This is a genomic window from Bradyrhizobium sp. SPXBL-04 (genome assembly GCF_051853035.1).
GTDB lineage: Bacteria > Pseudomonadota > Alphaproteobacteria > Rhizobiales > Xanthobacteraceae > Bradyrhizobium > Bradyrhizobium zhanjiangense.
This window is the reverse complement of the sequence record NZ_CP182472.1, coordinates 1,989,537-2,104,879: the sequence shown is the minus strand read 5'-3', so window position 1 is coordinate 2,104,879 and position 115,343 is coordinate 1,989,537. Positions and strand designations below refer to the sequence as shown.

The 115,343-nt window shown below is 58.8% G+C and carries 87 protein-coding genes and 17 pseudogenes (1 of these 104 only partly in view); 30 read left to right on the top strand and 74 right to left on the bottom strand.

The window, feature by feature from the left end; all coding sequences use genetic code 11:
- Positions 1-85 precede the first annotated feature (85 nt).
- From ACNJX8_RS09700 to ehuB (ACNJX8_RS09660), 9 genes are all read right to left on the bottom strand, one after another.
- A complete protein-coding gene (locus ACNJX8_RS09700; protein WP_439360419.1) occupies positions 86-1,090 on the bottom strand; it encodes a LysR family transcriptional regulator in 1,005 nt (334 codons plus the stop codon).
- Between the two features lie 178 nt (positions 1,091-1,268).
- Positions 1,269-2,954, bottom strand: a complete 1,686-nt coding sequence (locus ACNJX8_RS09695) for an MFS transporter (RefSeq protein WP_439360418.1) — start codon at positions 2,952-2,954, stop codon at positions 1,269-1,271.
- Positions 2,955-3,074: 120 nt separating this feature from the next.
- Positions 3,075-4,355, bottom strand: a complete 1,281-nt coding sequence (locus tag ACNJX8_RS09690; protein ID WP_439360417.1) for an NAD(P)/FAD-dependent oxidoreductase — start codon at positions 4,353-4,355, stop codon at positions 3,075-3,077.
- Positions 4,352-5,365, bottom strand: a complete 1,014-nt coding sequence (locus tag ACNJX8_RS09685; RefSeq protein WP_439360416.1) for a hypothetical protein — start codon at positions 5,363-5,365, stop codon at positions 4,352-4,354. Before ACNJX8_RS09685 ends, ACNJX8_RS09690 begins: the two co-directional genes overlap by 4 nt.
- Complete coding sequence (locus tag ACNJX8_RS09680) at positions 5,355-6,167, bottom strand: enoyl-CoA hydratase/isomerase family protein (protein WP_439360415.1); 813 nt, start codon at positions 6,165-6,167, stop codon at positions 5,355-5,357. Before ACNJX8_RS09680 ends, ACNJX8_RS09685 begins: the two co-directional genes overlap by 11 nt.
- A 163-nt stretch (positions 6,168-6,330) precedes the next feature.
- Complete coding sequence (locus tag ACNJX8_RS09675; protein WP_439360414.1) at positions 6,331-7,194, bottom strand: amino acid ABC transporter ATP-binding protein; 864 nt, start codon at positions 7,192-7,194, stop codon at positions 6,331-6,333.
- Positions 7,187-7,834, bottom strand: a complete 648-nt coding sequence (locus ACNJX8_RS09670; RefSeq protein ID WP_439360413.1) for an amino acid ABC transporter permease — start codon at positions 7,832-7,834, stop codon at positions 7,187-7,189. The genes ACNJX8_RS09675 and ACNJX8_RS09670 overlap by 8 nt, the downstream gene beginning before the upstream one ends.
- The gene (locus ACNJX8_RS09665; RefSeq protein ID WP_439360412.1) at positions 7,831-8,544 is read right to left on the bottom strand and encodes an amino acid ABC transporter permease; all 714 of its coding nucleotides are present in this window, start codon (positions 8,542-8,544) and stop codon (positions 7,831-7,833) included. The genes ACNJX8_RS09670 and ACNJX8_RS09665 overlap by 4 nt, the downstream gene beginning before the upstream one ends.
- A gap of 11 nt (positions 8,545-8,555) precedes the next feature.
- Positions 8,556-9,413, bottom strand: coding sequence for an ectoine/hydroxyectoine ABC transporter substrate-binding protein EhuB (ehuB, locus tag ACNJX8_RS09660; protein WP_439360411.1), 858 nt, complete (start codon positions 9,411-9,413; stop codon positions 8,556-8,558).
- Between the two features lie 773 nt (positions 9,414-10,186).
- Here ehuB (ACNJX8_RS09660) and ACNJX8_RS09655 point away from each other — a divergent pair.
- A pseudogene (locus tag ACNJX8_RS09655) lies at positions 10,187-11,377 on the top strand (IS3 family transposase).
- A 367-nt stretch (positions 11,378-11,744) separates the two neighbouring features.
- On the opposite strand, the gene ACNJX8_RS09650 reads toward ACNJX8_RS09655, so the two are convergent.
- The 10 genes and pseudogenes from ACNJX8_RS09650 to ACNJX8_RS09605 all read right to left on the bottom strand — a co-directional run bounded on the left by ACNJX8_RS09650 (position 11,745) and on the right by ACNJX8_RS09605 (position 22,890).
- Complete coding sequence (locus ACNJX8_RS09650; RefSeq protein ID WP_439360410.1) at positions 11,745-12,395, bottom strand: hypothetical protein; 651 nt, start codon at positions 12,393-12,395, stop codon at positions 11,745-11,747.
- A 547-nt stretch (positions 12,396-12,942) separates the two neighbouring features.
- Positions 12,943-14,544 carry a GMC family oxidoreductase gene (locus tag ACNJX8_RS09645; protein WP_439360409.1) on the bottom strand — a complete coding sequence of 534 codons (1,602 nt, stop codon included), beginning with the start codon at positions 14,542-14,544 and terminating at the stop codon, positions 12,943-12,945.
- A gap of 287 nt (positions 14,545-14,831) precedes the next feature.
- Entirely contained in the window at positions 14,832-15,689 is an 858-nt protein-coding gene (locus ACNJX8_RS09640; protein ID WP_439360408.1) for a transporter substrate-binding domain-containing protein, read from the bottom strand.
- Positions 15,690-16,051: 362 nt separating this feature from the next.
- On the bottom strand, positions 16,052-16,723 hold the full coding sequence (locus ACNJX8_RS09635) for an SDR family oxidoreductase (protein ID WP_439360407.1): 672 nt from the start codon (positions 16,721-16,723) through the stop codon (positions 16,052-16,054).
- Positions 16,724-16,818: 95 nt separating this feature from the next.
- Entirely contained in the window at positions 16,819-18,057 is a 1,239-nt protein-coding gene (locus ACNJX8_RS09630) for an alpha-hydroxy acid oxidase (protein ID WP_439360406.1), read from the bottom strand.
- Between the two features lie 199 nt (positions 18,058-18,256).
- Positions 18,257-18,526 (bottom strand): hypothetical protein, encoded by a 270-nt coding sequence (locus ACNJX8_RS09625; protein ID WP_439362070.1) that lies wholly within the window; start codon positions 18,524-18,526, stop codon positions 18,257-18,259.
- Positions 18,527-18,642: 116 nt separating this feature from the next.
- Positions 18,643-18,717: pseudogene (locus ACNJX8_RS09620) on the bottom strand (hypothetical protein); the annotation flags it as partial.
- 138 nt (positions 18,718-18,855) lie between these two features.
- Positions 18,856-20,010 (bottom strand): M24 family metallopeptidase, encoded by a 1,155-nt coding sequence (locus tag ACNJX8_RS09615; protein ID WP_439360405.1) that lies wholly within the window; start codon positions 20,008-20,010, stop codon positions 18,856-18,858.
- A gap of 403 nt (positions 20,011-20,413) precedes the next feature.
- Entirely contained in the window at positions 20,414-22,063 is a 1,650-nt protein-coding gene (pruA, locus tag ACNJX8_RS09610) for an L-glutamate gamma-semialdehyde dehydrogenase (RefSeq protein WP_439360404.1), read from the bottom strand.
- 11 nt (positions 22,064-22,074) lie between these two features.
- Positions 22,075-22,890 carry an enoyl-CoA hydratase/isomerase family protein gene (locus ACNJX8_RS09605; protein ID WP_439360403.1) on the bottom strand — a complete coding sequence of 272 codons (816 nt, stop codon included), beginning with the start codon at positions 22,888-22,890 and terminating at the stop codon, positions 22,075-22,077.
- A 117-nt stretch (positions 22,891-23,007) separates the two neighbouring features.
- On the opposite strand from ACNJX8_RS09605, the gene ACNJX8_RS09600 reads away from it, so the two are divergent.
- The 6 genes and pseudogenes from ACNJX8_RS09600 to ACNJX8_RS09575 form a co-directional block, all read left to right on the top strand.
- Entirely contained in the window at positions 23,008-23,202 is a 195-nt protein-coding gene (locus ACNJX8_RS09600; RefSeq protein ID WP_439360402.1) for a hypothetical protein, read from the top strand.
- Positions 23,203-23,669: 467 nt separating this feature from the next.
- Entirely contained in the window at positions 23,670-23,969 is a 300-nt protein-coding gene (locus ACNJX8_RS09595) for a chorismate-binding protein (protein WP_439360401.1), read from the top strand.
- Positions 23,966-24,535: pseudogene (locus ACNJX8_RS09590) on the top strand (anthranilate synthase component II); the annotation flags it as partial. The gene ACNJX8_RS09595 and the pseudogene ACNJX8_RS09590, both read left to right, overlap by 4 nt.
- Before the next feature lie 555 nt (positions 24,536-25,090).
- Positions 25,091-26,209 carry an IS4 family transposase gene (locus ACNJX8_RS09585; RefSeq protein ID WP_439361862.1) on the top strand — a complete coding sequence of 373 codons (1,119 nt, stop codon included), beginning with the start codon at positions 25,091-25,093 and terminating at the stop codon, positions 26,207-26,209.
- A gap of 224 nt (positions 26,210-26,433) precedes the next feature.
- A pseudogene (locus ACNJX8_RS09580) lies at positions 26,434-26,635 on the top strand (transposase); the annotation flags it as partial.
- Between the two features lie 60 nt (positions 26,636-26,695).
- Positions 26,696-26,743: pseudogene (locus tag ACNJX8_RS09575) on the top strand (hypothetical protein); the annotation flags it as partial.
- A gap of 294 nt (positions 26,744-27,037) precedes the next feature.
- On the opposite strand, the gene ACNJX8_RS09570 reads toward ACNJX8_RS09575, so the two are convergent.
- Complete coding sequence (locus ACNJX8_RS09570; protein WP_439360400.1) at positions 27,038-27,898, bottom strand: transporter substrate-binding domain-containing protein; 861 nt, start codon at positions 27,896-27,898, stop codon at positions 27,038-27,040.
- Between the two features lie 270 nt (positions 27,899-28,168).
- On the opposite strand from ACNJX8_RS09570, the gene ACNJX8_RS09565 reads away from it, so the two are divergent.
- Entirely contained in the window at positions 28,169-28,324 is a 156-nt protein-coding gene (locus tag ACNJX8_RS09565; protein WP_439360399.1) for a glutamine amidotransferase-related protein, read from the top strand.
- A 1,031-nt stretch (positions 28,325-29,355) separates the two neighbouring features.
- Here the strand turns inward: ACNJX8_RS09565 and ACNJX8_RS09560 are convergent.
- The 9 genes and pseudogenes from ACNJX8_RS09560 to ACNJX8_RS09520 form a co-directional block, all read right to left on the bottom strand.
- Positions 29,356-29,631 carry a hypothetical protein gene (locus tag ACNJX8_RS09560; RefSeq protein WP_439360398.1) on the bottom strand — a complete coding sequence of 92 codons (276 nt, stop codon included), beginning with the start codon at positions 29,629-29,631 and terminating at the stop codon, positions 29,356-29,358.
- A gap of 745 nt (positions 29,632-30,376) precedes the next feature.
- Entirely contained in the window at positions 30,377-31,234 is an 858-nt protein-coding gene (gene ehuB, locus ACNJX8_RS09555) for an ectoine/hydroxyectoine ABC transporter substrate-binding protein EhuB (protein WP_439360397.1), read from the bottom strand.
- Between the two features lie 334 nt (positions 31,235-31,568).
- Entirely contained in the window at positions 31,569-32,714 is a 1,146-nt protein-coding gene (locus tag ACNJX8_RS09550) for a thiolase family protein (protein WP_439360396.1), read from the bottom strand.
- A 646-nt stretch (positions 32,715-33,360) separates the two neighbouring features.
- Positions 33,361-34,398, bottom strand: a complete 1,038-nt coding sequence (locus tag ACNJX8_RS09545) for an aminotransferase class III-fold pyridoxal phosphate-dependent enzyme (RefSeq protein ID WP_439360395.1) — start codon at positions 34,396-34,398, stop codon at positions 33,361-33,363.
- Positions 34,399-34,673: 275 nt separating this feature from the next.
- Positions 34,674-35,480 carry a transporter substrate-binding domain-containing protein gene (locus ACNJX8_RS09540; protein WP_439360394.1) on the bottom strand — a complete coding sequence of 269 codons (807 nt, stop codon included), beginning with the start codon at positions 35,478-35,480 and terminating at the stop codon, positions 34,674-34,676.
- A 500-nt stretch (positions 35,481-35,980) separates the two neighbouring features.
- Positions 35,981-36,991, bottom strand: coding sequence for a LysR family transcriptional regulator (locus ACNJX8_RS09535; RefSeq protein WP_439360393.1), 1,011 nt, complete (start codon positions 36,989-36,991; stop codon positions 35,981-35,983).
- Positions 36,992-37,174: 183 nt separating this feature from the next.
- Entirely contained in the window at positions 37,175-37,675 is a 501-nt protein-coding gene (locus ACNJX8_RS09530; RefSeq protein WP_439360392.1) for a hydantoinase B/oxoprolinase family protein, read from the bottom strand.
- Positions 37,605-38,039, bottom strand: a complete 435-nt coding sequence (locus tag ACNJX8_RS09525) for a hydantoinase B/oxoprolinase family protein (protein WP_439360391.1) — start codon at positions 38,037-38,039, stop codon at positions 37,605-37,607. Before ACNJX8_RS09525 ends, ACNJX8_RS09530 begins: the two co-directional genes overlap by 71 nt.
- Positions 37,996-38,851 (bottom strand): annotated as a pseudogene (locus ACNJX8_RS09520) (hydantoinase B/oxoprolinase family protein). Before ACNJX8_RS09520 ends, ACNJX8_RS09525 begins: the two are co-directional and overlap by 44 nt.
- A 908-nt stretch (positions 38,852-39,759) precedes the next feature.
- Between ACNJX8_RS09520 and ACNJX8_RS09515 the strand changes: the two are divergent.
- A complete protein-coding gene (locus ACNJX8_RS09515) occupies positions 39,760-40,416 on the top strand; it encodes a GntR family transcriptional regulator (RefSeq protein ID WP_439360390.1) in 657 nt (218 codons plus the stop codon).
- A gap of 329 nt (positions 40,417-40,745) precedes the next feature.
- Here the strand turns inward: ACNJX8_RS09515 and ACNJX8_RS09510 are convergent, their stop codons facing one another.
- The 9 genes from ACNJX8_RS09510 to gabT form a co-directional block, all read right to left on the bottom strand.
- Positions 40,746-42,020 (bottom strand): pyridoxal phosphate-dependent decarboxylase family protein, encoded by a 1,275-nt coding sequence (locus ACNJX8_RS09510; protein WP_439360389.1) that lies wholly within the window; start codon positions 42,018-42,020, stop codon positions 40,746-40,748.
- Between the two features lie 782 nt (positions 42,021-42,802).
- Positions 42,803-43,963: a M24 family metallopeptidase gene (locus tag ACNJX8_RS09505; RefSeq protein ID WP_439360388.1), complete on the bottom strand. Its 1,161-nt coding sequence runs from the start codon at positions 43,961-43,963 to the stop codon at positions 42,803-42,805.
- 580 nt (positions 43,964-44,543) lie between these two features.
- Positions 44,544-44,897, bottom strand: a complete 354-nt coding sequence (locus ACNJX8_RS09500) for an alpha-hydroxy-acid oxidizing protein (RefSeq protein WP_439360387.1) — start codon at positions 44,895-44,897, stop codon at positions 44,544-44,546.
- Positions 44,833-45,096, bottom strand: a complete 264-nt coding sequence (locus tag ACNJX8_RS09495) for an alpha-hydroxy-acid oxidizing protein (protein WP_439361861.1) — start codon at positions 45,094-45,096, stop codon at positions 44,833-44,835. The genes ACNJX8_RS09500 and ACNJX8_RS09495 overlap by 65 nt, the downstream gene beginning before the upstream one ends.
- A 400-nt stretch (positions 45,097-45,496) precedes the next feature.
- A complete protein-coding gene (locus ACNJX8_RS09490; RefSeq protein ID WP_439410320.1) occupies positions 45,497-46,765 on the bottom strand; it encodes a pyridoxal phosphate-dependent decarboxylase family protein in 1,269 nt (422 codons plus the stop codon).
- A 159-nt stretch (positions 46,766-46,924) separates the two neighbouring features.
- Positions 46,925-48,664 carry a hydantoinase B/oxoprolinase family protein gene (locus ACNJX8_RS09485; RefSeq protein WP_439360385.1) on the bottom strand — a complete coding sequence of 580 codons (1,740 nt, stop codon included), beginning with the start codon at positions 48,662-48,664 and terminating at the stop codon, positions 46,925-46,927.
- Positions 48,661-50,742: a hydantoinase/oxoprolinase family protein gene (locus ACNJX8_RS09480; RefSeq protein ID WP_439360384.1), complete on the bottom strand. Its 2,082-nt coding sequence runs from the start codon at positions 50,740-50,742 to the stop codon at positions 48,661-48,663. Before ACNJX8_RS09480 ends, ACNJX8_RS09485 begins: the two co-directional genes overlap by 4 nt.
- Positions 50,743-51,032: 290 nt before the next feature.
- Positions 51,033-52,502, bottom strand: a complete 1,470-nt coding sequence (locus ACNJX8_RS09475; RefSeq protein ID WP_439360383.1) for an NAD-dependent succinate-semialdehyde dehydrogenase — start codon at positions 52,500-52,502, stop codon at positions 51,033-51,035.
- 13 nt (positions 52,503-52,515) lie between these two features.
- Positions 52,516-53,799 carry a 4-aminobutyrate--2-oxoglutarate transaminase gene (gene gabT, locus ACNJX8_RS09470; protein WP_439360382.1) on the bottom strand — a complete coding sequence of 428 codons (1,284 nt, stop codon included), beginning with the start codon at positions 53,797-53,799 and terminating at the stop codon, positions 52,516-52,518.
- A 145-nt stretch (positions 53,800-53,944) separates the two neighbouring features.
- Here gabT and ACNJX8_RS09465 point away from each other — a divergent pair, with 145 nt between their 5' ends.
- On the top strand, positions 53,945-55,036 hold the full coding sequence (locus ACNJX8_RS09465; protein ID WP_439360381.1) for a LysR substrate-binding domain-containing protein: 1,092 nt from the start codon (positions 53,945-53,947) through the stop codon (positions 55,034-55,036).
- Positions 55,037-55,068: 32 nt separating this feature from the next.
- Here ACNJX8_RS09465 and ACNJX8_RS09460 read toward each other — a convergent pair.
- The 9 genes and pseudogenes from ACNJX8_RS09460 to ACNJX8_RS09420 all read right to left on the bottom strand — a co-directional run bounded on the left by ACNJX8_RS09460 (position 55,069) and on the right by ACNJX8_RS09420 (position 69,042).
- Positions 55,069-56,321, bottom strand: a pseudogene (locus ACNJX8_RS09460) (Glu/Leu/Phe/Val family dehydrogenase).
- 912 nt (positions 56,322-57,233) lie between these two features.
- Positions 57,234-58,565: a group II intron reverse transcriptase/maturase gene (gene ltrA, locus ACNJX8_RS09455; protein WP_439360380.1), complete on the bottom strand. Its 1,332-nt coding sequence runs from the start codon at positions 58,563-58,565 to the stop codon at positions 57,234-57,236.
- Between the two features lie 710 nt (positions 58,566-59,275).
- A complete protein-coding gene (locus tag ACNJX8_RS09450) occupies positions 59,276-61,408 on the bottom strand; it encodes an AMP-binding protein (protein WP_439360379.1) in 2,133 nt (710 codons plus the stop codon).
- Positions 61,409-61,895: 487 nt separating this feature from the next.
- Positions 61,896-62,207 carry a hypothetical protein gene (locus ACNJX8_RS09445; RefSeq protein ID WP_439360378.1) on the bottom strand — a complete coding sequence of 104 codons (312 nt, stop codon included), beginning with the start codon at positions 62,205-62,207 and terminating at the stop codon, positions 61,896-61,898.
- 906 nt (positions 62,208-63,113) lie between these two features.
- Positions 63,114-63,416, bottom strand: coding sequence for a hypothetical protein (locus ACNJX8_RS09440; RefSeq protein WP_439360377.1), 303 nt, complete (start codon positions 63,414-63,416; stop codon positions 63,114-63,116).
- 45 nt (positions 63,417-63,461) lie between these two features.
- Positions 63,462-65,570 carry a 3-hydroxyacyl-CoA dehydrogenase NAD-binding domain-containing protein gene (locus ACNJX8_RS09435; RefSeq protein WP_439360376.1) on the bottom strand — a complete coding sequence of 703 codons (2,109 nt, stop codon included), beginning with the start codon at positions 65,568-65,570 and terminating at the stop codon, positions 63,462-63,464.
- 618 nt (positions 65,571-66,188) lie between these two features.
- Positions 66,189-67,343: an acyl-CoA dehydrogenase family protein gene (locus ACNJX8_RS09430; RefSeq protein ID WP_439360375.1), complete on the bottom strand. Its 1,155-nt coding sequence runs from the start codon at positions 67,341-67,343 to the stop codon at positions 66,189-66,191.
- 92 nt (positions 67,344-67,435) lie between these two features.
- Entirely contained in the window at positions 67,436-68,638 is a 1,203-nt protein-coding gene (pimC, locus tag ACNJX8_RS09425) for a pimeloyl-CoA dehydrogenase large subunit (RefSeq protein WP_439360374.1), read from the bottom strand.
- 92 nt (positions 68,639-68,730) lie between these two features.
- Positions 68,731-69,042, bottom strand: coding sequence for a hypothetical protein (locus ACNJX8_RS09420; RefSeq protein WP_439410319.1), 312 nt, complete (start codon positions 69,040-69,042; stop codon positions 68,731-68,733).
- On the opposite strand from ACNJX8_RS09420, the gene ACNJX8_RS09415 reads away from it, so the two are divergent.
- Complete coding sequence (locus ACNJX8_RS09415; protein ID WP_439410318.1) at positions 69,029-69,298, top strand: hypothetical protein; 270 nt, start codon at positions 69,029-69,031, stop codon at positions 69,296-69,298. The genes ACNJX8_RS09420 and ACNJX8_RS09415 overlap by 14 nt on opposite strands.
- A gap of 299 nt (positions 69,299-69,597) precedes the next feature.
- On the opposite strand, the gene ACNJX8_RS09410 is transcribed toward ACNJX8_RS09415, so the two are convergent.
- The 5 genes from ACNJX8_RS09410 to ACNJX8_RS09390 form a co-directional block, all read right to left on the bottom strand.
- Complete coding sequence (locus ACNJX8_RS09410) at positions 69,598-70,209, bottom strand: hypothetical protein (RefSeq protein ID WP_439360371.1); 612 nt, start codon at positions 70,207-70,209, stop codon at positions 69,598-69,600.
- Entirely contained in the window at positions 70,196-70,564 is a 369-nt protein-coding gene (locus tag ACNJX8_RS09405) for an IS4/Tn5 family transposase DNA-binding protein (protein ID WP_439361860.1), read from the bottom strand. Before ACNJX8_RS09405 ends, ACNJX8_RS09410 begins: the two co-directional genes overlap by 14 nt.
- Positions 70,565-72,226: 1,662 nt before the next feature.
- Positions 72,227-73,087, bottom strand: coding sequence for a transporter substrate-binding domain-containing protein (locus ACNJX8_RS09400; protein WP_439360370.1), 861 nt, complete (start codon positions 73,085-73,087; stop codon positions 72,227-72,229).
- A gap of 208 nt (positions 73,088-73,295) precedes the next feature.
- Positions 73,296-73,472: a hypothetical protein gene (locus tag ACNJX8_RS09395; RefSeq protein ID WP_439360369.1), complete on the bottom strand. Its 177-nt coding sequence runs from the start codon at positions 73,470-73,472 to the stop codon at positions 73,296-73,298.
- 39 nt (positions 73,473-73,511) lie between these two features.
- Positions 73,512-74,918 carry an amidase gene (locus tag ACNJX8_RS09390; protein WP_439360368.1) on the bottom strand — a complete coding sequence of 469 codons (1,407 nt, stop codon included), beginning with the start codon at positions 74,916-74,918 and terminating at the stop codon, positions 73,512-73,514.
- Between the two features lie 1,225 nt (positions 74,919-76,143).
- On the opposite strand from ACNJX8_RS09390, the pseudogene ACNJX8_RS09385 reads away from it, so the two are divergent.
- Positions 76,144-76,419: pseudogene (locus tag ACNJX8_RS09385) on the top strand (integrase core domain-containing protein); the annotation flags it as partial.
- Between the two features lie 723 nt (positions 76,420-77,142).
- On the opposite strand, the gene ACNJX8_RS09380 reads toward ACNJX8_RS09385, so the two are convergent.
- A complete protein-coding gene (locus ACNJX8_RS09380; RefSeq protein ID WP_439360367.1) occupies positions 77,143-78,648 on the bottom strand; it encodes a porin in 1,506 nt (501 codons plus the stop codon).
- A 635-nt stretch (positions 78,649-79,283) separates the two neighbouring features.
- Here ACNJX8_RS09380 and ACNJX8_RS09375 point away from each other — a divergent pair.
- Together ACNJX8_RS09375 and ACNJX8_RS09370 are read left to right on the top strand one after the other, a co-directional pair.
- The gene (locus tag ACNJX8_RS09375; RefSeq protein ID WP_439360366.1) at positions 79,284-79,613 is read left to right on the top strand and encodes a transposase; all 330 of its coding nucleotides are present in this window, start codon (positions 79,284-79,286) and stop codon (positions 79,611-79,613) included.
- Positions 79,585-80,241 carry a transposase gene (locus tag ACNJX8_RS09370; RefSeq protein WP_439360365.1) on the top strand — a complete coding sequence of 219 codons (657 nt, stop codon included), beginning with the start codon at positions 79,585-79,587 and terminating at the stop codon, positions 80,239-80,241. Before ACNJX8_RS09375 ends, ACNJX8_RS09370 begins: the two co-directional genes overlap by 29 nt.
- Before the next feature lie 280 nt (positions 80,242-80,521).
- Here ACNJX8_RS09370 and ACNJX8_RS09365 read toward each other — a convergent pair whose 3' ends face one another.
- Positions 80,522-81,139, bottom strand: coding sequence for a Crp/Fnr family transcriptional regulator (locus ACNJX8_RS09365; protein ID WP_439360364.1), 618 nt, complete (start codon positions 81,137-81,139; stop codon positions 80,522-80,524).
- An 800-nt stretch (positions 81,140-81,939) separates the two neighbouring features.
- On the opposite strand from ACNJX8_RS09365, the pseudogene ACNJX8_RS09360 reads away from it, so the two are divergent.
- From ACNJX8_RS09360 to ACNJX8_RS09345, 4 genes and pseudogenes are all read left to right on the top strand, one after another.
- Positions 81,940-82,896, top strand: a pseudogene (locus ACNJX8_RS09360) (IS110 family transposase); the annotation flags it as partial.
- A 151-nt stretch (positions 82,897-83,047) separates the two neighbouring features.
- Entirely contained in the window at positions 83,048-83,257 is a 210-nt protein-coding gene (locus tag ACNJX8_RS09355; RefSeq protein ID WP_439360345.1) for a hypothetical protein, read from the top strand.
- Positions 83,181-84,062, top strand: coding sequence for an IS5 family transposase (locus ACNJX8_RS09350; RefSeq protein ID WP_439360344.1), 882 nt, complete (start codon positions 83,181-83,183; stop codon positions 84,060-84,062). Before ACNJX8_RS09355 ends, ACNJX8_RS09350 begins: the two co-directional genes overlap by 77 nt.
- A gap of 81 nt (positions 84,063-84,143) precedes the next feature.
- Complete coding sequence (locus ACNJX8_RS09345) at positions 84,144-84,488, top strand: hypothetical protein (protein ID WP_439360363.1); 345 nt, start codon at positions 84,144-84,146, stop codon at positions 84,486-84,488.
- A 298-nt stretch (positions 84,489-84,786) separates the two neighbouring features.
- Here the strand turns inward: ACNJX8_RS09345 and ACNJX8_RS09340 are convergent, their stop codons facing one another.
- Both ACNJX8_RS09340 and ACNJX8_RS09335 read right to left on the bottom strand, forming a co-directional pair.
- The gene (locus tag ACNJX8_RS09340) at positions 84,787-85,899 is read right to left on the bottom strand and encodes an IS110 family transposase (protein ID WP_128943091.1); all 1,113 of its coding nucleotides are present in this window, start codon (positions 85,897-85,899) and stop codon (positions 84,787-84,789) included.
- A gap of 978 nt (positions 85,900-86,877) precedes the next feature.
- Positions 86,878-87,813, bottom strand: a pseudogene (locus ACNJX8_RS09335) (IS3 family transposase); the annotation flags it as partial.
- Positions 87,814-88,406: 593 nt separating this feature from the next.
- Here ACNJX8_RS09335 and ACNJX8_RS09330 point away from each other — a divergent pair.
- A pseudogene (locus ACNJX8_RS09330) lies at positions 88,407-88,984 on the top strand (transposase); the annotation flags it as partial.
- Positions 88,985-88,986: 2 nt separating this feature from the next.
- Here the strand turns inward: ACNJX8_RS09330 and ACNJX8_RS09325 are convergent.
- Positions 88,987-89,214 (bottom strand): hypothetical protein, encoded by a 228-nt coding sequence (locus ACNJX8_RS09325; RefSeq protein ID WP_439360362.1) that lies wholly within the window; start codon positions 89,212-89,214, stop codon positions 88,987-88,989.
- Between the two features lie 161 nt (positions 89,215-89,375).
- Between ACNJX8_RS09325 and ACNJX8_RS09320 the strand changes: the two are divergent.
- The 5 genes and pseudogenes from ACNJX8_RS09320 to tnpC form a co-directional block, all read left to right on the top strand.
- A pseudogene (locus ACNJX8_RS09320) lies at positions 89,376-89,987 on the top strand (integrase core domain-containing protein); the annotation flags it as partial.
- 140 nt (positions 89,988-90,127) lie between these two features.
- A complete protein-coding gene (locus ACNJX8_RS09315; protein ID WP_439361859.1) occupies positions 90,128-90,265 on the top strand; it encodes an IS4/Tn5 family transposase DNA-binding protein in 138 nt (45 codons plus the stop codon).
- An 81-nt stretch (positions 90,266-90,346) separates the two neighbouring features.
- Complete coding sequence (gene tnpA, locus ACNJX8_RS09310; RefSeq protein WP_439360361.1) at positions 90,347-90,748, top strand: IS66-like element accessory protein TnpA; 402 nt, start codon at positions 90,347-90,349, stop codon at positions 90,746-90,748.
- Positions 90,745-91,092 (top strand): IS66 family insertion sequence element accessory protein TnpB, encoded by a 348-nt coding sequence (gene tnpB, locus ACNJX8_RS09305; RefSeq protein ID WP_439360360.1) that lies wholly within the window; start codon positions 90,745-90,747, stop codon positions 91,090-91,092. Before tnpA ends, tnpB (ACNJX8_RS09305) begins: the two co-directional genes overlap by 4 nt.
- 93 nt (positions 91,093-91,185) lie before the next feature.
- Positions 91,186-92,778: an IS66 family transposase gene (gene tnpC / locus ACNJX8_RS09300; RefSeq protein ID WP_439361858.1), complete on the top strand. Its 1,593-nt coding sequence runs from the start codon at positions 91,186-91,188 to the stop codon at positions 92,776-92,778.
- Between the two features lie 250 nt (positions 92,779-93,028).
- Here tnpC and ACNJX8_RS09295 read toward each other — a convergent pair.
- The 6 genes and pseudogenes from ACNJX8_RS09295 to ACNJX8_RS09270 form a co-directional block, all read right to left on the bottom strand.
- A pseudogene (locus tag ACNJX8_RS09295) lies at positions 93,029-93,469 on the bottom strand (IS66 family transposase zinc-finger binding domain-containing protein); the annotation flags it as partial.
- Between the two features lie 123 nt (positions 93,470-93,592).
- A complete protein-coding gene (gene tnpB / locus ACNJX8_RS09290) occupies positions 93,593-93,919 on the bottom strand; it encodes an IS66 family insertion sequence element accessory protein TnpB (RefSeq protein ID WP_439360359.1) in 327 nt (108 codons plus the stop codon).
- Positions 93,916-94,767 carry an IclR family transcriptional regulator gene (locus tag ACNJX8_RS09285; RefSeq protein ID WP_439360358.1) on the bottom strand — a complete coding sequence of 284 codons (852 nt, stop codon included), beginning with the start codon at positions 94,765-94,767 and terminating at the stop codon, positions 93,916-93,918. The genes tnpB (ACNJX8_RS09290) and ACNJX8_RS09285 overlap by 4 nt, the downstream gene beginning before the upstream one ends.
- Positions 94,768-94,847: 80 nt before the next feature.
- Positions 94,848-95,543 carry a hypothetical protein gene (locus ACNJX8_RS09280; RefSeq protein WP_439360357.1) on the bottom strand — a complete coding sequence of 232 codons (696 nt, stop codon included), beginning with the start codon at positions 95,541-95,543 and terminating at the stop codon, positions 94,848-94,850.
- 293 nt (positions 95,544-95,836) lie between these two features.
- Positions 95,837-97,450 (bottom strand): GMC family oxidoreductase, encoded by a 1,614-nt coding sequence (locus ACNJX8_RS09275; protein WP_439360356.1) that lies wholly within the window; start codon positions 97,448-97,450, stop codon positions 95,837-95,839.
- 139 nt (positions 97,451-97,589) lie between these two features.
- A complete protein-coding gene (locus ACNJX8_RS09270; RefSeq protein WP_439360355.1) occupies positions 97,590-98,720 on the bottom strand; it encodes a M24 family metallopeptidase in 1,131 nt (376 codons plus the stop codon).
- Between the two features lie 625 nt (positions 98,721-99,345).
- Between ACNJX8_RS09270 and ACNJX8_RS09265 the strand changes: the two are divergent.
- A pseudogene (locus ACNJX8_RS09265) lies at positions 99,346-99,816 on the top strand (transposase); the annotation flags it as partial.
- Position 99,817: 1 nt separating this feature from the next.
- On the opposite strand, the pseudogene ACNJX8_RS09260 reads toward ACNJX8_RS09265, so the two are convergent.
- The 11 genes and pseudogenes from ACNJX8_RS09260 to ACNJX8_RS09210 all read right to left on the bottom strand — a co-directional run.
- Positions 99,818-100,448 (bottom strand): annotated as a pseudogene (locus ACNJX8_RS09260) (IS3 family transposase); the annotation flags it as partial.
- 654 nt (positions 100,449-101,102) lie between these two features.
- Positions 101,103-101,216: pseudogene (locus ACNJX8_RS09255) on the bottom strand (peptide ABC transporter ATP-binding protein); the annotation flags it as partial.
- A 1,018-nt stretch (positions 101,217-102,234) separates the two neighbouring features.
- The gene (locus tag ACNJX8_RS09250; protein ID WP_439360354.1) at positions 102,235-102,954 is read right to left on the bottom strand and encodes an amino acid ABC transporter permease; all 720 of its coding nucleotides are present in this window, start codon (positions 102,952-102,954) and stop codon (positions 102,235-102,237) included.
- 10 nt (positions 102,955-102,964) lie between these two features.
- Positions 102,965-103,825 carry a transporter substrate-binding domain-containing protein gene (locus tag ACNJX8_RS09245; RefSeq protein WP_439360353.1) on the bottom strand — a complete coding sequence of 287 codons (861 nt, stop codon included), beginning with the start codon at positions 103,823-103,825 and terminating at the stop codon, positions 102,965-102,967.
- Positions 103,773-104,054 carry a hypothetical protein gene (locus ACNJX8_RS09240; RefSeq protein WP_439360352.1) on the bottom strand — a complete coding sequence of 94 codons (282 nt, stop codon included), beginning with the start codon at positions 104,052-104,054 and terminating at the stop codon, positions 103,773-103,775. Before ACNJX8_RS09240 ends, ACNJX8_RS09245 begins: the two co-directional genes overlap by 53 nt.
- Positions 104,055-104,383: 329 nt before the next feature.
- Complete coding sequence (locus tag ACNJX8_RS09235) at positions 104,384-104,932, bottom strand: hypothetical protein (RefSeq protein WP_439360351.1); 549 nt, start codon at positions 104,930-104,932, stop codon at positions 104,384-104,386.
- Between the two features lie 87 nt (positions 104,933-105,019).
- A complete protein-coding gene (locus ACNJX8_RS09230; protein ID WP_439360350.1) occupies positions 105,020-106,294 on the bottom strand; it encodes an IS256 family transposase in 1,275 nt (424 codons plus the stop codon).
- 1,772 nt (positions 106,295-108,066) lie between these two features.
- The gene (locus tag ACNJX8_RS09225; RefSeq protein WP_439360349.1) at positions 108,067-109,698 is read right to left on the bottom strand and encodes a long-chain-fatty-acid--CoA ligase; all 1,632 of its coding nucleotides are present in this window, start codon (positions 109,696-109,698) and stop codon (positions 108,067-108,069) included.
- 941 nt (positions 109,699-110,639) lie between these two features.
- Positions 110,640-110,966, bottom strand: a complete 327-nt coding sequence (locus ACNJX8_RS09220) for a hypothetical protein (protein ID WP_439360348.1) — start codon at positions 110,964-110,966, stop codon at positions 110,640-110,642.
- Complete coding sequence (locus ACNJX8_RS09215; RefSeq protein ID WP_439360347.1) at positions 110,963-111,238, bottom strand: FAS1-like dehydratase domain-containing protein; 276 nt, start codon at positions 111,236-111,238, stop codon at positions 110,963-110,965. The genes ACNJX8_RS09220 and ACNJX8_RS09215 overlap by 4 nt, the downstream gene beginning before the upstream one ends.
- A 3-nt stretch (positions 111,239-111,241) precedes the next feature.
- Positions 111,242-111,508, bottom strand: coding sequence for a hypothetical protein (locus tag ACNJX8_RS09210; RefSeq protein WP_439360346.1), 267 nt, complete (start codon positions 111,506-111,508; stop codon positions 111,242-111,244).
- Between the two features lie 129 nt (positions 111,509-111,637).
- Here ACNJX8_RS09210 and ACNJX8_RS09205 point away from each other — a divergent pair, with 129 nt between their 5' ends.
- From ACNJX8_RS09205 to ACNJX8_RS09185, 5 genes and pseudogenes are all read left to right on the top strand, one after another.
- Entirely contained in the window at positions 111,638-112,750 is a 1,113-nt protein-coding gene (locus ACNJX8_RS09205) for an IS110 family transposase (RefSeq protein ID WP_128943091.1), read from the top strand.
- Positions 112,751-113,106: 356 nt separating this feature from the next.
- Positions 113,107-113,316: a hypothetical protein gene (locus ACNJX8_RS09200; protein ID WP_439360345.1), complete on the top strand. Its 210-nt coding sequence runs from the start codon at positions 113,107-113,109 to the stop codon at positions 113,314-113,316.
- The gene (locus ACNJX8_RS09195) at positions 113,240-114,121 is read left to right on the top strand and encodes an IS5 family transposase (RefSeq protein WP_439360344.1); all 882 of its coding nucleotides are present in this window, start codon (positions 113,240-113,242) and stop codon (positions 114,119-114,121) included. The genes ACNJX8_RS09200 and ACNJX8_RS09195 overlap by 77 nt, the downstream gene beginning before the upstream one ends.
- A gap of 81 nt (positions 114,122-114,202) precedes the next feature.
- Positions 114,203-114,523 (top strand): annotated as a pseudogene (locus tag ACNJX8_RS09190) (hypothetical protein); the annotation flags it as partial.
- A 700-nt stretch (positions 114,524-115,223) separates the two neighbouring features.
- On the top strand, positions 115,224-115,343 hold the 5' end (the start) of the coding sequence (locus ACNJX8_RS09185; protein ID WP_439360343.1) for an NAD(P)/FAD-dependent oxidoreductase. The gene runs 1,146 nt beyond the window's last position; 120 of the gene's 1,266 nt are visible here — the first part of the coding sequence; the start codon lies at positions 115,224-115,226; its stop codon lies off the right edge, out of view.

The following is a 115,343-nucleotide window of genomic DNA, read 5'->3' as shown; positions in this document are numbered from 1 at the left end:
GGCGATCAAAATGATGATGATGCGAGAAGCTCACGGGGTCGCCAGGAGCGAGCGATCGGCTTCTTCTATGACAAAGCGATTCGTCTCAGGCGCGGCGCACTGCGCGTTTACGTCCGCCACGCGCTGCTTGGCGCGGTTTGTATCTTATGAGCTCGCTCTCGCTACGTCGCGCGATGGCCGGACGAGCCATCGGAACCCAGTTTTCGTGCTGCTGCAAGGAAGTAAATAGTGAATCAACAGCCACGCGCGTTAATCCAACATACTCATCTGATCTGCAAACAACTGACGTCCACCAATGGACTGGCGAGCCTTCCAGAGGTCGCCAGACAAACTCTCTCGATCCAGCTTCACCGCGCCGCCTAGCAAGCCGCTCTACGGCAAGTGCTACTCCAGACTCTGTCCTTAGAAACGTCTTTGTCATCCTGGCGCTATGCAGAATGCGCGGGGGAACGTAACCTCCGGCCCGGCAAAGAGCGAGCAGTTCATCGTAGAGACCTGGAGAAAAATGACGCTGAAACTGCACGAGCGGATAGGGACTCAGGTCAGAAAGATGCAGTTTTTCGAGTTTCGTAAGTGGATGGTCAGCAGCCATCACCACGCCAAGCGGCTGCCCGAGCGGAGCTGAGATCCGAAGCCCGCGCTTCGCAAAAGGATGCCGAAAAACACCTATATCGATCTCTCCGGCCGTCAACAAGGTTTGTTGCTCCGCTGTAGAGGCCTCAATAATATTTACTTGCATCTGCTCCTGCTGCAGGCGACTTACGACCTCCGACAGCACACTTCGCGACGTTTCAGGAGGCAGCGCAATTCGAAGCCGGCGTGATTGGCTCGGCGACATTGATCGCGCAACACGTACTGCGGCATCAAATGCTCGTACAGCATCGCGGGCCTTGGGCAGGAAGGTCTCGCCTGCCTGAGTCAAATTGACCTTTTTGCTGGTACGGTCAAAGAGTCTCAGACCCAGCTCTACTTCCAAATCGGCAATCCGCTTTGAGAGAGGCGGTTGGCTCATGTTCAGGTGACGCGCGGCCCTCGCAAAGCTGAGGGCTTCTGCAACTGCCACGAAATAACGGAAGTGCCTGATGTCCATTTTGTGACTATAAAGCTACAAAGATTTACCATCAAGGAGGTCCCTATCGGTAAACGATTCCATATTATCGGTGGACGGCCGAACGCTCCAAGGGCAGGCGCAGCTCGACGGATTAGACACGAACTCCTGTGCCGGTCTGCCGTCGCCAGGTGAGATGAAGAGCGACTTGGCGAGGCGCTTACGTAGTGCCTCCGGGCGTGCTTGTCACCGCGAGAACCTCATTCGCCGCGCGGTCGGGCGACTCGTCTTTCCATCGCACCGAGCCGAAAGGCCGCTCGAGCATACGGCGGACTCGCACTGGGTTGGGACCGATGTGGAAGCCGATAGCCTGCTGTTCCATCGCGCGCTCCGACTGGGTCGACCGATTGCGGTGGCGCAGGTATTCGAGCCAAGTCGGGCAGTGATAACGCTCAGTCCACAATTCAGGGTCGGCGATATCGCGCGCGATCGACCAGCCGTAGCCGCCGTTGCGTTTGCGAGACAGCTGCACTTCCTGCATAACATTGTGGAACGCCCGCGCGTTCACCTGCGCCACGCGATACTCGATCTCAACGACCAAGGGGCCGCTGCGCCCGGTCAACGCCAGCCGCACCTCAGGATCGGCCAGCATCTCGGCGTCCTGGCCGTGGGCATTGATGCGCGGCATACGCAACCATAGGCCGATAAGCGGCGAGGCTGCCATCAAGCCGGCCGAAACAAGGAGCGCCGTTTCGACGCCGGCCGCATCGGTCAAATGGCCCCAGCCCCAGCTGCCAACGGCAATTCCGCCCGATCCTGCAGCCTGGTATGCGGCGAGCGAGCGCCCCGCAACCCATCGCGGGGCCGATAGTTGCACCGCAATGTTGAGCAACGTCCCCGCCATGATCCAGCAGGCGCCCGCCAGGACCAGTGCGGCCGCGGTCAGGACCGGTTCATGGCTCAGCGCGACCGCGGCCGTGGCCCCGCCCATCGAAAGTGCGCAGGCGCGTATTGCAGCCTCGCCACTCATGCGCTTGCGTATCTCGTTGGTACTGATCGCGCCGATCACTGCGCCCAAACCAAAGGCCCCAAGCATGATCCCATAGGTCTGAGCCCCGCCTTGCAGGAGATCACGGGCGACCAGCGGCATGAGCGCAGTGATCGCACCGCCGACGCTGCCGATCACCATGGAGCGCGTCAGCACGACCTTTATGGATGGCGAGTTCGCGATGTAGCGCACGCCCGAGACCATCGCGCGTCCGAGCTTTTCGGGAGGTAGGCGCGAGGGCGTGGCGATACGTTTCCAAAGGAACAGGGCGAGAACCAGCGGAAGAAATAGCACCACATTTACAGCGAAAGCGGCCACCGCGCCGACGGTTGCAACAATGACGCCGCCGATGGTGGGGCCTACGCTGCGGGCTATATTGTAGCTGATCCCGTTCAGTGCGACCGCCGCAGGAAGTGTTTCGGACGGCACCTGCTCGCTCACCGATGATTGCCAGGCGGGCCCCATCAATGCCATGCCGCATCCGACGAGGAAACAGAGCAGCAGCAAGAGGTTCGGCGCAATCAGGCCGAACCAGGCGAGCGTCGTGAGCGCGGTAGCGCCGGTGAGCGCGATCGAAAGCGCGACGAGTGCGACGACACGGCGGTCGTACATGTCAGCAATTGCGCCGGCCGGCATCGACATCAGCATGATCGGCAGCATGAGCGCGGTCTGCACCAGGGCGACCTTATCGGCCGACGATGTCATCTGCGTCATTGTCCAAGCCGCGCCGACGCCTTGAATGAACATTCCGAGATTCGATAGTACGCTTGCGAGCCAGATGTGCCGGAAGGTGATGTGTCGGAGCGGTACGCTGATGCCGTCAGCGCTGGAGGCCTTGGGCTTGCGAGGATTGCTCATATCGGCTGACCGACTTTCTTTCATTTGCTTCCGGACCGGGTCAGTGAGGGCACAGCGAGCTACATACGACAGCAAGGTTCTTTGGCATCTCCTCGAACGCAACTCGCCCATCTACCCTCGTCATTGATGTCTTGTGTAGTCGTTGCCAGCTCTCTTCCGAACCCCAAAGCGCTGTGAACAGAGCTCGCTCGAATAGTTGGACGAGATGCCCATGACCATGTTGGCAACGACCTCTGCTGTGACCGCAGCTAATGTCAGGCCCAAATGCCCGTGACCACAGGAGACGAAAATAGAGCGATGCCCGGGGACCTGCTCGACGATTGGTAAGGAGTCAGGTGTGGTGGGGCGTTCCCCACTCCATACCTCAAACCCACGTCGGGGCCCGAGAATGGGGAGCAGCCTGCGCACGCGTTTCAGCGCCGATAAGAGTAGTCTGGGCTGCGCTTGGAAACCGGGCCAGCCAAAGTGACTGATGCCGGCGATTCGCGCTCCAAGTGGACTTGGCGTCAGGACAACGCCGAAACGTGGCAGCGCAGTCGGCCGACTGATGAAGCCAGGATCGACGTCCAGCTCGAGATGGTACCCTCTTTCGGAAGCAAGCGGAATCTGATGACCGCAGTCCGCCAGAAGTCGGTTTGCGTGCGCTCCGGTTGCGAGCACGACGAGCGGAGACAAGTAATTCTCTCGAGTGCCTCTGAGAACAATCTGTCCATCGCCTCTTGTTTCCAGCCGCTCGACCCGATCGCACCGTAAACGGCCGCCGCGCTGCGCGAACACGTCAGCGAGAGTGACCACAAATGCCGCGGGATCTGTGATATGAGCTGCGCCTTCGAAGAAGGTCGCGCCGCTCGCCAGCCCGGCCATTGCAGGCTCGATCTCCACCAGATCTGTGCCTGAAATTATTTGGGCAGCCGAGCCGAGCGACTTACGGATCGCGTTGAATCGGGTTGCTCCGTCAAGCTCGGAAGGAGCAAGGCTGACGGCGAGATACCCACATCGGTTGATGGGCGGCATCTCGGCGCCGAGGAGTAGCTCGTATGACTGAAGCGCGCTTTGACATAGTTCATGGAGCAGAGCCGTGTTACGTCGGACGATACTCGGGCTAGTCGCCTTGGCGAATTGGATAGCCCACGGCAAGAGGCGCGGGAATGAGGCCCAATCGAGGGCGGCGGGTGAACTCCGGTTCAAGAAGATCGCCGGAATGTCGGTCAATCGATACTGAGCGCCGAGTGGAAATGCACCTGTGGCGATTACGCCTGCATTGCCAAGGCTACAGCCCTGTGCGACCGGCTGGTGGTCCAACAGCACGACTTTCAATCCGCGCTGTTGGAGCGTCAATACCGCGGTCACGCCGACCACACCGGCGCCCACGACAAGGGCGTCGATGTTGTCTGACCTCATCCCCACCCCGGCTCGAGCGGAACGCCTAGGCCCTTGCGCCTTGCATTGCTGATCGCACGACCAGCCAGCGCGACGTCAAGGATGCCTAGTCCGGCGAGATTAAGAAGAATCCTTCTCGCATCTCGGGGAGGATGAAGGTGCCCCGACATCACACTGCCGACAACTCCAGCGATTCGATTCCACCCCACGCCGCCTTCACGAAAATCGCTGCGGCGCATCTTCACGCCCTCAATGTCATCGACGACGATCCATGCCTGAGAGACAAGTGCGAGGTCGACCTCGCGACGCGAACCCAGTGAGCAAACGATCGCATCATCTTTAAGCCATTCTGCCCTGACAAGGTCGGTCTCGACGGGAACCCCCGTAGCCGTGAAGATAACGTCAGCATCACGCACGGCGCTGCGAATATCCGAACTTGGGCAAAAACTTACGTCCCGCCGAAAAGCGGCGGCAGCGGCGTCACAGGCGTGCCGCGCCTCCGACTCGTCGAGAGATGCCACCGCGATACGATCGACCGGCTGCGTTATAGCCAAGTATTTGACCAATGCACGCCCGATGGCTCCGGCGCCAATCACAGCCGCATACTTCAAAGGACGTCTGCTGCATGCCGCCGCTGCCGCAACCGCCATGGCGGCGGTTCGATCAGACGTCAGCTGCGTGCCGTCCAGGACCCCTTCGAGCAAACCGGTTTCCGCGTTACATACCAGGATCGTGGCCGGGACTCGGGGCAAGCTCCTTGAGGGATTGCTGTCGGAGACCGTGAACCACTTGATGCCCGCTACAGAACTTGAGAGGACACACCCGGAGACGCTCCCCATGTGGAGATGGTTGGTACCGATGTCTACGCCAAAACCAGATTTGGGGCCGTTGACTACGCGCTCACTGTTTGAATCGCGAAGCGTCTGGCCCACGAGCTCATAGAGTTCTTGATCACCCAGGCAAGCCCGGACGCTGGACGCGTCCAGATAGATAGGCGCAGCTGCCGTCAGTTTTGGAGGATCAGCTGGCATCTGCACCTGCCTTTCCTCCGCTCCTGCTATCGAAGAACTGACTAATCTCTTTTTGAGGGTCGCCGGTGTTAAACGCCACGCGGTATGCTGCAATGGCCATCTGCATGGCATTACAGTAGCGTTCCTGATCAAACTGGCGGCTAGCCGCCTTGGAGAGCTTGTACGCCAAGCGCGGCTGGTTCGCGAGTCGCCGAGCGGCATCCAACGCAGCCTCGAGCACCTTCGCCGGCTTTACGATCTCATGGATAAAGCCAAGCTGCTTTGCTTCTTCGGCAACCATCAGGCGTCCCTGCAATGAGAGCTCTATCGCCCGGCTGCCGATTCGCTCCCACATCAACCAAGTGCCGAAGACGCTTGGCAGCCCGGATTTGACCTCCGTTTGGCCCACTCTTACCTTCGGATGGGCAACCACGTAGTCGCAGAATTGTGTAACCTGGAAGCCAGATCCAGCCGCTACGCCATTGAGTGCGGCAACGAGTGGTTTGCTGAACTGACGCACGGCATCATAGCACATCATTAGGCGCTCAAGCCGCGCCTTCATTTCGCCGCCGTCGGGCAGTTCTTCCATTTCGGCGAGGTCTTGGCCGGAGCAGAACGCTTTTTCTCCCGCGCCCGTGAGGATAACAGCGTCGATATCTGGATTTGCGTCCGCGAAGAGCAGTTGACGCGTCAGCTCATCGCGCAGTGGCTGGGTCCACGAGTTGTAGCTCTCCTGCCTGTTGATGGTGAGCACAAATATCCGATCTCGCATTTCCGAGAGCAAGTCCTCAGGTCTGTGCGCAAATTGTTGGCCTTCCGTCATCTGTCTACTCCGCAAACGGTTCGTGACGATCTGAACGCCCAAGCAGTCCAAAAAGTAGACCTCGATCGCTTTATTGCACGGGGACGAACACCAGACGCGCTAGTCACTGTTTTAAATGCGGGACAGGGGGCCTTGGAAACTTGTGGCATCGGCTTGCTTGAATCTAGTGATTGAGCACGGATTGTAGAAAAGCTCGCGTGCGCTCGGAGTCGGGATTTGTGAAGATCTTGTCGGGGGGACCCTGCTCGATGATGCGGCCGGCATCGAAGACGGCGATACGGTCGGAGATCTCGCGTGCGAAGCGCATCTCGTGAGTGACGATCAGAAGCGTCACGTTGCTTTCATGCGCGATACGTCGCACGACATCGAGAACTTCTCCCGCGAGCTCAGGGTCCAATGCGGAGGTGATCTCGTCAAGCAAGAGTATCTCAGGTTTTAAGATCAGGGCGCGAGCGATCGCGATGCGCTGCTGCTGACCTCCCGAAAGCTGGGCGGGGTAGGCATCGACTTTGCTTTCCAAGCCGACCATGCGGAGGTATTCGAGCGCGCTCTTTTCAGCCTGCTCTTTGGACTGCTTCAGCACGGTTGTGGGCGCAAGGATCAGGTTCTGTAGCACCGTCAGATGCGGGAACAGATTGAATTGCTGGAATACCATGCCGCACCTGCGGCGGAGTCGGGCCTCCTGTGAGCCTGAAAGCGGTTTGCCTGCCGCGTCAAGCACAATGCTTTCGCCGAAGAGGCGGATATCGCCCGAGGTAGGCTTCGCAAGAGTCATTGCCAGGCGAAGCACGGTCGTCTTTCCTGAACCGCTTGGACCAATCAACGTGACCTTCTCACCAGGGCGCACTTGCAGATCGAGATCGACTAATACTTGGTGAGCGCCGAAAGACTTCGAGACCTTCTCGAATTCGATAGCCCACCTAGCTTGTTGCGATTTGGTCGATCCATATCGTTCCGTCGCGCTTGGGGCTTCTGCAGCCGCGGGGGCGAAGAGTCCTGATCGGTGAGAGTCCGCAGTGCTAAGCATGCTTGTCCTTGAATTTCTTGACGAGGTGGAGGAACGGCAAGTTCATGCCAATATAGATGACGCCTGCTAGGGTGAAGGGCTCGAGATAGCGGAAGTGTTCAAGGGCCACGTCGTTAGCTTCACCCATCAAGACGGGGATTCCGATCGCAAACAGCACCGCAGTCTCCCTGAACATGCCGAGCACGTAGTTGAGTAGGGACGGGATCGACCGCCTGACCATCAATGGAACGAGTACGCGTTGCCATGTAACAAAGGAGCTCAGATTGAGCGCGACACACGCGTCACGCAGCTCGCCGGGGATTGTGATCAGGCTCCCTCGATAAACCTCGGAGGAGTATGCGGCATAGACAATGCCGAGCACGACGATGCCGATAGGTATTGCCGGAATAGTAATTCCGGCCTCGGGTAGGACATAAAAGGTAAAATACAGCAGCACCAGAGTCGGCACACCGCGGAAGAGCTCGAGCAAGAATCGCACGAATGCCCGCCCGACCGTGGTACTCAGGCTCTCCAGGATTGCAAGCAGCAGACCTCCGATTAGCGCGATCGTCGACCCGGCAAGCGTTATTAGGATTGTGTACCAGACGCCCAGCATAAGGGTCGGCAGGATCTTCAGGACAAAGCTCCAATCCCATGTCATTGGGCAACTCTCACAGTCGGATTCGCCGCGGCTTGAACCGATAGGCGGGCAGCTCGCAAAGCGCGATTCAACGGGAGCAGCTGTTCGAGCGCGCGAAAGGCTGCCCCGCAAAGAATGGTCAAGATCCAGTAAACGATCGCGAGCAGGCAAAAAACGGCAACCGTCTCGAATGTTTGGCCGCGAATGTAGTTCGCAACATAGAGCACGTCCTGTACGCCAATGAAGCTTACTATTGCGGTCCACTTCACCATGCTTCTCGCGAGACTCCCGAAAGCGGGCACAATCTGAGAGAGCGCCTGTGGCAAAACAACCTTCGTGAAGCTCTGAAATTTACTCAGTCCGAGTGCATGACACGCGTCAGTTTGTCCACGTTGAACGGCCTCGATGCCAGAACGGACGATCTCCGCACCGTAGGCCGCTCCATCGAGCACCAGCACGAGGATTGCCGCTGTCAGGGGACTGAGGCGCGGCATTCCAGGCAGCAGCGGCAATACATAGAAGACCCAGAACAGTAGAACCAGAGCCGAAGGGGCACGAACGAGTTCGATCACGAGCATCGCGCCCACTCGTATGGCCAGCGTCTCGGAGAGCCTTAGCGCACCAAGTATAAGCGCGCCTAATGCGGCACCTGGAATGATGCACAACGCGACCCACACGGTGACCCACAAGCCCTGCGCGAGAGCGGGCCAGTACTCCACAACAGCCTTCACTGCGGTCGCTCCTACTCGCAGCTTGGGTTGAAGTCGCTGGCTTTGGTATACTTGGTAATGAGTTGCACGATAACCTCTCCGTTTGGCACCTTGTACTTGTCATAGAGCTTCTGAAGCGTACCGTCTCTCACCAGCAAGTTAAGCTCCTTGTTGTACGCGTCCCGGAAGGCAACGTCTTCCTTACGGAAGACCATCCCCCCTGCGACCAGAGGCGCGTCTTTGTCGTGGACGAGATCGAGGCCCTTCTGTTCTGGATTGGGGATAGCGAATTGACCGACTATGAATGCGTCGGCCCGACCTCCAGTGACCGTCGCGATGCCCGCCTGAGTGTCAGGAACGTAGATGATCTGCTCGGGCTTGATCCCCCGTTTCAGGGCGAACTGTTCGTAGGGAGTTCCCTTTCCCACTGCTGCCAGCTTGGCATCGGTGTGCCGCGCGATATCCGCGACGCTCGTAAGATGTTTTGGATTGCCTGCGGACACAAACAGTCCCGCCGGGTTTGCGTAGGTCGGCGCTGAAAAGAGCACCACCTTGCAGTATGCGTCCGTGATGTTCCAGCCAGCGCCAATGTAGTCGAACTGCTTGACTTGCAGTCCGGGGATCATGGCGGCCCAATCCGTGAGCACCGGCGTAAGCGCCGGCAAGCCCATGTTTTTGAGCACCATGTTCTCCAGATCCGCCAAAGAACCCGATGCCTCGCCGCTCGGCGATACGATCACGTACGGTGGCAGTGATGCCAGCGCGACGGTGACTTTGCCGGCCTTGCGGATGGAGGCGAGCGTGTCCTCAGCGTGCGCAGCAATCGGAACCGAATAGCCGGCTAGTGTCACCAGCGCAACAAACCACGAGAGCTTTGATGCCCCTCGCATAAGGCCTCCTCCATTCAAAGTTCATCAATTCTGATTGATGCATCTTGTGCAAACCATCTTTCGCGAGGCCAATACCAATTTAGGTGGCATGTATACCAAACTGGAATTGATTAAGGCTTTCCGGACACGTCTATATGGTCACGTTTTGTCAGGCTGAATCGTCTCGGCTTCACCCGCTGGGGGCGTCTCGTTTGCCACACTGCCGGTTACTGAACCGAAAGTGGGAGGATTAGAACGGTTTATCCCTATTGAACGGCCCTTCTTTCGAACACACCGCTTTTCCTGCGGTCAATGATCCCACGACGCCCAGGCGGCTCTGCAGACGAAGGTTTTTTGGATGACCGCCTACCGGTTGTTCAGGCCTTGCGGACGGCATTCGCGCGAGCGCACGATCGGAGCGGCAGCTTACGAGAATCTCTCGAATATTGTATTGGGTCGCTGGGATGCCAATCGGAGGGGCTGAGTCCTCCGCTCCCAACTCTGCCGTGATCTGCAGTTTTACTACGTAGAGAAACCGTACGGCTCAGGGATTGAAATCTGATTCCTGTGCCACAATGTTCAGGGACAGAGCCCACGATGAGTTCCCCGTGCAAGAGCGTGTGGAACGATCGCGCTCGCCAATTGAGCGCTGGCGAAAAGGCTAGCCGCCGGAGTATCGGCTTGAACTAGGTAACCAGACTGCGGTCAATCCCTAAGGGGCCGCGGCTGCCTGACCTTGCCCCCTGGACTTAATCCAGATTGAAGTTCGCTCTGGCCCATATGAGGACCAGAGCATGAAGCGCAGCCGCTTTACGGAAGAGCAGATCATCGGGATTTTGAAGGAGCACGAAGCTGGCGTGTCGGTTGCCGATCTGTGCCGGAAGCACGGCGTCAGCGATGCCAGCATCTACAAATGGAAAGCCAAGTTTGGCGGGATGGAGGTCTCGGAGGCCAAGCGGCTGAGGACGCTGGAGGATGAGAACACGCGGCTGAAGCGGCTTTTGGCCGACGCCATGCTGGACAATGCTGCGTTAAAGGACCTCCTGGGAAAGAAGTGGTGACGCCCGCGGGGAAGCGGAAAGCTGTCGCCCATCTCATGGAGGCCCACGAGATGAGCGAACGGCGGGCGTGTAAAGCCATCGGCTGTTGCCGCATGACCATCAGATATCGGACGACCCGGGCGGATGACGCGGCCCTACGCCAACGCATGAGAGCGATTGCCGAGGTGCGCCGTCGCTTCGGCTATCGGCGCCTGCATGTTCTGCTCAGGCGGGAGGGCTATCTGGTCAACCACAAGAAACTGTTCCGGCTCTACCGGGAAGAGAGGCTCGCGGTCCGTCGCCGTGGTGGCCGCAAGCGGGCGCTCGGGACCAGGGCGCCGATGGTGGTGCCGATAGCGCCGAATGACCGCTGGTCGCTCGACTTCGTCTCGGACCAGCTCACCGATGGCCGCCGCTTCCGCATCCTGACCGTGGTCGACGAGTGCACGCGCGAATGCCTGGCGTTGGTGGCCGACACCTCGCTGTCGGGCTCCCGGGTGGCGCGGGAGCTGGACCGGCTGATCATCGAGCGCGGCAAGCCCAAAATGGTGGTCAGCGACAACGGCACCGAATTGACCAGCAACGCCATCCTGACATGGGCCGATCAGAGCCGCGTCGCCTGGCATTACATCGCCCCCCGGCAAGCCGACGCAGAATGCCTTCATCGAAAGCTTCAATGGCCGTCTCCGAGACGAATTGTTGAACGAGACGCTGTTCACGTCGCTGGCCCAGGCCCGCGTCGAACTCGGACATTGGCGGGCCGACTACAACGATACGCGACCTCACTCGCAACTCGGATGGAAAACACCATCGGAGTTTGCCTTCACCTGCAACCCGCGACGGGATCTGGCGCTGCGCTATGACGATGGCTCCGCACCAGCTCCCGTCGCTACCACCGCCCATTCGGGTAAATCCAACAGCCGGGGCGAACTCAGGACTGGATAAAACTTGGGGGCAAGGTCACGCTGTGCCGGCCCCTGGGCGGAAAAGGTGGGAATTACAGCTGTTTGAGCCGGTGTCTGAGCCGGCCCCAGATGCAGCAAAGAACTGGAGCGATCTTCCACGCCCGTCGCCGCACGCACGCGGTGAAGTTGCCGGGCTCTTTAGCACGTTGCTTCGGCAACAGCTGCGGCATGAATGATAGCACGGCTGACATTCTTAGACCGCGCATTGAGATACGGCTCAAGATCGGCACAAGAGGCCCGGCCGATCTTGGCAGCGAGCGTTCAGCTAGACGAGCTCGTAGAGCGCAGCCTGACGGGCAAGCTGTCAACTCGTCATGAACTGAACGCCCGCAATAATATCCACAGGTCTATGCGCCGAGCAAACTTCGGGCGACGGCGGCGATGTCCCAGATCGGCAGCCGGAGCGTGCGGGTAAGGTCCATCCGGAACTGCGGCATAGCGGTGCATTCCAAGACGAGCGAACCGATCTCCGCGAATGCGCCGTCGTGACGTTCCTGTAGGCACAATTCGAGTATTTCCGCCCGAAGCTGTTCAGGATTCACTTGCCAGTTGGTTACAAGGTCTGGACGTGCGAACATCGACCAGTTTGGTAGGTGGTCGACGCCGACTATGCGCAGTCGAGATAGATCCGGACGGCTGCCGAGCATTTTTTCGGTGCTTGCACGGTTGTAGGTGAGGACTCCGATCGGCAGGCGCGTCGAGTCGAGTGCATTGGGTAGGAGCTGCAGGCCGCTTAGCAATGTAGGCGTGTCCGAGCGGACGAGCGATCGTGCTGCGTACATGTATCCGCAGCCCCCGACGATCAGGTCGCAATGTTGGGACAGGCGGTCAACGGCCTTCGCGATGCCAGCGAGAGCGGTTGGCGTTCCATCAAGAATCGCCTGACCAAAGGCGCCAGGCGCAATGGCAAACGCGGTTGGGACGGGCCAGAAGTCAGGGTGAGTAAAATAGCAGGGCGGCTGGTCGGGCGGCGGGGTGACGTTGAATGGGTCAGGCAAGTCCGCGGTGTCGTTGGCACCCTCGTATGGTAGAAGGACGACCCCAAGTCGCGGGCCCGCAGCTTTTCTAGTCACGAATATATCTCCATTTACTTGCTTCAGGATTCATCAGTCGGGATCGATCAAACTTGGTAGGCGGCACAAAATGCGGGCGTCCCCCTTTACGCATTGAAAAGCGAAAGTAACCTTCCCTTCACTGTTGGACGAGTAGGCGATCAATGCAAGTCGCGAAAGAAGTAGCTGAGAGCCCGTGTCGCTGATACGTCACGCCAATGACAATTCCTCAAATTTGTTGCATTGCCGGCTCCAGCACCAATACCGATTTCGGCGCGATCAATACCAGTGCGGAATTGACGCGGGCGGCTTCCTACCTCGTATTTGGTCTTGCAGTGCGCCGGACGTAGCTCGCCCAAAGCTCGCATAGCTGATTGGTTCATTTGCCCTCCATTAGTATGGCAGCGATTTCGACAAGAGGAAGTGTCACGAGTGAATGATCTAATCCTTACGGGGGCGTTGCCACAGCAATCGACAGCGCGAGCACCAGCCTTTACACTCTGCTCGCATCCTCTTTGATCATGTCGGCGCCTTTCTCGGCCACCATGATGGTCGGCGCGTAGATGTTTCCAGAGGGCAGTGTCGGCATGATCGATGCATCGATTACGCGTAGTCCGGCAAGGCCGTGCACGCGAAGGCGATCGTCAACCACCGCTATCGAATCCTTGCCCATTTTGCAAGTTCCAACTGGGTGATACAGCGCAAGGCCGGCGCGACGCGAGTAGTCGAGCCATTCGTCGTAACTTTGCACCGCAGCGCCCGGAAGACTTTCGAAGGCAATGTATTTAGCGATGGCCGCATGCTGCATGATCTTGCGCACGATCTGCAAGCCGGCCACTGTGCAGTGGCGATCGGCGTCGGCTGAGAGGAAATTCGAGCGGATAGCGGGCTCAGAGCCAGGCTTCGGCGACTTGATGTGGATTGAGCCGCGCGACTCGGGCCGGCATTGGGAGACTATCACGGTCATGCCGGGCTGCTTTTCGAGGCGGCGCGTTCGCGCAGGGTCATAGCTTGCGGGCGCCATCAGGAATTGCACGTCTGGCGTTTCAAGTTCGGGGCGCGTCCGCACGAAGCCGAACACCTGGCCGGCCGACCAGGTCAGCACGCCGCTGCCATTCAAATAATATTGTGCGATCTCGCCCAAGAGCTTCACTCCGCGTGTCTGCTCGTTGAGTGTGATGGGCCGGTTCACTCGCCAGCTCATAAGCGGCGCGAAGTGATTGCCGTAATTCTCTCCTACGCCCTTCAGTTCATGCTGGACCTCAATGCCGAATCTTTTGACGATCTCGGGCTGCCCTATTCCCGAAAGCTCCAGCACCCCCGGCGACTGAACGGCGCCGCATGAGAGGATCACCTCCCGTCTGCAGCGTGCTTCGCGCGTCTCGCGGTGCAGGCTGTAGGCGACGCCGACTGCGCGCCGGCCTTGGAGCAGAATGCGGCTCACAAGCGCGTCTGTTTCGATACGCAGGTTTGGCCGGCTGCGCGCCGGATCCAGAAAAGCACGAGCGGCCGACCAGCGTCGAGCGTTCTTGATCGTTACTTGGAAGTAGCCGAAGCCTTCCTGCCGCCCATTGTTGTAATCCTCGTTGCGCGGAAAGCCGCTCGCTTCGGCTGCCTCGATTAGAGCATCACCAAGCACGTGGTGTTCGTCGATGTCTCGGACGACGAGGGGGCCGCCGCTGCCACGTGACAAATCGCCCCGCCCTTCATAGTGTTCGGATTTCTTGAAGTAAGGCAACACATCCTGGTAGGACCAGCCTTGATTGCCGAGCTGACTCCATGTGTCGTAATCGAGTGGCTGGCCGCGCACATAGAGCATGCCGTTGATCGAGCTACAGCCACCAAGGGTCCGACCACGCGGACAGGGGATGCGACGGTCGCCCATCCCCTGCCCGACCTCCATCTCAAAGTTCCAATTGAACTTTTTGTGGTTCAGGAGTTTGGTGTAGCCAGCGGGGATATCGATCCACATTGACCTGTCGGGTGGGCCCGCTTCGAGCAGCAGGACGTTTACGCGCGCATCCTCGCTCAGTCGGTTGGCGAGTACGCAGCCAGCCGAGCCGCCCCCGATAATGATGTAATCCCATGCCGACATAAGTTGAAATCCGCGTTCTCGTTAGTCCAACTGATCGTCCTTCGCTCGCTCGCAGGACCGACGTAGATGCCGCTAGGCTCGCGCCGACGGATCTGGCCGTCGCGGCTGAGATCGAAGGGGACTTGAGCGGGTGATTTGGGTAGCATACGCTGAGCAGGTCTGGAGCAGCTCCGAGGACATTCGGCAGGGAAGGTCCGCGCCTGAGTGGATCGGTCTAGTGATGGAGTCTTTCCTGGAGCTGATCTCAAAGCGCGGGCTCCACACAGCGGCGTTCGCGGTCGTTCGCGCTACTCGCAGCTTGGCACGATGTCACTGGCCTTCGTAAAGTTCGCGAGCAACTGCGCTTGCTCGTCTCCATTCGGAATCCCGTACTTCTGATAAAGCTTTTGAACTACGCCACTTCTGATCAAGGAGATCAGGTGCTTATTGAATTCGTCGCGGAAGCCTACGTCTTGCTTGCGGAATGCCGCGCCAGACCCGTCCACCGGGGACTGCTTGTCGACAACGACCTCAAGTCCCTTTTGCTCTGGATTGGTGATGCTAAATTGACCGAGTATGAACGCGTCCGCCCGACCGCCGATAACAGTCGAGGCGCCGGCCTGAATGTCCGAGACCTGCATGATTTGCTCGGACTTGACTCCTTGCTTGACCGCATAGGCCAGTTGGGCTGACGTTCCGATTGCGGAGAGTTTGATATCGGGACGTTGTGCGACGTCCGCAACGCTCATCAGATGCTTCGGATTTCCAGGCCGGACATACAGCCCTGTTCGGGCAGCGTAATAGGGCGTCGAAAGCAGCACGGCCTTGCAGCGCGCTTCCGTGATGTTGAAGCCGGCTCCAATATACTCGTACTGCTGAGCCTGCAATCCAGGGATCATGAACTCCCAACCTGTGAGCACTGGCGTAAGCGGCGGCAGTCCCATTTCCTCCAAGACCATGCTCTGCAAGTCAACGGAAGAGCCTGTTGCCTCGCCGGTCGGCGACACAATTATGTAAGGAGGGGCCGAGGACATGGCCACCTTGATTTTTCCGGCCTTACGGATGGAGCTAAGAATAGCGTCCTCCGCGTGAGCAGCCACAGGAAGCGAATGGGCTGTCACCGTGAGTAGCAGGATTAACAGAGAGAGCTTTGATGCAGCGCGCAAGAGATCTCCTCCATCAAGTTCTTTAACCAAAGTCTGTTGTTACTTTGAGAGCGAACAGGGCGCCAATACCAACTTCGAAAACACCGATATCAGAATGGAAACGATGATAGCGCAGGCTCCTCCAAACCGCCGGGGATGGTGTTTAATATAGAGCCGGATTACGGATGCCGGCGGAATATCACCTTAAGGACTGTTCGTTATTGCCGAGCGGAGCCTGCTCGCTCCTCGCGATACCGATCATTGGCGAACCAATTTTGACATAGGGTAGCGTTTTCCCTCCCGAGATCGCCGCCTAGAATAGCTGATGCGGCTGCGCGAACCACGACCGGGCAGTCTTCCCCCAAACAACTCAATCTGTGACACTACCAAGGGATTATCTCGCCATCGTAACTGATAAGGCGACCTGTGTTGTGCGAGCCAAGCGTCGCGATCACGTTGCGCATGCCCGACACGCTTTCTCCGACCTCGAGGTTCGCGGCGGTCGTTCCTATATCAGTCTTGACCCAGCCTGGATGCAGAGCCGCGATGAGGATGTTTCTTGGCGCTAAGTCGATGGCCAGGCTGCGCGTGATGCAATGGAGCGACGCTTTCGTGGCGCGATACAGATAGCTTCCGCCTCCCTCTTCGTTACACGCGATACTGCCTTGGCGGCTCCCAATATTCGCGATCTTGCTGCCAGGAGGAATGAGAGGAAGAAGAGCTTCCGTTATCTGAAGCGGCGCAATGACATTGACGTGAAACGCTGCCTGCCAATTGGAGTAATCCAGCTGCCCGAGCTGTTGAATGCCCGGATGATAAGCGGCATTGTTGATCAAGAGGTCGATCTGGTGCCCCTCGAGCGCGTGGGCTAAAGCGCGCACGTCGTGTTCGCTGCGAACGTCCAGCTGTACCAACTCGGCGCCCAATGCCCGCGCCTGGGCAGCCTCGTCGGGTCGCCGCGAAGCCGCGATGACGTGCCAACCAGCTTCGCGGTATTGGCGTGCGAACTCTAAGCCTAAGCCACGGTTGGTACCGGTCACAAGGACGGTCTGCATCGCATTCGCCTATTCGAAACTAGACAGCGGGAAACAATTCGGGGCAATGCCAGTTTGGCACTGCAAAACCCTTCTTGCTGATAACTTGGCCCATTTTACTGGGCCTTTTGAACCGGGTGAGCCGCACTCGGTTTGGTAGGGCCGTTCCGAGAGGCGCTACTCCCGATTGAAGCGGAACAGTGGTGCCGAGGCTCGGGCATTTCGAGCAAGCTTCTGTCCAATTCGCCGATGGTCTTGCAACCCGTTTGGGCCATTGCGACGTCGAGTTCGCGGCGCAAAATGCCGATCATTTGGCTCGCACCTGCCATGCCGCCTACAGCGGTGCCGTATAACAGAGTTCGGCCCAGCATGACGGCCCTGGCTCCCACCGCAAGGAGTTTGAGAATATCGCTGCCCCGCTGGATTCCGCTGTCTGCAATAACAGCGATTTTCCCACCGATGGCATCCACGATTTCCGCCAGCACCTCGATCGGTGCCACGGCGCTATCGAGGTTGCGTCCACCATGATTCGAGACGACGATGCCGTCGGCGCCCAGCTTGGCCGCGAGGATTGCGTCATCAGCACGAAGGATCCCCTTAAGGACAAGATTGCCCTTCCAGAGTTCGCGCAGCTGATGGATGTGATCCCAGCCGAAGTTGGGCTCGTAACGGAGGTTCTTAGTGCGGAATATACTGCTGCGATAGGCAGGTGGATAGTTGGCGAACGCCGGGACTTGGCCTGTGGCCAAATAGCGCGCTAACACGCCGAAGGCCCATCGCGGGTGGAGAGCAACGTCGCAAACGTTTCTTGCCGAAAAATTGAACGGCATACCGAAGCCGTTGCGGGTGTTGTATTCGCGGTTGGCAGCTACGGATCCGCTGTCAACTGTGACTACGAGCGTTCGCACGCCGTTGTCCCACGCCCGCTGAAGCAGGTCGCGCCAGAGCTCTTCCCGTTCCCAAAGATACAGCTGGAGCCAGATTGGACCGGTGCTCGCTGCGGCGATCTCCTCCACCGCGGTAATCGCCTCGGTCGCAGCACAAAACGGGATCCGGTACGAGGCGGCAGCTTTGGCCAGTTCGATTTCTCCTTGATACCACACGAGGCCCGCGAAGGCAGTCGGAGCGACGATGATTGGCGTGTCATGAGTTTCGCCGAAGAGAGAGACGGCTTGGCTGCGAACGCCGGAGCCCGTCAGGATCCGCGGCCTGACACGCACTTCATCGAGGGCCTGCCGATTGCGTAGCAGCGCAGTCTCGTCCTCGCTGCCCCTGTCGATGTATTCAAAGATACCGCGTGGCAGCCGGTGTTTAGCCAATCGCCGAAGTTCGTTATAGTTGAGGAAGTCGTTCACGTAGCTGAACTCCGGTACCGGACGTTGCGCGAGTTGAACGTGGTTCGACACGAGGATCTATTCATAGCAATTTTTGCTCCATCGGTCGTGGCAGCCGTTTCGATATCGTCGGCCGGCCAGCGCCATTTGCCGTTAACAACCGGTCGTAGCCGAAGCCATTCTGCTGTCGGTTGCTGTAGCCCTGCTTGCGCCGGACTCCTCAGGCTTCGGTGGCCTCGATCAAGGCATCGCACAGCACGCGGCGGTCCGGGGTGTCGCGAACATTGAGGCGCCTGCCCCCGCGCGAGCGATCGCCAGCGACCTCGCAGTGCTCCACTTTAGGGCAGCACGTCGCGATTGCCGAGCGCGGCCCAGCTGTCGCCATCGAGCGGCTGGCGGCGGCGATGCCGTCGATCGTGCTGCAGCCGCCCAGCTCGGGGCCGCTCGGAGCGAGGGAGCGACGACCATCGATACTCTCGTTGGGCTGCATCCGGACCTTCTAGTCCAACTGGGCCTGGTTGAGCAGCTTCGTGAAGCCCCCCGGGATGTCGATTCAGATTGACTTGTCGAGTGGCCCGCCTCGAGCACCAGCACCTTCACGTTCCTATCCTCACTCAGGCGATCGGTGAGCACGCATCCGGCCGAGCCGCTACCTACAACAGTGTAGTCGCACTCGGCCATGACGCGCGTTCTCTCGTTCATCCACTTGCAGCGGCGCCCAACAGTCACGACATGAGACAGTCGCTTTGCGCACAATCCGACGGCAAAGCCGAGCGCGTGGAGGCCTGCAACCAACCTGAATTCGCCGCGCACGCGTTTTCATACCCGGATCGGCTCGCCAATGACTGGAATCTCGCGAGACCCGAATCCCAAAGTCAGCAGGCGCGGTCCCTGCTCGGTTACAACGAACAAATCCTCGATATGATACATCGAGCCGTCGGCGTCGGAGACCATTGGCTCTATATTGAACACCATGCCCACTTCGAGCTTCGCCTTTTCGCCGGGCCGGATCATCGGGAATTCGTGATTTTCAACGCCAAAGCTGTGGCCGACGAACACCATTTTGAAATTGAGCCCGAGCTTTTCCGCCCTTTCCTTACAGAAGAAGTAAGGCTCCTCCGCCGCGATGCCGGGCCGAACCATATTGATGGTTGATGTGTGGAGATCCCACAGTTTTCCGTATGTCTCACGTTGCAAGAGCGTTGGCTCACCGGTCGAATAGGTGCGTGCAAAATCGCTACCCCAGGCACCATATTTGCCACCAACGTCAAGGCGAACGATCTCGCTCTTGAGGGGCACCCGTTCGGTCGGACGCGCATGATTGTAGGAGGTTCTAGGGCCGCTTGCGAAGATTAAGAAGGTAATTTCCTCGGCCCCCTTGCTAACGAGGCCATCCGTAATGCGATTGGCCATCATCCGCTCAGTCTCACCGAGCCTACTAGCGCTCATCGCCTCCAGCACGGCTCGATGCGTCTGCTTCGTGGTCCTCTCAAGAAGTTCGATTTCGCCCGGCAACTTGACCGCACGAATCGCAGCAATATTTTTGCTTGTGTCTATGAACTTAACATTTGGCATCCTGCTCGCAAGGCGCGCATGGGTTCCGGCTGGCAGATAGTTCAGATCAATACCAATCGTGCCGTGATCATTCCCGAGATCAATCAGGATATCTGCAAGTGCGTCGGCGGGATCATTCGCGTATTCAGTGTAGGTGCGAACGTCCTTGATCCAGCCCTCCTCAGCCGTCTGTTTTCGCTCGGTAGTCGCAACCAGCGCGACCGGCTCCCCAGCGGCTGGCAGGATCACAAATGCCTGGCGTCTCAGACGCGAGACTGACATTAGGCAGACACAGCTCGCGTAGATGAAGTTTTCCGGGCTTGTGGCGATGACTGCATCAATACCGAGCTTCCCCGCCAAGGCCTGAAGAGCTGACATATTAGGCCGCGGAGACATTGATTTGGGGGCAGCTTGGTTCATGAAGACTGGGCTCCTGGGAGTTCATAAGTATTGTGATGAAATGTGACGAACCGGCCCCGCAAGGGCCAATACCAAATCCGAAGGGTTCAATACCAAATTGGAATTATGGTGGCGTAGTACGCGGAAGGCGGCCGTACGAGACCGGCGCATCGTTGCCATCGATTCTGGTCGCCAAATGCAAGCGGCCAGCGGCCAAGTGTAACCTGGCGGGTCTGATCAGCGTCAACTTGCTCTGCTTAACGTCTGGGTTCTTTTAGCAGGTTAATGTTGAGATGCGGTAGTCCTTGAGTCAGGTCGTCGCGACGGCTGGATTTCGGCCGGTCTGAAACCACGTCGAACAATCGCTTGTTCGCATTTGCAGCAAGCCGGCCGATAGGAACTATCGCGATCTGAGCTCAAATGCTCAACCGTCGACCGAATCGCTCAGGTAAGGATAACGATAGTCTTTCGGCGGGACGAACGTCTCTTTGATACTTCTGGGCGACGTCCATCGGATTAGATTCCAGATGGACCCCGCTTTGTCATTGGTGCCAGACATTCTCGCTCCGCCGAAGGGTTGCTGGCCCACAACAGCACCGGTCGGTTTATCATTGATGTAGAAGTTTCCGGCCGCAAAGCGAAGTCCACTTGATGCCTGATCGATGATGCGGTGATCCGTCGAGAATATTGCGCCCGTGAGACCGTAGGCGCCCGACTGATCGATCCTCTCGAGAATATCTTCAAACTCGCCATCGCGGTAAACATAGGTCGTAACGATCGGTCCGAAGAATTCCTCACGCAGGAGCGGCGCTTCGAGATCGTCCGTTTCGATCAGGGTCGGCGCAATGAAGTACCCGTCCTTCTGGTCGCCATTTCCTCCCCTGAGAATCTTCGCGCCGGATGCCTTGGCTTCCTCGAAAACGCGCATGTGCTTTTGCCACGCTTTGTGATCGATCACCGCTCCCATAAAGTTGCTGAAATCAGACACATCGCCGACTCTGATGGTTGAAATTTCATCGCATAAGATAGTCTTCAGCGATGGCCACAAGGAAGCCGGCACAAACACCCGAGATGCGGCTGAGCACTTTTGTCCCTGATATTCATAACCGCCGCGAATGATCGCTGTAGCCAATGCTGAAAGGTCAGCGCTGCCGTGGGCGAGAATGAAGTTTTTCCCCCCGGTCTCGCCGACTAGCCGCGGATAGTTGCGATAATGACCGACATTCGATCCGACCTTTCGGATGACGCTATTAAAGACTTGTGTTGAGCCAGTGAAGTGAACGCCAGCAAGGCGATGATCGGCCAATGCAACCTCTGCAATCTCGGCGCCATCGCCATAGACGAGATTGATTACCCCATCTGGAAGCCCAGCCTCCCACAAGATCCGCATAATAAGTTGAGCGGCATACTTTGCGGTGCCTGCCGGCTTCCAGACAATGGTGTTGCCCATCAAGGCTGGTGCAGTCGGCAGGTTACCGGCGATCGCGGTGAAGTTAAACGGTGTGATCGCAAATACGAAGCCCTCCAGTGGGCGGTAATCGCTGCGGTTCCAAACGCCTGGAGGAGAGATCGGTTGATCTTCATACAGGCGCTTCATGAACTCGACGTTGAACCGCCAAAAGTCGATGAGCTCCGCGGCAGAGTCGATCTCGGCCTGATGAACTGTTTTGGATTGTCCGAGCATGGTCGATGCGTTAAGGCGATCGCGCCATGGTCCAGATAGCAGCTCGGCGGCTTTCAGGAAGATTGCGGCCCGTTTGGTCCAGGGCCATTTTGACCAGTCGTGCCATGCGCGCACGGCCGCATCGATGGCGGCTTTTACTTCCGTTGCGGAAGCCAGATGAGCATCCCCGAGGACATGCTCATGCCGGTGAGGCATGACCGCTGTCTCACGACGGCCAGTTCGCTGTTCGGCCCCGTTAATGATAAGCGGCAGCTCCACACGCTCCCGGCTCATTTGCGCGAGCGCGGCTTTTATCGCCGATCGCTCGGGACTAGTCGGTGCATATTCGCGCACAGGTTCGTTGCGCGGAAATGGTGGATGCGAGAGTGCAGCCTCTACAGAGGAATTCATATCTGTTCCCGTCAATCGAGAGTTGATTTGGGTGCCGGAGGTTCTGTTTGCTCTTGAGATCTGCGGGCACGGCGCAGCGCAAAGAAGTCGCGTATGACGGCTTGTGGTTCACCGCCGTTGAATGCCTCGACTTGCCCTTCAGCGGCGAGCTCCCACGCTCGCTCATACTCGGCCGAATTTGCGTGGCACAAGTATTGTTTGGTTATGCGAAACGCCTCCGCGGGCTTTCCGCCAAGCTCGCGTGCCACCGATAGCGCGGTTTCAAGAACGTCTTGCCGCTCCACCAGATGATGAATCAAACCGACGCGAAAGCACTCTGCCGCATCCATCATTCGCCCGGTAACAGCGAGCTCCACCGTGCGCGACCGGCCAAGGCTTTCCTTCATGAGCCAGGGGCCAAGGATACTCGGAATGCCGGAATTGACTTCCGGCTGTCCCATTTGCACGTCGGGGTGGGCGACAATGACGTCCATGAGAAGCGTAATCTGAAAGCCTGATCCAGCAGCGAGACCATTGAGCGCGCCCACCACCGGCTTTGGCATTTCACGGACTGTGTCATAAAAACGCTTAAACTGATTCATTGCCTCCCGGGTGGTCGCTTCGCTTCCGACCTTCTCCGATTCAGTCAAGTCCTGCCCCGCGCAAAAGGCTCTGTCTCCCGTTCCAGTGAACACGATCGCGCGCACATCTTCGCGCTCAGCCGCCGCGTTCAGAATATCGCAGATGTGCTGCCGCATCTTTCCGGTCCAGGCGTTGAGGCGATGTGGCCGGTTCAGCCGGATCACGAGAATATCCTGCAGAAGTTCAGTCTGTACTTCATCCGTCATTGGAAAACTGCCATTTGCTTCTCGGTCTTGCCCCCGCCGTTTACGAGACCATTCAGGCCGTTGGATTGTTCAATCCGAATTCCCCACGCGCCTGAGGGCGGTTGGGGCGTCGAATTCATGGATAAGGCCCAGCCGGAGATCACCGACAAGATCGAGGTATCGCGGAACTTTGCGACAGGCGAGCGTCGCCTCGCGCCATCGAATGAGATCGAGCTGAGCTGTTGCCCGAGCTTCGCGAATCTCATGACGCTGCCGTTGAACCGCAAAATGGCCCTTCTCCAGGGCGTCCCGGTAATTTTAGCAATGAGCTGATGAAGCCTAAGCATCCGATTCCATACGCCGGGCCAAGGGGCCCATCGAGAGGCGCCCCGACCTTTCCAAGTTGTCTCGCGATCGCCCGTGATCACGCCAATACCAATTTCGGAGCAACCAATACCAACTTGAAATTGATCAAACCGTTTGAGCGAAATGCTCAGCAATGCGGACAAAAGACAAGACCCGGCAAGAATGCGCAGGTTTCCTTCCCAGCTGCAACACTGTGCGGGGGGTGCCAGCGGTCAACCGGGCACGAATGTCAGAGCTAAACAGCAGTTGCGACGATTCCGAATTGTCAGTTCGCGCTGTACGTTACGTACGGAGCTGCATAGGGCAACGAGCGCACTCCGACTATGTCGGCCCCTTGATTCGTATGCAATCCTGTGCCTTAGCGCGTCATCTTGTGTCGATTGTTAACGGTCAGCTGGCATAAGACTAGAACGCGGTCAGCGCGTTTCGAGCCTGTGTTCTCGGAGGCTCCACTACCAGGGGCACCAAAGGTGCGATCGATGGAAATTATTACGGACGCCGAGCGTGTCGCACGAGAGGTCTATTGTGGGGCGATCGAGTTCGTCGGCTTCAACGGGTACATGAACACGAACGTTGTGATCCGCACTGTGACGCTCGACGATCGTTCGGCTGCGTTCCACGCAGGCGCCGGAATAACGGCGATGTCACAGCCAGAGGTCGAGCACGGGGAGACTCTCGGCAAGGCGCAACGGATGTTTGATGCATTTTGTGCTGAGACGTCCGGTGCATTTTGATTGTCATCATCGACAACTACGATTTTTTCGTCTTCAATATTGCGCGCTATTTCCGCAAGCTCGGCCAAGCGACGGAAGTAATCCGAAATGACGCGCTCGCCGTCGGAGATGTTGCGAACCTCAACCCACGCGCCGTGGTGATCTCTCCCGGTCCGGGCAGTCCGATCCAGGCGGGAATATCGACCGCTGCCGTACGCGAACTGTCAGGCCGCGTTCCAATTCTGGGCATCTGTCTCGGACATCAGTGTATTGGTGCGGTGTTCGGTGGACGCATAGCGCGGGCAGGTCAACCCATGCACGGCCGCTCCTCGTATGTAACGCATGAGGATCGGGGACTGTTCAAAGGGCTTCCGTCCCCGCTTTGCGTCGGACGCTACCATTCTCTTGTCGTTGAGCTTGATGATTCATCCGCGCCACATCTCAGGGTGACAGCGCGTTCGGACGAAAGCGAGATCATGGCCGTCGCACACCGCACTCACCCGACCTACGGCGTGCAGTTCCATCCAGAATCGGTACTTACCCGGCACGGGCCGGAGCTGCTGATGAACTTCTTGCGACTGTCAAAGATTCCGGCGCGTAGGGTCGAAGATCGTTCGCGCAGCAGCCGCCTAGCTCGCCAAGTGATCCCACGGGTTGCGGAGATCGCGCTCAGCGGCGACCAGCCTTCGCACAAAACGCGCGAGTGAAGTCCATCAGATACAGCTTCCAACAGCAGACCGCGCTTACGCGACAAGCAAGGCGCGGCCACGGCGGCGCGCGACGAGAAATTATGCTGCCGGCGTTGCGGTGGTCACCGGGCGATTCGCCGGGATGGTCGGGTTGCTGACACCAACCTGATTCGACGAACCACCGATCAGATGAGTCTCCCTCCTGTGAAGCTTTCAATTTCCCATAACTTTGACCACTCGGGCTGATCCGCAGATCGGCGAAAACTTGAATCGAAAGAATCACTTGTGATTCCTTTCTGAGCACCTGATTCGCGAGGGGTGCTCTATGGGGCTGACATTAAGGGATCGATCGGCAAAAGGCTATTTGCCGTCGTTGGAAGGTGAATGTTGGATTGATGAGAGAGTAGTGGATGCGAGTTTAGGGACGCGCGGCTCGGCGACAGATTCCGCAAACTGCTCACGCAGATTGGAAGCGCCGTGGGACAAAGCATTCCGCTCGTCTGCCAGGATTGGGCGAATACCAAGGCAGCCTACCGCTTCTTCTCTAACGACCGGGTCAGCGAAGTAGACATTCTGGCCGAACATTTCCGATCGACACGTGACCGTGCCGCCGCCACTGAAGGTCTGGTTCTTGTTCTGCACGATACAACCGAGTTCAGCTATCAACGCGAGAAGTCAGAAGCGATCGGCATCACCAAGAGCATAAACAGTGGATGGGATAAGGCAGGTCGCCTCAGATCGCACCCGGTTTGCGGCATCCTGATGCATTCGAGCCTCGCGGTTACAATCGAGGGGGTGCCGCTGGGGTTGGCGGCCGTTAAGTTCTGGACCCGGAAGAAATTCAAGGGGACGGCAGCGCTTAAAAAGAAGATCAATCCGACCCGGATTCCCATCGAGAAGAAGGAAAGCGTCCGGTGGTTGGAAAATCTCAAGCAGTCTACGCAACTGTTGGATCATCCGGGACGATGCATCCATATCGGTGATCGCGAGAGTGACATTTACGAGCTCTTCTGCGCAGCACAGGAGATCGGAACTCATTTCCTGATCAGGACCTGCGTCGACCGCTTGGCTGGAGACGGGGATCACACGATCGCCGACGAAATGGACGAGGTCGCCGTCAAAGGGCTCCATCGCATCGAAGTCAGAGACAGCAACGGCGATCCCGACCAGGCCATTCTTGAGATCAGGTATCGCGAGATTCGCGTCCTACCGCCGATCGGAAAGCAGAAGCGCTATCCCGCTCTGACCCTGACGGTGATCCATGCCGAAGAGCGCGGGACGCCGAAAAACAGAAAGAAGATCGATTGGAAGCTGCTCACCGACCTGCCTGTTAGTTCCCGCACCGACGCCGTTGAGAAGCTGGAATGGTACACTTTGAGATGGAAGATTGAGGTGTTCCACAAGATCCTCAAATCGGGCTGCAAAGCTGAGGAGTCGAAGCTCAGGACCGCCCAGCGTCTGACCAATCTGATCTCGCTCTTTTTGCATCCTGAGTTGGCGGGTCTTCTGGATGACGATGCTCAACCGTTCCGCCCCAGACGCGCCGCCAACCCTCGCGTTGACTGCGACTGAAATCGGCGTGCTCGATCGCCTCGTGAACGACAAACCAAAAAACAAGCCAGAAAACGCTCTCGCACTATCTGATCAAGATCGCCCGGCTCGGCGGTTATCTCGCCCGCGCCAGCGATCCGCCGCCCGGCAATACCGTTATGTGGCGCGGGCTGTCACGCCTCACCGACATCGCGCTGGGCGCCATGGTCGGAGGAGAATTTGTGGGTATTTGAAAGCCTCACCGGATGCTTACTCAGATGATGAACCTGCGGACGCTTGAAGAAGACCCCTGATGCGGATCTGCGGCCCGAGATGATTGGCTTTGCCGCTCAACGATTGATGGAGCTGGAGGTCGCCGGGCTGACCGGTGCGGCCTACGGCGAGAAGAACGTCCAGCGCCTTGCCCAGCGCAACGGCTACCGTGACCGGACCTGGGAAGCGCGCGCCGCTCGCGGAGCGTTCCGGCCTGGACATTTTCGGGGGTGTTGCGACCGTGGTGCTCAACATGAGATCGTTTGTCGGCCAGAAAGATTTCAGCAATGCGGGGTCGTACGTCGCATGGCAATTGACCTCAATTTTCTGATCGAGATCGTCACCGTGCCAACCGTTCGGCGAGTCGGACGGGCTCGCGATGAGCAGTTGCAACAGGTCTCTTTGCCGGATAGGACTCGCTGTTCTGTGCGCCTTTGCGTATCGTACGATCTGACAACGCGGAAAACGCTGCCGGTCTCGTATGAAGCAACCTCTCGCTCCTCTAGCGGGATGATTTACAATGTAACCACACGGTTGCCCCGCAAGCGCCTCCAAGAACAGGCCACTGGTGCAAAATGGCCGCACTACGGTTTCTTCTTACTCGCAGCTTGGAACGACGTCACTGGCCTTGTTCAGGTTGGCAAGAAGCCTGGCTTGGGTATTCCAATTAGGGAGGCCGTACTTCTCGTAAAGCTTGTCCATCGTGCCGTTTCTGATCAACGGGATGAGGCGCTCGTTGAATGCATCGCGGAAGCCTGCATTTTCTTTGCGGAACGTGAAGGCCGACGCATACACTGGTGACCGTTCGTCGACGACGGCCTCGAGGCCTTTTTGCTCTGGATTCGGGATGCTGAACTGACCGACTATATACGCATCCGCCCGTCCGCCGGTGACCGTCGCGACGCCCGCCTGAATGTCAGGAACGTAGATGATCTGCTCGGGCTTGACCCCTTGCTTTAGCGCGTACTGCTCGTAGGGTGAGCCCTTCCCAACTACCGCGAGCTTAATTTCGGAGCGGCGCGCAACATCTCCAGCGCCAGTCAGATGCTTGGGATTGCCGGCTAAGACAAACAGCGCGGCCTGGGTTGCGTAATAGGGCGCCGAAAACACCACTGTTTTGCATAATGCTTCCGTGATGTTCCAGCCCGCACCAATGTAGTCGAATTGCTTAACTTGCAGTCCCGGGATCATGGCGGCCCAATCCGTGAGCACCGGCGTAAGCGCTGGCAGACCCATGTTTTTGAGTACCATGTTCTGCAGATCGACCGAAGCGCCCGTGGCCTCGCCGCTCGGCGACATGATCATGAAAGGTGGAACTGACGTTAGCGCGACTGTGATTTTGCCATCTTTTCGCAGGGACGCGAGAAGTCGGTCCTCCGGTTGCGCTGACGTCGGAAACGAATAGCCGGCTAGTGTAAGCAGTAGAACGAAGAACGAGAGCTTTGGTGTCCCACACATGCGGCCTCCTCCATCAAAGTTCATCAATTTTAGTTACGGTTCCATTGTGGACGAGCAGTCTCCGACGCGGCCAATACCAATTCAGGCGAAACTCATTCCAAATTGGTATTGGCACGGTGTTCGGTGGACGCATGGCGCGCGCAAGTCAACCGATGCACGGCGCTACTCGTATGTAACGCATAATCCATTCAAGGGGCTTCCGTCCCACCTTTCGGACGCTACCATTCTATTGTCGTTGAACTTGATGAATCATGCGCGCCACATCTCACGGTGACAGCGCGTTCGGATGAAAGCGAGATCATGGCCCTCGCACACCGCTCTCACCCGCCCTACGACGTGCAGTTTCATCCAGAATTCGGTACTTACCGGGGACGGGCAGGAGCTGCGATGAACTTCTTGCGACTGGCAAAGATTTCCGGAGCGTGAGGGTCGCCGTTCGGGCAGGTAGAGCCGAGCTCGCTAAGTGATTCCACTTCTTGGATTGCGCAAATCGCGCTCAGCGGCGACCAGTCCTCCCACAGAACGCGCGAGGTGAGTCGCACGAGAGACACTCTCTCAATGGCATCCCGCGCTTACACGCCCAGCAAGGCCCGGGCGACGGCAGCGATGTCCCAGATCGGCAACCTCAACGCCGCTGCAAGCTAAGGCCTGAAGTGCGGCATAGCGGTGCACTCCAAGACGAGTGACCCGATGTCCTTAAAGGCTCCCGCGTGACGCTCGTGCAAGGCCACCTCGAGTAGCTCCGCCCCGAGCTGCGGCGAACTCACCCTTGGGTTGATAACAAAGTCTCTGTTATTGATGGCCGACCAGCTAGGTAGGTGGTCAACACCAATAATGCGTAGTCGAGAGCGATCTGAATGGCTGGCAAGCATCTTTTCCGTGCTCGCCTGGTTAAAGGTGAGTACTCCGACCGGCCGCCGGGTTGATTCGAGGGCGTTGGGCAGGAGCTGCAGGGCACTGAGCAATGTGGGCGTATCCGAGTGGAAGAACGATCGCGCTGCGTACATGTAGCCGCAGTTCCCGACGATCAGGTGGCAATGTGGCGCCAGCCGATCGACGGCCGCTGCGATGCCATTTAGGGCAGCCGGCGTACCTTCGAGCACATCCGCTCCGATAGCGCCGGCTGCGACGGCGAACGCGGTCGGAACGGGCCAAAAGTCGCGGCGCATGAAAAAGCCGGGGGTAAATTCGTATGCGCGGGCGCGTTGAACGGATCCGGCAGATGTGCTGTGTCAGGCGCGCCGTTGTATTGCAAATTGATAACGCCGAGACGCGTGCCCGGAGATTTTCTCGTCACAATCATAGCACATCCCTCGTTCGCCCGTTCATTGTTATTCCCAGACCGGCGCGACATCACTGCTGAGACGCTCATTGAATGCATCGCGGAAACCTAGCGGAATGCCGCGCCCGCTCCATTCATCGAGAATTGATTGTCAAGGAGGACCTAAAGGCCTCTCTCATTCGGATTGGGAATACTGAATTAACCGATCATGAATGCGTCCTACACGACCGTCGATCACGGTCGCGGCGCCGACCTGACGGTTGGGAATGATGATGATCTGCTCAGGCTTGACGCCCTGCGCCAGTGCATAGACGTGAGCGGATGATGACGCAATTGTCGCCAGCTTGATGTCGGGACGGTGCGCAACGCTCGGAAAATGCGTCGGATTTCTAGACGTATAGCCCGCTCCGGGTTGCGTAAGTAGGCGGCCGAAAACACCACCGCTTTGCAACGGGCTTCCGTGATGTTCATGCCAGCGCCCATGTAGTCGAACTGGCGCCTCTGCAGTCCGGGACTATGGTGGCCCAATCAATGAGTACCGCCGTAATGTCCGGCAGTCCCTTTGATCACCATTGCGTAAATCGACATAAGAATCCGTCGCTTCTCCGTCCACCGAAACGGACGGGGGCAGCGACGCCAGGGCCACCTTTAGCCGGGCGAAATTGCGTGTCGAGGCGAGATGGGAGTTTTCCGATTGCGCATACCTCGAAAACGAATATCTGGACAATGTGAGCCGCAGACTAACGACGCGAGCTTTAGTGCCCTACTCATAATATATCTGCCCAATTCAAAATTGTTTGGAAGGAATTTGAGCGCGCCGCTCCTCGAAAGGCAAATACCAATTTTCGGACGCATCAATTCGCGATGGGAATGTATGCTACCTGTGGCGCTGCTTCACCTACGAGAACTTGCAGACCCAGAACTATCCCGGTTGCGAGAAGGCGACAGCTCAATAAGCGTCAATGGCTACACGCGTTCGGCAGCCGGCCGGTAATGCCGTCCTATGCCTCGACCTCAAAGCATTGACTCGTAAATTGCTCACTTGAATGAACTGTCAACGTCAGAGAGCTTCCCGCACACCGATGAAGTTCCTTGCGAGGCTGCCTGGCATGATCTGGTAACAGCGCTTATCGCGGATGACCGGAAACGCCATGTCACCTCAGCATGCTTGCGCACGTCCTTCGCTGCGGTTGTATCTACTCGCAGCTTGGGTCGACGTCGCTGGCTTTGGTAAACTTGCTAATGAGCTGCAACATGATATCGGCGTGCGGTACCTCGTATTTCGCGAATAATTGTTGAGCCGTTCCGTCTTTCAACAGTAAGTTAAGTTCCTTGTTAAATGCGTCACGGAAAGCTACGTCCTCTTTGCGGAACGCCCAACCTGATGCAACCACGGGTGCGTCTTTGGGAACGACAATTTCGAGGCGTTGCTTTTCCGGATCGGTGATAGCGAATTGACTCGCTGTATACGCATCCGCCCGGCCGCCGCTGACCGTGGCGACGCCCGCCTGAATATCAGGAACATAGATGATCTGTTCCGGCTTGACCCCTTGCTTGAGGGCGTACTGTTCATAGGGCGAACCCTTCCCGATCACTGCCAGCTTGAGATCGAGTTGGCGCGCAATATCACCAGCGCTGGTCAGGTGTTTCGGATTTCCGGCTCGTACAAACAATGCCGCGTGAGCTGCGTAAACCGGCGTCGAGAAAATCGCCCCCTTGCAGTACAATTCCGTGATGTTAAAGCCCGCACCAATGAAGTCGAACCGCTTAACCTGCAGTCCCGGAATCATGGCGGCCCAGTCAGCGAGCACCGGTGTGAGCGCTGGCAGGCCTAATCTTTTGAGCACCATGTTCTGCAGATCAACAAAGGATCCTGTCACCTCGCCGCTCGGCGCTACAATCATGTAAGGTGGCGCCGATGCCAACGCGACGGTCACCTTGCCGGCCTTTCGGATGGAAGCGAGCGGATCGTCTGCTCGCGTTAGCGTTGGAAAGAACTGGCCGGCTAACGTAAGCAGCAGAACCAGGAACGAGAGCTTTGGTGTCCCACCCATAAGGCCCCTCCATTCTGACCATGGTTCCAGTGTGGGCGAACCATCGCTGCCCAGACCAATACCAATTTAGGAAGGAGTCATTCCAGATCGGAAATCATGACAGTGACCTGGGCGATGGCCCAAGACCATGTTCTTGGGCAGAGTTTTCAGCGCAGATGCGGTGCATACGTGCGGCGCTCGGCTCATCGAATATGGTGAGCCACGTGCTCTCGTAGCGCCTAAGCCCGAATGCCGCGCGGGACGAGACACTACTCAAGAATTTGAAGCGGAGCGTCGCTGCTTGGCGGGTCCTTGCGGGGCTACCAAATTACCAAGTCAGGGCACGAGGGCGGCGCTAAGCCTTCTGGAACACATGCGCGTAGCAGACAGCGCCGGTCCCGACCATGTGAGCCAAGCCGATCTTAGCGCTCTTGTGCTGGCCAGTGCCCGCCTCACCACGCAGTTGTATCGTGAGCTCAGCGATCTGACCGACGCCAGTCGGGCCAAGAGGATGGCCCATGGCGATCAAGCCACCCGAGGAACTGACGGCTATCTGTCCGCCGATATCAAACGCGCCTTCTTTGAGCAGGTGGATGGCTTTGCCCGGTTCGCAGACTCCTATCGCCTCGATATACTGCAGCTCTTCGATTGTGAACGCATCATGGACCTCGACAACATCTATGTTTTGCGGTCTTAGGCCGGCTTGTTGCAGCGCATCGGCAACTGTGTCCTTCGTAATCGCTACGTCGGCCGCGGAATGCAGCCCGGCGCGTTCGCTCGAAACAGCGGATGCCGCGACACGGACTGCGCGCGCACCGTCGATGCTAAGGCGCTTGATGGCATCCTCTGAAGCGATGATCACGGCCGCTGCGCCTTCGCTGACGGGACAGCACTGCAACGCCGTCAGGGTACCCGATACCGGTTTGCCGGCCAGTATCTCGACAAGCGTGCGCGCCTGCTGACGGTGGGCGTTGGGATTGAGTGAGCCGTTACGATGGTTCTTGACCGCGACCAGTGCAATGTCTTCGGGCTTCACCCCGTGTTGGTGGACGTATTCGTTGGTCAGCAACGCAAAATGGGTGAAAGGAACGATCGCGTCCTCGGCCAAATTGTCGATGCCAGTCTTAGTATAGGCACGCTGCACGACGCCGGGCTTGTCGACACCGACCACCAGCGATACATCGGCAATGCCAGCCGCCACCTCAATGCAAGCGTGCCGGAACGCAGCGGAGCCTGAGGCTGAGGCGTTTTCGATGTGCACAAGAGGCCGGCCGGTGGCACCGAGATGCTTTAGCATCGCCCGGCCCGCCGCCATGCCAAGACGACCAGTGCCAATGTAAGATGACTCAACATCCGGCCAAGCGATGCCGGCATCCACGAGAGACTGTCGGATCGCCTGCAGCCCAAGTGCCACATACGGCTTCTCACTTAGTGGTTGATATCGGTGCCAGCCGATTCCGACAACGTAGACACTCCGTAAGTCCTTTAAGAATTTGGCCATGTTGGTCAGGTGCGCTATTGCTCAGAAGCTGGGGTAAAACGCAGGTCGAGAAGAGCGCCGCTGCCGGCGGAGACCAGCATGCTTACCATGAGTCGCCCTGGAGTTTGGGTGGGCTCGTCTGCGCCGATCAGGAGGCTGCGGATCATCGGCCCATCGTCGAGCTTGATCGAACCAACCGTGTAGGGCACTTCTCGGGGTTCGGCATGGTCAGCCCGCGCAGGCGGATTGTGGATGTGCACCCTTGCTGATGCGAGCAACCTGCCGGAACCGCTCAGAGCGAGGGCTGCAAGGCATCGCCACGTTCTCCACATACCTCACAACCGTTGCAGCGGAAAAAACACGTAACCGCAGTGTGCGCACTTGCCACCCTTCAGCGATGGGTATTTCGGTGCAGACGTCGTGCCTTGCATGGCGTACAGGGTCGGCTTCAGAAATCTAGGCATTGTATCAGACTTCCTTTGTAGCGATTGAGCTCTCTGCGCTCCCGCGGATCGTTTGATGTGGGTTGCCACTTACCTGATCGCTGCGCGAGCAGCCGAGCAGTGAACTGATTGTCATTTCGAGAGCATTGCTGTCTCGGGGGAGACTGAAGGACCTCTTGAGTTCTTTTGGAGTCAGTTCTCGGCACAACGTCTTGGCAAGGTCTTCAGCCATTCACCTGCCGCGCGGCGTCTTTCCAGTACGGTGCCCTGAGTGCTTTCTTATCCACCTTGCCTAAGTTGGTCAGCGGCAAGGTCTCAACCAGCTCAACTGATTTCGGGGTCTTCACTGGGCCCTTCAACTCTTTAGTGAAAGCGATGAGTTCGTCGGAGGAGACATTTTGGCCTGGACGAAGTACGACAAAGGCTTTCACCGCCTCACCCCATTTCGCGTCCGGTATACCGATAACCGCTGCCGACGCGACGCTCGGGTGCTGCGTCAGGGCATTCTCGACTTCATTTGGATAGACGTTGAAGCCGCCCGAAATGATCATGTCCTTCTTGCGGTCCACGATGAAGAAGTATCCCTGTTGATCCTGGTAAGCGAGATCTCCGGTGTGTAGCCATCCGCCACGCAGGGTGTCTTCGGTCAGCTCCGGCTTTTTCCAATAGCCTGACATGACCAGTGGGCCGCGAAGGCCGATTTCGCCCACCTCGCCAGGGGATACGGGTTTGCAACTATCATCCAGCAGCTTGACATTGATGCCGGGATACGGCGTGCCGGCCGATTCCAGGCGCTTGTCGTCAGCCGTCAGGTGATCCTCCTGGCTCAGGAACAGAATGGTAGCAGGGGCCTCGGTCTGACCATAGCCCTGGAAGAACACTGGACCGAAAACACGTAGCGCTTCACGAAGCCGGGTCAGAGCATAAAAATTTGCTTCCGAGCCATCAGCACAGTACCTGACCGACGCCGCACAAGGCACCAACTGACAGATTCTGGCCGCAAGCTCGTGAGCAGGCTCATTCATGAGATAATAATGCGTACCCTTCGACGCCTGCTCCGCGATCGCTGATACGACCCTGGGATGCGCATGGCCCAGAACCATTGGTCCCGCGCCCATCAGGTAATCAGCGTAACGTCGTCCATCGGTCGACCAGATCCACGGTCCCTCACCTCGCGCGACGGTGAACGCCACCTCGTCGGGCGGACTGAATCGCCCAAGAGCGCCTCCAGTAAGATAGTTGCCTTTCATGAGCGTACGCATCGGGTCTGCTCTTCATTTCTTACTTGAGTTAATATCACGCGCGCAGCGAAACACCCCTTTGCGAACGTGCGAAAGCGCAGCACATTCGTTTCTCCTGGACCACCGCCGCGCACCTGAGATCAAATGCCGTAAGCATTCGAGACGGTTTGGCCTGATGGCCTCGATTTGTGAGCAGTTGCACCGATCTGGATCAAGCCGGCGCGAGTCCAAGCCGGTGAAAACTCCAAGATCGCCCCGCCATTCCCTTAGTCGCAGCTTGGTACAACATCACTGGCCTAGTTGAGCTTGGCGAGCAATCGGGCCACGGTATCCCCGTTAGGAATCTCGTACTTCTCGTAGAGCTTCTGGAGCCTGCCATTTCTGAGTAGCGGGATGAGGTGCTCGTTGAATGCATTGCGGAAACTTTTGTCTTCCTTTCGGAAAGCGATTGCCGAGCCAAACACTGGCGACTGTTCGTCCGCGACCACTTCGAGGCCTTGCTGCTCAGGATGTGTAATACTGAATTGACCGATGAAAAATGCGTCCGACCGACCGCCGCTAACCATTGCGACGCCAGCCTGAATGTCAGGGACGATCGTAATCTGCTCAGGCTTGCCCCCCTGCTTCAGGGCGTATCCCTGATAGCTGTCGAGGCCCGGCAGTGTTGCCGCCTTGATGTCGGGTCGACTCGGAACATGCGCGAGGGCTGTCAGATGCCTCGGATTTCCGGGCAGGACATATAGCCCCGTTTTGGTTGCATAATAGGGCGCCGAAAAGATCACTGCCTTGCAGCGAGCTTCCGTGATGTTGAGGCCTGCACCAACGTAGTCGAACTGGTGGGCCTGCAGACCGGGGATCATAAAGTCCCAACCTGTGAGCACTGGCGTAAGCGGCGGCAGTCCCATTTCCTTCAAGACCATATTCTGCAGGTCAACGGAAGAGCCCGTTGCCTCGCCGGTCGGCGACACGACAGTGTAAGGATGGGCCGAGGACAGGGCTACCTTGAGCTTGCCCGCATTGCGAATCGAAGTGATAAGAGGGTCCTGTGATTGGGCAAGCGTCGTAAACGAATAGCCGGCCAACGTGAGCAGCAAAACCAACAAAGAGAGTATTAGTGTTGTACGCGTAGTCTCTCCGCCATTCAAAATTCGTTCAACAATGTGAGCGCACCGCTGCCGCCCAGACAAATACCAATTTCAGACGTGTCCATGCCCGATAGGAATGAATGCTGGCGCTGACGGTGCCTACCAAGAGAACTCCAACGGGCGGGCGTTGCGATCGAGCTCTAAACAGCGCTCGGTCTAACCCGAAGAGCTAAATGGTCATTAATCCCCGGTGGCCGGCGCTGCCGCACTGAGGGTCGATCTCGCAGCTTCGGCCGAGGCTCTCCTGTAGTTGCGGAGGTCGGTTAAGGAACTGCGATTCCACGTCGACCGGCAGCGCAGCCGGTCCCTGAACTTAGAGGCAATGATGATGGGTTCGCCAACCTGTCCCTGATAGTCTTCAACCTGTCGACTTCGCGACCGAAGCGGCACCAAGCTAATTTTCTTCGTAACTCCGGATCGAGTACCGGTTCCAACCGAGCAGCAAGCGGTTATGCGGCTTAGCACCGGCTTGAGGCCGCTTCGCGCCGCAAGGAAGGCGTGTAGACACGCTGCTCAGCGGCCACGTGCGTGCTGGGCGGCTGATGGCTGAGCATGGGGCGGGTCATCGGAAGCCACTGCTCGTGCTGCTGGAGCGATTCCAGAATCACACTCATTGCCAGTTGCGTGACGGGACCCCATTCATGCGAGCGGCACGCCACAGAAGTCCACCAGTGGATCGGCGAGCCTTCGAGCGGCCTCCAGATAAGCTCACCTGATCCTGCCTGTCCGCTCCGCTTTAGCAGCCTCTGGGCGGCGAGAGTCACCGCTTGCTCGGTCATCAACAGAACGGCGGCAGTCATTTTAACGCCGTGCAGGAGTTTCGGTGGTACGTACCCTCCGATTCGGCAGAGCTCCAAAATCTCGTCGTGAAGGCCAGGTGCGTGGTCGCGCGGAAAATGGACGAACGGGTACGGCTGCAGGTCTGACAATCGCAAGATCTCTCGACATGCAAGCGGATGCTCGTTGTGAATTAGGACGCCTAGCGATTGGGCCAACGGAGCCGATACTTTTGATCCCCGCATATCGAACGGGTGGTGGAGGAGGCCAACGTCGATTTCCCCGGCGGAAAAAAGCCGCTGCTGCTCCGACGTGCTCGCTTCGGAAATCTCCACCTTTATGTGTTCACTATGGAGTTTACCGACCAAATGAAGCAGCGCGGTCCGTGACGTCTCAGGTGGCAGAGCGATGCGCAAACGCCTCGATTGGCTTGGCGACTCCGCGCGCACCACGTTTATTACGGAATCAAATGCCTGGACTGCCGCGCTGACCTCCGGCAACAAGCGTTGCCCCGCCGCAGTAAGGGTCACCTTTCTGCAGGAGCGGTCGAACAGGCGTATCCCGAGTTCTCGCTCCATGTCGGCGATTCGCTTTGACAGCGGCGGCTGGCTGATGTGCAGGTCTTGAGCTGCCTTCGCGAAGCTTAGTGCCTCAGCCACAGTAACGAAGTAACGAAGATGCCGGATGTCCATCTGTCATTCTCTATGGAGAGCGAACAAGTCACTGTTCCCGCGCAAGATGTCCTCGGACCAACTCGCTTGCTCGATTTCAACTGTCTGATGACGCACCATGGTGGTCTGATTGCGCATATGCGTCAGGCTGATGGTGCGCTCGTGACTTCGTTGGCATCGCTCGCGATAATCGCCGTGGCAACCTCATCTCAAAATCGACGGTCGCGACGCGCGTAGTTTCTGCGTAATTGCTTCGTTGATGCTGCGCCTGTCGCGCGCGATGGCGACACCGTATTCCCGTTGTGCTGCATCAACGCTCACAATGCCATCGCGCACGTCGCGCAATACCCTCGATGGGTCGCGTGTTTTTGGATCGCCATATCCGCCGCCACCCGGCGAGCGAGCGTGGTACGTCGCAGCCTCGTATCGTTCGACCCCGTATCTGGGTGGGTGCACGACTGTGCCGTCTGCCTGTGTGATTTCCATTTCTCCACCGGCCCCCGCTTTCCCGCCCGCAGCGCCGAGCCCTGATGGCGGCCCCACTCCTTCGCTGCAGAAGGCATAATCTGCCGGCGTGCAGATCTCGACCTCGTAGTCGCATCCTGCTCCGCCGCGAAAGCGGCCGGGCCCGGCGCTATCGCAGCGCAGCTCCTGGCGGCGAAAGCGTACCGGGTAAAGATGCTCGTACGTCTCGAGGTTTGGCAACGCCAGGCCGCCAAAGGGTAATAAGACCGCCGATGAGATGGAAACCGTCGCGGCCCTCGATCGCACCTCCGGCCGGCGCTGCCGGCCACTGGTACATGACGTAGCGCGCGCCGCCGGGGTGCAGACCGGTCGTGATGGAAGGTATTCCCTTCGACCAGACGGCCGAAGCGCGCTCGGGGAGAGCCTGTCCAAGCACGTTCCAAACAACTTGAACGATTTCATGTCCCACGAAATTCGTATTCATTGTCATTGGTGCGGGTGGACGCGCATTCACCAGCGTGCCTTCCGGTAGCCTGATCGAGACGCTGCGGAAGGCCCCTTCATTTTTGGGCAGGTCCGGTTCGAAGAACGAGGCCAGTGCCAATGAACACTGCCGATGTGGTATTGGCGATCGAACTGTTCTTGAAGCCCTTCACCTGAGGCGACGTTCCTGCGAAGTCGATGACCAGGCCTGTCTCACCTACTGTCAGCGTCACCACGATGCGGCCGTCGATCGGTTCAAAGCAATCGTTGTCGACTTTTTCCTCCGCTGTCCAGACGCCCTTGGCCAGCCGGGAAAAACTAGCCCGGAAGCGCCGGTCCGGTGATCCAGCACAGCTTCGAAGAACTCACCGGCTCGATGCGATCCTAGTTCCTCGAGAAGTAGCGCGAGGCGTTCCGCGCCGATCTGGGTCGATCCGATCATAGCGCGCAGATCGCCATCAAGGGCCTCGGGCAGTCGCGTATTGAGCAGCAGCAGGCGCCACAGATCCTCGCGCGTGCGTCCGCGATCGACAAGTTTCAGGACCGGCAGCCGGATGCCCTCCTGAAAAATCTCGGCGGCGGCCGAGTTGTAGGTGCCGGCGGCCCCGCCCCCAATGTCGGCCTGATGCGCCCGATTGCAGGCGAACGCAACCAGCTTGCCCGCCACAAACACGGGCCGAGCGATGACCAGTCGGGCAGGTGGTTGCCTCCTGCCGTATAAGGATCGTTGAGCAGGAACACGTCTTCCGGTGCGATCGCGTCCGCAAAGTCGCGCAAGATCGCGCGAACCGCGAACCCGCCTCCGCCGGTATGGATAGGAATGCCGTCGGCCTGGCTCATCACACGGCCGTGCGCGTCGGCACTGAAGCAGGAGAAGTCGTGGCTTTGGCTGGAAATTGGCGAGCGGGCGGTGCGCGTCATGACCCACCCCATCTGCTGCGAGATGTGATCCAGCCGGTTCTGCACCAGCGCAAGGGTAATAGGATCCAGAGCGAGAGTCATGCGATGCCTCCGATTTGGAGGAAGTCGTCAGCCTTATTGACTTCAGCAGGTCCTTCGGCGCGACTAGCAGGGTTCTCCTGCGCTCCTCCAAGCAAGAGCGGTCCTTGCAGTTTGCAGCCCGATCGAAGATCCACATCGTAGACTGAGAACTCCCGCCAAACGTGCCTCGGATCAAATCACAGTCGATTTTTTCGCTGAGCAGGTTTAGACGTGTGCCGTGGCTCTGTACTGAAAGGGGTGACCACTCGAGGCTACGGCGATGCCTGACCACCCTCTGCACCATGATGTCGAGGCGATCGCCCGACTGGATGTGCCGAAGCAGCCGCTGATGTTCCGCTTCGAAGACCCGACGTGCTGCTACTGCTTCGGAGCGGTTGACTTTCAAGGCAATGCGCACAGGCCATTGGGGCCCGTGATCGATCTCCCCGGCACACACATTTCGTGGTCAATCTATGAAAGCAACTTCCTTTGCGATGCCCGCACCCTGGCGCCAGGGACCGATGAATTATCGGCACGGCTTTTAATGACACCCCAAGGGAAAGATGCGACCACAATGACTAGGGATCGAAGTCGGCAAGTTCATGCGCCCGCGCGAGACTCCTTACTTCCTCGCGCTCCCAAATTATGCGGGGGAATGTCGAAAGATCTAATATGCTCGGCAATTGGGGAACGATCCCGCGCGGGCGAAGCAAGAGTCCAGTCCGACTAGTTGACGCTAGGGGGACCCGAATAATTAGAAGGTCCCAAATAACTCGGATCACTTGAGGGCCGGTTCGTTGACCGGTGCGATTGATTTAATAATATGTCGAGTGGCGCGACCAAGCCTTTGGATGTGTAATATGAACGTGAAGAGGCCGTCTACGAAAACCGATTATGTCTACGAAGCGGTCAAGAATGAAATCTTGGAAGGAAGACTTTCTCCAGGTACGCGATTGCGTCTGGCCGCACTCGCCTCTCGCTACAACGCGAGCATGCTCCCGGTCCGGGAAGCTCTGTACATGCTTCGGCGCGATGGGCTCGTAGTAAGTGAGAGCCATAAGGGCGCAACAGTCTCCGATGTGTCGATGAAGGAGCTGTACGACATAGTCGCAACTGGTAGTTACCTTCAAATCCTTGCAATGACCGAGGCTATTCCGTATCACACCGAAGATACAATCTCGATGCTGACAGAGCTCCACGAGAGGTTAAAGAAGACGAACGTCGGGAGCAAATATAGCCAGCTAAATGATGAATTCCATCCATTGCTCCGCGCGCCTTGCAAGAATGAATTTCTCAAGAACAAGATTTACGAGATTGCGACTCATTTCTTTAGACGTGGATCGAAATCTATCTTCGAGCTTCGGCCTGAACGGCGCGCTAGCTCCAATATTGGACATGAAGCGATGCTCGATGCCGTGAAAGCGAGATCAGCATCCAGGTTTCGGAAGGCGGCGACAGCTTATCGGGAGGGTGCGCTGAGCGCGTGGCAAGACGTCATCGATGAGGCTCAGGGCTGACTCTTTAACAAGTTCGCTTTCCCGCTCCAAAGGAGGGTACTGCATCGTGTCGACACGACCTCGCCGCAAGAGGCATCTGAATCATTCCTCTAGTTGTATTCATCGGCGCCGGCGGCCTTGCGGTGTAGTGCTCCATCATCCGATCAGGTCCAGTGCAGTGAGGTGGCGCGCTCGAAGCAGCTCTTTCCGGTCAGCTCTTCTCGCTATGGTTCGACGCGAACTCGCGATCGATCGAGCGCCCGGGTTGGACCAATCTCCTGCTTCAGATTGATGATCCGATCCGGTCTGACGTGAGCCGACTATTCTGAATAGGGCCAGCTCGCCTGCGATCATGTCCCGTACCTGTCTTCTTCGGAAGTTCCGGAGGTTCGACCGCTATTCGCGTTGACGACTGACTGCTTCAGATCGTCTGCCAATTCGCGCACGATAGCGCTGTGCGTATAATTTAGGAGGAGGTTCATCCCCACGGGATCGACGAGTTGGGAGATTTTCCAGCCCTTGTCCATCAAGTCTTGACGAATAGCGCGCATATCGGCGCCGTCAGCCGCGCCAATTCCGACAATGCCCGCCTTGGGCCTGCCAAGGATGCGCAGCCCGTCTATAGAGTTGATCTCGGAAACGAGTGCGCGACGCGCTTCTATGATCTTTTTCACTCGCTCACGGTAGCCCGTCCGCCCGAGAAAATTCATAACGGCCCATGCCGAAGCCACGGCGCCACCAGGCCGCGATCCGGCAATCGTCAGGGTCACGAATTCACCGGTCGGCCACGCATCGAAGAAGAAGCGCTGATATTGTTCCAAACGCTTGTCGGCCAATAACAGCAGCGACGCACCACGGCTTGTGTAGCCGTATTTATGCAGATCCGCCGAAATAGATCTGACACCCCCTACCGTGAAATCGAAAGCGGGAATGTCATCAAATTCCTTTGCGAACGGTAGGAAGAACCCGCCGACGCATGAATCGACATGCAGCCATAGCGCTTTCTCATTCGCGATCTGCGCAAGGTCCGCAATTGGGTCGACGCTACCCGTCGGGTAGGTCGGCGCCGATCCAACGATCATGATCGTATTCTCGTTGACATGCTGTCGCAGCGCCTCGACATCGGCGCTGAACTCAGAATTTGATCTCACGCGCACTGCTTTAAGCCCGAGGAGTTCGGTCGCCTTGTTGAAAGCTGGATGGGCGGTGTGGCTCATGAGGATTTCGGGCACCGTCTTGGTCGGACGCTCCGCCTCCGCCCAGTTCTTGGCCGCTCTTACCGCAAGGATAATGCTTTCGGTTCCCCCCGAGGTAACTGTTCCGAACGCATTCGCATCTGCCCCTAGAAGGTCCAACGCCATGCCGACCACGTCCGAGGACATCCGCACAAGACTGGGATAAAGCGCGTTGCCGTAAAGCAGATTGTCGCCGTGGAATTGAGCATAGGTGTCGCGGGCGAGCCGAAAGACGTCGTCACCGGCGTAGTAGGCAGCTTTCAAATTACGCGAATTATTCCAAACGAAGTCCTCGCGTCTTTGGTCATCCAAACGCGCGCGGATGTCCGCCTCGGACAGTCCGTGCTCTGCAAACCGCTGGTCTTCTGATCTAGCAAGGGTCAATTTCATGTTCCCGTATGTTGGTTAGGTCTTTGAATTGCAGTGGCCAGATGTTCTGCTTAACAAGTTAATGCAAACAGCAGAACTAACAACAAGGGCTTCGCATAAGGCCCCTGTCATTCGAAGTTCAATCAATTCTAAATTCACCAACACGCTGCCATTGCCGCCTTCGCAGACACGAATACCAAATGGGAGAAATTCCAGATTGGAATTGCATCCGATCAGCTTGGGCCACGTGTTGTGGAGCTCATTTAGACTAAAAGGACGCAATTTGGCGCGCTACCCGATCCGGGCACATCCTGGACCCGCCGTAAGCTTCTCTTCGAGAAGCGTCGCGCCGAGACTTGCACGAGTTCCACGAGGGGGTCCCCACGTGGATGATGGCCTGCGATCTGCTGAGGGTAACTGTCGGCCTGTCCGTGAATTAGTCCTTGCTCGATCGCATCGCCCTCTGATGCAGAACAGAGGCAACGGCAACGGTTCGCAGGATTTTTCGAGGCCTATTGCAAGCTTCCGAGGCGTCATGGCACCTCGGTTCAAGAGCTTGACAGATTCTTCGCAGCCGACGAATGAATGCAAATTGCGGAAGGCACCCGGGGACGAGTGAAGGTTCTTTAGACCCGGCACGGCAGCTAACCGGTCCGCTTTCGTCTTGTGTGAAGGAACCTCCGCGCCGCCATGAGCCCCTACCAATAGCAATCGGGCAGGTTACTTAAGCAGCGAAGGCGACAAGTGAAATTGTCCCGGCCACGGAGACGTTATGCACTCACCCTATGAGATCGAGGCTTCCCTTACAACTGTATCGGCTGGCCAATGATCGGGATCTCGCGAGGCGCGAACCCCATAGTCAATAAGCGTGTCCCCTGCTCGGTTACGACGAAAGGATCTTCAAGGTGATACATCGCGCCGTCGGAGTCGGTGACCATCGGCTCGATGTTGAATACCATGCCCGGTTCCAGCTTGGCTTTTTCGCCGGGCCGGATCATCGGGAATTCGTGAGATTCAATGCCGTAACCATGACCGACCCAGGCCATCTTGAAGTTCAGCCCCAGCTTTTCAGCCTGTTCCTTGCAGAAGAAAAAGGGGTCTTCCGCCCCCATACCTGGCCGAATCATGTTGATGGTCGATGCTTGGAGCTGCCAGAGCTTGCGGTAGGTGTTCCGTTGCAGCAGTGTGGGCTCTCCGGTTGAATAGGTCCGCGCGAAATCGCTGCCCCACGCGCCGTATCTGCCACCAACATCAAGGCGTATGATCTCGCTCTTCAATGGCACCCGATCAGCAGGGCGGGCGTGATTGAAAGACGATCGCGGGCCGCTCCCGAAAATCAGAAACCCGACTTCCTCAGCCCCATTGTTGACGATACCGTCACCGATTCGATTCGCCATGACTCGCTCAGTCTCGCCCAGTTTATTCGCGCTCATCGCATCCAGCACCGCTCGATGCGTTTGCTTCGCAGCCTGCTCTAGCAGCTCGATTTCACCCGGCAACTTGACTGCGCGAATTGCGGCAATGTTCTCGCTGGTGTCGATAAACTGAACATTGGGCAGCCTGCCCGCAAGTCGCGCATGCGTGGCGGCGGGCAGGTAATTGAGATCGATACCAATTGTGCCGTGGTCCTTCCCAATATCAACGAGCACGTCTGCGAGTGCGTCCGCCGGGTGATTTGCGAACTCCATGTAAGTGCGAATGTCCTTGATCCAGCTCTCCTCACTCATCTGCTTGCGCTCGGTGGTAGCAACGAGCGCCATGGGGTGCCCGGCTTCAGGCAGGACAACAAACGCCTGCCGTCTTAGATGCTTGACGCTCATAAGGCAGACGTTGGATACGTAAACGAAATTCTCAGGGGCTGTGGCGATAACTGCGTCGACGCCCAATTTGCCAGCCAGGTTCCGAAGAGCTGACGTGTCGGGCAGTGGAGATGTTGACTTCGTTTCCAAGACAAATTTGTCCATGGCCTTTGAGCTCCCCAGAGCTTATAAGTGGTGCAACGAATTGTGGACGAACCGGCCTGGCGAGACCAATACCAATTCTGGTGGAGGCAATATCAAGTTGGAATGGGCGGCAGTCGTCCGCCGGGAAGCTATCTTATAAGCGATTGCGGACCGGTGCGCCGCGGCGTCCGCACCTCCAAGCGCAGGATTTGCGCGCGATCACTCGGACCGACCCGCGCGCAATGTGTTGAATAGATTCGACCGCTTCCTCGGCCCCTTCGCGCCGGAGTCGCCAACAAGAGATGGTATTTGGCCGCAGCGACTGGACCTTGAATTGGGCATCCGAGGTCTTCCAGACTACTGAATGGGAAGGCCCCGATCGGAGTCAAGAAATCATCACTCGCTAACAACGGCGGACGAGCGCGCTGCGCCGCCACGTGTCAGCCAAGGATCAATTTGCTCATAGGATGCGCAACCCATCATACTCAAGAACGGCTCGCGTATTGCTTCCCCTGGCGGCACAGGGCTCCCATCCTCCCAGTATCGGCACGCCGCCATTCAACAAGAACCGCGATGCCCATCCCGGATGACGCAACAGATCCTAGATAACGGAAGGCCGTTGCCGCCAATCCTTTGGACCTCCCGAGTACCAGACGCCCGTACGCTGCGCCGATTCATTTCGATTGGGCACTGGAAAATCCACGGTGAGAACTAGGACTCGGACGCCGGCGTCGCGAGCACGGTTCACACCGTGTTGAGTCTTTCGGGACGTAGAGTTGAAACACGTGTAGTCGGGTGCCACGCGCGCAACACGCTCGACTGAACTGCCGGCCATCCGGGACAGCATGAAGGGGATATCTGCCTCGCGCGCAACCTCCGCCAAGATCTCGTCAGCGTTGGACCAAAAGACCCATGACGGCAGATATCCTGAAGGGAAGTGAATATCTCCTGCCAAACATCGTTCGCTCGGTGGAGACAGGTGTCACCTTGATCAGTGATCGCGCAAGCAACGTGAACTGCTGCCAACCATCGATGTTCCGGCGTAATCCAGCTCCATTTCCGCCGCCCGTTTCGACGAAGCTGGGTGACGAAGTCCGGCAAGTTCCGCAATGCCAGTTGGCGCATATCCTGCAGGTTGAGCGCGGAATTTCCATTGTCATGATGTAAACCAGAGTGGCTTGCGGGCGGACGACCCTTTGAATCTGGCTGTGCTTGCCGTGACCGGCCATCGGCGCCACGAAGCTCTCGACTGCGCCAGTTGCTGCGGCTGGTCGTGTGCATCATTTGCACCGTTTTGACCATTGGCCGTCAAGCACCTCGGCAGCTGCTTCGGGCATGTTCCAATAACCCTTTAAAGATCACGCTACCCCAGCTATCGAGTTCGCGCGTCCACCGCGAGATCGAGCTTGCCGATCACCGCGGGCACGCCTTCAGTCGTTGAACAATTGACTGGCGGTGGCCACGCCCGCCAAAGTCGACAGCGCGACGGTTCGTTTTTTGGTAAGTCATCTGCCCAGAAGGGAATCACTTGTAGAGCTGTCCCCCTCCCGGACCTTAGTAGGAGCGGTGATCAACGTTGCCAACCTCTTGCGTGCTGCGCACATGCTCGACGGCTTCAGCAAGATCGATCAAGTACTGATCGAGCGCAGGGGTCATCGCGGGATTGAGCACGACATGGATCGCCTTTGGCGTGGTCGATCTACCGACGAACCAGCCCTTCTTGCCCATGTGCTCCGCGACGGCATAGACGTCGACTCTCGGGTCGATCGAATCGTACATCAGGATGCACAGATCGCCGGGTTCAAGGACTCGAAGTCCCTTGATCTTCTGCACACCGGCGATCAGCCGCTTCTTCGTGTCCATAATCACTCGCGCGATCTCGCAATAGCCTTCATGGCCGAGCGCATTCATCACCGCCCAGGCCGACGCGATGGGGCCAGCCGCCCGGCTGCCCTGGAAGGTATGTGACAGGAATGAGCCGCGTGGCCAGTTACTGAATTCGAAGCGGTGGTACTTCTTGTTCTCAGCATTGGCCAGGAGAAACAAGGACGCGCCCTTCGCGGCGAAGCCATACTTGTGTAGGTCGGCGGACAAGCTGGTGACGCCGGGGACCGACAGGTCGAACGGCGGAATCGGGTTGCCGATTTCGCGCACAAAGGGCGCGAGAAATCCGCCGACACAAGCATCCACGTGCAGCCACAGGCGGTGCTTCTTTGCGAGCGCTCCAATCTCCTCGATGGGATCGATGACGCCATGCGGATACCCAGGAGCCGAGGCGTAGAGCATACATGTGCGCTCATCGATCGCTGCTTCGAGCGCCTTGATGTCGGCGCGGCGATCCGGTCGCAGCGGCGTGCGCACCGTCTCCATCCCGAGATAGCCAGCAGACTTATCCACGCTCACGTGTCCCGAATAAGCCATCACGATCTTTGGGCGCTCGATACCTTTCTCGGTTCGCGCCCACTCTCTTGCGGACTTCAACGCGAGAAAGATGCTCTCAGTTCCGCCGCTGGTGAACGTCCCTCCCGATTGTGGGCCACCGCCGAGAAGATCCAGTCCCATTTCGATGACTTCTTTCTCGAGCTGGGCGACGCTCGGAAATGCCGTGCTGCCCATCGCGTTCTCGTTGAAGAACTCCATGTAGGCCTCGTGCGAGATCCGCAGAAGCTCCTCGGTGTAGTAGTAGACATAGACGGGAAGGCGCCCTTCCTTCCATTTGGCGTCACCCTTCTTTAGGTCGCGCAGGTGAGCCTTGAGGTTATTCCAATCGGAACCGGTCTGGGGCAGTGTGGTCATGTTTCGTATTCCATGTTGAAAGTTCAATAGGACGCCGCACAACCTAGACGCTGCGGACCTGCTAAATCGTGGAGTTCGTCGATGCCGCATCCATCGTATGTGATGGCCATTTCGTGTTCTTGCTCCGTTACCTCGAGGCTCGCGGCTTTGTCGCGGTCATCACGTAACACGCTAGGATGAGACAAGTCATGCAGCAGCTCGGCGCAGTTGCGCGGTCCTGGCCTCTTCGATGCCGCATCCGTCTGCCGTAATAGCCACAGCGTATTCCCGCTCGGCCGCCGCGACGCTCACGACGCCGTCGCGTACGTCGCGCAAGACACTAGAAGCATCGCGCGTTCTGGGGTCGCCAAATCCGCCGCCACCCGGGGCAAGGGAATGGTAGGTCGTGAGCCCGTATTGTTCCACATTGCGATTCTCGGGGTGGAGTTTGGTGCCGTCGGCCAGCAAGAGCGTCGGCACGGTGGTTGCGCCCGGCTTGCCGCCTTCAACACCGAAGGAGGATGGTCGCCCCCCAGGGATTGCGCCGATCATGAAGGAATATTCCGCCGGAGTGAACAGTTCGACCTCGTAGTCGCACCCCGTTCCGCCGCGAAAGCGACCGGGACCGCCGCCGTCACAGCGGAACTCTTGGCGATTGAAGCGCACTGGATAGAACTGCTCGTAGTCCTCAAGATTGGGCAATGTGAGCCCGCCGAGCGTACAGAGACTGCCGATGATGTTGATGCCATCGCGGCCCTCAACGGCGCCGCTGGCCGCCGCCGCCGGAAAGTTATGCATGACGTAGCGGTCGCCGTTGGGGCGAACGCCCGACATGCGTGCCGATACCATTTTCGGCCAGCCGGCCGCAGCACGTTCAGGTAGCGCATGGCCCAACGTCTTCCAGATCGCGTGGATGATTTCGTGGGCCGGGTACACCGTGTTTGCGGTCATGGCCGCTGGCGGCAGCGCATTCACCAGCGTGCCCTCCGGCAAGCGGATCTCGACGCTGCGGAAGGCGCCCTCGTTCTTGGGCAGATCCGGTTCGAAAAACGCGGCCAGCGCCATGAACACCGCCGATGTGCTGTTAGCGACCGAGCTGTTCTTGAAGCCGCGCATCTGCGGCGATGTCCCGTTGAAGTCGACGATCAGACCAGACTCGCCGACTGTCAGCGTGAGCGCGACCACGCTGTCAACCGGCTGGAAGCAATCGTGATCCATGGGCTCTTCCACTTTCCAGGTGCCCTTGGGCAAGCGGGACACGGAGGCCTGAAAGCGGCGGTCGGCGTGGTCGAGCACGGCCTCGAAGAACTCCCCGGCGCGATTCGCCCCCACCTCCTCGACAAGCGCTGCGATGCGCTCCGCGCCAATGCGGGTCGAGCCGATCATGGCGCGCACATCGCCGTCGAGCCCCTCCGGAATGCGCGTATTTAGCAGCAGCAGGCGCCAGAGGTCCTCGCGCACGCAGCCTGCTTCGATCAGCTTCAGCACCGGCAGGCGGATGCCTTCGTGGAAGATCTCGGTGGCAGCCGAGTTATAAGTACCGGCCGCACCGCCACCGATGTCCACCTGATGCGAACGATTGCAGGCAAAGGCCACCAGCTTGCCCGTCACGAAGACAGGCCGAGCAATGACCCAATCGGGCAGATGATTACCGCCGGCGGTGTACGGATCGCTCAGCAAGAAGACGTCTTCCGGGGCGATCGCGTCCTTAAAGTCGCGCAGGATCGCGCGCACGGCAAAGCCGCCTCCGCCGGTGTGAATCGGGATGCCGTCGGCCTGGCTCATCACGATGCCGCGGGCATCGGCAATGAAGCACGAGAAATCGTGACTTTGGGTCAGGTGCGGAGATCTGGCGGTGCGCGTCATCACCCATCCCATCTGGTGCGAGATGTGATCGAGGCGGTTTTGCACAAGTGCGAGTGTAATGGGGTCCAAAGCGGGATTCATGCGGCAGCTCCAATATGGACCAGGAAGTCGTTGGTGGCGTTGACTTCTACAATGTCGCCCGGACCGACGAAGGCCGTGGTCGTACGCTCTTCGATCAAGAGCGGCCCCTGCAGCTTGCAGCCAGGACGAAGATCGTCGCCGTGGTAGACCGGGGTGTCCTGCCATCCCAGCGCCGGATCGATCCACACGGGACGTCTTTGTCGGGGCGCAGGAGGCTTTTGCTTGGACGTCCGAGCCGGCGGGAGTGACCAGTCCAGACTGCCACGCCCGACAGCACGCAAGGCCCTGATCTCGAGGCGACCGCCGGGCTGAATGTGCCCAAACAGGCGCTGATGTTCGGCTTCGAAGGACTGCCGTGCTGCCGCTTCATCGAAACGATTGCTCACCAGCGTGATCCGCACAGGCCATTGCTGACCCACATAGCGAAGATCGATCTCCCGCTGAATGGTGCTCTTCTCGGCGAAGCCCTGTCGCGCCAGGGCCTCGCGAGCACGGGATTCGAGTTGGGAAAAAGCCACTTCGAGTGCGGAGCGCTCAACCTCGTCGAGGTCGGCGACAAAGACCTTCATATAATCCTGCCGCACATCCGACTGCAGGGTACCCATGGCGCAGAAGGCGCCGGCGGCGCGCGGCAAGAGCGCCCGCTTGCATCCCAAGGCGCGCGCAACGGCAGCGCCATGCATGGGACCGGCGCCGCCTGCAGCAACCAAGGTGAAGTTGGCGGGGTTGTGCCCCCGCTCGATGCTGAGCCGTTCGACCGCATGCAACAGGTTCTGCTCCAAAAGGCGGATCACGCCGGCTGCCGCGTCTTCGACGGAACGGCCGAGCGGGCGCGCAAGCTTGGTCTCGATCGCGCGCTGCGCCAGGTCCAGGTTGAGCGTCACTGCGCCGCCCGCCAGCTTGCCTGCGCGCATTCGTCCCAGCACTAGTTGCGCATCCGTCACTGTAGGCTCCTCGCCTCCCAGTCCATAGGCGGCGGGCCCCGGCTGCGCACCGGCCCCCTTCGGGCCGACGTGCAACAGGCCGGCCGCATCGATCCAGGCGATGGTGCCGCCGCCGGCGCCGACGGTGTGGATCTCCACGGAGGGCGTGGTCAGGTGATAGCCGTCGATGACCAGATGGTCGCTGACGGGCACCTGACCTTTGGCCATCACCATGACGTCGCAACTCGTGCCGCCGATCTCCATAGAGATGAAGTTGGCCTGGTCCTGCGACTCGGCGCATCCCCGCAGCGCACCGACTGCCGCGGCCGGTCCGGACAGGACGAGCATCACCGGGCGATTGGCGACTTCAGTCACCGAGACGGCGCCGCCATTGCTCTGCAACATCAGGAGCGAGCGCGGCAGGCCAAGTTCGCGCAGGCGCTCGTCGAGGGCCTTGAGATAGCGGGTGACCTTGGGAGCGACATAGGCGTTCACCACGGCGGTCGAGCCGCGCTCGTACTCACCCATGGTCGGCATAATCTCGCTGGAGAGCGAGATCCAGTCGCTACCCCAGCTCTTTACCAGCGCCTCGCGGGCTTCGCGCTCATGCCGGCCGTCAAGAAAGCTGTTGAAGAGGCAAATCGCGACCGCTTCCACGCCTTCCTTCTTGAAAATATCGGCAGCCTTGGCCACATCCCCGGCGACCAGCGGCGCCACCTCGGCACCGTCGGCGGCAATCCGGCCTCGCACCGGCTGGCGCAGATAGCGTGGCACCAGGACCTGCGGCGGCGGCGCACGATGGTCCCATTGGTTCTCGCGAATGCCGCGGCGGATCTCCAGCGAATCCCGGAAGCCATAGGTGGTCAACATCCCAACCTGCGCGCCCTTCTTCTCCAGGATCGTGTTGGTGGCGACAGTCGAGCCGTGCACGAACAAAGCGCAGTCCCGCAGCAGCGCAGGAAGCGGCAGATCAAGTTCAGCGGCGGCAACCCTCAAAACACTGAGCACGCCCTCACTGGGATCCGCGGTGACGGATGGCGACTTGAAGATGCGCACCTGGCCTATTTCATCGCGCAACACCATGTCCGTGAACGTGCCGCCCACGTCAACGCCTATGCGCCAAGGGGCTACAATTGAGGAGGCGCTATCAGTCATTGCTGATCTTCTCTTTCGTTGACAATCGATGTCGGCAGGGGTGATTTCGGCTGACGCCGCCACGAGCGGCGACCAAATGGTCCGGTAGCCGTGGCGGAACTGGTCGGCGCGCCTCGCGCAGAGCTAGACACGGGTGAATTCTTCCTTGGTAGCGTAACGCTTTTGATCTTCTTTGCGCCAATCAGCATTGTTGCTCTGACCGCCTAAACGCCAATACCAATTTCGGCGCGATCGATACCGGATTGGAATTGCCGTGCAGGCACCCCGCAGCCCTGCTGGTTTTAATTAATTCAAGCCGAGAGCCCCAAACAGGCATATTTCAGTTCCGTGAACTCAAGAATTCCGTGATGAGACCCTTCGCGCGAGTTGCCACTCTCCTTCACGCCGCCGAACGGCGCGAGCTCGGTCGATATCAGACCGGTATTGATACCGACCATGCCGAAATCGAGGGCTTCGAGGACACGAAAGATGCGGTTGACATCCTTTGCATAGAAGTAGGCGGCGAGCCCGGCCGTTGTATTGTTGGCAAGCTGGATGACTTCGCTCTCCGCTCTAAAGCGAAGGACCGCAGCAATTGGGCCGAACGTTTCCTCGCTGGCCAGCAGCATATCGTTCGTTACATCGCGAACGACCGTAGGCTGAAAGAACGTCCCGCCCAGGGCGTGCCGCTCGCCACCAACTACAATCGAGGCACCCTTCGACAGGGCGTCTTTCAGATGCGTTTCCACTTTCGTGAGCGCCCGTTCGTTGATCAGCGGTCCCTGGTCGACGGTCGCTTCCAGGCCATCACCGACACGAAGGGCGGCAACTCTCGCAGACAATTTCCTCACATAGGCTTCGTGGATGCCTTCTTGAACGTAGATCCGATTGGCACAGACACAGGTCTGCCCCATATTACGAAATTTGGAAATGATGGTACCGTCAACCGCAGCATCGAGGTCGGCATCATCGAAGACGATGAAAGGCGCATTGCCGCCGAGCTCGAGGGCAACTTTCTTGACCGTCGCGGCTGCCTGACTCATAAGCAGCTTGCCGACTTCCGTGGATCCCGTGAAACCCACAAGCCGTACCGCTGGATGGGTCGTAAGAACGGATCCGATCGCTCTGGCGTCTCCGGTAATCACATTTAGGGTGCCGGCCGGGAATCCGGCACGATCTGCCAGCTCTGCAAGAGCGAGGGCTGTGAGCGGCGTCTCCGGCGCCGGCTTCACGACGACCGTGCAGCCGGCCGCGAGCGCTGGCGCGATCTTTCGGGTGATCATCGCTGCAGGAAAATTCCAGGGCGTGATTGCTGCCATGACGCCAATCGGACGGCGTTGTACCAGGATACGCGCGTCCGGACGGTGCGAGGGAAGAAGCTCACCAGCGACACGTTTGGCCTCTTCGGCATAAAACTCGATGTAAGCAGCCGCGGAATCGACTTCAGTCCGGGCCTCAGCCAGCGGCTTGCCCTGCTCGCTCGTGAGAATGACAGCAAGATCTTCGCGCGAGGCAACCACGAGCTCAAACCACCGCCGCAATACCGAGCTGCGCTCCTTGCAGGTTTTCGTAGCCCAGGCTGCCAGGGCCGCAGCGGCGGCATCGACCGATGCAATTGCTTCGGCAGAGCCAAGGTCGGGTACGGCTGCGATTTCTTGGCCGCTCGCCGGGTTTACGACAGCAGTGTCAGCAGTTCCGACGAAGCGTCCGTTGATATATGCCTGCAGCTTTAATAGGGAGCGGTCCGACAGCCGCTCGACCAGCGGTACTGGCTTGAGCATTCGATAATCCCGGTCAGCAACCAGTGGTGAGAGCGATTTCGAGCTTCGCGATCCCTTCCGTCAGGACGGCGTCCGGAATGGTCAAAGGCATTAGCAGCCGGATGATATTACCATGCACGCCGCAAGCGAGAAGGATCAGCCCATCTTCGAGCGCTGCCTGGATAACACGTCTTGTCGTGTCTGGATCGGGTTCGGCGCCCCCCCGCGCCTTCAGGACGTCAAACGCAACCATTGCTCCTGGACCGCGGATAAAGCCGAGGGGGACCGCATCGTTTCGCTTGCTGATGCCCTCCAGCTTGTCCTTCAGCAATGTCCCGATTCTGTTCGCTCGCTCGAGGAGTCCCTCGCTCGCAATCACATCCAGAACCGCAAGCGCGGCCGCGCACGCGATCGGGCTTCCGGCATAGGTCCCTCCTAGCCCGCCCGGCTCCGGAGCATCCATGATGTGCGACCGCCCAATCACTCCCGAAAGTGGAAAACCGCCTGCAAGTGATTTGGCTACTGTCAGGAGGTCAGGCTCCACGCCTGAATGTTCGACTGCAAACATCTTGCCGGTGCGCCCGAACCCGGTTTGCACCTCGTCCCCGATCAGCACGATCCCGTTGTCGTCGCAAATCCGCCGAAGCGCGTTGAGCAATTCGGTCGGCGCGGCATGGAATCCGCCTTCACCCTGAATAGGCTCGATGATTATCGCGGCGACGTTTGCAGGATCAACGTCCGCTCGAAAGAGTCCGTCGATAGCCCTGAGCGTATCGTTGACCGAGATGCCATACTGCGGGACGGGGAACGGCACGTGCCACACGCCTGATGGCATGGGGCCGAATTTCTTCTTGTAAGGAGCGATCTTTCCTGTAAGCGCACTCGCCATGAGGGTACGGCCATGAAAACCACCGGTGAACGCGATCACGTCAGTGCGCCCCGTATGGGCGCGCGCAATCTTCACGGCGTTTTCAACCGCTTCCGCCCCGGTTGAGAACAGGATGGTCTTGGCACCACCGCTGAAAGGCGCAAGCCTGTTCAGGCGTTCGCACAACTCGACGTATGGCTCGTAGGGGATGACCTGAAAGGCGGTGTGAGTATATGCTGCGAGTTGAGCCTGCACTGCAGCCACGACCGCCGGGTGGCGATGCCCCGTGTTTAGAACCGCTATCCCGCCGGCGAAGTCAATGAACCGCCTGCCATCGGCATCCCAGAGTTCCGAATTTTCGGCGCGGGCAGCAAAAACAGGAAATGCAGATGAAAGCCCCCGCGGAACTGCGGCCGTGCGGCGGGACTGAATCAGAGCGTTGTTGGACACCGGACGATCTCCTCCATGATGTCCCGAGTCGTACCGGACCTCCGCTCCTCGTCGGTATCGGTTTGATTGCAACGGAGTGGTCCACCAGAAGCACCACTGGATTTATGAACAGTCCCCGGTTAAATGGTCTTGCGGCGGTGCGACATTGAACAGGAAGGCCGCTGCCGGCCGAGACCGTGCAGTTGCCACGATCGCTGATCAATTGCTGACCTCGCTTGCTCTTCCATCGTCGCTCATTGTTTGTGGCCGTGCACGAGTTTCCATCGAGAATAAGAGTCTTGACATGAAGCCACGCGCGATCCCGACCCGCTCGATAAGGCTTTCGGACGATATTCTTTTTGAATCGCCCAAGCTGCCGCCGCTGGTAATGGTGCGGGCGTTCGAGGCAGCTGCCCGAACTGGCAGCATGAGAAAGGCGGCCGATGATATCGGCGTAACCCACACCGTCATAAGTCGTCACGTCCGCAACCTTGAATACTGGGCAGGTCGTAAACTTCTCGAGAAGGGACCGCGGGGTACGATACTCACACAGGAAGGCGCGATCTTCCACCGGGCTGTTTCCGAGGCCTTTCAGATCATTGCTGCCGCGGCGGTCGAGCTCCGCCCGCCTACGCGGAAGGGAATGTTGCGCATTTGGGCCATGCCCGGTCTGGCCACTCGCTGGCTCGCACCAAGACTCTCAGAGATTGAACGCACGCTGGCCGGAGCGGAGATCGTGCTCAGGGCAATTGACCGTTTGCCCGACTTTGCGAAGTCGGAAGCGGACGTCATGATCGGGTTCGGTTCCAGAGAGGAGCTACCTGCGGGCGCAAGGTGGCTGATCAGTCCGCGGATGTTTCCGGTTGCCAGCAAGGACTGGATCTCGGAATTCGGACAGCCGAAGGACCTGGCCGAGCTTTCGAAGCTACCATTGATCCACGAAGAGAGCCGTCATCAATGGACAACTTGGCTCAAGGCCGCCGGTGGCAAGCTGAAGCACCCGCTGAGGGGGCCTCTGCTCTGGGACGCTAACATGGCGATCGACGCCGCTCTCGCAGGTCAGGGAATAGTGCTGGCGTCCCGAGTAACTGTCGGTCACGAAATTAATGGTGGTAAGCTCGTTGAACTCTTGAGGACAGACGTGAGACTTAACGGCTATTACCTGCACATCAGACCAGGACGCTCCCGCGATCCTATGATCCAGAGATTGCGCGTCTGGCTGGAGAACGGCCTCCGCAACGAGGAGCAGCGACGCTAGTGTGGCTTCCGACACAAGGCAGAGCGATCGCTCTACGGAAACAACCCTCTGGTCTGCTTCGCCTCGAGCACAGTCTGAACTCCAAGCGCCATCGCCGCGGTTCTGTTCGAAACCTGATCCTTCTCGGCTCTTCTTACGACTTTCTCGAAAGACTCGTCGAGCTTTCTAAACAGACGCGAAAGAACCGCCTCACGATCCCAGAACAGGCGTTGAAGTCGCTGCACCCATTCGAAATAACTGACGACAACCCCGCCGGAGTTGCACAGGATATCCGGAATAACGAACACCTCCGAGCGGCGTCGGTCAAGGATCTGATCCGCATCAGGTGTCGTTGGACCATTTGCGCCCTCGGCGAGGATTCGGCATTTGGACGCAACCGGTCCATGAATCACGCGTTCGGTCGCTGCAGGAATGAGAACATCGCATTCCTGGAGCAGCATAAGTGCAGGATCGAACAGGAATTCACTGGAAAAGCCTTCCAGCTTACCAGTACGCCGCACATAGCGACGAGTCGGGCGACATCCAGCCCGCGTCTATCGAATACGACGCGCTATGATCCGACACGCCCACAATCCGTGCGCCCCGCCTGTCCAGCTCTTCGGCGGCTACCGATCCGACATTGCCAAATCCCTGTATGATGCACCTTGAACCTTTCATCTCCATCGCGAGGCGCTCCATCGCTCGGGCAATGAGATGCACCACCCCCAGACCGGTAGCTTCGCGTCGTCCCTCCGTCCCACCGGAAGAAACCGGTTTACCCGTAACGATCTCGCTGACCGTCTTGCCCTGATACATGGAATAGGTGTCCATGAACCAGGCCATGACCTGTTCGTTTGTCCCCATATCCGGCGCCATGACATCAATGTGCGGACCCACGAATGGAATCATCTCCTGCATGTAGCGTCGCGACAGCGCCTTGAGTTCGCGTCCGGAGAGCTTCGCAACGTCGACGGTGACGCCGCCCTTTGCGCCGCCCTAAGGCAAGCCGGCGAGCGCGCATTTGCAGCTCATCCAGATTGCCAGCGCAGCGACCTCTCCCATGTCAACCGTCGTAGCAAATCTGGTCCCACCTTTTTGTAGGTCCAAGAGTCAGATGGTGCTGCACTCTGAAACCCTGGAAAACGGCAGTCGTCCCGCTATCCAAGTTGACTGGACAGGCAATTGTGATGGCACGCTTCGGATAGAGAAGACGCGCACGAAGGCCCTCCGGAATCTCCAGATAATCGGCGATTGTCTCGAACTGGCGGCGGGCCATTTCGAAAACGGGTCCGGAGTAGGTATTCATTGTTGCATACCTCGTTGGGTGCACACTGCAGATGGGGAGATGGCTGATTCCATCTAGCGCCAGACGGCCAGCTTTTCAGCGGCACAGGCAAGTCTGTGCAGCACCCCGTGCAGCGTGCGTGCAGCTTGCGGTCACGAATGGCCTCGCGGACGTGAGAAGTGTAGCCACACAGTTGTCACCAGAGTGGCTTTGATTTCGCACCACTGACGTAGCGCGATTGGGCTACAAGCCTTTCTGACCTTCGGTTGGGGACTGCGGCCATCGTCGGCGCCGCGGAATCTTCCCAGGGCGTTTCCTCCCTTACTGCCGGAGCCTCACTTGAGGCTCCGGCCTTTTCTCGCCCGGAGAACCCGGACGGGCCAAAGGACCGGCGGCCCTAACGGTGAGTGATGCCGTTGTCCACAAAATCGCCCATTAACGTCAGGCTTCGACGAAAAAGAGAATCGGCGATGGCCGTCACGTGGTGGTCGTGCGTGCGGGCTTTGGCAAGTTGCATTTGAAGCTCAAGATTCGAGTGGTCCAACCCAAAATCGGGCGGTGCCGGAGTCCGTCAGTGGCCCAGTCCAAGTCGGGAGAAAACAGCAGACAAGCCGGTCTGCCAGCGGATCCTCAACGTTGTCGAACAGTGTGATCGGCGCTGTCAGCATGATCAAGGAGGAGGCCCCCATGCTCTCAATAATCAGAGTATGTCGGATTCATCGTCTCAGTCGTTAGGCGAATTGCCTCGCGCCTCCAATACCGATTTCGGAGAGGTAGAGTCGAGATGTGGCGCGGTGGCGGTAGGCTGAACATATCTGTTGGCCGCCTCTTTCGTCTGGCGGTGCCTTAGTGGTTCACCCTTGGCTCCGTTTCCACATCCCGCTCATCGAACCGGACAGGCAGATTTCCCGCATCCGGCTCTCGGACAAGACTTCAAGCCTTCGCCCACGGCATGTCGCGCCCAAGCGCGGTTAGGCGTACGAGCCCGAAGTACCCGTATAGGTGCGAGAGTGGATAAGTCCCGCCCCTGCGTCGCCTGACCTTGTGCTTGAAGCGCAACCACCGGCGCAACCGCGCAGCCGCGTAATTGTCGAGCGCCCGATACGCTTTGGTGACGGTGCCTACATTGAAGTAGTTCGCCCATCCGCGCAGCGTGCGGTTCAACTGGCCTACGAGCTCCGTGGTCTCTTGCCAAGTTCCTGATCGGGCGGTGAGCGCGTGAATGCTTTCGGTCACGCGTTTGATGCTCTTGCGCGATGGCCGGTAGCCCCGGCGCGCCTGGCCGGTTTTCGCTGAGTACATCCGCCCGAACGTGTAGCCCAGGAAGTCAAACTCTCCTTCCGGTACCTTGCAGATTCGTGTCTTCTCCTCGTTGACCATCAGCTTCAACCTTCCCATGATCATGCGCAGTTGTCGCAAGGCCTCTTCAGCTTTGCCCCGCCTGCACAGGATTACGAGATCGTCGGCATAGGTCACGATGCGAGAGCCGAGGCTTCGCTCCAGCCCGAGCATCTTCCATCCCAGCACAAACCGACGCATGTACAGGTTCGCCAGCAGTGGTGAGATGGGTGAGCCTTGCGGGATGCCTCGCCGCTTGTCCCGTGCCTCGGTCGTCCGTTTCTTCCTTCCTCGGTCGTCGGTTTCTTCCACGGGACATTCCAGCCACATCTTAATCAGATGCAGCACGCGCCGATCAACAATCCGGCGCGCTACCGACTTGAGAAGTTCGGCATGTGGAATGCTTCCGAAGTAGTCCGCGAGGTCGGCGTCCACGACTTCCGGATGGCCACGGAACAGCTGCGCTTCCACCTCGACCACCGCCTGCTGGGCGTTTCGCCCGGTGCGATAGGCATATTGCTCTGGTGGAAGATCGGCTTCAAAGATCGGCTGAAGCACCAGCATCGCTGCTGTCATGCAGAGCCGATCACGCAGGGTCGAGATGCCCAATGGCCTGAGTTTGCCATTGGCCTTCGGTATGTACACTCTTCTGATAGGGTCCGGTCGATACGTCTCCTGCCTGAGCGCAAGCGCCAGTTCGCCAAGCCACCGCTGCACCCCGTACGCCTCGAGGTCCGCGAAGTCCTGCCCATCTACACCCGGTGCGCCCTTGTTGGAGCGGCATTGAACATAGGCATGGGCCAAGATGTCTTCCCGGCTGACCTTGTCGTACAGAGCGTAAAAGCGGTAGCCAGCTTCTGCCTTCGCTTTCGCGTGTAACGCCGTCTGCAGTTTCTGAACACTCTTTGGAGTCGTTAGGTTGCCCAATCCCCAGGTCCCTCACTACGTCTTGCGTTCGTCTTGAACTGAGGTCCCTTCCCTCCGCCGGCGTTACCCGGCTTCAGCGGTACTACAAACCTCTCCGCCACCCCAAGGCGCCCGGCCTGTCCCTCGCGGGCGTCCGGTTGATCATCCCTGACCACGCCTTGGGGCCTCCCGTGTTGCGTACGCTTTCTTTGTGTACATGCCGTCGCCACTACCCCGGCACAGCGACTGGAGGTATTGCTTCGCTCACGTCGCCCCAGTCGTGTCAGCCTTCCCTGATATGGCCGTCAGGTCGGCCTGTGCATCGTCCTTTTCGAGGCTTGCTCAGCGTTCACTCGCGTTACGGCCTGCACACTCGCGCCGTCACCGTATATCGTGACAGCTATCCGAAGGCTTCAGCCACTTCGTCACCTCCATAGCTGCTCCGATTGCTTCCGGCTGGAGCGTTTCGCCGGGTGGGAATTGCACCCACTGGAAAGCGCCGCCTTCTCACGGCGCACGCCAATAGCCGAGCACTAGCAGGACGTGCCTCAATTACTCTTGGAGCGGTGGTCAGTGAACGCTTAACCACGTTGTCGTGAAGAGGCACACCCGGCCTTCATTGGCAAGCCGCGCTGCGGCGGGCGGAATGCAGTCCGGCCGACTTGCTGATGATTATGGCCTTGCGGCGATTCTGCCCCCGCATTCAGTTGGGCCGGCTCAAGTGGATGGCTCTATCGCCATCGCTTTTCCTCGCTATCGTAGGTGCCGGACAGCGGATCTCTGACGTCCATCAGCTCACGCTTAAGCACCTTGTTGCTGGAGTTGGTCCTCGGAAGCGCTGCGGTGAAGGCGACGTATCGCGGAATCTTGAAAGCGGCAAGATGCGCACGAGCATGATCGAGAATACGCTCTACAGGCAAGTCGTCGGGCGTGACGCCATGCTTTAGCTGCACGTGAATCTTGACCTCCTCGCCGCGTTTAAGGTCGCGAACGGGAACCGCCGCCACATCCTCAATCTCGGGAATCTCGCGAATGACGGCCTCCACCTCGCGAGCTGCGATGTTCTCGCCGGAGCGACGGATCATGTCCTTCGTCCGTCCGACCAGCCAATAAAACCCAAACTCGTCGCGGCGCATGAGATCGCCCGTTTTGAACCATTGGCCCTCGAACGATTGGGCATTTGCTTCTGGCCTGTTCCAGTAGCCCTTGAAGAGCCCGCGACCAGTTACCCAGAGCTCTCCAACTTGTCCGACTGGCGTCTCGCTACCGTCATCGTTGACCAACCTCAGAGCCCGAAATGGGGCGCGCATGCCGAACGGAGCCCCCTCGTGATCGATGTCGTTGGGCATCACTGTGCCCCATCCGATTTCTGTCATCCCATAATTATTCTGCCCGCGGACGCCGAACCGCTCGCGAAATCGGCGTATCGAGTCAGCACTCCAGCCGCCGTAATGCTGAACCTGCTTCAAGTCCATCAATGCATCGTCGGAGCTTTCAGGTTGGCGTGTGACCAGTTCGGGAAACGAACACCACTCGATGCGGTACTTTTTCAGCCAACCGATAAATCGCGACGAGCTCATTTGCGAAGCCAGGTAAACCGTGCCACCCTGGCGATACGACCTCAGAACCTGCCCTTGCGTCTCAGGGTAGAAGAAGGGCGACCAAGACAGATATCTCTCGTACGGCTGATAGTCCGTGTAGGCAAGCCCGTAGGATGACACGCCCCAGAAATCGTGCGTCTGCATGCAGCCTTTTGGAAAACCCGTCGTTCCGGAGGTGTATGCAATGTTGAGAAGATCATCCGCGCCGACATCCGCGTCTACCGGCGTCTCGTCGAAGCCCTTTACCAGTTTTTCGAGTGTAGTGCCCGCCCCCTGGGAAGGTACTCCTACTACAATCACTCGCTCTTTAGCGAGGTCTTGCGGCCAAGGCTTCATTGCGGAGAGAACGGACTGTACGGACTCGTCGACGACAGCGAATTTTGCCTGGGTGTCGCTCAGAACGTACTCGATCTCCCTCGGAGTATAGCGCATATTGATCGGAACCATGACCGCTCCCAACTTTGCGATCGCAAACCACAGGATCGGGAACTCGATGCGATTGGGGAGCATGATGCCGATACGATCGCCTTTGCGCACACCGAACGCGCGTAGTGCATGGGCATATTTGTTGGACCAGCGGTCCACTTCGGAGTAAGTCGCGCGCTTGCCTCGCTCGAAGTCGTCGACCGCAATCTTTGAGCCGTGGGTGCGCGCTCGCATTGAAACCAGTTGCCCGATAGTGATGGTCTCGTATGTGGACTCCAGCGTCTGGAGCCTACGAACGGCATTTTCAACGCGGTCCTTCATCTGGGCTCGTGTCAATTTCGTATGGATCATGTAAGATGCCTTTGGACTGAGAACAGATAAGTCGGCCGAGAGTGTCTCATCGGCCGCGATGATCTTGTGGAAGCCCTGGTTTGCGCGGGTGCGGGTAAGGGTGTGGTCGTTCGGCATCCTGGCGCTTATTGCGAGCGAGCAATGGCTGGCGACCCTGCCGCCTGCCGCCAACTGATCTTCGGCCGCGTAGTCGAAGGTATCGCCGAGTTCTTTCTCGATTTCTTCTGCTAGCGCCTGGCGGCGCTCAGCGTACCATTGAACTGAATTCGTCATGGCCTGACCAGCCGAGAACTCGATAACCGAGTTCCGCGTTTGGATGAAGTGCGGGTCGCCGTGTATGTGTTCGACTGAGGCCGGGATCTCATCGCAGTGAGTACCCCGATGAAACACCGTAACCCGGTATCCGCGCGCAATCAAACCATTGACAATATTGGGTCCCGTGGGGCCCGTCCCACCGATGACCAAGTCGCGGTTGGCGTCGTTCACGAGAAACCTCTCGGCTGGCGAGCTGTGCGCATGTAACCTTTCGATTTGTACGGGCGCTGCCCGGGAGCTATCGCAACCATATCTTGATCGTTAGGCGGACGACTTCGCCAGGCGCCAATACCAATTTCGGCGCTGTCAATACCAGAATGATATTGATGGGCTGAGAAGGAATCAGACTATCCGGTCACTTGATCGGTACGGGATCGAGTGACGCGTTCACTCAGACCTCTCTGGTGTTGCCTCGACGCTCCTAATGTCCCGCTGGACAATATTGGGCCCATCGTTGCTCGATCTTTCAGGGTCAGAGGGTTTACGGTCCGATTGACCACCTTCTCGTTTCATCGCAGGTTTGCTTGCTTGAGCCGTTAAAACGGCAGAAGATCGAACGGGACGTTCACGATCGAATCAGAAGGGCTACAGGAACAGATTACGTGGTCTCCTTTGCTCTGCAAAATCACTGACCATTTCGGCTTTTGGGAGAGTCGGCCTACGATGAGCCGACCTTGAACCACTGATACATTCGATCCGGGTTAATGGCATAAACCGGTGATAGGCGGCGACTGATCTCACTCGGAGAGCGTTCGCGCAGCTGCACTTTCCACAACTTGCCGGTCGATTTTCTGCCACTCGGCCCAGCCATGCGCGCCCACGGTTGCTCACCGTTGTCACCCCATAAGCGTAGATCCATAAGTGGCACGCGCACGCCGGCCAGGGTGCCCGCGGTACTTTTCGTTGTCGTCGGCATCACGTAGTTCGGCCCGGCGAATGAGCGGGTGCCAACAGGTGACGTCTCGGTCATGCCCACCCCTGCTCCATCCAACGCCCTCCTTGTCGAAAGCGCGAACCTGTTATTGCGTGCATTGCCTTCGGAACTTCCATCGACCTCGGCCGGCCGAACCTTCGGCTTGGGCAGCCTCAAAAGTTTGCATTAACGCCGTCCAGATCGGCACACCGACAGCAAGCGTAGGTGTTTCGACCTGCTTCAGATCGAGAAGATCATCGGCATGGAGGTGCGCCCAGGCACGATAGAGATGCCCCAGGCGTTGACGTGGAACATCGACGTAATAGGCGTCGCGATGTCCGTGCATTGCGATGCCCAGAAGCCGGCGAGACTCGCCACGAGCGTGTGCAGGACGGTCGAGCGATGCGAGTATACCACGCCTTTGGAACGGCCAGTTGGCCAGATGTGTAGCACATCGTAACGGGATCAGCTTCGTCGTGCGCCGAGGAGCGCCTCGTAGTCTTCGATGTCCGACGAAACCTCTGCGCCGAAAAGCGGAAACACAATCACCCGGCCGCGTGCTCGCAGAAACGGAGACCGGTACAGTCGCGGAGATCGAAGCTAGCGTACCAATCCTAGTCGAGGCACGCGAGATGACGGCACTTGATCCCGCGCACAAGGCTCAGGCGGACTCACGCGTGGATCGAACTCGCCGCTCGACTATACGCCGGCCAGCTACTTCGCCGCTCTTTCCGGCAGAGCGTCACCAGCGAAGAAGCGTCGCGGGTTGTCTTCCAGGATAGAGACGATGTCTGCTTAGCTGACACCACGGGCGTGCAGCATGGGTTAGAGTTAGTGAACATGTAGGTGTGCCTGATAAAGTCCCTCCGATCTCAGACGTTCGACCTTGGCGATCTGCTCGGCCGTGAGCGGGCAGGTGGACTTGCCGAGCCAACCGCAAATGCGATCCATGCTCATGATGACCTATGCACGATAGCCAGCGTGCACAAATTTTGCCAAGTTGTCCGCACGGACGTCGTCGCGCTGGTGATAGTCCATCCCGATTTGATCGAAGCCGATATAAGAGCCACCATCGACGACGCGGCGATGGTAAGCGTGGTCGGGATTTGTGCAGCAATGGCCAATCAGGCAGCGATTGGCCGCAACACCGCCGGCCGCGATTGGATGCCGAGACGAATTGGAGATTTGATGTTGTTGAATGCTGCGCTCTGAAGGCGCGTCTGATCGGGATGCGGGTTGGGTGGAAACGATGACTACTTCACGCATGGTGATATATCGCAGGTGACCGTTGCGCTTAGATTCGCGAACGATTCATCGTTTGGCCCAGTCGCCTATGCGCTCGCCGGTCGCCGCAAGCGATTCCAGAAGGCGGCTCGGAGTCCAGTAGCCGAACTGGTTTCCTCGTGTGCGGGCGTAATGATCGAGTGTGGTCTTGATTTCCGACAATCCGATTTGGTCGGCCATGAACATTGGGCCGCCTCGGTAATCGGGAAAACCGTATCCAGCGGTCCACACGACGTCTATATCGCCTGGCCGGTAAGCAATACCTTCGTCAAGGATACGAATGCCCTCGTTGATGAGGGGGTACATCAGCCGCTCGATGATCTCCTGGTCCGTGATGTCGTGGCGGCGAACGATTCCATGCTCGCGTGCCAGATTGGCGCAGACGTCGACGATCTTCGGGTCAGGCAGCGGAGTTCGGCCCTCGTAGCGGTAATAGCCAGCCTTGGTTTTTTGGCCGTAACGACCCAAATCGAACAGCTTCCGCACAACCACACGATAGCTCGGATCGGGCGGCAATTCGCCGGCTTCAAGGCGGCCATTGACGACCTTTGCGCCGATATCGACTCCGGACAGATCGGACATCCGGCAAGGCCCCATGACCATGCCCAATGATTGGATGGCGGAGTCTATCTGTTGTGGCTCTGCGCCCTCAAGCAATAGAAACTCCATCTCGCGGATGTACGGATCGAGCATTCGATTTCCGATGAAGCCGTAGCAAACGCCTGACACCACCGGAACCTTTCCGATCCGGCGCGCGAGGCGCATCGCTGTCGTCAGCACATCGGGAGCCGTCTTGGCTCCCCGGACGACTTCGAGCAGGCGCATCACGTTCGCCGGACTAAAGAAGTGCATTCCGACCACATCGGCCGGGCGGCCTGTTGCTTCTGCGAGGAGGTCTAAGTCGAGGGTCGAGGTGTTCGTCGCAATGATCGCTCCGGCCTTGCAGACTTGCCCCAGTCGCGCGCAGACGTCCTTTTTGATATTCAGATTCTCGAATACAGTTTCGATCACAAGATCGCAGCTCGCCAGCGAGAGATAATCCAATGACCCGTTCAGGAGGGCCATTCGCTTCTCGACCTGCTCCGTGCTCAGCTTCCCCTTGTTGGCGCTCGCCTCGTAATTGTTACGCACCACTGAAAGGCCGCGTTGAAGCGCTTCATCGGTGGTTTCGACCAGCACAACGGGGATGCCGACGTTCGCAAAATTCATCGCAATGCCGCCTCCCATCGTGCCGGCGCCCACAATGCCCACGGAATGCACTTCACGACCCCGAGCCTCGCGCGCCAAGCCGGGGATGCGCGCAGCAGCACGTTCGGCGAAGAACAGATGGCGCAGCGCTCGCGAGGTGCTGCTCAAGAGCAGCCGATTAAATTCGCGGGCTTCCACCTCTTCACCATCAGAGAATGGAAGAGTTACCGCCGCTTCAACTGCTCGCACGATTGCGCCGAGCGCAGGGTAACTCGGCTTCTTTGTGGCCTTGGCTGCCGCGTCCGCCAGAGTCTGCTTGGTTGCTGCATCGGCGGATATCTTCAAGGCGCTCGAGCGCCGCGTCGGTACGTTCGTCTTGGCCAGGCGTTCGGCTGCGGCAATTCCCAGCACAAGCGAATCGCCGGCCGCGATCTCGTCAAGAATGCCAGCGGCGAGCGCGTCCTGCGCAGAGATGAATCGACCAGTGAGGATGAGATCGAGTGCAAGCGGCACTCCCGCCAAGCGCGGAAGACGCTGGGTGCCTTGGGAGCCAGGAAGCAGGCCTAACTTGACCTCCGGCATGCCGAGAAGTGTATCAGGTAGAGCCAGCCGATGGTGACAGGCCATTGCCAATTCCAAGCCTCCACCAAGGACGGTACCATGTAAGCTCGAAACAACCGGGCGCGGGGCCGCATCCAACCGCGAAAGCAGCAAACTAAGTGCCCGAGCGTCGAAATCGGGCGCCTCGAAGTTACCGATGTCGCCACCCGCCGCGAAAGTGCGTCCTTCACAATGTAGGACGAGTGCCTTGGCGGCGGCATCGGCCTCGAAGGTGTCGAGCGCCTTACGTAACCCCGCGACAACCTCCGCCGAGATCGCATTGACGGGGGGATTCGAGATCAGCACTAGCCCGATGCCATTACGGTTGTCATAGCTGACGACGTTCAAGGACATTTTCTCACCTGGTCTACTGAACTACCGATCACTAACTGCCGCATGATCCGCGCTGGCAACGAATATGAATTAGGGCTCATAGCGAAGCCTTGAGCTCCACGCGCGCTTTCACGCTGGCCAATCTTCACACGGTTGGGCGCAAGGTCCTAAACGCGACTGATGACTACGGTCAAGATCGCCGCCTTCAGCTGGTTTGCGCTGCACGGTTGTGACCATGCCGATGGCACGGCGGCCTTTGGTGCGGTCTTTCTAGGGACATGCTGTTGCCGCAGCGTTCGAGAGGATAATACATGTGCTTACCGCATGGATGCAACGCAGAATCAAGAAGCAGCCCGCATTGAGTTCGCGCTGGCTTCGACGCCTCTCGATTCACTCATGGCCGTTCCTTTGGATCGAAGCCCAGCTTGAACAGCTCGTGTAAAGACAATCCTCCGGAAGCGCTCATGAACGTCGGTAGGATCGCCGTAATTGTCTGCGCGATCCAGCCTGCGTCCTAATGCACAAGGCGTAGGGCCGCCGCCGGCTCATCCGGAAAATCGCATCTTTCGCGTAGTACGAAGGTCCGATGGTTCACTTCTGTCGCCGCTCTGTGCGGAGAGACAAGGTGTACGACTATTCCAGCTCATGGATGACGCCGCCCAGATTTGAAAGCCGGCGCAGATGATGATCGGCATCGCCCAGCAGGGTATCTATCATGGTGACGTGCTTGAAATAGTGGCCAATCCGATACTCCATGGTCATGCCGACCCCTCCATGGAGTTGGATCGACTGCCGCCCGATCGCCCTCGCGGACTGGCCAATCTGAGCCTTCGCTGCTGAGATCGCTCGCTCGCGTTCTGTGGTTTTGCTTTCCCCGACCATCATCGTGGCATATATGGCCATGGAGCGTGATTGCTCCAATTCGATGAACATGTCGACCGCCCGGTGCTGCAGCACCTGGAATGAGCCGATGGTCGTGCCGAACTGCTTGCGGGTCTTCAGATATTCAACGGTGGTCGCCTGCATTTCAGCGAAACAGCCGATCGCTTCCGCGCAAAGGCCCGCAATCGCCTCGTCCGACACGCGGGCAATGACTGGGAAGCCGCCTGCCGGATCGCCAATGGCATTGGCGACATCGACACGCACATTGTCGAGCGTTACCTCGGCCGCACGCAGCCCATCCTGGGTCGAATAGCCGTGGCGCTTGAGCCCCGGCGCATTCGCATCTACCAGGAACAGACCGATTCCGTCCTTGTCCCGCGAAGCACCTGTAGTCCGCGCCGACACGATAATCTTGTCGGCCACGTCACCGTGAAGCACGAGCCCTTTACGACCATTCAGGATCCAAGCTTCCCCATCTCTCTTGGCCCACGTCTCGACGTCGAAAAGGTCGTAGCGCGACTGCAACTCGGAATATGCGAAGGCGAGCTTCATACGGCCTTCCGCTATCGCCGGGATCAGAGCGGATTTCTGCAATTCGTTTCCCGCATGCCGGAGAATGCCGCCGGCAAGGACCACGGTTGCGAGATAGGGCTCGAGGATCAGAGCTTTCCCGAACGCTTCCATAACGATCATCATCTCGACCGGGCCGCCGTCATAGCCGCCGTGTTCCTCAGAGAATGGCAGAGCGAGAAAGCCAAGCTCGGCATAGCGCTTCCACATCGTCTCGCTGAAGCGTGAATGCTCGGACTGATATTTGCGACGGTGTTCAAAGCTGTAATTCTCGAGCATTAGACGCTCGACGCTGTCCTTCAGGAGACGCTGCTCCTCTGAAAGTTCAAAGTCCATGCCTGGAATTCTCCTGAGAATAGGGATGGCGGCCGCCTTCTGGCGCTTCGCAAGTAGATCCTGCCCTGCTTTCCGAAGTTGATCTTGGGTCGTCAGAGGTCCAGGACCGCCTTGGCGATGATGTTTTTTTGGATCTCATCGGAGCCGCCATAAATCGAAACTTTTCGGGCATTAAAATATGCAGGTGCGATCGTTGGCGCCCAGTCAGGGCCAATCGACGGATCGTTGCGACGCTCGAGATCCGCCTCCGACCGATAAGGCAAGGCATAAGGGCCGACCACGTCCATCAGAAGCTCCGATGTCGCCTGCTGAATCTCGGCACCCCGTATCTTGAGGATCGAGCTCGCCGGGTCTTGCGAATCCTTCTGCCGTTTTGATTCATTGGCGAGCATGCGAAGCTGCGTAATCTCGAGCGCCTTTAGCCGGACTTCGACTGCGGCAACCTTCTCGCGAAACTCAGCTTGGTCGATCAGCCGCCCCCCGCCGAAACGCACCCGCGAGGCGAGGTCCTTGATGCGCCGAATGCGTTCCTTGGAAACGCCGACGCAGGCAATGTGGAAGCGCTCGTTGACGAGAAGGAATTTGGCGTAATCCCAGCCGCGGTTCTCCTCACCGACGAGGTTTTCGGTCGGCACTCGCACGTCGTCGAAGAAGACCTCGTTAACTTCGTGTCCCCCATCTATCATCTGAATTGGACGCACGGTTACGCCTGGCGCTTTCATATCGATCAGGATAAACGACATCCCGAGCTGCTTTTTCGCTTCAGGATCTGTCCTCACCAAACAAAAGATCCAGTCGGCACATTGCGCAAGCGTCGTCCAGGTCTTTTGTCCGTTGACGACGTAGTGGTCACCGTCGCGCACCGCGCGTGTTTTGAGGGAAGCAAGATCGGAGCCCGCCCCAGGCTCAGAAAAGCCCTGGCACCACCAGTCTTCCAGTGTGATGATGCGCGGCAAAAAGCGCTTTTTTTGGACGTCGCTACCGAAAGTATAAATGACGGGTCCCACCATGTTCACGCCGAAGGCGAGCGGCGCCGGTGCCGGCGTCAGGCTCATCTCCTCCGTAAAAATGTACTGCTTGATGGGCCCCCAACCTGTGCCGCCAAATTCGATCGGCCAGTGCGGCACGGCCCAACCTTTATCCGCGAGGATACGCGTCCAGCGTCTCATGTCGCATTTGTCGGGGTGCAGTCCGGCAACAAGCTTCTCGCGGATATCGACCGGAACCGCGGCGCGGAAGAAAGCTCTAACCTCGTCACGAAAAGCGAGTTCATCTTCAGTAAAATTCAGGTCCATCGTTGCTGCCCTATTTCAGAAGTCTCGGCCGGCCTGCGCTATCCACGCCTCCGCGCGCCTGGCTTGCCTTCGATGGGCGCCTTGCCCGAAAGTCACGCGCCCGAGATACCGCCGCGCCGCCCTCGGCGTTTAACCTTCGCGGCATCCAGACCGCGTTTGTCGTGGTGGTAGATGACGAGCATGGCAAGGCGTTTGTTAAAGGAACCGCCTGTGGCGACGCCAATACCAATTTTGGAGGGCTCAATATCCAATTGGAATTGATATGCGCTTTCGGTGTTCCACAAGATCCTCAAATCGGGCTGCAAAGCTGAGGAGTCGAAGCTCAGGACCGCCCAGCGTCTGACCAATCTGATCTCGCTCTTTTGCATCCTGCGTTGGCGGGTCTTCTGGATGACGATGCTCAACCGTTCCGCCCCAGACGCGCCGCCAACCCTCGCGACTCCGACTGAAATCGGCGTGCTCGATCGCCTCGTGAACGACAAACCAAAAACAAGCCAGAAAACGCTCTCGCACTATCTGATCAAGATTGCCCGGCTCGGCGGTTACCTCGCCCGCGCCGGCGATCCGCCGCCCGGCAATACGGTCATGTGGCGCGGGCTGCCACGCCTCACCGACATCGCGCTGGGCGCCATGGTCGGAGGAGAATTTGTGGGTAATTGAAAGTCGGTGAAGGCCGCCTGCCGAATGAGGCGTGTTGTTGAGAACTGTCCTTATCAGGTAATAGGTGCAGTCCCCAAGTCGAACGGCCTGAAGTAGTGGACAGGATACGGCGGCCTGGTCGAGGATGAGAAGCTCGGATCGTCCTGGAGAGCTTACAAACGCGGCGCCAAGTTGCAGCAACAGCGGGGCGGTAGGGCGTTTCGCGCTCATTGCTGCTGCGATGGCGACCATCGTTTCGGGCTGCGGCGAGGGATGCCGCCCATCAACCTGGCTTCGTACCGGCGATGGTGGTCGCGGAATCAGGGGCGACGCCGGTCCAGTCGCGCTTCGATCTTCCATCTCAAACCATACCATTCCAGCTTCTCAATGGCGTCGGTGCGGGAACCAACAGGCAGGTTGGTGATCAGCTTCCAATCGATCTTCTTTCTGTTTTTCGGCGTCCCGCGCTTTTCGGCATGGATCACCGTCAGGGTCAGAGCGGGATAGCGCTTCTGCTTTCCAATCGGCGGTAGGACGCGAATCTCGCGATACCTGATCTCAAGAATGGCCTGGTCGGGATCGCCGTTGCTGTCTCTGACTTCGATGCGATGGAGCCCTTTGACGGCGACCTCGTCCATTTCGTCGGCGATCGTGTGATCCCCGTCTCCAGCCAAGCGGTCGACGCAGGTCCTGATCAGGAAATGAGTTCCGATCTCCTGTGCTGCGCAGAAGAGCTCGTAAATGTCACTCTCGCGATCACCGATATGGATGCATCGTCCCGGATGATCCAACAGTTGCGTAGACTGCTTGAGATTTTCCAACCACCGGACGCTTTCCTTCTTCTCGATGGGAATCCGGGTCGGATTGATCTTCTTTTTAAGCGCTGCCGTCCCCTTGAATTTCTTCCGGGTCCAGAACTTAACGGCCGCCAACCCCAGCGGCACCCCCTCGATTGTAACCGCGAGGCTCGAATGCATCAGGATGCCGCAAACCGGGTGCGATCTGAGGCGACCTGGCCTTATCCCATCCACTGTTTATGCTCTTGGTGATGCCGATCGCTTCTGACTTCTCGCGTTGATAGCTGAACTCGGTTGTATCGTGCAGCACAAGAACCAGACCTTCAGTGGCGGCGGCACGGTCACGTGTCGATCGGAAATGTCCGGCCAGAATGTCCACTTCGCTGACCCGGTCGTTAGAGAAGAAGCGGTAGGCTGCCTTGGTATTCGCCCAATCCTGGCAGACGAGCGGAATGCTTTGTCCCATGGCGCTTCCAATCTGCGTGAGCAGTTTGCGGAATCTGTCGCCGAGCCCCGCGTCCCTAAACTCGCATCCACTACTCTCTCATCAATCCAACATTCACCTCCCAAGGACGGCAAACAGCCTTTTGCCGATCGATCCCTTAATGTCAGCCCCATAGAGCACCCCTCGCGAATCAGGTGCTCAGAAAGGAATCACAAGTGATTCTTTCGATTCAAGTTTTCGCCGATCAGCGGATCATCCCGGTGATCAAAGTTATGGGTAATTGAAAGCTTCACCGAACGGATACCGCGCCAGCGAAACTGGCGAAGGATAGTCGATGAAAGTTCGATACAGGAAAGGAATAGCGACCCACCTTGGTCCCGAATCATGCGGCGGCGTCCGTGAGGACGACTTCGAAGCGTCGATACGGGAAACTGCAGGCCAGCCATTGAGCCGCGAAATCGGAAGTCTGGAGCGCTGACGCTGTTATTCTAAGCCGGAGGCAACACTTCGGGCGGCGCATATCGCGAGCCGCTCAACCACGCGCTCAGAGACCCTGAGCATGCGGAGAACTCCTTCGTACAGGTACTGAGAGATCTCGTCGCCGCCCGGGGACGAACAGCGTTCGGGCAGGTTGGGAAAGGCGAATGCCATAAGCCCGGCGTTCGACGAGAACTCGAATGTCCGTATAGTACCAATGAACGACCTGAACAAAAGCGACGGGTCCACACCGGGGTCCGCGGGCAGCCAAGGGCAATAGCAGACATCTTCCCGCGCCCCCGACACAAAGCCGGACCAGCGGGTCGGCGAGGCTGGTCGCGATACGTGAACTGGCAAGACGGTATAGGAAGACACAGTTCCGGGTGTTGATGCATCACGTGACGCACGAATTGCTGACGGAAAGCTTCAGGCGACTGAAGCGCTCCGCGGAGCCCGGCGTCGACGGGGTGACGCGGCGCGACTATGAGGAAGGGCTCGACAGCGAATAGCAGCGCTTTGGGACGCGGCCCAATCAGGCCGCTACCAGGCACTCCCGTCTCGCTGAGTGTATATCCCTAACTTGAATGGCAAACTGACATCGCTCGGAATCGCTGCGCTGGGGATAAGATCGTCCAGCACGCGGTTACGACTGTCCTGAATGCAATGTACGAGGCGGACTTCCAGGGCTTTTCCTACGGATTCCGGGAGGGGCGAAGCCTGAAGAAAGCCTGGACGCACTCTGGATCGGCATCCATCAGGAAAGATGAACTGGATGCTCGATGCCGACATCCGCGAGCGATGCTTAGCGCGAGACGATACGGCCTAATCAAACCCGGCGCTCCGTTGCTCCAATAGGCGCCAGGCTCCGTCGCCGGTTGCAGCGGTACCTGTACTACCACGCGTTTCGCGGGAACTGAAATTGCTCGTTACGTTCCGCGCTGCCGGCCATGGCGCTACCTTGGCCGACGCAACTAGCGCTCCGCATGACCTGGGAGCGGTCCCAGCGTTACGTTGGGCGATACATTCCGAAAGTCCGCGCCTGTCATCCGCATCCCAATTGTACGTGTCGTGACGCGGCAGCTCCGCACGTATAAATCTTGGGCGTGGGGCGCTGGGGAACCAGCGTCCCTACGGCGACCAGCCCCACCCGGCGGCAGATTGAGCCTCTTACGACAAGATAACTGCCGCTCACGGCCAATCGCCTCTGATTTCTTAGGCCTCCGTTGCGCCTCACTCGCAGCTTGGCAGGAAGTCGCTCGCCTTTGCATACTTACCGAGTAGCCGGACCCTCGCATCGCCGTTCGCGACTCCGTACTTCTCGTACAGCTTTTGGATCGCGCCCTTTTTGATCAAGAGATTGAGCTGCTCATTGAATGCGTCGCGGAAACGTGCATTTTCCTTGCGAAATACCACGCCACCTGCGGTGATGGGCGATTGTTCGTCGACGACCTCTTCGACGCCTTTCTGCTCCGGATTCGGGATGCCGAATTGACCGACTAGAAACGCGTCTACCCGACCGCCGCGGACGCTCGCGACGCCAGCCTCATGGTCAGGAACGTCTAAGATTTGCTCGGGCTTGACTCCTCGACTAAGCGAGTAGCTGCGATATCCGCTCGATCGACCTATAATTGCAATCTTGATCTCGGGTCCGCGCGCGACGTCTGCTACAGTAGTCAGATGCTTGGGATTTCCTGGGAGGACATAAAGCGCCGCCTGCAATGCATAGAAAGGCGTCGAAAATATTACGGTTTTGCAGCTTTCCGCCGTGATGTCCCAACCGGCCCCAACGAAGTCGACGTGGCGGGCCTGCAATGACGGGATCATAGCAGCCCAATCCGTGAGCACCGGCGTAAGCGCTGGCAGGCCCATGCCCTCTAGAACCATGTTCTGCAGGTCAATCGAAGTACCCGTAGCCTCTCCGTTCGGCGACATTATCATATACGGGGGCAGCGCAATTACCGCCACCTTGGCTCCCCCGGCCCGGCGGATCGAGGCGAAAAGAGGGTCCTCCGCTTGTGCAAGCGTCGGAGACAAATGGCCGATAAATGCAATAAGCAGGATCAGCAACGAGAGTTTTGGTGTCACACGCATGGGGGTCTCGTCCCTTCAAATGTATCAATTTTGTTTGATCAATGTGATTCACGGCATCCGGCAACGCCAATACCAATTTTGGAAGTATCGATACCATTTTGGCATTGACTCGCCGCACCGTGATTTGAGGAGTACGGCTCAACCCGCCGGCGTGGCTTACGGTTATCCTCGCGCGGATCGTCGCACGGCCACGCGTCAACAAGGTCTGTCACGTCACCGCCATCACCGAGGCAGCGATGGACGCGGCGAAGTCGAACACTGGTTGCGAGACGTCGCCAATGAAATGGAAATCCAGGATGGAGCGATATGGGTCTATGGCGTTGGCGAAGACGGTGTCTATCCGTTCATCGACTCCGACGTCGAACGCCTCATCGAGCTCACCCAAGTTTAAAAGAAAATCCGGGGTTGCTTACCACTCCAGAAGTTACCGGTCTGTGGCACCTCGGCTCCATCTAAGGTGCCAGCTCGTAGCGATCTGGTAACTGTGTACGAAACGTAGCAACCGCGCTTCGGAGAGATGAGTTCCGACAAGTTGAATGCCGAGCGGCCTATCCTCTTCACTGAACCCGGCGGGAAAGGTCACGGTCGGATTGCCGCTTGCATTGAACGGGATAGTGAAACGAAATCCAGTCTCAGTCTCGATCATGTGTTCGAACTCTGACCACGTCAGCGACTGAAAACTACTGACTGGCATGATCAACGCATCGACTTCCCGCAGCGTCAAACGAAGCAGCCCTCTGAAACGATCACGCTGGATCACGGCTCCGGCATAGTCCAAGGAATTCACACCAAGGCCGGATTGAATGCTCTTTGCGAATCGCGGTCCGTAGCGATCGGCCAAGGCCGGATAAGTTCCGGCATGCACGCTGGCAATTTCTGCCTGTAGCGCCTTCGACAAATGCCGCATCATCGGTCTTGGGTCGGGGAAGGTGATCGGCTTGATCTCCGCTCCTAGGGACTCGAAAAAGCGCACCACATCTTCGAGAAGGTCGATGGTCTGGTTCTCGGCGCCGTCGCCATTGTAGTCACGATCAACGCCGATCCTGACACCTCGCAAGCATTCTATTCCGCCCAGGGCTCCCAGGTAGTTTGGGACCGGATCGAGTAGGCTGGTAGGATCTAAGGGATCATGTCCAGCAATGACGCCCATCGTTGCTGCCACGTCCGCAGCGGATCGCGCCATTGGCCCCAACGTGTCATAGGAAGGCGCGAGATCGAATATCCCATATCGGCTTACTCGCCCCCATGTCGGCTTGAGACCGGTCAATCCATTCTGGGCGCTTGGAAAGCGTATCGATCCTCCCGTATCAGAGCCAATAGCCGCGAAGCACAAACCAGCAGCCAACGCGACTCCACAGCCTGAGGACGACCCTCCAGGCCACAGATCATCCCGCCAAGGGTTCACAGGGTTGCCGTAAGTTGGATGATGATCCACGCCTGCGCCTTCGGCCAGATGTAGCTTACCTAGCAGCACTGCACCGGCATCACACAGGCGACGGACCACGGTCGCGTCTTCATTGGGCTTGAAATCCTTCTGGAACGACATGCCGTTCGTAGTCGCTATACCTTTGGTAAAGCAGAGATCCTTCAGTGCTATCGGTACCCCATGAAGGGGGCCGCGGCGGCGCCCCTGGCTAAGCTCTGCCTCAGCCTGGGCCGCCTGTCGAAGAGCAAGCTCCGGAGTAACCGTCAGGAAGCAGTTGAGCCGCGGATTAAGCCGGTCGATGCGTTCGAGCATGAACTCCGTCAGCGCAATGGGCGACACCTGTCCGGAATGAAGTTTCTTGGCCACGGCCAGCAGCGAATCGTAACACCAATCGTGAGCGCTCATTTTACCGCCTTCCTCATTGCCCGGTATTCATTCCTTGAAACGAGCCTCCACCTCTGATCACCAGCTGCTGTTCACGCAAACAATTCTGGAGTCGGCTACCAGCAACCATTTGCCAACGATGCTACCGCTCGCGGGCGGGAGTCAACGGAGCACGCCAACGGCCTGCAGCGCGTAGCCAATCTCTCCTTGGTAGCCCCATCGAACAAGATCTTTGTCCGTTGTGCAAAAGTCCTCGCCAGCCGGAGTGCATCAAAATTGTTCGCCGATTCGACGCTAAGTATCTCACCAACTCTGCATAGAGCTGGCAGATTTGTCAGCAAGTTCTTAATTCATCTACTATCGCGACATGCTCGCGGCTGGCGGGTAATCGAGATGAATTGCGCCGCAGTCTTTGCCGATATCAATTTGGATGCCTGCTGCATCAAGGCCGAGTTCGTCCGCGAGCTCCGAAGAGCCGACGTGTAGTCTGCGGGGGCATTGAGTTGGCTTCCAAGAACAATTCGCTCATGCTCAGCCCCTGCGAGCTTGAGACGGTTCGTAATGAATTGTGGCCGATGCGTCCTTGGCGACTCCAATACCAATTTCAGACGGATCAATGCCGAATTGGAATTGAGCGCGATTCTCGATAACGGGCGACCCGTACTCAGGAGCGTTATCAGCCGTTCCCAGCCCGGCAAACAGGCTATGCTATACAAACGCTGGCTCTGAACGCCGCGATTTCGATCCGGTGGAGCCAGGAGACCGCCTAATGGCTTGGGCCAAGTGCACCGGGCGTGAGGGGCCGGCGAACACGCGAGCCAGAACCGCCTGATGTCCGGCCGATAGCTCGGGTTGGCAATCGCAACTCTCACCGGGTTGATGCGCATTGACCTGCTAGCGAGTTTCATTCAGCAATAGTTAGAGTCTCGGAGTGTTCGGAGTTTCGGAGCAACGGGCGACGAATGGAGGTGGGAGTGGTTGCGAAGCCGATCATCCGTTGCGGAGAGGTGGGCGGCATAGGCCCGCGGGTAGTCGGAGGTGGTGCGGCGAAATGGCTTTGCCCGCGGGCTGCTCACGGTGTGGCGATTTCCAATAGTCTCGTCTGTGCGGAGGTGGCTCACCATGACCGAACCACAAGGCTTTACACGCTTCCAATGTTTGCAGACCTTGACGAGCGAGTGGTCATTCGCGCGCCGGAAAGCTCAATGCCGTTTTGGGCAACTGAATTGTTTCTTTGAGCCGGAGCCGTGTCGCATGGCACTACATCGCGCCGGGCAAGACCACGCAGAATGCCTTCATCGAGAGCTGCAACGGCCGGCTGCGGGATGAACCGTTGAAAGAGACGCTGTTCACGTCGCCGGTCTAGGCTCGCGTCGTGCTCGGATGATGGCGGGCCGATTGCAACGGCCCCCTCGGATGGAAGACGCCGTCCGAGTTTGCCTTGACCTGCCATCCGCGCCGGGATCGCTCGCTGAGCTATGCCGAGCGCTCCGCGCCAGCTCCCGTCGCTACCACCGCCTAACCGTGCAAATCCAACAGCCGGGGCGAACTCAGGACTGGATAAAACTTGGGGGAAAGTCAGAGCTAGTAAGAACCAGGACATTTGCACCCTCCATTTGCAAAAACGCTTTGCATCTGCAAATCAGCACCTTGTTCGAAGGATTAGCGTCTCGTTTGTTCCAGCGCGGCGGGCTCCTCTCGCGAATCCGTCCTCCCGCGCACGGTTGGCACCATAACGGTCTCGATCGACTGATTGAAATCAACTGTCCTGCGACGCACGTAGGTGGGCCGATTGGATTATTCGGGCGGCCAGCGCTGAGCAAGTCGGGCTTCTTTGTGTATCCGGTCGAGTCTCGACCAAGTTTTCGATGCCGAAATCGGTGAAGGCCCGAACGCCGTCTTCTCCGATCCCATAGACCTAGATGACACCGCCTCGATGATACCAGCCATTCTACAGTGGCGTTGCCCGCCATGAAGCGCGAATCGATCGTGGTGTACGGCAAGGTCGGCGCATTCTTGATATTGAAGCAGAGGGCCGCGAAATAGGATTCTGAATTGGGGTCTGGGACTCACCTCACCAGAGCAAATTGTCAATCGCCATCGCCACTTTGTGTCCTTTTGCCCTCGCAGAAATAACGTCGATCCGAGTAGTAAAAGGCCCCCGGCGGGCATGCCGGAGGCCTTCTTGGAGGTTAACTGAGATTATGAAGTGCTTGCCTTTTCTCCTTCGCTAGTTTGAGAAAAATCACCAGGTGCGTTGAGCTCGCAGCAGCAGGCTCAACGTATTCTGATCCTTCAGCTCGTAGGTTGCGCCCGGCTTGGCGATACCAGCTTGCGCCGGCAATACCACTGTGCTTCCGGACGCGTACTTCTGGTCGAGCATGCTGTAAGCCAGATCGGCCGAGAAGGTCAGATTCCTGACCGGGGTCCAGCGGGTGATCATCCCAACAACCGAGTAGTTAAAATCGGGATTGCATCCGGGAACGCCGCTCGAGAGCGCGAGGCCTGCAACGAAGGCGCCGCAAATGTAGCCCTTGGCCGTGTTGTTGTATCGCACAGCAGCCCACCCACCGTAGATCGAGGTGCTCCAGCGCGGATCCCAGTTGTGGTTGTAGGCACCATTGAAGCCATAAGTCGTGGTCAACTCCTGGCCAGCACCTGTCACGAAGATAGAGTCGGAAACACCAGCAAGGCCAACGCTCTGATAAGCACCGGCCAAACCGCTACCGCTGTACATCGCGAAGGCGGTTGCTGCATACGGCTGGAAGTTGTAACGACTCGCACCATTCGTATACACGCCCTGCACGTTGATCGAGTCACCCGCACCGGTCGGGATATTCTTGATCGACAAGGCCAGCTGTCCAGCCCAGCCCCACTTATCACCGGGGTAGCCGGTGAGTTCGGACGCACCGTAGTAGGCAGCATGGTTGTCGTGTGCGGCCACCGAGGCCTGGACAAGGCCCCAAGCCTGGTCGACACGGAGCATCGCGACCAGGTCGGGCGCTCGCGACCCACCGATGTCATTGGCACCGTAGGCGCCAGTGGCGAGACCCGCTGCAGTCGCGGCGCTCACGTTCCAGATATTAGTTGTGTAGCGCGTGACTTGATCCTCAGCCGAAAAGGAGGCCGAGATGCCCTGACCAAAGTCAGCAGTATATGCGAACTGGCTCACGGGTTCCCAACCGCCGCCACCCGGCAAGCCGTCGAAGTTGTTCCCCGGGTAATTGCTCCAGGGTGCCGAGAACTGGGACTGCGCTCTACCTAACGTGAAACCCGCGAACTGCATGAAAGCGTAGTAGACGCCCAGCGTGCCACCGGCGATGTTATCACCAGCGTAGGTGGTCCCGCCAGCACCGGTTGCGGTATAGCCACCGGACGTCCAGGAGAAGGTCGCATCGAAGAAGGTGCGGACGACGCCGTATTCAGTCGCGGTGCGCGTATCGATGTTGAGATCCTCACGAGAACGTGCAGTGTAGTAGTTGCTCAAGCGGTTGTTGGCTCCAGCCGCGCCGTTGACTCGCCCCGACGCGTAGACACCGTTGGTGTTCAAGGCTGTTTCCGCACGCACGTAGCCACCCAGCTTGATGCAGGTATCGGTCCCTGGGATGTAGTAGAAGCCGGCGCCGTAGAGCGAACAGATCTTCACGTACTCGATCGCCTTGGCCTTTACCGGCAGGTCGGCGGCCAGCGCTCCGCCTGAGGCGATCAACGTCGCCGCCGAAGCGAGCAACAGGCTCTTCACCATCTTCATAAAAGTCCTCCGAATTGTTTAATTTCAAAAGTGGCGGTCTCAACTTTACCAAGAGATCAACCACCATCGCCCCCAATCATTCTCGACTTGCAGGGCCCTCCTCAACGCCGACTGATAGATCAATCAGTGAACGTCGCGCTGCGGACCATTCCGCCCCTCGCATGATTATGTTGACAGATTGCGTTCGCGATCGGCGTCCAAACTTGGTGCGGAACGAACCAACTTGTGTGGACGCTGCGCAGGCGTGTCGCAATCGTTTCATAAAGGTACGATTCGTACGTGCGCCGATTCAGAACGGCGCGTTCTGTACATTTCGTCCCTTTCGACGACATCAACATGATCCTGCAGCTGACTGTCGCAAGTGTTCGCAGGCGCGTACGCGCACCGCCGACAGGACACGTGGGCGCGAAAGTGCAATGGAAGCATGTCTGAGGAAGAACTGGAGAAGTAAACGCGCAGCTCGCTTTGCTAGCACTACTTCGGCAGATTGTTGATTTATAGGATTCCCGAATCAATTTTTTAATGATTCATGGGTGGTCGGCTCTTGGAGGGCTGACCATGCCGGGATGGGAAGACGAACTCGAACGCTGGCTGATGCCGTTGTTGGACCGGCTGGGTCATAAGACGGGCAGCGAATGTATCCTCTGTATGTTGCGGGTTTGATCGGTCCTGGCGATCGCAAGAGCGTTCAGCCGATCGCGGAACGCCTTGCCACGAGCAACTACGATCAGTTGCACCATTTCATTGCGGACGGTGTCTGGGACGCGACGCCGCTGGAGACAGAGCTGCTCAACCAGGCGGAACACTTGACACTTCACTGCCCAAGAAAGGTGAGCGCTCGGTCGGTGTTGCGGCTCAATACGCGTCGGCTCTCGGTAAACCGCAAATTGCCAAACCCTGGTGTCTTTGACGCTTGCGCGCGGCGAAGTGCCAGTGATGGTCGCGTTACGTCTCTTTCTGCCTGACAGCTGGACAAGCGACATGCCTCGTTTGAAGCGCGCTCGCGTGCCAACCGAACACCGAACGCCACGATCCAAGCCGGAGATCGCTTTGGCCGAGATTGACCCCGCGATGGCAGCCAACATGCGCTTTGGATGTGTGCTGGCGGATGCAGGATACGGCCTCAGCGCACCGTTTCGACAAGGGCTAACAGAGCGCGCGCTGGCCTGGGCTGTCGGTATCCCTCGGCACCAGAAAGTGTATCCGGTCGATGTGAAGCTCATTTGGCCGATCACCAAAATCCGTGGCAAAAGACGAAAGCACCACGTGCCCGATATCTTATCGATTGCGGCACAACAAATGCTGGCGAGCGCCAAATGGCCAACCGTGTGTTGGCGTAGCGGGACGAAAGGTCGACTCAAAGCCCGATTTGCTGCTCTCCGTGTCCGCACCGCCGACGGCCCTCCGCAGCGGATATGGGATAAAGGTCAGCAGCATCTTCCCAGGCGACGAAGCCTGGCTCATTGGCGAGCAACGTGCCTCCGGGGAGAAGAAATACTATCTCGCTATCTTCCGGCGAGGACGGATCTGCGCACGCTGGCCGCCACCCCATCAAGGCACGGTGGATTTGTGAGCAAGCGCATCAACAGTTGAAGGAGGAGCTTGGACTTGATCACTTCGAAGGGCGATCATGGCAAGGTCTTCATCGCCACACGCTTATGACAATGATTTCCTAGGCCTTCCTGCAACATCGTCGCCTCGCATACGCGGGGCGAAAAATAAGAATCACCGGGCCTCCGCCTCAACCAACAATGCCCGCCGTACGTCACGCCATCATCGATCTCATCCTTCGGCCGTTCTCAGCAGTGCCCCCATATTGCCGAAAGCAAATCCTTGAAAAACAGCGGCGAAAATACGTTCTGCCAAAGTAGTGCTAGCCCGCAGACTCTTTTTGCGCAGTCAACTCTGGGGATGGATAAGCGTCAGAAATGACCTTGTAGCAACTGCACGCCCTTTGCTCGAGGCACTTGCGTTCATCGATCTGCAAGACGCCGCGCATCTTACGAATTAGGCCTTGTTCTTCGAATCGAATTAAGGTCTCCGTCACGCCAGCGCGACGCAATCCCAAGACGGATGAGAGATAGTCATGGGTCACTGGAAGCACATGCGCATCAACAGCATCACTCGCCAAGCAGAGCCAGGATGCGAGGCGCTTTTCGCGATCGTGCCAAACCCCGCACAATCCCGTCTGGGCACTATGCAAATATAGCGCTTGGACGTACTGCAGGAGATGATCCCGTATATCAAAGCGCTCGTCTATTGCACGACGGAGATCCTCGACACGGATTCGGTGAGCGCTGCCCGGAATCAGTACAACGGACTGGCGGGTGGTAAGATGCGCTCCCAATAGGACTGAAGCGCCAACAGCGCCCTGATATCCTATCACCGCCGTTTCGAGGATACTTCCAGCAGCGACAATCCTTAGCGAGATGAGACCTGACTCTACAAAATAGACGTAATCAACCTTCTTTTTCGGTTCGTGCAGAACCATACGTTCCCTCAGCACGATCGGCTCTAGGAGCCGCCTTATTGCCGCGAGATCTTGGAGGGAGAGGCCTGCCAGTATCGCATTCTTAACGAAGAGCCGCGTATTAGGACGTGCAGTATCAGGCCAATGACGCATCGGCTGCCTCCCCTGCATCTGGTCCGCCAAGGATCGTTGTCTCCAAAAATGGCTCCGACTCGAAAGTCTTCAAGGGCTCTTCCGGACGACTCGGCGCGTTCCATCCCTCCACCAGACGAGTATCGGAGACTGAACTTATCTTGAAAGATGGCACCGAATATCCCCACAGACCCCGAAGCTCACACTTCTCCTGAGAGGGTCTGCACCCTCACCAAGCGCGCTTGGCGGCCATTCAGTCGATGTCGAAGCTTTGTCGTTCGATTTCTGCGCGTCGGCTAATCACCACGTCAGGACCCCACCTGAGATGCTCAAACACAATGTTCAGAATCACAATCCAGCTCGCGCTGGCGGTGCCTATTCCGGATCAACGCCGTGGAACCGCAAGCCATGTAGCTTCCGCAACTACACGTAGATCCCCTTATCTAGTAGGCTCCAATTGTGATCAATCGCCCTCCCGTCATTCCAATACCAATTTCAGACTCGTCGATACCAGATCGGAATTGTACCTATTGGCCGCCGCTCGAAGCGGCACCATCGCTCTGAGCAGAAACAATCTAGACCCTATGTTCGCCCTCTGAGGTGACGGGCGGCCCGCCCCGCGGCAAGCTCCTATCGAGGGTTGCGCCGGATGGTCCGGCGCCGAGCCTCAAGCATGGGGAGCGGGCCTGATGAACGATAGCATTTTCGTGGGGCTGGATGTGCACAAGGCGACGATTTCGGTTGCGGTGGCCGAAGGGATGCGCGGCGGGGAAGTTCGTAACTTCGGGATCATCCCCAATCACGCGGATCAGATCGACAAGCTGGCGAAGAAGCTTGGCAAGGGTGACCGGCAGGTAAGTTTTTGCTACGAAGCCGGACCCTGCGGATATGGCCTGCATCGCCAACTGACGGGACTGGGGCACAATTGCATCGTGGTAGCCCCCTCGCTGATCCCAATGAAGGCCGGGGATCGGATAAAAACCGACCGGCGCGATGCGGCGATGCTGGCCAAGCTGCACCGGAGCGGCGAGCTGACAGCGGTGTGGGTTCCGGATGCGGCGCATGAGGCCATGCGCGACTTGGTGAGAGCCCGCGCCACAGCGATGCGTGTGCTCGGCAAGGCGCGGCAACATCTCCAAGGCTTCCTGCTGCGGCATGGGCGCATCTATGCCGGGAAGAAGGGGTGGACCCTGGCTTATCGTCGCTGGCTCACCACGGTGCGCTTCGATCACCCGGCAAGCCAAATCGTTCTGCAGGACTACATTCATGCCATGACCGACGCTGAGGCCCGTGTGGATTGCTTGACCAAGCGGATCGAAGAGCTGGCGCCACAATGGTCGATGACGCCATTCGTTGAGGCCGTGCAGGCCATGCGCGGCGTCGCCTTCATCGTTGCCGTGACGGTGGTTGCTGAGGTCGGCGACTTCTCCCGCTTCGACAATCCCCGCCAGTTGATGGCCTTTCTCGGTCTCGTGCCGTCGGAGCATTCGAGCGGCGCCACCATCCGACGCGGCGGCATCACCAAGGCTGGCAACGCTCTGGCCAGGCGGGCTCTGATCGAGGGGGCATGGACCTATCGCATGCAAGCCCGCGTCAGTCGCAAGCTCCATGACCGTAACGAGCGTCTGCCACAAGCTATCCGCGATTTCGAAGTCCAGCGTCCGGGCGCTCAGCCGGAAGCGGCTCCGCTTGATCGAGTCCCTTGACAGCAAACATGAGAGCAGGCCGTTGAAAAAGGTGCTCGCCGCCGACCAGCGACCGTGATTCATTGGCTCCGACGAGATTCGGAGATGATGCGTGCGCGGCGGCGACAATCGAACGGGCGAGCTGTTCAGCTACGTCGATCGGGAGGCGCGGGTGCGGCGTGACCATCCGCTGCGAGCGATCCGGACGATCGTGAACGAGGCGCTGTCGACGCTGGAGCGCGAGTTTGCCGCGCTCTATTCGCCGGGGCCGTCGATCCCGCCGGAGAAGCTGCTGCGGGCGATGCTGTTGCAGGCGTTTTAATTCGATCCGCTCGGAGCGGCTTTTGATGGAGCGGCTGGAATACGACCTGCTGTTCCGCTGGTTCGTCGGAATTGGCGTTGACGACGCAGCCTGGGATCATTCGGTGTTCTCGAAGAACCGCGACCGGTTGCTGGAAGGCGACATCGCTGCCAAGTTCCTGGCGGCGGTGCTGGCGCAGCCCAAGGTGAAGAAGTTGCTGTCGAGCGATCACTTCTCGGTCGATGGCACGCTGATCGAGGCCTGGGCCTCGATGAAGAGCGTGAAGCCGAAGGATGGCTCTGGCGAGCCGCCGGCGCAAGGCGGCGGGCGCAATGCCGAAGCGCACTTCCATGGCCAGAAACGCTCAAACGACACCCATGCTTCGACCACCGATCCGGATGCCAGTCTCTACCGCAAGGGAAAGGGCAAGGAGACGAAGCTGTGCTTCATCGGGCATGGGCTGATGGAGAACCGCCACGGCCTGCTGGTCGGCGCCTGCTTGACGCGGCCCGACGGGCATGCCGAACGGGTGGCCGCGCTGCACATGATCGAACCGCGTGCCGACCGGCCAACAGCGATCACGCTTGGCGCCGACAAAGCCTACGACGCAGAAGACTTCGTCAACGAGCTGCGCTCGATGAGCGTGACACCGCATGTTGCGCAAAACACCAGCGGCCGCAGCTCTGCGATCGACGGGCGAACGGCCCGGCACGGCACGGCACGGCGGCTATGCCATCAGTCAGCGCATCCGCAAGCGCATCGAGGAGGCATTCGGCTGGATCAAGACGGTCGCCGGGCAAGAGAAAACCCGATTCGGTGGCCGTGAACGCGTCGGATGGGCCTTTACCTTCGCTGCCGCCGCCTACGATCTGGTGCGGCTGCCCAAGCTGATCGCGGAGGCCGGCTGATGGCCAAGGTGCCCGGCTTCGCCAAGGCCTTTGCTGGCCGCTGGCGCATCGTCGAAATGGACAACTGCGACAGCGACTTCCTCGATCTCGTCGAACAGGCGCATCTCACCTTCAAGGGCAAGTCCGACGGTGAAATTGCCTTCGGTGCGCTGAAGAGCTTCCTCGATGTCCGCTACGGCGCGCGAGACGGTTCGGCTTGCGCGGAGTTCTCATGGGAAGGGCACGATGGGAACGACCCCGCCTGCGGTCGCGGATGGGCTATGATCGGCACTGCGGGCAGGCTCGTCGGCCATTTCTACATACACACTGGCGACGATTCAGCCTTCGTTTGCGAACGCGGCTGAGTTTCTTCAACAGCCTGCTCTCATGTTTGCTGTCAAGGGACTCGATCAAGCGGAGCCGCTTCCGGCTGAGCGCCCGGACGCTGGACTTCGAAGGTGCCCACGGTAGGAGGCAGAGCCAAAGACGACGGTTGATCAAGCTCTCATGCGCGGGTTGGGTACCGCATGACCGTGGTTTCGTCTTGGGGCTGCCTCGGTCTAGGGGGCGAGCGTCGGCGATGCCGGCTCATAACAGGCCACGAGGATTCCCCACCGCGCCCTGCCTCCTGCCCTGGGCACCGATATGGTCGAGCAGCGCTCTTCAGGCGGCCGGCCCGAGTTGTACTTGGCGAGTGATCGCCCACAGGAAGCCGACCATCTCGCGTGCAATGGCGGTGGTGACGATCACCTTAGGTTTGCCGCTCGCCGACAAGCGGCGATAGCGGGCGCACAGCCTGACCTGGGCCTTCCAGGCGATATCGCGGATAGCTTGTGGCAGACGCTCGTTACGGTCATGGAGCTTGCGACTGACGCGGGCTTGCATGCGATAGGTCCATGCCCCCTCGATCAGAGCCCGCCTGGCCAGAGCGTTGCCAGCCTTGGTGATGCCGCCGCGTCGGATGGTGGCGCCGCTCGAATGCTCCGACGGCACGAGACCGAGAAAGGCCATCAACTGGCGGGGATTGTCGAAGCGGGAGAAGTCGCCGACCTCAGCAACCACCGTCACGGCAACGATGAAGGCGACGCCGCGCATGGCCTGCACGGCCTCAACGAATGGCGTCATCGACCATTGTGGCGCCAGCTCTTCGATCCGCTTGGTCAAGCAATCCACACGGGCCTCAGCGTCGGTCATGGCATGAATGTAGTCCTGCAGAACGATTTGGCTTGCCGGGTGATCGAAGCGCACCGTGGTGAGCCAGCGACGATAAGCCAGGGTCCACCCCTTCTTCCCGGCATAGATGCGCCCATGCCGCAGCAGGAAGCCTTGGAGATGTTGCCGCGCCTTGCCGAGCACACGCATCGCTGTGGCGCGGGCTCTCACCAAGTCGCGCATGGCCTCATGCGCCGCATCCGGAACCCACACCGCTGTCAGCTCGCCGCTCCGGTGCAGCTTGGCCAGCATCGCCGCATCGCGCCGGTCGGTTTTTATCCGATCCCCGGCCTTCATTGGGATCAGCGAGGGGGCTACCACGATGCAATTGTGCCCCAGTCCCGTCAGTTGGCGATGCAGGCCATATCCGCAGGGTCCGGCTTCGTAGCAAAAACTTACCTGCCGGTCACCCTTGCCAAGCTTCTTCGCCAGCTTGTCGATCTGATCCGCGTGATTGGGGATGATCCCGAAGTTACGAACTTCCCCGCCGCGCATCCCTTCGGCCACCGCAACCGAAATCGTCGCCTTGTGCACATCCAGCCCCACGAAAATGCTATCGTTCATCAGGCCCGCTCCCCATGCTTGAGGCTCGGCGCCGGACCATCCGGCGCAACCCTCGATAGGAGCTTGCCGCGGGGCGGGCCGCCCGTCACCTCAGAGGGCGAACATAGGGTCTAGGATTCCAAAAATCGTCTGAGCGCGACGACTGTCAGGCTTCGTAAAAAAGGGAGCTGCGCGGATATTTACTTGGTCCACGCAAGGTAAGTGGACTGTGAAAACCTAATCAGTTCAAAGGATAAAAAGTTCGGCGGGTACGCGGTCTGTTGAGCGAGATTCGGGGCCTTGCCCCAAGACACAGAACGCTTGTCGCCCTCGCTGGCCAGGACTGGCGCGAGATCAAACTAGAAAAAAGCCGCGCGGAGGCCCCGCGGCAGGGACAGTGCGCCGACCTAACTGGAAGATTGATTCTAAGCGGCTGTCACTCATTGGCGGGGCGCGGTCAGATATTCTCGAGCAACGACGGCGTCGCGCTTCGGCGAACTGTCGCCGAGATAATCTCGGAGAGCCGCCTAGGGGACTTGGCGTGTGTTAGGGAGTTCAAAGCACTTACAGCCATGACGGTATTGATCAGAGCCCAATGCGGTGACTATTCTTCCCGAAAGAAGCGTGAGCGCTGCACATTGGTTTGTAGGTGTCCGTCACCCCCGAGGAGCTCAATCGAGTGCCCCGCCGAGCTCAACACCATCTCGCAGCAATCAATATCAAACTGGAATGCCGGGCGTGCTTCGTCAGTTTCTTAAAAATGCGCCGCGTGCAGCTCGATGGTTCTCATGCTCTCAACGGAGTTCTCAATAGTAAGGGAAACAGAGATCAACATGCTGCTAGCGGTCAGCAGCACAACGGCCTTAGGAAAGCGGCCGCGCTGAAACGCTCGAGAAATCCAGCACGGTTCGTAATCCTGCTTTCCCCTGAGTGAGCGGCTTCCCACTGAAACGCGGTACATCGGCACGAGCACAGGCTCATTTTTGATGGCATAGGCCGCGGGGTCAGGTATTTCAGCGACGAGTGAGGCCGCCGGATACTGTAGTAGGCGACCCACTTCGCGATCTTGGCGCGGGCGTCATCCAGATCGACGAACAGGGTCTCGTTGAGCAGTTCATCGCGGATCCGGCCATGAAGACTCTCGATGAAGGCGTTCCCGGCACGATAAAGTGCAAATCGATGACTGTGTCCTTGCTCCAGGCGAGCACGGCGTTGCAGGTGAACTCGGTGCCATGGTCAGACACGATCATTCCTGGCTTGCCGCGTCTCTTGACCATTGCCGTCGGTTCGCGGGCGACCCGCCGTCCTGAGATCGACGTCTCCGGAATGGCGCCCAGGCATTCGTTAGTGACGTCGACGCCGATGTTGGGAATGCAGAAGCGCCGGCCGTTGGCGAACTGGTCGTGGACGAAGTCCAGCGACCAACGCGCGTTGGCCTCGCCTCGACAGGATCGCGGCACGGGTCTCCACAGCTTTGCGGCGAGCCCGCCGCTTGCGGACGGTAAGCCCTAGATGATAAAGCCGATAGATCCGATTGATCCCCGAGGGCTCTCCCTCACATCGCAGTAAACCGAAGAGCCGGCGGCAGCCGAACCGCCGCCACTTGTTGGCGAGATCGCGCAACCGGCCGCGCAGAGCCGCGTCCTCAGGGCCGGCTGTGGTGATAACGGATGGTCTTCCGATCCGCTCGGACGATCGCGCCGGCCCCCCTTCCGACATGCTGTTGGAGGCCTGTAGATGCGCAACCGCAGCGCGCTTAGCGGCCGGCCCTCCCATTTTTGAAAGCAGCTCGCGAAGGGCGGCCGCGTCGAGCATCTGCTCCGCCAGAAGCTTCTTCAGCTTCGCGTTCGCCTATTCCAGCGCCTTTGACCGCTTGGCCTCAGACACATCCATGCCGCCGAATTTGGCGTTCCAATTGTAGATTGTCGCTTCGGACTCCGTGGCAGGTCAACGTCTGTCGGTGCTGCGCGAGGAAGGCGCGATCGCGCCGTTGGTGCTGCCGCCTCTCACCCTGCACGAACAGATCTTCAAGAAGTTCGATGTTACCTGCGATCCGAGCGCGGCGTGGCCCCCCCGAGGTCCATCGTCCGCCATCTGTGACGGCGCGACTATCTGGCCAAGTTCGGCCTGCGGGCTCGAGGTTGCGACGCTCATGCTCGATGATATCGACTGGGCGCCAGCGAGATGCTCGTTCGCGCCAAGAGCCGACAGCGGGCACGGATGCCGGATACCGCCAGACGTTGGCGTGCTATCGTTGCATATCTGCGCAATGGTCGCCCAAAGTTGTCGTGCCGACGTTTGTTCGTCCGCAAACTCGCGCCGCAGTAACCTCCGGTGAGGCTTTCAATTGCCCATAACTTTGACCACTCGAGCTGATCCGCTGATCGGCGAAATCTTGAATCGAAAGAATCACTTGTGATTCCTTTCTGAGCACCTGATTCGCGAGGGGTGCTCTATGGGGCTGATGACCTTGCCCCCTGGACTTAATCCAGATTGAAGTTCGCTCTGGCCCATATGAGGACCAGAGCATGAAGCGCAGCCGCTTTACGGAAGAGCAGATCATCGGGATTTTGAAGGAGCACGAAGCTGGCGTGTCGGTTGCCGATCTGTGCCGGAAGCACGGCGTCAGCGATGCCAGCATCTACAAATGGAAAGCCAAGTTTGGCGGGATGGAGGTCTCGGAGGCCAAGCGGCTGAGGACGCTGGAGGATGAGAACACGCGGCTGAAGCGGCTTTTGGCCGACGCCATGCTGGACAATGCTGCGTTAAAGGACCTCCTGGGAAAGAAGTGGTGACGCCCGCGGGGAAGCGGAAAGCTGTCGCCCATCTCATGGAGGCCCACGAGATGAGCGAACGGCGGGCGTGTAAAGCCATCGGCTGTTGCCGCATGACCATCAGATATCGGACGACCCGGGCGGATGACGCGGCCCTACGCCAACGCATGAGAGCGATTGCCGAGGTGCGCCGTCGCTTCGGCTATCGGCGCCTGCATGTTCTGCTCAGGCGGGAGGGCTATCTGGTCAACCACAAGAAACTGTTCCGGCTCTACCGGGAAGAGAGGCTCGCGGTCCGTCGCCGTGGTGGCCGCAAGCGGGCGCTCGGGACCAGTTAGCTCCGGTGATGGAAAAATGTACGATCACTTCCTATGGTATACGGTTGCGCGCCGAGGTTCGTGTCCTCAACCTTATCCTCGTCCCAAACTTCCACGTTCTTGAGCATGAGGCTTTGCGTCAACTCGTTGACCATCGCTGAGCCAGTGGCCCCTGCACCAACTACGGTGCAAAGACCATTGACCTTTGATGGGTCGAACACGTCTTTGATGCGTGTTACGTCCATCGATCAGTCCTCTTCGTCGTCGTCACTATAGCCGCCGCCTGCCTCTTGCGCTGCGACCAATTCCACCCAACCAGAACAAAGGTGTGTCTTGCTCGGCTTTTTCTCAGGACACTTCTTGAGGCCCGGATCACCCCGAGAATCGTCGCTGGTTGCTGTGTGCAGCTGCGCCGATGGTGGTGCCGATAGCGCCGAATGACCGCTGGTCGCTCGACTTCGTCTCGGACCAGCTCACCGATGGCCGCCGCTTCCGCATCCTGACCGTGGTCGACGAGTGCACGCGCGAATGCCTGGCGTTGGTGGCCGACACCTCGCTGTCGGGCTCCCGGGTGGCGCGGGAGCTGGACCGGCTGATCATCGAGCGCGGCAAGCCCAAAATGGTGGTCAGCGACAACGGCACCGAATTGACCAGCAACGCCATCCTGACATGGGCCGATCAGAGCCGCGTCGCCTGGCATTACATCGCCCCCGGCAAGCCGACGCAGAATGCCTTCATCGAAAGCTTCAATGGCCGTCTCCGAGACGAATTGTTGAACGAGACGCTGTTCACGTCGCTGGCCCAGGCCCGCGTCGAACTCGGACATTGGCGGGCCGACTACAACGATACGCGACCTCACTCGCAACTCGGATGGAAAACACCATCGGAGTTTGCCTTCACCTGCAACCCGCGACGGGATCTGGCGCTGCGCTATGACGATGGCTCCGCACCAGCTCCCGTCGCTACCACCGCCCATTCGGGTAAATCCAACAGCCGGGGCGAACTCAGGACTGGATAAAACTTGGGGGCAAGGTCACTGACATTAAGGGATCGATCGGCAAAAGGCTGTTTGCCGTCGTTGGGAGGTGAATGTTGGATTGATGAGAGAGTAGTGGATGCGAGTTTAGGGACGCGGGGCTCGGCGACAGATTCCGCAAACTGCTCACGCAGATTGGAAGCGCCATGGGACAAAGCATTCCGCTCGTCTGCCAGGATTGGGCGAATACCAAGGCAGCCTACCGCTTCTTCTCTAACGACCGGGTCAGCGAAGTGGACATTCTGGCCGGACATTTGTAAGCCTCCGGTGAAGGCCGCCTTCCCGGATAGCGCTCGAGCGTGAGATGGTTTGCTCATTAATTCGCAAGCAAATGAGCAAACGTGACGACGGTTACGGTTCTGTCCGGTCCTGAGCGGCGACGGCGGTGGACGAGTGCCGAGAAGCTTCGGATCGTGGAGGAGAGTCTGGCGCCGGGGGCTAGTGTTGTCGAGGTCGCTCGACGGCATGACGTTCACCGCAATTTGGTTACGGCTTGGCGACGGCAGGCGCGGACCGGCGTCCTCGCTTGCGGGCCCGAGCCAATACAGCGGCAGGATGACGAGGTCCGTTTTGCGGCAGTCTCCATTGCGCCAGACCGGCAACCGTTGAGGGCGCCCTCAGGAAGCTGCGGTGCGATCGAGATTGAGTTCGCGGCCGGGGCTCGGATGCGGATCACAGGCGCGGTTGACGCGACGACGCTGAGCGCAGTCGTGGCGGCGCTGGCTGATGGACGGCCACGATGATCCCGTTGCCTGCCGGCGTGCGGGTATGGCTGGCGACCGGCCATACCGACATGCGGAAGGGCTTTCCGTCGCTAGCCTTGCGGGTTCAGGAGATCTTGCATCGCGACCCGCTTGGCGGCCACCTGTTTTGCTTCCGCGGTCGCCGGGGCAATCTTTTGAAGGTCATCTGGCATGACGGCCAGGGCGCCTGTTTGTTCACGAAACGCCTGGAACGGGGGCGCTTCATCTGGCCGAGCTCGGCGGAGGGTGTGGTGACGATCTCGTCGGCGCAGCTCGGTTATCTCTTGTCCGGGATCGACTGGCGGCACCCACAAGAGACGTGGCGGCCGACATCGGTCGGATGAGGCTTTGAGCTTGCGGATCGTGATGGATGTGATTCCATCATCGTCGTGACCACATCTGAATCGCTCCCCACCGATCTTGCCGCCGCGCATGCGATGATCCTGGCGGAGCGCGCCGCTCGTCTTCAAGCGGAAGCGGTCGCGGCGAGCGCCAAAGCGGAAGCTGCCGACGCGAAGGCGGCCGAGGCCCTGATCAGTTACCTCAAGCTCGAGATCGAGAAGCTGCGTCGCCAGATTTATGGCAGCCGCTCGGAGCGCAAGGCACGGCTCCTGGAACAGATGGAGCTTGAACTCGAAGAGCTGGAAGCAACCGCAACCGAAGACGAGTTGGCGGCTGAGAGGGCGGCAGCCAAGGCGCAGACGGTACAATCCTTCCAGCGCAAGCGTCCGTCGCGCAAACCGTTCCCCGACCGTTTGCCGCGCGAGCGTGTCGTGGTCGCCGCACCGCAGAGCTGCCCTTGCTGCGGCTCATCGAAGCTATCAAAGCTGGGCGAAGATATCACCGAGACGCTGGAGGTCATTCCCCGGCAGTGGAAGGTGATCCAGACGGTGCGCGAGAAGTTCTCATGCCGGGACTGTGAGACGATCACCCAGCCGCCGGCCCCCTTCCACGTGACGCCGCGCGGCTTTGCCGGGCCCAACCTGCTGGCCATGATCCTGTTCGAGAAGTTCGGCCAGCATCAGCCCTTGAACCGGCAGAGCGAGCGCTACGCCCGGGAGGGCATCGATCTGAGCCTGTCGACACTGGCCGATCAGGTCGGCGCCTGCGCGGCTGCCTTACAGCCGATCTATGGGCTGATTGAGCGCCATGTCCTCGCCGCCGAGCGGCTGCACGGCGATGACACCACGGTGCCGATCCTGGCCAAGGGCCAGACAGTTAAGGGGCACATCTGGACCTACGTTCGCGACGATCGGCCATTCGGCGGACGGGCGCCCCCGGGTGCGCTCTATTACGCCTCGCGCGACCGGCGGCAGGAGCATCCCACACGGCATCTTCAAAGCTTCTCCGGTATCCTCCAGGCCGATGCCTATAGCGGCTACAACGAGCTGTATGACGCCGCGCGCACACAGGGACCGGTCACGCCTGCACTCTGTTGGGCCCACGCCAGGCGGCAGTTCTTCGAGCTGGCGGACGTCGCCGCCAATGCGAGGCGAGACAAGAATGCCGCGGCGATCTCGCCGATTGCCCTCGAGGCGGTCAAGCGCATCGATGCACTGTTCGATATTGAGCGCGGCATCAACGGCCAAGGCGCCGAACAGCGTCTACGGGTGCGCAAAGAGCAAAGCGCACCCCTGCTGGCGGTGCTGGAAGCGTGGCTGCGCGAGCAGCGTGCTCGGCTATCGAGCTCCTCATCGGTCGCCAAGCCAATCGACTACATGCTGCGCCGCTGGGATCGGTTCACTCGCTTCATCGATGAAGGGCGGATCTGCCTGACAAACAATGCGGCGGAGCGCGCGCTGCGCGGCTTTGCTCTCGGCCGCAAGTCCTGGCTGTTCGCCGGCTCGGAACGCGGCGCTGACCGCGCCGCCATCATGGCGACGTTGATCATGACGGCAAAGCTCAACGACATCGATCCGCAAGCCTGGCTGGCGGACATCTTGGCCCGCATCGCCAGCACCCCGCAAGGTCGGGTCAATGAGCTGCTGCCTTGGGAATGGAAGAATAGCCCCGTTCAGTCTGCAGCCTGATCGGGCCACCGCACCGCGCGATCATCCCGCGGCCCTCACCGGACGGTTACGGACATTTCCGATCGACACGTGACCGTGCCGCCGCCACTGAAGGTCTGGTTCTTGTGCTGCACGATACAACCGAGTTCAGCTATCAACGCGAGAAGTCAGAAGCGATCGGCATCACCAAACGGCATAAACAGTGGACGGGATAAGGCACACGGTTTGTGCCATCCTGATGCAGACCAGGACCCGGGCGACGGTCCGCCCTCATCAGCCGGGCCGGGGCCGGCGGTTGTATGACGCCGTCCTCGCAAGCCCGACAGGCGTATTTGGGACGCCGGGTCACGAGGATCCGGAACTGCGCCGGGACCAGGTCCAGCCGCTCGCTTCGGTCCTTGCCGATCCGGTGCAACTCGCCCCTGGCAGCAGGGACAGGTCTTGTGCTCGATGTCGAGGACGATCTCGATCCGCGGCAGGTACGCCGGCAAGGCACGGTTGCCGCGGCGCTTGCGAGCCCGCGCCTCACGGCCTTCAGGCGCACTCTCGTCCTGCGCCGTCTCGTTGTATGCTGCAACCTGCTCGACGTCTTCCAGGCCCAGCAACATCTGATCTTCCGGCAGCGTCTCTGCCCTCCGGCCAAACCGATGTCGCTGCAATTCCCTGATGATCTGACGCAGCCGTTCGCTCTCGCACCGCTCGGCAGCAGCATCGCTTTCAGCGTATCGAGATCGTCAGGCAGGGCGTCCTTCACAACCCAAATCAGAGCATATTCGTCGCCATCTGGCGACGCGTCCGACGCTCCTGATTCATTTCGCGGCAGCACTGTCAACAGCTATCCGGGCTGCGCTGGCGCCGGCGTCTCCCGTGCCTCGTGCACAAGCCGCCAATCGAGTCCTTCCAGCAGCGCCGACAATTGTGCCGCCGACAGGCGCATCACACCGTCCTCTATCTTCGGCCAGCGGAAGATCCCATCCTCGAGCCTGTTGGCGAACAGGCAAAGACTCGTTCCATCCCAGAACACCAGCTTGATTCGGTTTGCCCGCTTGGCCCGGAACACATAGACAACTCCCGAGTGCGGATCTGCACCCATGCTCTCGCGCACCAGGGTCGCAAGACCCTCCATGCCCTTGCGGAAGTCTACCGGAGATATGCTTCTCAATAAGCCCCCATTGCGAGCGACAGTTTCCGAGCCGCTGTGATTGCGGCGGGCACAAGTTTGTCCCGAGCAGCTTGAATGGTCATTCGACTACTAGGGACGGCAAGACAGAGGGCACCCAGCACTGCATCTGAACCATCGACAATCGCCACGCCCACCGAAATATCGCCCTTGAAGAATTGTGATTGCGATACGACGTACCCTTCTTTCGCGGCCTTTCCTATCAGTCCACGCATTTCCTTCGCACTGCTGATCGCCTCAGTCGTATGTTTCTGATACTTTGTAGCGCCAAAGATATAATCTCGCTCCTTTGCGGGAAGGCGAGCGACAATCGCCCTACCTGCGGCGCTATAGAGCGCTGGCATCCGAAAACCGATCTGGATGTTCATTGCAACTAGGTGCCGACTGGGAATTCGCGACACCAGCAGGACGTCGGTATCCTCTAGAACATTTAGATTGACAGTTTCCCCCGTCTTCTCATGCGCCTCGACCAGAAAGGGCTGCGCTCGCTCGATTAATCCATCACTGTAAGTATAAGCATAGGCGAACTCGAGCAGCCGAGGAGATAACGAATACTGTTCGGTATTTTCGTTCTTCCGCAGTAAGCCAAGCTGATGCAGAGTGTAGAGAAAACGCTGGGCTGCACTCCTGTCCAAACCCGTCAGTTTGGTAATTGCCGCGTGCGTCAGTTGCGGTCGTTCGCGGCTGAACGAATTAAGCACCGTAACGGCTTTCTCAATTGAGTTGACAAAAAGGGAATGGTCCCGGGCACCGGCTACCCACTGGCTACGAGCCTTAGGTGCCGCCCCTCTGACCCCTTTGCGATAATTTGAAGGTTGATGTGCGGACATTAGTGCAAAATTGCAGTGCCCCTAAGGAAAGTCAACTCTGGCCCGGCCATGAATATCTTTTTTGACCGATCACATTGAAGCTATCCCCGCGCGAAAATCGGCTTGTTGATTCCGTGCAGCGCAAAGCTAACGAGGCTTAGGATGTCAAATACGGGTTTACCCGTCCTTCGCTGAATTGCCCGCCCAAACGGCGGTAAGTTGTGACACTCGCAGACAAAAGCCTTGATATCGGGACAGCGCTGCAGCAACCGCTGCGAAGCACACGCTACACTATCTTCGATCCGTTGCAGATCCAGTCGGCCAACCCCATTCAAGTAAGGGTCTGCAAACTCCTTGTGGTGCTGTAATCCGAGCACCGCTATAGGGATGTCGTCGGAAACACCTGCCAGCTGAAGATAGCTCTCCGTCAGTGCTTCATCATTTGCGGTAATTATGCCGACCCGGCCTCGCACGAGACTGTGCACAAGCGGAATCTGCAGGAGAGACGAAGCTATAAATGGAATCCGCAGCTGTTCTGCAATCGCGCGTTGCAGAGGAATCAGAAATCCGCATGTGGTCGTGACAACGTTCGCGCCCCGTTCTTGAAGTTTAAGAGCCCCCTCCAAATAGGGGGCAAGCAGGGCCGTATTTGGCGCCGGCAGCACCACGTCGCTAGGGGTTAAACCGTGAGCAACATGTAAGATGGTCCGACAGGGGTATGAGTTGACACTGCCTGCATCTCCTGCCGGACGACGAAAAGACCTTTCCGGCAGGACAATGACGCCGACCGTAATCATAGCTATTCCTTCTGTTTACACAATTTACATTTGACGCCCACGGCGCATTTGATCCCCTATGGCGAAAGAGTAGTCCCACTGGAAAGAGCGACCTCACAGCCCCAGAGAATTTTTGACATTGTTGCTTCTAGCGAGTCCGTGGCGGCTTTCATGTCCCTCATATCGGTCTAGTCCTTTATTTCGAAGCAGAGGCCTTTCTGCCGCCGGGGAACATCGCCAGCATCACGTGCAGCGCAGCACGCCGCCATTTACGTTTACACCAGCTAGGCAGCGGAGGATATATCTCGCCCATGTCACCTCTGCTTGGTGCGCTCCTTGGCATCTTCCTTGATCATCTCGGCGCCCTTTTCGGCCACCATGATAGTGGGAGCATAGGTGTTGCCTGAGGGCACCGTCGGCATGATCGAGGCATCGATCACGCGCAAGGCGACAAGGCCGTGAACGTTTAATCTGTCGTCTACCACTGCCTTCGAATCGTGGCCCATCCGGCAAGTGCCAACAAAGTGGGAAAATCCTCCTCCAGTACGGAGCGCGTAGTCAAGCCATTCGTCATAGCTCTGTACCTTGTCGCCAGGCCGGATCTCAAAAGATATGTATTTAGTTATGGCAGGGTGTTGCACGATCTTGCGCGCGATCTGCATGCCGGCCACCGCGCAGTCGCGGTCGGCCTGCGCCGAAAGGAAGTTCGCCCGGATAGCGGGCTCGCTGCCGGACGCCGGTGATTTAATGTGGATGGAGCCCCGAGAATCGGGGCGACATTGGTATATCAAGACCGTCATGCCGGGGTTCGTGTCAAGGCGACCACACCGCGCTGGATCGTAGCTCCCGGGTGCCATAAAAAACTGCACGTCGGGAGTTGCCAAGTTGGGCAGCGTGCGCACGAAGCCGAAGACAGGACCCGGCGTGCGCGTGAGCAAACCCGTACCCCTGCCATAGTAGCGAGCGATCTCGCGCAGTAGCGAGAGCCCTCGCGCCTCATCGTTGTACGTGATCGGCTCCTTGACGCGCCAAACCAAGCTCTCAGCGAAGTGATTAACGTAGTTCTCTCCAACCCCTGTGAGTTCATGACGGACCTGGATTCCAAGCCTCTTGAGGAGCTCAGGCTGGCCAATCCCGGAACGCTCCAGCAACCCTGGCGACTGAAGCGCACCGCACGACACGATCACGTCCCGGCTGCAGCGCGCCTGTCGCTTCTCGTCCTGCATGATGTAGGCGACGCCAACCGCGCGCCGGCCCTCAAGCAGGACTTTGTCCACAAGTGCATCGGTTTCGATGCGCAGGTTTGACCGGCTTCGCGCTGGATCCAAGAAGGCCCGAACGGCTGACCACCGCCGACTGTTCCTAGTCGTCACCTGATAGTAGCCAAAGCCTTCCTGCCTTCCGTTGTTGTAGTCCTTGTTTCGCGGAAAGCCCCAGGCTTCAGCCGCATCGATAAAGGCGTCGCACAGCACATGGGGCTCCGTGATGTCGCACACATTAAGGAGGCCTTCTTTGCCGCGCGAATGGTCTCCATGTCCCTCGTAGTGCTCCGATCTTTTGAAGTATCGCAGCACCTCTTCATAGGACCAGCCACGATTGCCACGCTCGCTCCAGGTGTTGTAATCGAGTGGCTGACCGCGCACATAGAGCATGCCGTTGATCGAGCTGCCGCCGCCTAGCACGCGGCCGCTTGGGTGCGGCAGACGGCGGCCAGCAAGGCGGTCGTCGGCCTCCGCCTTATAGTTCCAGTTGAATTTCTTGTGGTTCATGAGCTTGGTGTACCCTGCGGGAATGTCGATCCACATTGACTTGTCCCGCGGCCCCGCCTCGAGCAGCAAAACTTTGGCGTTTGCATCCTCACTCAGGCGACTAGCGAGCACGCAGCCAGCCGCCCCACCACCGACGATGATGTAGTCCCACCCGCTCATAACGCGTCATCCGTCCTTCAACTTCATCCTTGATCAGAGCAGTTCACGACAAAGAGCGGCCACCGGTGAGCGAGCGAGGAGGCCGGGTAGCGCTTCCCGTTCACCGATGGCGAGCTTTCAGTCGGGCCGCCACTTCCTTTTATATCGCAATCGTTTCGCCAATGACCGGAATTTCGCGAGGAGCAAAACCCAAAGTCAGCAAGCGTGGGCCGTGGTCCGTTACGACAAACAGATCTTCAAGGTGATACATTGCACCATCGGAGTCTCTGACCATCGGCTCTATATTGAAAACCATACCCGCTTCCAGCTTTGTCTTTTCACCAGGCCGGATCATCGGGAATTCGTGATTCTCAATGCCGAAACTATGACCGACCCACACCATACCAAAATCCAGCCCGAGCTTCTCAGCCTGCTTCTCGCAGAAGAAGTAGGAGTCCTCCGCGGCCACGCCCGGTCTTATCTGGTTGATAATAGATGTGTGTAGATCCCACAGCTTTTGATATGTTTCGCGCTGCAGCAGCGAAGGTTCCCCGGTTGAATAGGTCCGCGCAAAGTCGCTCCCCCATGCACCGTACTTTCCGCCGACGTCCAATCGTATAATCTCGCCCGTCGAGGGCATTCGATCGGTAGGACGCGGATGATTGTGGGAGGTGCGATGGCCACTAGCGAAATACAAAAAGGCTATTTCCTCAGCTCCCTCTTTGAGGAGGCCATCAGCGACGCGATTGGCCATCACTCTCTCCGTATCACCCGGTCCACTACTGCTCATGGCCTCCAGCACGGCTCGGTGCGTCTGTTTAGCGGCCTTCTCAAGCAGCTCGATTTCAAATGGCAATTTGACTGCGCGAATTGCGGCGACGTGCTTACCGGTATCAATGAACTGGATGCCGGGCAGCCGGCTCACAAGACGCGCATACGTGGCCACCGGCATGTAATCGAGATCGAGACCAACTGTGCCGTTGTTCTTGCGGATACTTACGAGCACGTCTGCAAGGGAGTCCGCCGGATCATTCGCAAATTCGGTATAGGTACGAACGTCCTTGATCCAACTCTCCTCAAGTATCTGCCTTCGCTCCGTCGTAGCGACCAACGCAACCGGGTCTCCAGCTGCGGGTAAGATAACAAAGGCTTGACGCCTCAGTCTGGAGACTGACATTAGGCAGACGCAGCTCGTGTAGATGAAATTCCCGGGGCTCGTCGCTACGATTGCGTCAATACCGAGTTCACGCGGCAGGCGTAGAAGAGCTGAGATATTAGGCAGAGGAGCCATCGAATTGGGTTCCAAGAATACTTGCTAGGCTCTCTGTACGCGACACGCTTGAAAAGTTGGAGGAGAGCGGACGAGCTAGTGCGCAAGTTAACGACACGATAATGGTCAGTCATACGGACGGCTAAGCCATACCAAGCGCTAGGCGATCAACCCGAGCTGCGCTGCTCCTCCACTTTAGATGACCACTGAGCGAGGCGCCGCCCAAACACCTTACAGTTTTGATGAACGGGATATCATCGATTGCTGCTAGTGCTCTTTTTAAGGTATCGAGAAAACGCGCTCTGCATGTCGAGGAACTCAATAGATTCTTCGGCGTATTAGGTTTGACCGACGTCAAACTCACCACCTTGCCCAACGTCGACTGCGCTAGCCTCTTCATATAGCCTCCGAGTCCGAACGACCGTTCACTGGCGATTATCACGTCTTGTATTGCCCGCGCACCTACATCTTCTTGTGGGTCTCGATCCGCTGTCATTTGGCTGGCCTTTTTTGAGCAGCAGACCAGTCGCTTTTCCAGCCCGCTCGCTGTATCACACGCTAGGGTCTGTAGCTAATTAGCGAACCCTGATTCCTTCGCATCGAGTTGATTCGGCGGGGGGACTTCGAGCGCAAGCGGCTGTTCTGACTCAACGAGAAGCAGTGGTTCAGATAAACCCGCATCTGCCCACGAAGCAGACCAGCCCGACGCGCAAATGACGATCTACGCATCATCAGCGGTATCATTCACATGCTTCAGTGCAGCGCACGCTGGCGCGATTGCCCGCCCGACTGTGGTCCGTACGCGATGATCTACAATCAACGCTGCGCCAAGCGGAACATTGGCAGGCGATCTTTGAAGCACACGACCGCTCACTTTGTCCATCGAGTCCATCACGGTCAAAGCGCATCGCGCGGCGAGCGGCGGAAAAGGCGGCAGCATGAACAGGCGATCGGCCACGCGCGCGGTGGGCGAACCACGAAAGTCCACGCGCTGAGCGATCCTGACTGCGACCTTTGCGCATTTCATCTCACTCCAAGGCAAGCCGCAGGTATTACGGCAGGACCGGCCCTCTTGGAACTCGCGCCGCCGATGTCTACCCTCATTGACGACAAAGGCTAACGCGGATCGTTGCCGAGAACCCCACTTCCTTACAGCCCCTTTCCAGCATCGCCACGACGTCGCTGCTGCGGAAGGTGAACCGTGGCTGCAGCACCGGTAAGAAGCGGGAGAAGATATCAACGATCGTGAGCACGCGCAGCTTATACCCCGTCGCAAATGATCGTGGACAAACTCCATCGCCCGGGTCTCGTTCGACCGCGTCGCCGGCTTGCGGTCATCGCGCAACTTGGCCTTAACTCGACGCTTCGGCGTTTTGTTGCGCAATTGCAGGCCCAATTCGCAATAGATGCGACGGTCTTATTCTGGCCGTGGCGCCATCCCCCGCGGCGCAGCAAGACGTGGACACGCCGATAGCCGTAGCGAACGCGAAATGGCAGGTCTCCTTGATCCGATCTTCAAGAGCGGCCTGGGCGGAGCGACGGTACTTGTAATGGTAGGTCGAGCGGTCGAACTCGAGAGCGTCCCCTTCGGATCGAGACCTGCCATCCGCTGCGGACCTGGTCGACCAGCTTGCGCTTTCCGGACAGGCTTCATAGCTTTCGGCGGATCACGTCCTGCAGCATCTCCTTGTCGAGCGACAGGTCCGCCGCCAGCTTCTTCAGCTTGGCGTTCTCCTCCAACCCCCTCATGGCCTTTGATGAACGCCTTCTGGGCCTCCGTGTCCGCTCCTCCCAGCCGAGTGGATTCGGCAGCGAGAACTCTAGCTAAAATGGTCAAGTTTGCCGGCCCCAGATCAGTCTTCGCCTGACCTGGGTACAAGTAATGAGAACGTTCAAGATAATCCGAACTGGTGGATCTGGCGGAACGAAAGCAGGAAGCCCTTTTGCAGTTTGCAAACGTAGCTGATAATCTATTTCAATTTAAAGCTCCATCTGCCACTCTGATAAGAGGGGGCTGATTACGAGTGACTGTGCCGAAACGCTTTACGGTAACTACCCAGTAAATGCTTCTTACGAGAGCCAAAGAAGCCGCAGTACCGGATGGGCCTAGCACTTCCCGCGAGCAAAAAGCCAATAACCCTGCCCGTCAAAAAGGTCGCTTGCATTCTTCTTTTCAATCTACTGACGCAGCTCAGGCTCGGCGGTTCAACATGAACTCCAGAAATGATCGTGCGCGCTCGCATTCCCGATTCTAGAGACCTTATGGGCGAACCGTCCTAGGTGACGCGGCGCATCGATGACAGCAATGCGGTCGGAGACTTCGCTCGCCAAGCGTATGTCATGCATGACAAGCAGCAGCTCAACCCTGCTCGCGTGCGCTATATTGCGACGAAGTCAAACTCACCTGGCAAGTTCGGGGTCCAGCGCAGACGTGATCTCGCCAAGCAGGAGAATGTCAGGGTCCAAAATCAGCTCCCGCGCGATCGCGATGCGTTGTTGCTGGCCTCCAGGAAAGCCTCTGCGGGATACGGACGCCATTTTACTGTCCAAGCGAACCATCCGCAGGTTGAGGGCGTTATCAGCATGCTCTATGGACTTCTTCATGACTGTCCGCTAGGGCCAGGGTCTCTAACAATGTCAAACACGGACACAATTAAACTGCTAAAACACCCATCCGGACAGGCGGCGGATTCGCCCCTGTCCCGCCTTCGAGTATGGTTTCGCGGTCGTGCCCTCGCCGAAACTCCTGATGTCAACCCCTACTCCGCTTTTCAAGGGTCATCGCTAGACGCAGCGCAGTCGTCTTTCCTTCCGGGGCCAATCAGGGCTGATCTTTTCGCCGGAGCGCACCTGCACGTCGAGATCAAACCAGCACGCGGTGAGCGCTAAATGGATTTGGACATCTTCTCAAAATCGATTGCCCGCATCCACTGCTGCGATTGGGACCCGGATGCATCTGCTTCTATTCCGTTTGACGCTAGGGCGATCTGCAGAGTCAAGCTCCACAGTGCTAGACATGTATGTCCTTGACTCGGGAACGGAGATAAAGGAACGGCAAATTTATGTTCAAATAGATGAGGCCCCTATGGCAGCCGTTTCCCGAAACATGCCAAGCAAGGAGTGCTTGATCATCAATGGAACAAGCACGCGCCGCCATGTAGTATATGGCCCCAAATGGAGCGCCACAAATGCATCGCGTAGTTCGGGCGGATCGTGATCAGGCTGCTCGGTACACCCCTGAACAATATGCGGCGTAGACTACTCCAGCATACCAATCCAAACAGGTATCGCCGGAAGTGTAATCCTCCTGCGGTAGGCATAGAACACGAAATAATGCTTCACAACCTTCAGCACCCCCTGAAAGAGTTCGAGCCAAAAGTGCACAAGCTTGGCGCGAGCCCAGCACTCACGCTCTCACCGAGAGCAACCAGCAGTCCGACAATGAGTGCAATCGCCGAGCTCGCGTGACCAACGGTGTATCACAATCGTTCCCATACGCTCGGCAACATTCTCAGGACAAAGCTCCAGTCCCACCTCATCGGGCAGTTCCTGCAGTAGCGCCCCCCTTGCGATCTGCCTGGGCCGATTCGCGCGGAGCTCGCAGGGCACGGTTCAGCGGCAGAACCTGCTCAAGCGCGCTAAAAGCAGCGCCGCAAAGAATGTTCAGGATCCAATAAAGGACGACAAGGAGACCAAACACCGTGATCGCATCGTATGTTTGGACGCGGATATAGTTCGCAACGTACACCACATCTTGCACACCGACGAAGCTCACGATCGAGGTCCATTTGACCATGCTTCTCGTCAGGCTGCCGAAAGCTGGCACAATCTGCGAGAGAGCTAGTGGCAGAATTACTTTCATTAGACTCTGCAGCTCGGTCAGACCGAGAGCATGACACGCATCCTTTTGTCCGCGAGGCACGCCTTCAATGCCTGCGCGGACGATTTCGGCGCCGTACGCGGCTCCGTCGAGCGCCAGCACGAGGATCACCGCCGCGAGAGGGGATAGGCGTGGCATTCCTGGCAGGAGCGGCAGCGCATAGAAAACCCAGAATAGGAGCACCAGGGCGGAGGGGGCGCGAATGAGTTCGACTAGGAGTATCGAAGCAATTCGTATCGTAGGGATCTTGGAAACCCTCAGGGTGCCGAGGACCATAGCGCCGAGTGCGGCACCGACGAAAATCCAGATTGACACCCACGTGGTCACCCAGAAGCCCCGCGCCAGTGCAGGCCAGTACTCTACAATGGCGCTCATGATCATTGCCCTATTTGCAGCTTGGCACGAGGTCACCAGCCGTGGTGAATTTGGAGAGCATTTGAACCATCGCATCACCGTTCGTAATTCCGTACTTCTCGTAAAGGCTCTGCAGCGTTCCGTTCTTGATGAGTATATTGAGCTGATCATTAAATGAATTGCGGAAGGCGTCGTCTTCCTTTCGAAACACGAGAGCCGACCCAAATACTGGTGACTGTTTGTCGAGGACTACCTCGACGCCCTTCTGCTCCGGCTCCGGAATGCTGAGTTGACCAATGATAAAGGCATCCACCCGACCGCCGATGACTGCCGCGACGCCAGCTTGATTGTCTGGGACCGTCAGCATTTGGCTGGGCATAACTCCCTGCTCCTTTGCATAATTGTTGTAGGCTGATTCGCCCGCTAGTGCCGCAACCTTCATGTTGGGACGACGGGCGACGTCTGCCAGACCTGAGAGATGCTTCGGATTTCCGGGCAGGACGTAAAGCCCGGTCTGGCTCACGTAATACGGCCTCGAAAGCAATGCCGCTTTACAGCGTTCGTCCGTGATGTTGAGGCCAGCGCCAAGGTAGTCAAACTGGTGCGCCAGCAGCCCGGGGACCATGGCATCCCAGGAGGCGAGTATCGGCGTAAGCCCTGGCAGCCCCATTGCTTTGAGCGCCATGTTCTGCAGATCTATCGATGAACCCATCACGTCCCCGCTCGGCGATACGACGATGTAAGGGGGGAGCGAGGCCACCGCTACCTTAATGAGGCCTGCTTTGCGAATCGAGGTAACAACAGGGCTCTCCGACTGTGCAAACGTGGTGAATGAAGACTCAGTCAACATGAACAGCAGCACCGACGGCAAGAGCAGTAGAATCGCGCGCATGGAATCTATCTCCCATTTCCTCAATTGAGATCATTTCCAATTCAAATGCTAGGGAACGATTTTTTTGAAGATCATTCTCAATTGGACCGAATGTGCACAACCCACCAATTCTAGCAGCTTCTGCGCTCCTTCCGGTTCCACTACGTTGCTGGCTGGTGTTGATGCCATCGCCGCCGCGGCCACCGTTCTGACACCGCATGCCCGATGAACGTGGGACCGTCATCATCATGACCATTTGCGGTCAGCACCACTGGTCGTGCCAGCTTTGCGCTTCGCTGAGCTCAACAGCGACGTCCTGACTCGTCCGCCCCGCCCTTGAAACCAGGGAGGCCGCTCCCAGCTTTTTTCCGCCGTATCTTGTGCGTAGAAATTGCCGTTGCCCGTTTTGTCCCGCGAGGCTGGGCAAGAACTCGGCACTTGGGCGGGTTGATGTACGAATCTGTTGATGACGAATCGCAGATTTAAGACCGGCGAGAGCCGCGAGCAGGCCAGTTGTCGGACTGGACAAACCCGGTCCGAGGGATCGAGAGCTTCGTTCGGTCCCTCGCCCTTGCCAAACTAGGCCATGCGGATCGCCAGGCGTAAGATGTCGGCCAGCCGCCTTACGATGCGGCGGATCTGCGCCATCCCCTTTCCGACTGTCTTGCTTGGTACAATGCCCACAATCGCCGCGCGTTCGCCCTTGTACCGCCAAGAACCTGAGCCTCTTGATAGATCATGTAGCCTCTTGCTTGGAATGCCACCATGCGTGCCATTGGCGCCCACCGTCTCACAATCTTTCAGCAGCGATCGCACCCGCGCGTTCGGAACGAGAGCGTCGGCAGTGTGGCCCACTTCATCTGCTACGATAAAAAACCAACCGCGCGACGTCGATCCTGCCTTGATGTGCTTTCCAACGCATCCCTTGCGGGCAGCGTCGGGGCTATCCTGCTCGGCTGGTATAAGCATTTTGTTGAATCTGCGCCCCTCGGTGTGAACAAAAGTCCACACCGCCCGCATGTCTGTCTTGATCCCGCGTGCAGCCAGCTCCTGCGTCAGCTTGCGAACAACGCCCCCGACGAATGCGTTTGTGCAGTCGGCGTTGGCATCCAAGAGAACCCGGTTCATTTGGTCGCCGATCTTGCCACGGGACAGGCTTTGGGGATGTCCCGATCGCTGTTGAACTAGGTCGGGCCGACGTCGCCGGACTGAATGTTACGCGGCCCTCGTGACGTGGGCAACGGGGTTGATCGTCATGCGATTGTGGCGAGCTTGAAGAGCCGCACGCAGAACCGACAATTGCTTATGCGCCTTCAATCGTCGGAAGCCCTTGTTGGCCTCGATCATGCCGGCCGCAACCCATCGCAAGGCCATACCGGCATCTCGCCAGCGTTTGACGTTGCGCGTGACGCGGCGAATGGTGCCCATCATGTTCTCGGCGATGTTGGTACAGGCGAGCGATCGACGAAGCTCCTTCGGCAACTTCAACCGGACGACAGTCAGGATTTCGTCGAGGCCTTCGAGGATGCTGGCCGCTACGCCGGGCCATTGCTGGTCGAGTCGACGCGCGAGATTGCGGATCAATTTTTCAGCCTTGTCGGCGTCATCGAGCTCCCAGGCCTGGCGCAGCACCCGACGGGTGGCCGCATGATGCTCTTTCGGCAGGCGTTCCATGATGTTGCGCGCCTTGTGGATCTGGCAGCGCTGGATCGCAGCGGCCGAACCGAAGGTGCGGCGGATCGCCTTCGACAACGCCTTCGCGCCGTCGGCGATAAACAGTCTTGGCACTGTCGGGTCGAGCCCGCGCGAGATCAGGTTGTCCAGCAGGGCCTGCACCGTCGCGGCATTCTCGGTCGCCCCTTCCACCAGAGCCAGCGGATGCTTGTTGCCTTCGCCGTCAACCCCGATCGCGGCGACCAGCACGAGATCGTCGCCGAGATGCAGCCCGTCGATTTGGACCACCAGAAGGTCGAGCGCGGACAGATCGGCAGCCATGAAGTCGGCCAGCCGCGCCGCCGACAGCGCTACGAACCTCCGCGAGGCCGCCGACTTCGAAACCCCCGATCCGGGCGGTGCCGGCACGTCACCCTCGGGCAGCCGGACAGCGCGGCCGAACCGGCGCGTCGACACATTGATCAGCATCAGGTTCATCGCCCAGCGACCGAGCCAATCCTCCGCCGCCGCCGTTTCCCAGCTCGGGATCGTGACCTCGCGGCCGTCCACGCCCCGGACCCGCGGGCGCTCGACCTCGATCTTGCCGCCGTGGAAGCCGATCCGTCCCCGCGTTCGGCCCCAACGGTGCGCCCGCCGTGCCGCGTCGCGACCGTGGCGCGGCCCGCAGGCCGCCGTGACATCCGCCTCCATCATCGTGCCGAGCGCCTCGATCCCTGCCGCAAGGCAGAACCGATCGAAGCTCGCCCGCACTTCTGCAAGCGCTTCGTCCACAGCCCCGGTCGCCGGCGAACCAGCCGGTGTGATATCTCTCGTCATGGCGTTGCTCTCCTTTGTGGAATCAGCACCCCGAGCCTACCGGCTCAAGGTGGGCAACGCCGACCTCTTCAGAAATTCAACAGAACCCGGGACATCCCCCAGGCTTTCCCTATCCCGCCTTAGATTTTTCCACTTCGTCACACACAAGGGACTGATCTGGACCGCCTCCGCAAACTAAGGAACCATCTCGTCCGCGTGAGCTCCTGCCCAAGCCCGCTCCCGGATGTGTTCCGAATAGGGCTCCCGTCATCCATGCTGGCCTCCGTCCTCCGGCATGGAGGTTGAAGCAGAAACCGACCCCTCTGAATATTCCGATTCCACTCAAAAACAGCATGCGCGGAATTTCGGACTGAGTCCGATCGTAAAGTACGGCAAGCTTGTGCATTCAGCGCGAACGTCTCGCACATTGGTGACAGCTACGGTAGGCGGACGCGCGCGACGAACGAGGCGAGTAGCTGCCATACGATCTCGAAGCCGGCCCAAGGCCAATCGGCTGGGGCCGAACACCTCGACCACTCCACCAGCGAACATCCAGTGTCCTGGCCGAAGTTCGCAACACCGCGTGTTGTTTTGCAGGGGCATTGTAACGGCAGACAAACGCTGCCGTTCTACCCGCCATCTATAGATCAACGGCGTCTTGTGCGTGGCGTAATTATTCACAACCAGCTGAACGTGGGGTCCGGAGGATAGGCGCACTATCGGGGCAGCGAACAGAGATGTGGGGCCAGGCACTGTGCAATGGCGCATCGGCAGCATCGGCTGGTTGCGGTCCACCGCTTGGATTGCGAGTTCTCGTCCAACCAGAGAACAACTGCGTGCTCCCGCGGCGAGACGTAAAGTCATACGATCTCGCGCACCTTGTCACGTTTAGCCAACTCAGAGCTGGGAAGTCTCGATACGATGGACCTGCAGTCCAAAGGTCAAGCGAGGGTGCGTCGGCTACGCCATGCCTTGGAACTCCAATGAGTATTCCCTTTGAAAGGCTCTCAAGCGAAGATCACGACTTCTAGCAGGGTTAATGCTGCGTCGTACCGCGAAGGGCGGCTCATGCAGCCCATCCATAGGCCGCTCCAAAATGCCTAGGCTATTTGTCTACCATCGACTGGCAGCCCCAGCTTGGCCACCATTTCCTTGTTTTGACTTCCTTCCGGGCAGGCCAGCACGATCCGGGCCCTCATAGCCAGCGCCAGCGTCGTCTTCCGCCGCATGTCAGCGACGGTCAGTTTAGAGCGCTTATCATCGGTGTACAGAAATGCTAAAAAACCAATCAGGTCGCGCGGCGCCCCCGAGAATCTCGCCGGCAGGCGGGTCGGGCTCGTGCTTGGGCAAGAGCTCATTCGGGTCGCCGCGCAGGCACCCAAGCTGAATTGCTGGATCCCGCGGTCGTGCGGGCGCTCCCAAGTTCTGGAGAATCCGTCGATATGTGCGCAGCCTATCGGGCCGAGCCCCCGACTACAGGGAGGTCCACGCTCGACGAGAGATGGGGGACCAAGTGCGAGTGATGCCGCGGGCGCCAGCCCTCAAAGACGCCCGTCGTGCCATCATCAGGATGAGAGGGGACCAGAGAGCTTACCGGTCACTTTGGCATTTATTACCTGACGCCTTGCGGTACGCATCCACAGTCACCTCGGATTGCGTATCGTCCTGTCAAGGAACTTGCCTAACTGTGTGGTGGCTCTAGGTTCCTGGCAATGAAAAACTCTCGTCATCAACTGGAAGCGATTGACCTGTGAATTTGAATTGAAGCCTTGAAAACCTCTCGGCATACCGCCTCATCCCGGGAAACGCTCGCGTAGTTTCACCTTCCAAAACTTGCCAGTAGATGTTCGCGGTACGGCGTTGATAAACTCGTAGCGATCAGGCAATTGCCACTTCGCGAAGTTACGCGCGAGCAGATGTTGATCCAGCTCCTTTGTGCCTACCGGCTTGCCGCGCCTGAGCACGACACAGGCGAGCGGCCTCTCGTTCCATTTCTCGTCGGGGATGGCGATCACCGCAGCTTCGGCCACTGCAGGATGCTCCATTAGCACAGTCTCGAGGTCCGCCGAACTGATCCACTCGCCTCCGGATTTGATGAGGTCTTTGGTCCGGTCGGTGATACGCACGAAGCCGAGCGGGTCGACCGAGGCAACGTCTCCCGTGCGGAGCCAGCCGTCCCCGGTGAACTTGTCGTCGGTTACGGGTAGCTCATGGTAGGATCCCGTGATGAAGGGTCCCCGTACCTGGATCTCACCGACGCTCTTCCCGTCCCACGGCTGCTCGCCTTCCTCTCCCCAAAGTCGCAGATCCACAAGCGGCACGGGTACGCCGGCCATGGCAGCGCGCCGGTACTTCTCGTCGGCACCGGCGGCGCGCAATTCGGCCCGAACATACGATCTGGTGCAAACCGGTGAAGTCTCGGTCATGCCCCATCCTTGATCCAGCCACACGCCGCGCTCGTCGTAAGCGCGGATCAGAGACTCGGGCACCGCAGCGCCGCCTGTCATGGCGTGCATTGCCTTCGGCAACTTCCATCGGCCACGGTCAGGTGAGGCTTCGGATTGCGCCGCATCGAGTGTCTGCATTAACGTCATCCAGATCGTCGGCACACCGACGGCCAACGTGGGCGGTTCGATCTGCATCAGATCGAGAAGGTCATCGGCATGCAAATGCGGCCCAGGGAACACGAGCTTCGCACCCAGGTTCACTGCGCCGTAGGGAATTCCCCAGGCGTTTACGTGGAACATCGGCGTGATTGGCAACACGACGTCCGTGCTACACATAGCCCAGAAGTCGCCGAGGCTCGCCACAAGCGTGTGCAGGATTGTCGAACGGTGGGAATACACGACGCCTTTCGGGCGCCCTGTCGTGCCAGACGTGTAGCACATCGCGACTGGATCGGCTTCATCGTGCGCGGCGTATTCGAAACTGTCAGGATTCGCGCGTTGCAGCAGGACCTCGTAGTCTTGCAATTGGGTCGAGACCGCCGCGCCGGAGAATGGAAACACGATCACGTGTTCGAAGTGGTGCATGTGCGCGAATTGATGATACAAAGACAGCAGGACGTCATCGACGATCAGGAAGCGATCGTTGGCGTTGCCCGCGATCCAGCCGATCTCGGCGGGCGCCAGGCGCAGGTTGAGCGTGTGCATCACCCCGCCCGCCGCGGGGATGGCGAAGTAGCACTCCAGATGAGCATGGTGATTCCAGCACAGAGTCGCGACGCGGTCACCTTTGTCTAGACCAAGCCACCGCAGCGCCGACGCGAGCGAGCGCGTGCGTCGATAGAACTGGCCATAAGTGTGGCGGCGAAGGCTCTTGTCGGGCATGCGCGAGACGATCTCGTTTCCGGCGAAGATTTTTCCTGCGCGCTCCAGCAGGTGGTTGAGCGAGAGCGGCACATCCATCATGGTGCTTTGCAACATCTGTCTCCCTTCTGGTCAACGAAAGTGCGATGATCCGACAGGTTAGACACTATGCGCCCTGCGGAGCTGCCGGAACGACGCACCGGAGGCGAGAGTCCATGGCAATTTTCGGCGTAGGCACTCAGCCGAGGGAACTGGTAATATTGCAGACATGGTCTTAGCGTGGAAGAAGCAGGATCGCATTCCTGCTGATGATATGGTCGCGATCGATGCTCCCGCTACTATCTCCTTTCACAGTGTCGCTGGAGGTCCTGCCCTTCGAACCAACTAACCAGATCTTTGCATATCTTGCGCCTCAGGCGAGCTCGAACACGCCGGCCGCTACCATGCTTCCTCCGACGCACATTGCTACCATGACGCACTTCGCACCGCGGCGCTTGCCTTTGATGAGGGCATGGCCCGCCAATCGCGCTCCTGTCATGTTCCGCCATTGACATTGTAGATGGCGGGGTTGCTCCCGAGATGGTCCCGGCAGTAAAGAGCCTAGCAAGCAAAAGCCTTATGAGCTCCCACATCCCGTTATCATTAGTTTCGTGCCATGGTGCTTTAACAGCTTCGGAATTGCGTAGTGGAGGGAGCGCCCGAAGCTGAAGCAGCGGTAGTAACACCGGGGCTGCTGCTCTCGTCCAGACCAAGGCAACTGACTCTAGGGGGTAGCCGCACCTCCGTCTCCGCTTCGGACAAGAGACGACAGCCGCTCGTGAGGCGCTGCGTTATGATGACGCTAGAGCAGCGGATTTGCGTCACTTCAACTTGCACCCGTAGCATATCGCCGGCGAAGGCCATCGACTTCATCCTGAACGACAGTCGCGCGACGAAGGCTCGCGGTCCGGCCCAATTCATGACGGCACGCGCAAACAGTGCGCCGAAAGTCTGCCCGTCAATGACAACATTCGGTAACTTCATAGCACGGGAGAACTCATATCGTAGTGGACGCGGTGTCAGTCCCAGGTGGCGGCGCCATAGGCCATGAGGTCGACGCTCGCGAAAGTCTTCTCCAGGACTGGCAGCACCTCCCCTCCTGGACAATCGCGATGCTCTTGGTCGCTGATCATGCTTTTTCCATCGGCTGGTAGACGACGGTCTCGCAGTTGATAGCGACCGTTTTGCCCGCCGCATCTTTGTAGCGGGCGACCGAACTGACGAACAGCTGCGTGCCGCCACCCGAAGAAGCGCTCCACGATGTCTTTCAGCGTCCAGGTGACGGAGATGCGATCTTCGGGAAGGATCGGCCGCACAAATTCATAGTCGTTGCCGGCGCGGATCATGCGGCAGTCGGTGATGGGCAGGTTCCACTCGTAGCCGATGTAGCCGTTGGTCTCCGGTGGGAGTATTGGCAGGTCTCGCAGACAAGCCTTCGTGGCGCGATCACAGACGGATAGCCACCCTCCTGCGCGTAAGCTTCGTCGAGGTAGAGCGGGTTCTCGTCGCCCAGGGCAAGTGCGAAGTAGCGGATCAAGGCACGGCTGAGCTCCTCGCGCGCCGGATAGTGGACTTCGCGACCGATCCAAGCCTTAAGTTCGTCTGTCAGCAGCGCCATGGCTCATTCCGGAACGGCAAGGGCATCGACATCAATTTGCGTCCCAGGATGTAACAGGGCTTCGCTGATGAGGCCAGTCGAGGCGGGAAGCGGTTCCTGGAGCATCTTTGAGCGCAGGCTGCTGACCTCGCGATAGCGCTCAAGCGAAGCTGGCGTCACGTACTCGATTGTTTTGACCAGGTGACGCGGCTCGCCTCCGGCGGCCCGCACCAGCTGGAGGACGTGACCGTAGATGCATTCGGCCTGCGCGACGACGTCCCCTTTGTGCACGCCCGGCGGTGGGGTCTAGACCCTATGTTCGCCCTCTGAGGTGACGGGCGGCCCGCCCCGCGGCAAGCTCCTATCGAGGGTTGCGCCGGATGGTCCGGCGCCGAGCCTCAAGCATGGGGAGCGGGCCTGATGAACGATAGCATTTTCGTGGGGCTGGATGTGCACAAGGCGACGATTTCGGTTGCGGTGGCCGAAGGGATGCGCGGCGGGGAAGTTCGTAACTTCGGGATCATCCCCAATCACGCGGATCAGATCGACAAGCTGGCGAAGAAGCTTGGCAAGGGTGACCGGCAGGTAAGTTTTTGCTACGAAGCCGGACCCTGCGGATATGGCCTGCATCGCCAACTGACGGGACTGGGGCACAATTGCATCGTGGTAGCCCCCTCGCTGATCCCAATGAAGGCCGGGGATCGGATAAAAACCGACCGGCGCGATGCGGCGATGCTGGCCAAGCTGCACCGGAGCGGCGAGCTGACAGCGGTGTGGGTTCCGGATGCGGCGCATGAGGCCATGCGCGACTTGGTGAGAGCCCGCGCCACAGCGATGCGTGTGCTCGGCAAGGCGCGGCAACATCTCCAAGGCTTCCTGCTGCGGCATGGGCGCATCTATGCCGGGAAGAAGGGGTGGACCCTGGCTTATCGTCGCTGGCTCACCACGGTGCGCTTCGATCACCCGGCAAGCCAAATCGTTCTGCAGGACTACATTCATGCCATGACCGACGCTGAGGCCCGTGTGGATTGCTTGACCAAGCGGATCGAAGAGCTGGCGCCACAATGGTCGATGACGCCATTCGTTGAGGCCGTGCAGGCCATGCGCGGCGTCGCCTTCATCGTTGCCGTGACGGTGGTTGCTGAGGTCGGCGACTTCTCCCGCTTCGACAATCCCCGCCAGTTGATGGCCTTTCTCGGTCTCGTGCCGTCGGAGCATTCGAGCGGCGCCACCATCCGACGCGGCGGCATCACCAAGGCTGGCAACGCTCTGGCCAGGCGGGCTCTGATCGAGGGGGCATGGACCTATCGCATGCAAGCCCGCGTCAGTCGCAAGCTCCATGACCGTAACGAGCGTCTGCCACAAGCTATCCGCGATATCGCCTGGAAGGCCCAGGTCAGGCTGTGCGCCCGCTATCGCCGCTTGTCGGCGAGCGGCAAACCTAAGGTGATCGTCACCACCGCCATTGCACGCGAGATGGTCGGCTTCCTGTGGGCGATCACTCGCCAAGTACAACTCGGGCCGGCCGCCTGAAGAGCGCTGCTCGACCATATCGGTGCCCAGGGCAGGAGGCAGGGCGCGGTGGGGAATCCTCGTGGCCTGTTATGAGCCGGCATCGCCGACGCTCGCCCCCTAGACCGAGGCAGCCCCAAGACGAAACCACGGTCATGCGGTACCCAACCCGCGCATGAGAGCTTGATCAACCGTCGTCTTTGGCTCTGCCTCCTACCGTGGGCACCTTCGAAGTCCAGCGTCCGGGCGCTCAGCCGGAAGCGGCTCCGCTTGATCGAGTCCCTTGACAGCAAACATGAGAGCAGGCCGTTGAAAAAGGTGCTCGCCGCCGACCAGCGACGGTGATTCATTGGCTCCGACGAGATTGGAGATGATGCGTGCGCGGCGGCGACAATCGAACGGGCGAGCTGTTCAGCTACGTCGATCGGGAGGCGCGGGTGCGGCGTGACCATCCGCTGCGAGCGATCCGGACGATCGTGAACGAGGCGCTGTCGACGCTGGAGCGCGAGTTTGCCGCGCTCTATTCGCCGGGGCCGTCGATCCCGCCGGAGAAGCTGCTGCGGGCGATGCTGTTGCAGGCGTTTTAATTCGATCCGCTCGGAGCGGCTTTTGATGGAGCGGCTGGAATACGACCTGCTGTTCCGCTGGTTCGTCGGAATTGGCGTTGACGACGCAGCCTGGGATCATTCGGTGTTCTCGAAGAACCGCGACCGGTTGCTGGAAGGCGACATCGCTGCCAAGTTCCTGGCGGCGGTGCTGGCGCAGCCCAAGGTGAAGAAGTTGCTGTCGAGCGATCACTTCTCGGTCGATGGCACGCTGATCGAGGCCTGGGCCTCGATGAAGAGCGTGAAGCCGAAGGATGGCTCTGGCGAGCCGCCGGCGCAAGGCGGCGGGCGCAATGCCGAAGCGCACTTCCATGGCCAGAAACGCTCAAACGACACCCATGCTTCGACCACCGATCCGGATGCCAGTCTCTACCGCAAGGGAAAGGGCAAGGAGACGAAGCTGTGCTTCATCGGGCATGGGCTGATGGAGAACCGCCACGGCCTGCTGGTCGGCGCCTGCTTGACGCGGCCCGACGGGCATGCCGAACGGGTGGCCGCGCTGCACATGATCGAACCGCGTGCCGACCGGCCAACAGCGATCACGCTTGGCGCCGACAAAGCCTACGACGCAGAAGACTTCGTCAACGAGCTGCGCTCGATGAGCGTGACACCGCATGTTGCGCAAAACACCAGCGGCCGCAGCTCTGCGATCGACGGGCGAACGGCCCGGCACGGCACGGCACGGCGGCTATGCCATCAGTCAGCGCATCCGCAAGCGCATCGAGGAGGCATTCGGCTGGATCAAGACGGTCGCCGGGCAAGAGAAAACCCGATTCGGTGGCCGTGAACGCGTCGGATGGGCCTTTACCTTCGCTGCCGCCGCCTACGATCTGGTGCGGCTGCCCAAGCTGATCGCGGAGGCCGGCTGATGGCCAAGGTGCCCGGCTTCGCCAAGGCCTTTGCTGGCCGCTGGCGCATCGTCGAAATGGACAACTGCGACAGCGACTTCCTCGATCTCGTCGAACAGGCGCATCTCACCTTCAAGGGCAAGTCCGACGGTGAAATTGCCTTCGGTGCGCTGAAGAGCTTCCTCGATGTCCGCTACGGCGCGCGAGACGGTTCGGCTTGCGCGGAGTTCTCATGGGAAGGGCACGATGGGAACGACCCCGCCTGCGGTCGCGGATGGGCTATGATCGGCACTGCGGGCAGGCTCGTCGGCCACTTCTACATACACAATGGCGACGATTCCCGCAGAAATTCCCGTCTCGTCATTCCCATCTGCGCTTCACCTTCCCTCGGGCTAAGAATTGTCCTTGCATTAGGCGCCACCTACCCTGGCTTTTTAGTCTGTTAGTACACAGTTGGTCAGACACATACAGCTGCGCGGACATCGCCTTGACAAAGTTCTTCCGCACGGCGGCGCCAATGCTTGGCGCTTCTCCGCTTTGTGGAGCGAGGCTGTCCCGATTGCGACAGCTCGGAAACCATGCACCGAAAGACTGAAAGGCCAACGATCTTCGAAATCGACGATGCACACCTACATGACAGGATGCAGACGGATCTGGACCACACAATACTATCAGCGCTGGTAGGTTCGTTGCTGGGTTTTCTCAGCTAAGAAGGGAGACACGCATCACGCAAGCTAAGTTCAAGTCACTTAGTATTATCCACAAATCGCGCAATCTGAGAGAAGCGTTCTTGGTCAATGAGCCATTCCGGTCGTGGGACACGATACACCAGCTCGGCTGGAGATGAAATCATAACAACCCTGCGCAGAATAGCTGTCCCATAAAACCTGTATTTGAAACGGTCATAACCAAGGTCTCGGCTAGCTGGTCGGCAGGCCAAGCGGCTTTGCTCGCCTCGTGAACTAACCTCAAGAAGTTAGCGGCGCCCATGAGACGCGCAAAGTAGACGAAGAAGAAGAACGCTTCTAGGAGATTGGCGGAATGCCGGCGGTTTTTTCAGTCTTAGAGCAGGGGAAAATCGACGCCATTGTAGTGGGCGCAGGTATAATCGGGGTGACGACGGCCTTGGCGCTCCAACAGCACGGGCTGAAGGTCATGCTG

What these genes read in the sequence shown, in the direction of transcription:
- ACNJX8_RS09570 (WP_439360400.1), bottom strand. Translation starts at nt 27,898, where the DNA reads ATGTGTGGGACACCAAAGCTCTCGTTCTTCGTTCTACTGCTTACACTA.
- ACNJX8_RS09700 (WP_439360419.1), bottom strand. Translation starts at nt 1,090, where the DNA reads ATGGACATCAGGCACTTCCGTTATTTCGTGGCAGTTGCAGAAGCCCTC.
- ACNJX8_RS09285 (WP_439360358.1), bottom strand. Translation starts at nt 94,767, where the DNA reads ATGTCCGCACATCAACCTTCAAATTATCGCAAAGGGGTCAGAGGGGCG.
- ACNJX8_RS09685 (WP_439360416.1), bottom strand. Translation starts at nt 5,365, where the DNA reads ATGCCAGCTGATCCTCCAAAACTGACGGCAGCTGCGCCTATCTATCTG.
- tnpC (WP_439361858.1), top strand. Translation starts at nt 91,186, where the DNA reads ATGATCCTGGCGGAGCGCGCCGCTCGTCTTCAAGCGGAAGCGGTCGCG.
- ACNJX8_RS09220 (WP_439360348.1), bottom strand. Translation starts at nt 110,966, where the DNA reads ATGATCCGCGCCGGCAACGACTATGAATTTGTGCGGCCGATCCTTCCC.
- tnpB (WP_439360360.1), top strand. Translation starts at nt 90,745, where the DNA reads ATGATCCCGTTGCCTGCCGGCGTGCGGGTATGGCTGGCGACCGGCCAT.
- ehuB (WP_439360397.1), bottom strand. Translation starts at nt 31,234, where the DNA reads ATGGGTGGGACACCAAAGCTCTCGTTCCTGGTTCTGCTGCTTACGTTA.
- ACNJX8_RS09340 (WP_128943091.1), bottom strand. Translation starts at nt 85,899, where the DNA reads ATGAACGATAGCATTTTCGTGGGGCTGGATGTGCACAAGGCGACGATT.
- pimC (WP_439360374.1), bottom strand. Translation starts at nt 68,638, where the DNA reads ATGGACCTGAATTTTACTGAAGATGAACTCGCTTTTCGTGACGAGGTT.
- ACNJX8_RS09270 (WP_439360355.1), bottom strand. Translation starts at nt 98,720, where the DNA reads ATGGCTCCTCTGCCTAATATCTCAGCTCTTCTACGCCTGCCGCGTGAA.
- ACNJX8_RS09225 (WP_439360349.1), bottom strand. Translation starts at nt 109,698, where the DNA reads ATGTTGCAAAGCACCATGATGGATGTGCCGCTCTCGCTCAACCACCTG.
- ACNJX8_RS09280 (WP_439360357.1), bottom strand. Translation starts at nt 95,543, where the DNA reads ATGATTACGGTCGGCGTCATTGTCCTGCCGGAAAGGTCTTTTCGTCGT.
- ACNJX8_RS09325 (WP_439360362.1), bottom strand. Translation starts at nt 89,214, where the DNA reads ATGGACGTAACACGCATCAAAGACGTGTTCGACCCATCAAAGGTCAAT.
- ACNJX8_RS09635 (WP_439360407.1), bottom strand. Translation starts at nt 16,723, where the DNA reads ATGCAGACCGTCCTTGTGACCGGTACCAACCGTGGCTTAGGCTTAGAG.
- ACNJX8_RS09545 (WP_439360395.1), bottom strand. Translation starts at nt 34,398, where the DNA reads ATGCGTACGCTCATGAAAGGCAACTATCTTACTGGAGGCGCTCTTGGG.
- ACNJX8_RS09380 (WP_439360367.1), bottom strand. Translation starts at nt 78,648, where the DNA reads ATGAAGATGGTGAAGAGCCTGTTGCTCGCTTCGGCGGCGACGTTGATC.
- ACNJX8_RS09485 (WP_439360385.1), bottom strand. Translation starts at nt 48,664, where the DNA reads ATGAATCCCGCTTTGGACCCCATTACACTCGCACTTGTGCAAAACCGC.
- ACNJX8_RS09535 (WP_439360393.1), bottom strand. Translation starts at nt 36,991, where the DNA reads ATGGACATCCGGCATCTTCGTTACTTCGTTACTGTGGCTGAGGCACTA.
- ACNJX8_RS09625 (WP_439362070.1), bottom strand. Translation starts at nt 18,526, where the DNA reads ATGCAGCCCAACGAGAGTATCGATGGTCGTCGCTCCCTCGCTCCGAGC.
- ACNJX8_RS09695 (WP_439360418.1), bottom strand. Translation starts at nt 2,954, where the DNA reads ATGAGCAATCCTCGCAAGCCCAAGGCCTCCAGCGCTGACGGCATCAGC.
- ACNJX8_RS09670 (WP_439360413.1), bottom strand. Translation starts at nt 7,834, where the DNA reads ATGACATGGGATTGGAGCTTTGTCCTGAAGATCCTGCCGACCCTTATG.
- ACNJX8_RS09480 (WP_439360384.1), bottom strand. Translation starts at nt 50,742, where the DNA reads ATGACTGATAGCGCCTCCTCAATTGTAGCCCCTTGGCGCATAGGCGTT.
- ACNJX8_RS09440 (WP_439360377.1), bottom strand. Translation starts at nt 63,416, where the DNA reads ATGCGTGAAGTAGTCATCGTTTCCACCCAACCCGCATCCCGATCAGAC.
- ACNJX8_RS09235 (WP_439360351.1), bottom strand. Translation starts at nt 104,932, where the DNA reads ATGAACCGGGTTCTCTTGGATGCCAACGCCGACTGCACAAACGCATTC.
- ACNJX8_RS09390 (WP_439360368.1), bottom strand. Translation starts at nt 74,918, where the DNA reads ATGAGCGCTCACGATTGGTGTTACGATTCGCTGCTGGCCGTGGCCAAG.
- ACNJX8_RS09415 (WP_439410318.1), top strand. Translation starts at nt 69,029, where the DNA reads ATGACGATGCTCAACCGTTCCGCCCCAGACGCGCCGCCAACCCTCGCG.
- ACNJX8_RS09230 (WP_439360350.1), bottom strand. Translation starts at nt 106,294, where the DNA reads ATGACGAGAGATATCACACCGGCTGGTTCGCCGGCGACCGGGGCTGTG.
- ehuB (WP_439360411.1), bottom strand. Translation starts at nt 9,413, where the DNA reads ATGCGAGGGGCATCAAAGCTCTCGTGGTTTGTTGCGCTGGTGACACTA.
- ACNJX8_RS09370 (WP_439360365.1), top strand. Translation starts at nt 79,585, where the DNA reads ATGGTCGCGTTACGTCTCTTTCTGCCTGACAGCTGGACAAGCGACATG.
- ACNJX8_RS09365 (WP_439360364.1), bottom strand. Translation starts at nt 81,139, where the DNA reads ATGGTTCTGCACGAACCGAAAAAGAAGGTTGATTACGTCTATTTTGTA.
- ACNJX8_RS09275 (WP_439360356.1), bottom strand. Translation starts at nt 97,450, where the DNA reads ATGAGCGGGTGGGACTACATCATCGTCGGTGGTGGGGCGGCTGGCTGC.
- ACNJX8_RS09430 (WP_439360375.1), bottom strand. Translation starts at nt 67,343, where the DNA reads ATGGACTTTGAACTTTCAGAGGAGCAGCGTCTCCTGAAGGACAGCGTC.
- ACNJX8_RS09445 (WP_439360378.1), bottom strand. Translation starts at nt 62,207, where the DNA reads ATGACCGAGACGTCACCTGTTGGCACCCGCTCATTCGCCGGGCCGAAC.
- ACNJX8_RS09245 (WP_439360353.1), bottom strand. Translation starts at nt 103,825, where the DNA reads ATGCGCGCGATTCTACTGCTCTTGCCGTCGGTGCTGCTGTTCATGTTG.
- ACNJX8_RS09205 (WP_128943091.1), top strand. Translation starts at nt 111,638, where the DNA reads ATGAACGATAGCATTTTCGTGGGGCTGGATGTGCACAAGGCGACGATT.
- ACNJX8_RS09215 (WP_439360347.1), bottom strand. Translation starts at nt 111,238, where the DNA reads ATGGCGCTGCTGACAGACGAACTTAAGGCTTGGATCGGTCGCGAAGTC.
- ACNJX8_RS09645 (WP_439360409.1), bottom strand. Translation starts at nt 14,544, where the DNA reads ATGTCGGCATGGGATTACATCATTATCGGGGGCGGCTCGGCTGGCTGC.
- ACNJX8_RS09675 (WP_439360414.1), bottom strand. Translation starts at nt 7,194, where the DNA reads ATGCTTAGCACTGCGGACTCTCACCGATCAGGACTCTTCGCCCCCGCG.
- ACNJX8_RS09375 (WP_439360366.1), top strand. Translation starts at nt 79,284, where the DNA reads ATGTATCCTCTGTATGTTGCGGGTTTGATCGGTCCTGGCGATCGCAAG.
- ACNJX8_RS09240 (WP_439360352.1), bottom strand. Translation starts at nt 104,054, where the DNA reads ATGATGATGACGGTCCCACGTTCATCGGGCATGCGGTGTCAGAACGGT.
- ACNJX8_RS09680 (WP_439360415.1), bottom strand. Translation starts at nt 6,167, where the DNA reads ATGACGGAAGGCCAACAATTTGCGCACAGACCTGAGGACTTGCTCTCG.
- ACNJX8_RS09550 (WP_439360396.1), bottom strand. Translation starts at nt 32,714, where the DNA reads ATGGCCAAATTCTTAAAGGACTTACGGAGTGTCTACGTTGTCGGAATC.
- ACNJX8_RS09250 (WP_439360354.1), bottom strand. Translation starts at nt 102,954, where the DNA reads ATGAGCGCCATTGTAGAGTACTGGCCTGCACTGGCGCGGGGCTTCTGG.
- ACNJX8_RS09475 (WP_439360383.1), bottom strand. Translation starts at nt 52,502, where the DNA reads ATGCTCAAGCCAGTACCGCTGGTCGAGCGGCTGTCGGACCGCTCCCTA.
- ACNJX8_RS09615 (WP_439360405.1), bottom strand. Translation starts at nt 20,010, where the DNA reads ATGAACCAAGCTGCCCCCAAATCAATGTCTCCGCGGCCTAATATGTCA.
- ACNJX8_RS09605 (WP_439360403.1), bottom strand. Translation starts at nt 22,890, where the DNA reads ATGACGGATGAAGTACAGACTGAACTTCTGCAGGATATTCTCGTGATC.
- pruA (WP_439360404.1), bottom strand. Translation starts at nt 22,063, where the DNA reads ATGAATTCCTCTGTAGAGGCTGCACTCTCGCATCCACCATTTCCGCGC.
- ACNJX8_RS09510 (WP_439360389.1), bottom strand. Translation starts at nt 42,020, where the DNA reads ATGAAATTGACCCTTGCTAGATCAGAAGACCAGCGGTTTGCAGAGCAC.
- ACNJX8_RS09345 (WP_439360363.1), top strand. Translation starts at nt 84,144, where the DNA reads ATGGCCAAGGTGCCCGGCTTCGCCAAGGCCTTTGCTGGCCGCTGGCGC.
- ACNJX8_RS09400 (WP_439360370.1), bottom strand. Translation starts at nt 73,087, where the DNA reads ATGCGTGTGACACCAAAACTCTCGTTGCTGATCCTGCTTATTGCATTT.
- ACNJX8_RS09515 (WP_439360390.1), top strand. Translation starts at nt 39,760, where the DNA reads ATGAACGTGAAGAGGCCGTCTACGAAAACCGATTATGTCTACGAAGCG.
- ACNJX8_RS09600 (WP_439360402.1), top strand. Translation starts at nt 23,008, where the DNA reads ATGGATAAGGCCCAGCCGGAGATCACCGACAAGATCGAGGTATCGCGG.
- ACNJX8_RS09505 (WP_439360388.1), bottom strand. Translation starts at nt 43,963, where the DNA reads ATGGACAAATTTGTCTTGGAAACGAAGTCAACATCTCCACTGCCCGAC.
- ACNJX8_RS09495 (WP_439361861.1), bottom strand. Translation starts at nt 45,096, where the DNA reads ATGGAAATTCCGCGCTCAACCTGCAGGATATGCGCCAACTGGCATTGC.
- ACNJX8_RS09690 (WP_439360417.1), bottom strand. Translation starts at nt 4,355, where the DNA reads ATGAGGTCAGACAACATCGACGCCCTTGTCGTGGGCGCCGGTGTGGTC.